At 72.9% G+C, this 112,227-nt stretch carries 106 protein-coding genes, 4 tRNA genes and 2 pseudogenes (1 of these 112 running past the window's edge); 55 read left to right on the top strand and 57 right to left on the bottom strand.

What is annotated here, in order from left to right; all coding sequences use genetic code 11:
* Window positions 1–122: 122 nt before the first annotated feature.
* Complete coding sequence (locus tag ACFYON_RS03910) at window positions 123–788, bottom strand: GNAT family N-acetyltransferase (RefSeq protein WP_387320539.1); 666 nt, start codon at window positions 786–788, stop codon at window positions 123–125.
* A gap of 472 nt (window positions 789–1,260) precedes the next feature.
* Between ACFYON_RS03910 and ACFYON_RS03905 the strand changes: the two genes are divergently transcribed.
* The 3 genes from ACFYON_RS03905 (at window position 1,261) to ACFYON_RS03895 (ending at window position 2,559) form a co-directional block, all read left to right on the top strand.
* Entirely contained in the window at window positions 1,261–1,518 is a 258-nt protein-coding gene (locus ACFYON_RS03905; RefSeq protein ID WP_354874143.1) for a type II toxin-antitoxin system VapB family antitoxin, read from the top strand.
* Window positions 1,518–1,937: a PIN domain nuclease gene (locus ACFYON_RS03900; RefSeq protein ID WP_354874145.1), complete on the top strand. Its 420-nt coding sequence runs from the start codon at window positions 1,518–1,520 to the stop codon at window positions 1,935–1,937. The genes ACFYON_RS03905 and ACFYON_RS03900 overlap by 1 nt, the downstream gene beginning before the upstream one ends.
* Window positions 1,938–2,040: 103 nt before the next feature.
* Window positions 2,041–2,559 (top strand): hypothetical protein, encoded by a 519-nt coding sequence (locus tag ACFYON_RS03895; protein ID WP_354874147.1) that lies wholly within the window; start codon window positions 2,041–2,043, stop codon window positions 2,557–2,559.
* Window positions 2,560–2,607: 48 nt separating this feature from the next.
* On the opposite strand, the gene ACFYON_RS03890 is transcribed toward ACFYON_RS03895, so the two are convergent.
* On the bottom strand, window positions 2,608–3,345 hold the full coding sequence (locus ACFYON_RS03890; protein WP_354874149.1) for a Clp protease N-terminal domain-containing protein: 738 nt from the start codon (window positions 3,343–3,345) through the stop codon (window positions 2,608–2,610).
* 127 nt (window positions 3,346–3,472) lie between these two features.
* Window positions 3,473–5,863, bottom strand: coding sequence for a ricin-type beta-trefoil lectin domain protein (locus ACFYON_RS03885; RefSeq protein WP_387320537.1), 2,391 nt, complete (start codon window positions 5,861–5,863; stop codon window positions 3,473–3,475).
* Between the two features lie 149 nt (window positions 5,864–6,012).
* On the opposite strand from ACFYON_RS03885, the gene ACFYON_RS03880 reads away from it, so the two are divergent.
* A complete protein-coding gene (locus tag ACFYON_RS03880) occupies window positions 6,013–7,692 on the top strand; it encodes a Na+/H+ antiporter (protein ID WP_355015225.1) in 1,680 nt (559 codons plus the stop codon).
* A 27-nt stretch (window positions 7,693–7,719) separates the two neighbouring features.
* Here the strand turns inward: ACFYON_RS03880 and ACFYON_RS03875 are convergent, their stop codons facing one another.
* Together ACFYON_RS03875 and ACFYON_RS03870 are read right to left on the bottom strand one after the other, a co-directional pair.
* Complete coding sequence (locus ACFYON_RS03875; RefSeq protein ID WP_387320535.1) at window positions 7,720–10,371, bottom strand: DUF4132 domain-containing protein; 2,652 nt, start codon at window positions 10,369–10,371, stop codon at window positions 7,720–7,722.
* Window positions 10,371–10,679, bottom strand: coding sequence for a hypothetical protein (locus ACFYON_RS03870; RefSeq protein ID WP_355015223.1), 309 nt, complete (start codon window positions 10,677–10,679; stop codon window positions 10,371–10,373). The genes ACFYON_RS03875 and ACFYON_RS03870 overlap by 1 nt, the downstream gene beginning before the upstream one ends.
* A gap of 114 nt (window positions 10,680–10,793) precedes the next feature.
* Here ACFYON_RS03870 and ACFYON_RS03865 point away from each other — a divergent pair, with 114 nt between their 5' ends.
* Both ACFYON_RS03865 and ACFYON_RS03860 read left to right on the top strand, forming a co-directional pair.
* Entirely contained in the window at window positions 10,794–12,275 is a 1,482-nt protein-coding gene (locus tag ACFYON_RS03865) for a sigma-70 family RNA polymerase sigma factor (protein WP_387320533.1), read from the top strand.
* A gap of 21 nt (window positions 12,276–12,296) precedes the next feature.
* Entirely contained in the window at window positions 12,297–13,277 is a 981-nt protein-coding gene (locus ACFYON_RS03860; protein WP_355015221.1) for a DUF2804 domain-containing protein, read from the top strand.
* Here ACFYON_RS03860 and ACFYON_RS03855 read toward each other — a convergent pair.
* The 9 genes and pseudogenes from ACFYON_RS03855 to ACFYON_RS03815 all read right to left on the bottom strand — a co-directional run bounded on the left by ACFYON_RS03855 (window position 13,262) and on the right by ACFYON_RS03815 (window position 20,968).
* Window positions 13,262–15,019 (bottom strand): sugar-binding domain-containing protein, encoded by a 1,758-nt coding sequence (locus ACFYON_RS03855; RefSeq protein WP_354874163.1) that lies wholly within the window; start codon window positions 15,017–15,019, stop codon window positions 13,262–13,264. The two genes, ACFYON_RS03860 and ACFYON_RS03855, sit on opposite strands and share 16 nt — an antisense overlap.
* Window positions 15,016–16,344, bottom strand: a complete 1,329-nt coding sequence (locus ACFYON_RS03850; RefSeq protein WP_354874165.1) for an MFS transporter — start codon at window positions 16,342–16,344, stop codon at window positions 15,016–15,018. The genes ACFYON_RS03855 and ACFYON_RS03850 overlap by 4 nt, the downstream gene beginning before the upstream one ends.
* 137 nt (window positions 16,345–16,481) lie before the next feature.
* Entirely contained in the window at window positions 16,482–17,144 is a 663-nt protein-coding gene (locus ACFYON_RS03845) for a pentapeptide repeat-containing protein (protein ID WP_354874167.1), read from the bottom strand.
* Between the two features lie 59 nt (window positions 17,145–17,203).
* The gene (gene amcA / locus ACFYON_RS03840; RefSeq protein WP_354874169.1) at window positions 17,204–17,386 is read right to left on the bottom strand and encodes a multiple cyclophane-containing RiPP AmcA; all 183 of its coding nucleotides are present in this window, start codon (window positions 17,384–17,386) and stop codon (window positions 17,204–17,206) included.
* A pseudogene (gene amcB / locus ACFYON_RS03835) lies at window positions 17,383–18,520 on the bottom strand (cyclophane-forming radical SAM peptide maturase AmcB). Before amcB ends, amcA (ACFYON_RS03840) begins: the two are co-directional and overlap by 4 nt.
* Entirely contained in the window at window positions 18,517–18,864 is a 348-nt protein-coding gene (locus ACFYON_RS03830) for a hypothetical protein (RefSeq protein WP_354874171.1), read from the bottom strand. Before ACFYON_RS03830 ends, amcB begins: the two are co-directional and overlap by 4 nt.
* Window positions 18,861–19,025: a multiple cyclophane-containing RiPP AmcA gene (gene amcA / locus ACFYON_RS03825; RefSeq protein ID WP_354874173.1), complete on the bottom strand. Its 165-nt coding sequence runs from the start codon at window positions 19,023–19,025 to the stop codon at window positions 18,861–18,863. Before amcA (ACFYON_RS03825) ends, ACFYON_RS03830 begins: the two co-directional genes overlap by 4 nt.
* 428 nt (window positions 19,026–19,453) lie before the next feature.
* The gene (locus tag ACFYON_RS03820; RefSeq protein ID WP_354874175.1) at window positions 19,454–20,338 is read right to left on the bottom strand and encodes a phosphotransferase; all 885 of its coding nucleotides are present in this window, start codon (window positions 20,336–20,338) and stop codon (window positions 19,454–19,456) included.
* Window positions 20,339–20,425: 87 nt separating this feature from the next.
* Complete coding sequence (locus ACFYON_RS03815; RefSeq protein ID WP_184683655.1) at window positions 20,426–20,968, bottom strand: dihydrofolate reductase family protein; 543 nt, start codon at window positions 20,966–20,968, stop codon at window positions 20,426–20,428.
* Between the two features lie 159 nt (window positions 20,969–21,127).
* On the opposite strand from ACFYON_RS03815, the pseudogene ACFYON_RS03810 reads away from it, so the two are divergent.
* A pseudogene (locus ACFYON_RS03810) lies at window positions 21,128–22,005 on the top strand (IS5 family transposase).
* An 18-nt stretch (window positions 22,006–22,023) separates the two neighbouring features.
* Here the strand turns inward: ACFYON_RS03810 and ACFYON_RS03805 are convergent.
* The gene (locus tag ACFYON_RS03805) at window positions 22,024–23,403 is read right to left on the bottom strand and encodes a hypothetical protein (RefSeq protein ID WP_354874227.1); all 1,380 of its coding nucleotides are present in this window, start codon (window positions 23,401–23,403) and stop codon (window positions 22,024–22,026) included.
* Between the two features lie 421 nt (window positions 23,404–23,824).
* On the opposite strand from ACFYON_RS03805, the gene ACFYON_RS03800 reads away from it, so the two are divergent.
* Entirely contained in the window at window positions 23,825–24,706 is an 882-nt protein-coding gene (locus tag ACFYON_RS03800; RefSeq protein ID WP_354874177.1) for a hypothetical protein, read from the top strand.
* 201 nt (window positions 24,707–24,907) lie between these two features.
* On the opposite strand, the gene ACFYON_RS03795 is transcribed toward ACFYON_RS03800, so the two are convergent.
* Both ACFYON_RS03795 and ACFYON_RS03790 read right to left on the bottom strand, forming a co-directional pair.
* Window positions 24,908–24,983 (bottom strand) — tRNA-Lys (locus ACFYON_RS03795).
* Window positions 24,984–25,046: 63 nt separating this feature from the next.
* Window positions 25,047–28,109 carry a VWD domain-containing protein gene (locus tag ACFYON_RS03790; RefSeq protein ID WP_355094465.1) on the bottom strand — a complete coding sequence of 1,021 codons (3,063 nt, stop codon included), beginning with the start codon at window positions 28,107–28,109 and terminating at the stop codon, window positions 25,047–25,049.
* A 77-nt stretch (window positions 28,110–28,186) separates the two neighbouring features.
* Here ACFYON_RS03790 and ACFYON_RS03785 point away from each other — a divergent pair, with 77 nt between their 5' ends.
* The 4 genes from ACFYON_RS03785 (at window position 28,187) to ACFYON_RS03770 (ending at window position 30,919) form a co-directional block, all read left to right on the top strand.
* Entirely contained in the window at window positions 28,187–28,921 is a 735-nt protein-coding gene (locus ACFYON_RS03785) for a methyltransferase domain-containing protein (RefSeq protein ID WP_354873539.1), read from the top strand.
* A 10-nt stretch (window positions 28,922–28,931) separates the two neighbouring features.
* A complete protein-coding gene (locus ACFYON_RS03780) occupies window positions 28,932–29,414 on the top strand; it encodes a polyketide cyclase (protein ID WP_354873537.1) in 483 nt (160 codons plus the stop codon).
* Between the two features lie 138 nt (window positions 29,415–29,552).
* Entirely contained in the window at window positions 29,553–29,969 is a 417-nt protein-coding gene (locus ACFYON_RS03775) for a DUF6010 family protein (protein WP_354873535.1), read from the top strand.
* An 8-nt stretch (window positions 29,970–29,977) separates the two neighbouring features.
* Entirely contained in the window at window positions 29,978–30,919 is a 942-nt protein-coding gene (locus ACFYON_RS03770) for a helix-turn-helix domain-containing protein (RefSeq protein ID WP_354873533.1), read from the top strand.
* 282 nt (window positions 30,920–31,201) lie between these two features.
* On the opposite strand, the gene ACFYON_RS03765 is transcribed toward ACFYON_RS03770, so the two are convergent.
* A tRNA-Lys gene (locus ACFYON_RS03765) sits at window positions 31,202–31,277 on the bottom strand.
* A 187-nt stretch (window positions 31,278–31,464) separates the two neighbouring features.
* Between ACFYON_RS03765 and ACFYON_RS03760 the strand changes: the two genes are divergently transcribed.
* Both ACFYON_RS03760 and ACFYON_RS03755 read left to right on the top strand, forming a co-directional pair.
* Window positions 31,465–32,742, top strand: coding sequence for an Ig-like domain-containing protein (locus ACFYON_RS03760; protein ID WP_354873531.1), 1,278 nt, complete (start codon window positions 31,465–31,467; stop codon window positions 32,740–32,742).
* A gap of 163 nt (window positions 32,743–32,905) precedes the next feature.
* Window positions 32,906–34,216, top strand: coding sequence for an Ig-like domain-containing protein (locus ACFYON_RS03755; RefSeq protein ID WP_354873529.1), 1,311 nt, complete (start codon window positions 32,906–32,908; stop codon window positions 34,214–34,216).
* Between the two features lie 46 nt (window positions 34,217–34,262).
* Here the strand turns inward: ACFYON_RS03755 and ACFYON_RS03750 are convergent.
* Both ACFYON_RS03750 and orn read right to left on the bottom strand, forming a co-directional pair.
* Window positions 34,263–34,338: transfer RNA gene (locus ACFYON_RS03750), tRNA-His, on the bottom strand.
* A 91-nt stretch (window positions 34,339–34,429) separates the two neighbouring features.
* Window positions 34,430–35,020, bottom strand: a complete 591-nt coding sequence (gene orn, locus ACFYON_RS03745) for an oligoribonuclease (RefSeq protein WP_354873527.1) — start codon at window positions 35,018–35,020, stop codon at window positions 34,430–34,432.
* A 74-nt stretch (window positions 35,021–35,094) separates the two neighbouring features.
* On the opposite strand from orn, the gene ACFYON_RS03740 reads away from it, so the two are divergent.
* The gene (locus tag ACFYON_RS03740; RefSeq protein ID WP_354873525.1) at window positions 35,095–36,390 is read left to right on the top strand and encodes a glycosyltransferase 87 family protein; all 1,296 of its coding nucleotides are present in this window, start codon (window positions 35,095–35,097) and stop codon (window positions 36,388–36,390) included.
* 102 nt (window positions 36,391–36,492) lie between these two features.
* Here ACFYON_RS03740 and ACFYON_RS03735 read toward each other — a convergent pair whose 3' ends face one another.
* From ACFYON_RS03735 to ACFYON_RS03725, 3 genes are all read right to left on the bottom strand, one after another.
* A complete protein-coding gene (locus ACFYON_RS03735; RefSeq protein ID WP_354873523.1) occupies window positions 36,493–37,344 on the bottom strand; it encodes a hypothetical protein in 852 nt (283 codons plus the stop codon).
* Window positions 37,345–37,485: 141 nt separating this feature from the next.
* A complete protein-coding gene (locus ACFYON_RS03730; RefSeq protein WP_354873521.1) occupies window positions 37,486–38,214 on the bottom strand; it encodes a YcnI family protein in 729 nt (242 codons plus the stop codon).
* Between the two features lie 16 nt (window positions 38,215–38,230).
* Window positions 38,231–39,898, bottom strand: a complete 1,668-nt coding sequence (locus ACFYON_RS03725; RefSeq protein WP_354873519.1) for a copper resistance protein CopC — start codon at window positions 39,896–39,898, stop codon at window positions 38,231–38,233.
* A 221-nt stretch (window positions 39,899–40,119) separates the two neighbouring features.
* Between ACFYON_RS03725 and ACFYON_RS03720 the strand changes: the two genes are divergently transcribed.
* Genes ACFYON_RS03720 through ACFYON_RS03705 form a run of 4 tightly spaced genes read left to right on the top strand, consistent with a single transcriptional unit; the run spans window position 40,120 to window position 43,053 of the window.
* Window positions 40,120–40,695 (top strand): sigma-70 family RNA polymerase sigma factor, encoded by a 576-nt coding sequence (locus tag ACFYON_RS03720; RefSeq protein WP_354873517.1) that lies wholly within the window; start codon window positions 40,120–40,122, stop codon window positions 40,693–40,695.
* 30 nt (window positions 40,696–40,725) lie between these two features.
* Window positions 40,726–41,259 (top strand): MauE/DoxX family redox-associated membrane protein, encoded by a 534-nt coding sequence (locus tag ACFYON_RS03715; RefSeq protein WP_354873515.1) that lies wholly within the window; start codon window positions 40,726–40,728, stop codon window positions 41,257–41,259.
* Window positions 41,246–41,962, top strand: a complete 717-nt coding sequence (locus ACFYON_RS03710) for a thioredoxin domain-containing protein (protein ID WP_354873513.1) — start codon at window positions 41,246–41,248, stop codon at window positions 41,960–41,962. The genes ACFYON_RS03715 and ACFYON_RS03710 overlap by 14 nt, the downstream gene beginning before the upstream one ends.
* Window positions 41,959–43,053: a hypothetical protein gene (locus ACFYON_RS03705; RefSeq protein WP_354873511.1), complete on the top strand. Its 1,095-nt coding sequence runs from the start codon at window positions 41,959–41,961 to the stop codon at window positions 43,051–43,053. Before ACFYON_RS03710 ends, ACFYON_RS03705 begins: the two co-directional genes overlap by 4 nt.
* Window positions 43,054–43,111: 58 nt before the next feature.
* Here ACFYON_RS03705 and ACFYON_RS03700 read toward each other — a convergent pair whose 3' ends face one another.
* The 4 genes from ACFYON_RS03700 to ACFYON_RS03685 are packed head-to-tail and all read right to left on the bottom strand — an operon-like array spanning window position 43,112 to window position 45,796.
* Entirely contained in the window at window positions 43,112–43,873 is a 762-nt protein-coding gene (locus ACFYON_RS03700; protein ID WP_355094878.1) for an ABC transporter ATP-binding protein, read from the bottom strand.
* The gene (gene cbiQ / locus ACFYON_RS03695; protein WP_354873507.1) at window positions 43,870–44,640 is read right to left on the bottom strand and encodes a cobalt ECF transporter T component CbiQ; all 771 of its coding nucleotides are present in this window, start codon (window positions 44,638–44,640) and stop codon (window positions 43,870–43,872) included. The genes ACFYON_RS03700 and cbiQ overlap by 4 nt, the downstream gene beginning before the upstream one ends.
* A gap of 2 nt (window positions 44,641–44,642) precedes the next feature.
* Window positions 44,643–45,080 (bottom strand): PDGLE domain-containing protein, encoded by a 438-nt coding sequence (locus ACFYON_RS03690; RefSeq protein WP_355094880.1) that lies wholly within the window; start codon window positions 45,078–45,080, stop codon window positions 44,643–44,645.
* A complete protein-coding gene (locus ACFYON_RS03685; RefSeq protein ID WP_091419138.1) occupies window positions 45,077–45,796 on the bottom strand; it encodes an energy-coupling factor ABC transporter permease in 720 nt (239 codons plus the stop codon). The genes ACFYON_RS03690 and ACFYON_RS03685 overlap by 4 nt, the downstream gene beginning before the upstream one ends.
* Before the next feature lie 123 nt (window positions 45,797–45,919).
* Here ACFYON_RS03685 and bcp point away from each other — a divergent pair, with 123 nt between their 5' ends.
* The 3 genes from bcp to ACFYON_RS03670 all read left to right on the top strand — a co-directional run bounded on the left by bcp (window position 45,920) and on the right by ACFYON_RS03670 (window position 47,249).
* Complete coding sequence (gene bcp, locus ACFYON_RS03680; protein ID WP_354873501.1) at window positions 45,920–46,390, top strand: thioredoxin-dependent thiol peroxidase; 471 nt, start codon at window positions 45,920–45,922, stop codon at window positions 46,388–46,390.
* A gap of 150 nt (window positions 46,391–46,540) precedes the next feature.
* Window positions 46,541–46,616: transfer RNA gene (locus ACFYON_RS03675), tRNA-Leu, on the top strand.
* 105 nt (window positions 46,617–46,721) lie between these two features.
* Entirely contained in the window at window positions 46,722–47,249 is a 528-nt protein-coding gene (locus tag ACFYON_RS03670; protein WP_354873499.1) for a GNAT family N-acetyltransferase, read from the top strand.
* Here ACFYON_RS03670 and ACFYON_RS03665 read toward each other — a convergent pair.
* Complete coding sequence (locus ACFYON_RS03665; protein WP_387320558.1) at window positions 47,150–48,199, bottom strand: expansin EXLX1 family cellulose-binding protein; 1,050 nt, start codon at window positions 48,197–48,199, stop codon at window positions 47,150–47,152. The genes ACFYON_RS03670 and ACFYON_RS03665 overlap by 100 nt on opposite strands.
* 369 nt (window positions 48,200–48,568) lie before the next feature.
* Here ACFYON_RS03665 and ACFYON_RS03660 point away from each other — a divergent pair, with 369 nt between their 5' ends.
* Window positions 48,569–49,636, top strand: coding sequence for an LCP family protein (locus ACFYON_RS03660; protein WP_354873495.1), 1,068 nt, complete (start codon window positions 48,569–48,571; stop codon window positions 49,634–49,636).
* 109 nt (window positions 49,637–49,745) lie between these two features.
* The gene (locus ACFYON_RS03655; RefSeq protein ID WP_354873493.1) at window positions 49,746–51,200 is read left to right on the top strand and encodes a sugar transferase; all 1,455 of its coding nucleotides are present in this window, start codon (window positions 49,746–49,748) and stop codon (window positions 51,198–51,200) included.
* Here the strand turns inward: ACFYON_RS03655 and rfbD are convergent.
* Both rfbD and rfbB read right to left on the bottom strand, forming a co-directional pair.
* Window positions 51,169–52,047: a dTDP-4-dehydrorhamnose reductase gene (gene rfbD, locus ACFYON_RS03650; protein WP_354873491.1), complete on the bottom strand. Its 879-nt coding sequence runs from the start codon at window positions 52,045–52,047 to the stop codon at window positions 51,169–51,171. The genes ACFYON_RS03655 and rfbD overlap by 32 nt on opposite strands.
* The gene (gene rfbB / locus ACFYON_RS03645; protein ID WP_355094884.1) at window positions 52,044–53,045 is read right to left on the bottom strand and encodes a dTDP-glucose 4,6-dehydratase; all 1,002 of its coding nucleotides are present in this window, start codon (window positions 53,043–53,045) and stop codon (window positions 52,044–52,046) included. The genes rfbD and rfbB overlap by 4 nt, the downstream gene beginning before the upstream one ends.
* 87 nt (window positions 53,046–53,132) lie before the next feature.
* Between rfbB and rfbA the strand changes: the two genes are divergently transcribed.
* A complete protein-coding gene (gene rfbA, locus ACFYON_RS03640) occupies window positions 53,133–54,020 on the top strand; it encodes a glucose-1-phosphate thymidylyltransferase RfbA (RefSeq protein WP_355094886.1) in 888 nt (295 codons plus the stop codon).
* Window positions 54,017–54,625, top strand: coding sequence for a dTDP-4-dehydrorhamnose 3,5-epimerase family protein (locus tag ACFYON_RS03635; RefSeq protein WP_355094888.1), 609 nt, complete (start codon window positions 54,017–54,019; stop codon window positions 54,623–54,625). The genes rfbA and ACFYON_RS03635 overlap by 4 nt, the downstream gene beginning before the upstream one ends.
* Here the strand turns inward: ACFYON_RS03635 and ACFYON_RS03630 are convergent.
* Complete coding sequence (locus ACFYON_RS03630) at window positions 54,571–55,317, bottom strand: lipopolysaccharide biosynthesis protein (protein WP_357706694.1); 747 nt, start codon at window positions 55,315–55,317, stop codon at window positions 54,571–54,573. The two genes, ACFYON_RS03635 and ACFYON_RS03630, sit on opposite strands and share 55 nt — an antisense overlap.
* Window positions 55,318–55,487: 170 nt before the next feature.
* On the opposite strand from ACFYON_RS03630, the gene ACFYON_RS03625 reads away from it, so the two are divergent.
* Genes ACFYON_RS03625 through ACFYON_RS03595 form a run of 7 tightly spaced genes read left to right on the top strand, consistent with a single transcriptional unit; the run spans window position 55,488 to window position 63,434 of the window.
* Entirely contained in the window at window positions 55,488–56,684 is a 1,197-nt protein-coding gene (locus tag ACFYON_RS03625) for a hypothetical protein (RefSeq protein WP_355095892.1), read from the top strand.
* Window positions 56,685–56,686: 2 nt separating this feature from the next.
* Window positions 56,687–57,538, top strand: coding sequence for a glycosyltransferase family 2 protein (locus ACFYON_RS03620; protein ID WP_354873479.1), 852 nt, complete (start codon window positions 56,687–56,689; stop codon window positions 57,536–57,538).
* Window positions 57,535–58,629 carry a glycosyltransferase family 4 protein gene (locus ACFYON_RS03615; RefSeq protein WP_355095890.1) on the top strand — a complete coding sequence of 365 codons (1,095 nt, stop codon included), beginning with the start codon at window positions 57,535–57,537 and terminating at the stop codon, window positions 58,627–58,629. Before ACFYON_RS03620 ends, ACFYON_RS03615 begins: the two co-directional genes overlap by 4 nt.
* Window positions 58,616–59,950, top strand: a complete 1,335-nt coding sequence (locus ACFYON_RS03610) for a hypothetical protein (protein ID WP_355095888.1) — start codon at window positions 58,616–58,618, stop codon at window positions 59,948–59,950. Before ACFYON_RS03615 ends, ACFYON_RS03610 begins: the two co-directional genes overlap by 14 nt.
* Window positions 59,947–60,864: a glycosyltransferase gene (locus tag ACFYON_RS03605; protein ID WP_355095886.1), complete on the top strand. Its 918-nt coding sequence runs from the start codon at window positions 59,947–59,949 to the stop codon at window positions 60,862–60,864. Before ACFYON_RS03610 ends, ACFYON_RS03605 begins: the two co-directional genes overlap by 4 nt.
* Window positions 60,864–61,694 (top strand): glycosyltransferase family 2 protein, encoded by an 831-nt coding sequence (locus ACFYON_RS03600; protein WP_355095884.1) that lies wholly within the window; start codon window positions 60,864–60,866, stop codon window positions 61,692–61,694. The genes ACFYON_RS03605 and ACFYON_RS03600 overlap by 1 nt, the downstream gene beginning before the upstream one ends.
* 54 nt (window positions 61,695–61,748) lie before the next feature.
* Window positions 61,749–63,434: a glycosyltransferase family 39 protein gene (locus ACFYON_RS03595; RefSeq protein WP_355047207.1), complete on the top strand. Its 1,686-nt coding sequence runs from the start codon at window positions 61,749–61,751 to the stop codon at window positions 63,432–63,434.
* Between the two features lie 5 nt (window positions 63,435–63,439).
* On the opposite strand, the gene ACFYON_RS03590 is transcribed toward ACFYON_RS03595, so the two are convergent.
* Window positions 63,440–64,696, bottom strand: coding sequence for a hypothetical protein (locus ACFYON_RS03590; RefSeq protein WP_387320527.1), 1,257 nt, complete (start codon window positions 64,694–64,696; stop codon window positions 63,440–63,442).
* 114 nt (window positions 64,697–64,810) lie between these two features.
* Here ACFYON_RS03590 and ACFYON_RS03585 point away from each other — a divergent pair, with 114 nt between their 5' ends.
* Genes ACFYON_RS03585 through hutH form a run of 6 tightly spaced genes read left to right on the top strand, consistent with a single transcriptional unit; the run spans window position 64,811 to window position 72,639 of the window.
* Window positions 64,811–65,656, top strand: a complete 846-nt coding sequence (locus ACFYON_RS03585; protein WP_355047208.1) for a MurR/RpiR family transcriptional regulator — start codon at window positions 64,811–64,813, stop codon at window positions 65,654–65,656.
* Between the two features lie 12 nt (window positions 65,657–65,668).
* Window positions 65,669–67,324, top strand: coding sequence for a urocanate hydratase (gene hutU, locus ACFYON_RS03580; RefSeq protein WP_354873462.1), 1,656 nt, complete (start codon window positions 65,669–65,671; stop codon window positions 67,322–67,324).
* 35 nt (window positions 67,325–67,359) lie between these two features.
* A complete protein-coding gene (locus ACFYON_RS03575; protein ID WP_354873551.1) occupies window positions 67,360–68,577 on the top strand; it encodes an allantoate amidohydrolase in 1,218 nt (405 codons plus the stop codon).
* Complete coding sequence (locus ACFYON_RS03570; RefSeq protein WP_354873549.1) at window positions 68,574–69,938, top strand: formimidoylglutamate deiminase; 1,365 nt, start codon at window positions 68,574–68,576, stop codon at window positions 69,936–69,938. The genes ACFYON_RS03575 and ACFYON_RS03570 overlap by 4 nt, the downstream gene beginning before the upstream one ends.
* Entirely contained in the window at window positions 69,938–71,104 is a 1,167-nt protein-coding gene (gene hutI, locus ACFYON_RS03565) for an imidazolonepropionase (protein ID WP_354873460.1), read from the top strand. Before ACFYON_RS03570 ends, hutI begins: the two co-directional genes overlap by 1 nt.
* On the top strand, window positions 71,101–72,639 hold the full coding sequence (hutH, locus tag ACFYON_RS03560) for a histidine ammonia-lyase (RefSeq protein ID WP_354873458.1): 1,539 nt from the start codon (window positions 71,101–71,103) through the stop codon (window positions 72,637–72,639). Before hutI ends, hutH begins: the two co-directional genes overlap by 4 nt.
* A 63-nt stretch (window positions 72,640–72,702) precedes the next feature.
* Here the strand turns inward: hutH and rdgB are convergent, their stop codons facing one another.
* The 9 genes from rdgB to ACFYON_RS03515 form a co-directional block, all read right to left on the bottom strand.
* Window positions 72,703–73,317, bottom strand: coding sequence for an RdgB/HAM1 family non-canonical purine NTP pyrophosphatase (gene rdgB / locus ACFYON_RS03555; protein ID WP_354873456.1), 615 nt, complete (start codon window positions 73,315–73,317; stop codon window positions 72,703–72,705).
* On the bottom strand, window positions 73,314–74,042 hold the full coding sequence (gene rph, locus ACFYON_RS03550; protein WP_354873454.1) for a ribonuclease PH: 729 nt from the start codon (window positions 74,040–74,042) through the stop codon (window positions 73,314–73,316). The genes rdgB and rph overlap by 4 nt, the downstream gene beginning before the upstream one ends.
* A gap of 73 nt (window positions 74,043–74,115) precedes the next feature.
* The gene (locus tag ACFYON_RS03545) at window positions 74,116–74,862 is read right to left on the bottom strand and encodes an MBL fold metallo-hydrolase (protein ID WP_354873452.1); all 747 of its coding nucleotides are present in this window, start codon (window positions 74,860–74,862) and stop codon (window positions 74,116–74,118) included.
* A gap of 227 nt (window positions 74,863–75,089) precedes the next feature.
* Window positions 75,090–76,055: a cysteine synthase gene (locus ACFYON_RS03540; RefSeq protein WP_354873450.1), complete on the bottom strand. Its 966-nt coding sequence runs from the start codon at window positions 76,053–76,055 to the stop codon at window positions 75,090–75,092.
* A 10-nt stretch (window positions 76,056–76,065) separates the two neighbouring features.
* Window positions 76,066–76,404, bottom strand: a complete 339-nt coding sequence (locus tag ACFYON_RS03535; RefSeq protein ID WP_354873448.1) for a MoaD family protein — start codon at window positions 76,402–76,404, stop codon at window positions 76,066–76,068.
* 67 nt (window positions 76,405–76,471) lie between these two features.
* Complete coding sequence (locus tag ACFYON_RS03530) at window positions 76,472–76,960, bottom strand: M67 family metallopeptidase (protein WP_354873446.1); 489 nt, start codon at window positions 76,958–76,960, stop codon at window positions 76,472–76,474.
* A 55-nt stretch (window positions 76,961–77,015) separates the two neighbouring features.
* Complete coding sequence (locus tag ACFYON_RS03525; RefSeq protein ID WP_354873547.1) at window positions 77,016–77,513, bottom strand: DUF2017 domain-containing protein; 498 nt, start codon at window positions 77,511–77,513, stop codon at window positions 77,016–77,018.
* Between the two features lie 61 nt (window positions 77,514–77,574).
* Window positions 77,575–77,865, bottom strand: a complete 291-nt coding sequence (gene clpS / locus ACFYON_RS03520) for an ATP-dependent Clp protease adapter ClpS (RefSeq protein ID WP_181571954.1) — start codon at window positions 77,863–77,865, stop codon at window positions 77,575–77,577.
* A 115-nt stretch (window positions 77,866–77,980) separates the two neighbouring features.
* Window positions 77,981–79,495 carry a hypothetical protein gene (locus ACFYON_RS03515; protein ID WP_387320526.1) on the bottom strand — a complete coding sequence of 505 codons (1,515 nt, stop codon included), beginning with the start codon at window positions 79,493–79,495 and terminating at the stop codon, window positions 77,981–77,983.
* A gap of 191 nt (window positions 79,496–79,686) precedes the next feature.
* Between ACFYON_RS03515 and ACFYON_RS03510 the strand changes: the two genes are divergently transcribed.
* From ACFYON_RS03510 to ACFYON_RS03495, 4 genes are read left to right on the top strand one after another with little or no spacing between them, the layout of a single operon-like run.
* On the top strand, window positions 79,687–82,362 hold the full coding sequence (locus ACFYON_RS03510; RefSeq protein WP_387320523.1) for a LuxR C-terminal-related transcriptional regulator: 2,676 nt from the start codon (window positions 79,687–79,689) through the stop codon (window positions 82,360–82,362).
* Between the two features lie 16 nt (window positions 82,363–82,378).
* Entirely contained in the window at window positions 82,379–83,665 is a 1,287-nt protein-coding gene (locus tag ACFYON_RS03505) for a nicotinate phosphoribosyltransferase (protein WP_354873441.1), read from the top strand.
* A 51-nt stretch (window positions 83,666–83,716) separates the two neighbouring features.
* Window positions 83,717–84,298, top strand: a complete 582-nt coding sequence (locus ACFYON_RS03500) for an isochorismatase family protein (protein ID WP_354873439.1) — start codon at window positions 83,717–83,719, stop codon at window positions 84,296–84,298.
* Between the two features lie 39 nt (window positions 84,299–84,337).
* Window positions 84,338–85,579, top strand: coding sequence for an MFS transporter (locus tag ACFYON_RS03495; RefSeq protein WP_354873437.1), 1,242 nt, complete (start codon window positions 84,338–84,340; stop codon window positions 85,577–85,579).
* Between the two features lie 362 nt (window positions 85,580–85,941).
* On the opposite strand, the gene ctaD is transcribed toward ACFYON_RS03495, so the two are convergent.
* On the bottom strand, window positions 85,942–87,699 hold the full coding sequence (gene ctaD / locus ACFYON_RS03490) for a cytochrome c oxidase subunit I (RefSeq protein ID WP_354873435.1): 1,758 nt from the start codon (window positions 87,697–87,699) through the stop codon (window positions 85,942–85,944).
* A 126-nt stretch (window positions 87,700–87,825) separates the two neighbouring features.
* Entirely contained in the window at window positions 87,826–88,932 is a 1,107-nt protein-coding gene (locus ACFYON_RS03485) for an FAD-dependent monooxygenase (protein ID WP_354873433.1), read from the bottom strand.
* A gap of 328 nt (window positions 88,933–89,260) precedes the next feature.
* Here ACFYON_RS03485 and ACFYON_RS03480 point away from each other — a divergent pair, with 328 nt between their 5' ends.
* Entirely contained in the window at window positions 89,261–90,397 is a 1,137-nt protein-coding gene (locus tag ACFYON_RS03480) for a cellulose binding domain-containing protein (RefSeq protein ID WP_354873431.1), read from the top strand.
* A 60-nt stretch (window positions 90,398–90,457) separates the two neighbouring features.
* On the opposite strand, the gene ACFYON_RS03475 is transcribed toward ACFYON_RS03480, so the two are convergent.
* Window positions 90,458–91,240, bottom strand: coding sequence for an aldo/keto reductase (locus ACFYON_RS03475; RefSeq protein ID WP_354873429.1), 783 nt, complete (start codon window positions 91,238–91,240; stop codon window positions 90,458–90,460).
* A gap of 77 nt (window positions 91,241–91,317) precedes the next feature.
* Between ACFYON_RS03475 and ACFYON_RS03470 the strand changes: the two genes are divergently transcribed.
* Window positions 91,318–92,352 (top strand): DNA polymerase ligase N-terminal domain-containing protein, encoded by a 1,035-nt coding sequence (locus ACFYON_RS03470; RefSeq protein WP_354873427.1) that lies wholly within the window; start codon window positions 91,318–91,320, stop codon window positions 92,350–92,352.
* Between the two features lie 8 nt (window positions 92,353–92,360).
* Window positions 92,361–93,542: a threonine synthase gene (locus tag ACFYON_RS03465; RefSeq protein WP_354873425.1), complete on the top strand. Its 1,182-nt coding sequence runs from the start codon at window positions 92,361–92,363 to the stop codon at window positions 93,540–93,542.
* 28 nt (window positions 93,543–93,570) lie between these two features.
* On the opposite strand, the gene ACFYON_RS03460 is transcribed toward ACFYON_RS03465, so the two are convergent.
* Window positions 93,571–93,963: a cupin domain-containing protein gene (locus ACFYON_RS03460; protein WP_354873423.1), complete on the bottom strand. Its 393-nt coding sequence runs from the start codon at window positions 93,961–93,963 to the stop codon at window positions 93,571–93,573.
* 255 nt (window positions 93,964–94,218) lie between these two features.
* Window positions 94,219–94,668, bottom strand: a complete 450-nt coding sequence (locus ACFYON_RS03455) for a septum formation initiator (protein ID WP_354873421.1) — start codon at window positions 94,666–94,668, stop codon at window positions 94,219–94,221.
* A gap of 104 nt (window positions 94,669–94,772) precedes the next feature.
* Here ACFYON_RS03455 and ACFYON_RS03450 point away from each other — a divergent pair, with 104 nt between their 5' ends.
* From ACFYON_RS03450 to ACFYON_RS03440, 3 genes are read left to right on the top strand one after another with little or no spacing between them, the layout of a single operon-like run.
* Window positions 94,773–95,465, top strand: a complete 693-nt coding sequence (locus tag ACFYON_RS03450) for a response regulator transcription factor (RefSeq protein WP_354873419.1) — start codon at window positions 94,773–94,775, stop codon at window positions 95,463–95,465.
* Window positions 95,462–96,757, top strand: coding sequence for a HAMP domain-containing sensor histidine kinase (locus tag ACFYON_RS03445; RefSeq protein ID WP_354873417.1), 1,296 nt, complete (start codon window positions 95,462–95,464; stop codon window positions 96,755–96,757). Before ACFYON_RS03450 ends, ACFYON_RS03445 begins: the two co-directional genes overlap by 4 nt.
* Window positions 96,758–96,816: 59 nt before the next feature.
* The gene (locus tag ACFYON_RS03440; protein ID WP_355014926.1) at window positions 96,817–97,329 is read left to right on the top strand and encodes a PepSY domain-containing protein; all 513 of its coding nucleotides are present in this window, start codon (window positions 96,817–96,819) and stop codon (window positions 97,327–97,329) included.
* A 103-nt stretch (window positions 97,330–97,432) separates the two neighbouring features.
* On the opposite strand, the gene ACFYON_RS03435 is transcribed toward ACFYON_RS03440, so the two are convergent.
* A complete protein-coding gene (locus tag ACFYON_RS03435) occupies window positions 97,433–97,714 on the bottom strand; it encodes an iron-sulfur cluster biosynthesis family protein (protein ID WP_354873413.1) in 282 nt (93 codons plus the stop codon).
* Between the two features lie 315 nt (window positions 97,715–98,029).
* Between ACFYON_RS03435 and dacB the strand changes: the two genes are divergently transcribed.
* Window positions 98,030–99,613 carry a D-alanyl-D-alanine carboxypeptidase/D-alanyl-D-alanine-endopeptidase gene (gene dacB / locus ACFYON_RS03430; protein WP_354873411.1) on the top strand — a complete coding sequence of 528 codons (1,584 nt, stop codon included), beginning with the start codon at window positions 98,030–98,032 and terminating at the stop codon, window positions 99,611–99,613.
* 21 nt (window positions 99,614–99,634) lie between these two features.
* Here dacB and ACFYON_RS03425 read toward each other — a convergent pair whose 3' ends face one another.
* From ACFYON_RS03425 to ACFYON_RS03405, 5 genes are all read right to left on the bottom strand, one after another.
* The gene (locus tag ACFYON_RS03425) at window positions 99,635–99,946 is read right to left on the bottom strand and encodes a hypothetical protein (protein ID WP_354873409.1); all 312 of its coding nucleotides are present in this window, start codon (window positions 99,944–99,946) and stop codon (window positions 99,635–99,637) included.
* 87 nt (window positions 99,947–100,033) lie between these two features.
* Window positions 100,034–100,939: a hypothetical protein gene (locus ACFYON_RS03420; protein WP_354873407.1), complete on the bottom strand. Its 906-nt coding sequence runs from the start codon at window positions 100,937–100,939 to the stop codon at window positions 100,034–100,036.
* 121 nt (window positions 100,940–101,060) lie between these two features.
* Complete coding sequence (locus ACFYON_RS03415) at window positions 101,061–102,659, bottom strand: hypothetical protein (RefSeq protein ID WP_387188978.1); 1,599 nt, start codon at window positions 102,657–102,659, stop codon at window positions 101,061–101,063.
* Between the two features lie 332 nt (window positions 102,660–102,991).
* Entirely contained in the window at window positions 102,992–103,345 is a 354-nt protein-coding gene (locus ACFYON_RS03410) for a pyridoxamine 5'-phosphate oxidase family protein (protein ID WP_355094436.1), read from the bottom strand.
* A 52-nt stretch (window positions 103,346–103,397) separates the two neighbouring features.
* On the bottom strand, window positions 103,398–103,991 hold the full coding sequence (locus tag ACFYON_RS03405) for a pentapeptide repeat-containing protein (protein WP_354873401.1): 594 nt from the start codon (window positions 103,989–103,991) through the stop codon (window positions 103,398–103,400).
* A gap of 55 nt (window positions 103,992–104,046) precedes the next feature.
* On the opposite strand from ACFYON_RS03405, the gene ACFYON_RS03400 reads away from it, so the two are divergent.
* Window positions 104,047–105,279 (top strand): serine hydrolase domain-containing protein, encoded by a 1,233-nt coding sequence (locus ACFYON_RS03400; protein ID WP_354873399.1) that lies wholly within the window; start codon window positions 104,047–104,049, stop codon window positions 105,277–105,279.
* A 54-nt stretch (window positions 105,280–105,333) separates the two neighbouring features.
* Complete coding sequence (locus ACFYON_RS03395; RefSeq protein ID WP_354873397.1) at window positions 105,334–105,975, top strand: NAD(P)H-binding protein; 642 nt, start codon at window positions 105,334–105,336, stop codon at window positions 105,973–105,975.
* Window positions 105,976–105,991: 16 nt separating this feature from the next.
* On the opposite strand, the gene ACFYON_RS03390 is transcribed toward ACFYON_RS03395, so the two are convergent.
* Window positions 105,992–106,456 (bottom strand): PPOX class F420-dependent oxidoreductase, encoded by a 465-nt coding sequence (locus tag ACFYON_RS03390; RefSeq protein WP_104114630.1) that lies wholly within the window; start codon window positions 106,454–106,456, stop codon window positions 105,992–105,994.
* Window positions 106,457–106,487: 31 nt separating this feature from the next.
* Window positions 106,488–107,129 carry a DUF6642 family protein gene (locus tag ACFYON_RS03385; RefSeq protein WP_354873395.1) on the bottom strand — a complete coding sequence of 214 codons (642 nt, stop codon included), beginning with the start codon at window positions 107,127–107,129 and terminating at the stop codon, window positions 106,488–106,490.
* A 256-nt stretch (window positions 107,130–107,385) separates the two neighbouring features.
* Here ACFYON_RS03385 and ACFYON_RS03380 point away from each other — a divergent pair, with 256 nt between their 5' ends.
* A complete protein-coding gene (locus ACFYON_RS03380) occupies window positions 107,386–108,165 on the top strand; it encodes a D-Ala-D-Ala carboxypeptidase family metallohydrolase (protein WP_355014924.1) in 780 nt (259 codons plus the stop codon).
* A gap of 253 nt (window positions 108,166–108,418) precedes the next feature.
* On the opposite strand, the gene ACFYON_RS03375 is transcribed toward ACFYON_RS03380, so the two are convergent.
* The 3 genes from ACFYON_RS03375 to ACFYON_RS03365 form a co-directional block, all read right to left on the bottom strand.
* Complete coding sequence (locus ACFYON_RS03375; RefSeq protein ID WP_354873391.1) at window positions 108,419–108,889, bottom strand: hypothetical protein; 471 nt, start codon at window positions 108,887–108,889, stop codon at window positions 108,419–108,421.
* Window positions 108,890–108,997: 108 nt separating this feature from the next.
* Entirely contained in the window at window positions 108,998–109,669 is a 672-nt protein-coding gene (locus ACFYON_RS03370) for a response regulator (RefSeq protein WP_387187329.1), read from the bottom strand.
* On the bottom strand, window positions 109,666–110,904 hold the full coding sequence (locus ACFYON_RS03365; protein WP_355014922.1) for a histidine kinase: 1,239 nt from the start codon (window positions 110,902–110,904) through the stop codon (window positions 109,666–109,668). The genes ACFYON_RS03370 and ACFYON_RS03365 overlap by 4 nt, the downstream gene beginning before the upstream one ends.
* A 132-nt stretch (window positions 110,905–111,036) precedes the next feature.
* Between ACFYON_RS03365 and ACFYON_RS03360 the strand changes: the two genes are divergently transcribed.
* Together ACFYON_RS03360 and ACFYON_RS03355 are read left to right on the top strand one after the other, a co-directional pair.
* Window positions 111,037–111,936, top strand: coding sequence for an ATP-binding cassette domain-containing protein (locus ACFYON_RS03360; RefSeq protein WP_354873385.1), 900 nt, complete (start codon window positions 111,037–111,039; stop codon window positions 111,934–111,936).
* Window positions 111,933–112,227: the start of an ABC transporter permease gene (locus tag ACFYON_RS03355; protein WP_355014921.1), read on the top strand. Its footprint extends 491 nt past the window's final position; only the first 295 of its 786 coding nucleotides appear in the window; the start codon lies at window positions 111,933–111,935; its stop codon lies off the right edge, out of view. The genes ACFYON_RS03360 and ACFYON_RS03355 overlap by 4 nt, the downstream gene beginning before the upstream one ends.

The raw sequence follows: 112,227 nt of genomic DNA, 5'->3' as shown, positions 1-112,227 counted from the left end.
GTTCACCACCGGCACTAAACATAGCGTTACCGATGCCGGGCCTGGGGAAGAGCTGCGGACCGTGGATCCGGCCCGGGATCCACGGTCCGCGCCGGGCCGCTCGCCCGGCCGGCCCACCCCGGTCAGCGCGGGAAGACGCCGAACGCGGTGAAGCCCCGCTCCGGGAACCCGGCCGCCTCGGCCACCCGCGCGGACGCGGCGTTGCCGGGGTCGTGCAGGTAGGTGGGGATCGCCCCCTCGTCCAGCACCCGGCGCGCGGCCTCCGCGACCAGCCGCCGGGCCAGGCCGCGCCCGCGCGCCGCCGGCACCGTGCCCACCGCCAGCTCGTGCCCGTACGCGTCGTGCCGCTTGATCCCCACGCCGGCCCGGTACTCGCCGTCGGCGCCCCGGACCACCAGCACCTCCCGGTCGAACAGCCGCAGCCACGGCGGCAACCCGGACAGCGTGGGGGGCACCCACTCCCCCGCCTCGGGCAGCGGTGCCGGGTCGGTGCACCAGCGCAGGACCGAGGTGTGGGTGATGAACTCGGGCGTGCCGACCGCGCCCGGCAGCGCGGGCAGCCACTCGTCGAGCGGCCGGTCGCGCACCAGCGCCCGTACCGCCTCCACCCGGTCGGCGGCCACCGAGAGGACGGTGCTGCCGTCCGCGGTCACCGCGAGGGCCGGGCGCAGCCGCCCGTCCCAGGCCGGGAGGGCGCGGCGGTAGGACCGGACCACGTGCAGCCCGGGGCCCGCCGGCCACTGCCCCAACCAGGTCGCCAGATGAAGGAAGACCCGCCGGTCGAGCACGTGATCATGGTACGCCGTGCCGCCGCACCCATGTCTGCGGAATCGGCCGATCGCGCCGGCGGTTGAGACGCGCGGCCGACGGGTAGAGGGTCGGCACGCCAGCGACGGGTGCCGATTCCCGCTTCCGCCACCGGTCGCAGGATTCCGGCGCTTCGCGGAACCGACGGCATCGACCCTGCGTCACATCCATTTCCATACATGTACAAGTTTCTCTGGGACGGTAGTGGTCATGCCTCACGAACCGAATGACCGATTCCAGCAGGGCGCGGAGCGCCGCTGGCGGGCCGCCGCAGACGCCGGACGGTTTCCGGCGCAGCCGGCATACCGCGAGGCCCGCGACCGGGCTACTTCCTGGGCCGAGGTGAATGCCCAGCCGGCCGCCGCCTGGCACGGCTCCGCGACCGGCTGACGCACCAGGATCGCGTTTAAGTTGGTGCTCCCCGGCAACGAGCCGTGGTGTACGTTCGAGGGCATGACTCGCATCACCGTCGACGTGAACGATGAATGGCTGGAGTCGGCACGCGAGGTGCTGGGCACCGACACCAAGGTCGCCACCATCAACGCCGCGCTGCACGCGTTCGCCGTCAGGCGGCAGGCCAAGGAGATCGTCGCCGCCTTCGACCAGGTGGAGATGGACTTCACCGATTCGGAGGAGGGCTGGCGTTACGGCGGCGGACGCGACCTGAGCCGGCTCGCCGAGCGGGCGCGCGAGGGCGAGGCCGCAGCCTGATGGCCGGGCGCGTCTACCTCGCCGACACCTCGGTGTACGTGCTTCAGGGCCGCCACCAGATCGTCCGGAAGCGCTTCGAGACACTCCTGGCCGAGGGCCGTCTGGCCGCGTGCCAGATGACCTCGCTGGAGTATCTGAACAACGCCCCGACACCCAAGGGCTACGAGATCCTGTGGCAGGCATTGCGGGGTCACCGCTGGCTGGACGTCACCGCCGAGGCGATGGACCGTGCCCTGACGGTGCACCGCCTGCTGGCCGCGGAGAGCCAGCACCGCAACTTCCGGCTGCCCGACCTGATCATCGCGGCGACAGCGGAGCTGCACGGTGCCACCGTCCTGCACTACGACGCCGACTACGACCGGATCGCCGCGCTCACCGGCCAGCCCGCCGAGTGGGTCGCCCCGAAGGGCAGCCTCTAGAAGGCGGACGACACACCGGCTGGGCGGCGTACCAGCCTTCGCACACCTGTGCGGTAGCGTCTTGTGGTCCGATTTCCGGCCTACGACAGGAGAAGCTCCGCGCATGGGCAAGAAGACGATCCACGTCTCCGACTTCACCGGTCGGGTGCTGAGCCCCGACGACGAGGTGGTCAAGGTCGTCGTCCTGGAGCACCCGGACCTGGTCGCCGGCCCCGTGCAGCTCGACGCCACCCCGGTCGAGGTGGAGAGCATCGACGACGCGGCGCTGGACGTCGCGGTGGTGGAGATCCACGACCGGCACGGCCACGGCGAGCCGCGCCGCGTGGTGCTGACCGCCGGCGAGTTCGACGCGATGGCGACCGACGTGCCGATGGCACAACTGCTGCGTACCGCCGAGCGGGTCAAGCCGCCCAAGGCCCGGCGCGCCACCGAGAAGACCGACTACGGCACCATCGAGCACGCCGGACGGCCGCATCGCGGCCGGGTCACCGAGGAGGAGGCCCGGCTGGTCCGGGAACACCTCGACGAGGTGAACAAGCGCCTCGCCGACGCCGGCATCCGCCAGGTCGACCCCGCCGACCCGGAGCACGCCGCCCGGTACGGCTTCCCCACCGCCGCCTGACACCCGCGTCCCGGGCACGCGCCCCCGTGACGCGTGCCCGGTGCGACGTCAGGCCCCTTCCCGGTTGATCTCGGCCAGCGCCGTCTCGAACGCCGATTCCAGCGCGGTTTTCTCCAGGCCGGCCCTGCGCAGCACGCCGCCGTCGCCCTCCTCCTCCAGCAGGGCGAGCAGGATGTGCTCGGTACCGACGTGGTGGTGGCCCATCCGCAGCGCCTCCCGGAACGTCAGCTCCAGGACCTTCTTGGCGCGCGCGTCGTAGGGGATCAGGTCCGGAACCGGGTCGGCCTTCGCGGGCAGCGTCGCGGTGACGACCTCCCGCAGCCGCTCCAGGCGTACGCCCCGAGCCACGATCGCGGCGGCGGCCCGCCCTTCCGGCTCGGCGAGCAGCCCGAGCGCGACGTGCCCCGGGGTGATCTCGGCGTTGCCGGCGGCCCGCGCCTCCTCCTGCGAGGCCAGCACGACGTTGCGGGCGCGCGGAGTGAACCGGCCGAACCCGGCGTTCGGGTCGAGCGCGGCGGCTGTCTCCGCCTTGGCGGCGGAACGCTTCTGGGCGGCCTGTTTGCTCACCCCCATGCTGCGGCCGATCTCCGTCCACGAGGCGCCGGAGCGGCGCGCCTGGTCGACGAAGTGCCCGATGAGGTGGTCGGCGACGTCGCCCAGGTGGTCGGCCACGAGGACCGCGTCGGCCAACTGGTCGAGCGCGCCGGTGCGCGACTTCTTGATGCCGTCGATGAGGTCGTCGAGGCGTACCGGATGGGTCATCTTGTGCGGTTCGGTCTCCTCCATGCGTCAACAATAGGTTGACGATCGGATGGCGTCAACCCGCAGTTGACGCGCGCTCGAGCGCCGACCCGGCCACCGCTGCGGGCGGCCGGGTCGGCGACGGGAAAGACGGGTCAGCGCGCGCTGCGGGTCAGCCGCGTACCCACCGCTGGTTGTTGCCGCCGTTGCAGGTCCAGATCTGCACCGCGGTGCCGTTGGTGGTGCCCTGCCCGTTGACGTCCAGGCAGAGACCCGAGCCGACCCCGACGATGGTGCCGTCGGCGTTGATCCGCCACTGCTGGTTGCTGCCGCCGGTGCAGGTCATGATCCGCGCGCGGCTGCCGGACGCGGTGCCTGGGACGTCGAGGCACTTGTTGCCGTACACGGTGAGCTGGTTGTTCGTGCCGACCGTCCACTGCTGGTTGGGCCCACCGTTGCAGTCCCAGATCTGCACGACCGCGCCGTCGGCCTGGCTGGCGCCGTTGACGTCGAGGCAGCGGTTGGCGCTCGCGCTGCGCACCTCTCCGGTCGGGCCGCTGGAACCGTCGCCCGGCGTGATCTCGAGGTTGTCGAACTGGGCGGTGACGCCCTGGCCGGTGCCGTACCCGATCTGGCCGGCCACCCAGGCGGAGTCCGACACGGTGCCGACGGTGGTGCCGTCGATCGCCGCGGTGAGGGTGCTGCCATTGAGCTTCAACGAGAGGTTGTGCCAGCGTCCGGTGCCCAGCGCCGCGGTGTTGCCGCTGGCCAGGGTGCGCCAGTTGCCGCTGGTGTTGTTGCTCCGGATCGACCAGGCGCCGCCGTCGGTGACCCGGAAGTAGTAGCCGTTGAGGTTCTGCGGGCCCTGGTGGTTGTAGGTGTTGCCGCGGCCGATGAGCTGGGCGTAGCCGGGCTTCTCCAGCAGCACGTCCGAGGAGACCGTGTAGTTGCGCCAGGTCAGATCGCCCAGCAGGGCGTACGGTTCGGCCTGGCCGGACGTCCAGTAGATCGGCGCCTGCTCGGACATCTGGCGGACGCACTGTCCGGTCCGGCCGCCGCCGCAGCCGACGATCTCGAACGAGCCCTGCTGGTCCATCAGGTACCGGGCCTCGCGCCCGGTGGCATAGCTGTCGAAGTTGTCGCGGTACGGCAGATCCAGGGTGCCCTGGGCCGGACTGACAGCCGTGCCTTTCCCCTGCCCACTCGTGGTGGTGATGCTGTAGACGTAGCCGGGTTGAACGGTGAGCGAGAAGCGCCCGCCGTTCGGTGTGATGTCGGCGCCCCGGACGAAGTGCTCGGCGCTGTTGTTGGACCTGAGGTTCGTCGCCCACACGCGCACCGTGCCGGCGGAGAGCCCGCCGGTGACGGTGACGTCGAGCTGCTGGGCCGAGCCGGCGTCCTGCGTCTCGATGATGGTGCTCCAGTCGCTGTTGTTCGTGGACTTCAGCGAGACATAGCTGCCGTTGCCGCGGTTGCCCCCCAGGTAGCCGCTGGACGAGTCGAGATAGCGCCAGCCCGGCGCCGTGAACTGGGTGGTGTGCGCCATCACCCAGGTGCTCCTGCCGATCGAGTAGGCGCCGGACCACGGCTGCTGCGCCACCGCCACGCCGGTGGTCGCCCAGGGAATGTTGGGGGTGACGGCGGCGATCACCGGCCAGTTGATGTACCCGGTCATCTTGCCGTCGAGGTAGCCGCGGTTGATGCCCCGGGCGAGGGCCGACGCGCCGGCGTTGTAGTCGTCGGAGCCGTTCTCACTGGCCCACAGCTGCTTGCCGGTGGAGATCGCATTGGCGGAGCTGGGGCAACTGGTCTGGGCGCTGCGGTAGCCGCAGACGTAGTGGCTGCCGAAGACCTGCACCGCGTTGGCGAACGCCGGGTCCCGCAGCGAGTCGTCGGCGGCACCCCACCCGAAGTCGTCCGAGGCGACGATCTTCACGTTGCCGTAGCCGCGGGAGTCGAGTGTGGAGCGCAGGTTCTTGTACCAGGTGGTGTTGTAGCCCTTCTCGTTCCACCCGCCGAGGTAGTTGATGGTCAGTCCGTGCGTCGCCGCGCAGTCCAGCCACCCGACGAGGTAGTTGATCGAGTCGGTGGACCAGAAGTTGCCGTTGCCGATCCAGCCGGGCGCTCCCCAAGCCAGACCGACCAGGGCGATGGCGGGGTTCCGCGCCCGCGCCTGCTCCATCAGCCACCACTCGTAGCCCCGGTTGCAGTTCACGCTGCCCCGGGTGTGCTCGTGGCTGGGCTCGGCGCCGGAGGTGGAGTTGGTGTCGCCGCCGATCTCCACCTTCATCAGTTGCATCGCGGCGCCGTAACCCGGCTTGAACAGGTAGTCGAGGATGTCGCTGCGCTGCGGCTCCGGGTAGTCGATCAGGAGTCTGCTGTTTCCGCCGCCGCCGCTGACCGCGCCGACTCCGTCGAGCGCGCGGCCGCCGGAGGCGCCGTTGACGGTGAGGGCGGTCGCCGCCCGGGCTGGCGCGGCGGGGACGGTCAGCGCGAACGCCGTCACCATCGCGGCCACCGCCGCCGACGCCATCCGTCGCCACGCCACATGTTCTCCGCTCATCCTGCTGGACACCGACCCACCTCCAGATAGACACACGTCTATCAAACGTTAGGCATGTTAGCGTTCACACCACGAGTTGGTCAACGCCTCGCCGGCCCGGGCCCCACCCCACCGAACGACGCTCGCGAAAACGGGTAAGGTCGGTCGGGGTGAGCACCCATTCGACACTGCTGTTCGTGCTCGCCGCCGTCGCGGTCGTCATCGCCGTGCGGTGGGTGGCGGCGCGCAGCGGTCTACCGGCGGCGGCGCTTCTGCCCCTCATCGGCATCGCGTACGCGCTGCTCCCCGGCCCCAACGTCGACCTCGATCCCGACCTCGTGCTCATGGTCGTGCTGCCACCGTTGCTCTACAGTGCCGCGCTCGACTCGTCGCTGCTGGACATCCGCCGCAACCTGCGGATCGTGGTCAGCCTCTCCGTGGTGCTGGTGCTCCTCACCGGACTGCTCGTCGGCGTCGGGTTCCACCTGTTCGTCGCCGGCGCGACCCTGGCCGCAGGCATCGCGGTCGGCGCCGCCGTCGCCCCGCCCGACCCGGTCGCCGCCCTGGCCGTGGGCCGCCGGGTCAACCTGCCGCCGAAGATGGTCACGATCATCCAGGGCGAAGGGCTGCTGAACGACGCCACCGCGCTGACCATGCTCAGCGTCGCGGTGGCAGCCGCCGTGGGCGGCGAGTTCTCGTTCCACGCCGCGGTCGGGCAGTTCGTGCTCGCCGCGGCCGGCGGGATCGCTGTGGGTGTGGTCGTCGCCCGGGCCAAACGGCTGGTCCGGCCGCTCACCGCGGACCCGCTGCTGTCCAACGCGATCTCGCTCGCGACACCGTTCGTGGCCTACCTCCTCGGCGAGGCGCTGCACGTCTCCGGCGTACTCGCAGTGGTCGTCGCCGGCCTGATCGTCGGCCACCAGACGCCCCAGTTCGGGTCCGGGGCAGCCCGTCTCCAGACCAACGCCGTGTGGCGACTCGTCGACTTCCTCCTCGAAGGCTTCGTCTTCCTGCTCATCGGCCAGCAGCTCCCCGCCGTCATGCGGGGTCTGCGCCAGTACGACACGTCGACCATCGTCATCGCCGTCGCCGTATCCGTCGGCGTGGTCCTGCTCCTGCGCCCGGCCTGGCTGATCCTGACCCAGTGGCTCCCCCGGTCGCTGCACACCCGGCTGGGCGGCGTCGCCGAACAGGACGACACCGACACGCCCGGCGGGGCGCTTCGAGCCGGGCGTGCCGAGCGCAACGCCCGCGGGCTGACCGCACGCGAGGTGGTGGCGCTGAGCTGGTCCGGCACCCGGGGCGTGATCAGTCTGGCCGCCATCTTCACGCTGCCCCTCACCACAAACAGCGGAGACCCGTTCCCCGACCGCGACCTGCTGCTGTTCTGCACCTTCGTGGTCGTGCTGGTGACGCTCGTCGGGCAGGGCCTGACGTTCGCGCCGCTCGTGCGGATGCTCGGCCTGCGCGCCGACGAGGCCGACCAGGCGCGGGTACGCAACGAGGCCCGCTCCGCCGCCGTCGAGGCCGCCCTGGCCCGCCTCGACACCGTCGCCGCCGAGGAGCCGGACACGCGGGTGGCAGTCAACACCACCCGCGCCCAGTTGCTGACCCGGCTGGCCCGCTACCGGGGGCGGCTCGACCTCCTCCAGCAGAGCGGATCGTCGGAGCTGCCCACCTCACCCGAGTACGAGACGGCGCTGCGGGTCCACCGGACCGCGCTGGAGGCACAGCGCGAGGAGTTGCTGCGGTGGCGCGACTCCGGCCGGCTCCCGGACGAGGAGCTGCGCGTGCTGGAACGCGAACTCGACCACGAGGAGCTGCTGCTGCCGAAGCGGGCGCCGAGCTGACCCTGGGCCCGGCGCCCGCCGGCCGCCTCACAGCTGGCGCAGGATCACCGGATCCTTGATCTTCTTGTCGGCGGCAAGCAGCAACGCCTTGCTGATGATCTCGGTGAGCCGGTTGTCGCCCTCGAACGGTAGGAACATCTCCGGCTCCTTGGCCTTCGCCGAGTCCGGGATGATGCACAGGTACCGCTCGTCCGGCGCGATCAGGATGTTGCCCGAGCCGCAGTGGATGCGGTACGTGTGCAGGTCGCCGCGTACCTCAAGGAACCTGTCGGTGAGGGTGCAGCGGCCGGCGACGGCCAGCCGGGGGATGAGCTCCGCCAGCACGTCCCGGCGCGTCCGGCCGGTCGGGGTCAGCTCGCCGAAGCTGCTCTGCGACCAGTAGTCGCGGTACCGGCCGGCGGGGCCGCCGTCGTACCAGTTCGGGTCGGCGCCCACCCCGGCCGCGGCCACGAACAGATCGACGTCGCGCATCGCCTCACTCAGCACCACCGGCGGAACCTCCGCCAGCGCAACCGGCAGGCGCTCCCCCCGGACGAACCACATCTGGTCGGTGCCCATCGTGTCGAACACGCCGTCGTCCCGATCCTCGATCCCGGCGACGCCCAGCTCGACGCGCAGCCCCCAGTCCGGCAGGGCCAGCCAGGGCAGGCGGTAGGAGGCCCCGTCGTTGCGGTGCTGGACGTACGACCAGCCGCGGCGGGACAGCAACGCGTTGAGGCGGTGCTGGAGGACGATGTGCGCGGCGAACCGGTTGGAGTACGTGCCGGTGGCCCGCTCCGCGTCGGTGAGCAGGTACTGCTCCCGGTGCGCCTGCTTGAACGGCTGGGTGATCGCGTGCCGGGTCAGGAAGTCCCGCCACAGCCCGACCGCGGCCGGGTCGCGCACCGGGTGCCACAGCCGGACCGTCGCGTCCGCCGCGGGCTCGAAGACCCTGTCGTCCACTGTCCGCAGCGCCTCACCGGCCCAGCAGCAGGCGACGCCGTCGACGGTCCAGACGAGCCGCCGGGCCAGGGTGCGGGCCAGCGGGTGATCGAGGAACCTTTCACGCCACTGCTCGACCGTCCACGAACGGTCCCGCCGCAGCAGCCCTTCCAGGCGGTCGCGGGTGGCGACGAGCGTGGCGGCGACGTCGGTGACTGTCGCCTTCAGCTCCTTCACCTCGTCGCCGTGGTCCCTGCGCACCTGCGCCGGTGGCGTCTTGACCACCTTGCCGTCGGCGTTGCGCCACACCACTACGGCGTCGACGCCCCGCACCTCCAGCTCGTACGAGCAGTCGCCCAGCTTGTCCGCCAGCGGCAGCCCGAAGCCGGGCAGGGCCATCTCCTCGACGTCCTCCCGGCTGACGCCGAGCGCCTCGGCGTGCCGCGTCAGCCCTTTCTCGACGAGTCGCAGTGTGCTCTTGTAGGTCAGCCGCGACGACAGCCGGGCCAGTTGGGCGAGGGCGGCGGGGTGATCGGTGCCGACGAGCGCCGCGACCGCGACGTTCGCCAGCTTCGGGCTCGCCGGCCCGTGCCCGGGGATCTTGCGGGCGGCCCGTTCCGCGATCTGGCCGAGGCTGCGCAGCGTCTCCTGCGACGGTGGACACATCGCCCGCATCCAGATCAGCCCCCACAGCAGCCCGACGTTGTAGCGGTCGATCGTCCGCGGCGGAACATCAGCGATGTGGCCGGGACAGCACGTGGTCATTCGCAGCGGCAGGGTGCGCGCCTGCCCCACGAGTGGGAGCCAGTCGTCGAGCCGAGCGGTGAACTCGTCGGCGCCCACCGCGTCGAGCAGCGACCGGGCCTGCTTGCGCCAGCCCGCCGTCGGCTTCGCCTTGTCCGCCTCGACCGGACAGTGGGCCAGCAGCGCCTGCCACGCGGACCGGCGGCCCTCCGGCATCGCCTCGATGTCCGCGACGGCGCGGTCGGCCCACTGCTCACCGACGTTGGGGATCGGCCACATCCGGTGGGCCTCGTCGCTGATGTCGCTCAGCGGACGTTCGATCCGGGTCCGGCGCCAGGTCGCCAGCGCCGCCGGGTTCACCCGCCCCGCCGCCGCCTCCGCCTGGATGGACTCCCAGGTGAACCGAATGAGATGCGTACTCCAGCCACCGAAGCCCAACCATGCCTGGCCGCCCAGCCGGTCCAGCCAGGCCGCGCCGTCGAGCCCGCCGCCGAAGCGCACGGCACGGATCAGCGTGCCCTGCCCGTTGTGGTCCTCCCCCGGCACCGTCATCGCGTCGAACACCACCTGCCGTACCGGCGCCGGTTGTGCGGCAATGAGTTCCTCCGCCCGGCGCCACGCCTCAGCCCGGGCCCGGTCCCACGGGCTCTCGGGCCGGTGCGGCCGCCGCGGCAGACGGCCGACCACTGTCAGCGCGGCGGCGGCACGGCGGTCGTGATCCGCGTCGTCACCGGCCAGGTCGGCCACAGCCGTGGCGACCGACTCGGCCTGCCGCGTGGCCTCCGACAGCAGCTCGACCTGCGGCGGAGCGGGATCGTAGGGGCCGTGCGCGTCGTTGAGCGCGGCGAGCAGCGCCGGAACCCTGCCGGCCGGCGCCCAGCCGCACACCGTCACCACCCGGTCGACGAAACTCTGTCGAGAGTGCTCGTTGAAGGTCTGGTCGTTGCGCTCACGCCAGCCTCTGACGGTGGTGACGATGTCGCGCAGTGCCGGCTCCGGGTCGTACGTGTCCATCAGCCACCCACCAGCGGGACGAGCTTGAGGAAGGTGACCCGGGCGCCCGCGTGCAGGCGGACCTCCTCGTCCAGCTCGGTCACCTGACGGTCGTCGACGAGCACCACGAAACCGTTGCGGCCGAACGCGTCGAGAGTCATCCGCGTCCGCTCCTCGGGGTCGGCGTCCGCGCCGGACTCGGCGACCTCGAGGAACACCCGACGGCGGATCAGCTCGTCGAGACGTACTGTCTCCTCGAAAACCTCCATGGTCCACGCGGGTCCGCTCGGCGCTCCGACGACCTCGTCGGTGACTGTGATCAATGGCATGGCGGAGAACGTAGCCGAGTCCTCCGACATCTCACGCACTTTGTGTGACTCGGCCACCTACCGGACAGTCTCCACGGGTGTACGAGATCGTTCCGTGAAGGCGAGGTTGTGAGCGTGTCCTATCACGCGTACCCAGGCAGGGCCGACATGTCGGCGGTGGTGGACGCGGCCCGCCGCGGCGACCAGGCGGCGCTCGACGAGCTGGTCTCGCACTGTCTGCCGCTTGTCTACAACATCGTGGGCCGGGTGCTGAACCGGTCGTCCGACGTCGACGACGTGGTGCAGAACGCGATGGTGAACGTCGTGCGAGGGCTGCCGGGCGTCCGCGAGCCGCAGCTCTTCCGGTCCTGGCTGGTCGCCGTCACCATGAACGAGATCCGCACCTACATGCGGCACCGGCACACCACACCGGCGCCGCCGGAGGACATCGACAACGTGATCGACCCGGGTTCGGACTTCGAGGATCTGACCCTGACCCAGCTCCACCTCTCCGACCAGCGCCGGGAGGTCGTGCTGGCCACGCGCTGGCTGGACGACGACCACCGCCACCTGCTGTCCCTGTGGTGGCTGGTCGAGGCCGGTCACCTCACCCGCGCCGATCTGGTCGACGCCCTGCGCCTGGAGCCACACCACGTGACTGTCCGGGTGGCCCGGATGAAGGCGCAACTGGACACCGCCCGGCTGGTGGTACGAGCCCTCACCGCCCGGCCCGGTTGCGCCGGCCTGCGCGACACCGCGTCGGGCTGGAACGGTCAGCCGGCGCCGCTGTGGCGCAAGCGGTTCGCGCGGCACCTCCGGGACTGCGCGCACTGCCCGGACGCGGCATCCGACCTGGTCCCCGCCGAGCGGCTGCTCGCCGGCCTGGCGCTCACGCCGCCCCCGGCCGCACTCGCCTCGGACGTCACGCAGAAGCTGCACGCCGTCGCCTCCGTGTCGCCCGCCGCCCCGGCGGGTACGCACGCCGTGGCGGCCGGAGCGAGGTCCGGGCTCTCCCTGTCCAAGTCCCTGGTCGGCGTCGTCGCCGCCGTCGCCGTGCTCGGCGGGGGTGGTCTGATCCTCGCCAACTACCCGAGCGGGTCGAAGCAGCAGCCGGCGAGCGTGGCAGCCTCGCAGCCCGCGACCGAGCCCACCGCTCCCGCGCTCACGCCCTCCCCTGTCGCCTCCCCGACCGCCGCCCTCCCGAGCCCCACCCCGAGCAGGTCGGCGAAGCCCAGCAGGTCGCCAAAGCCGACCCCGTCGCCGGCCAAGTCCACCGCCACGTCCAGCGGCTTGTCAGCAGCGGAACGGCGGCTGCTGGTGCTGCTCAACGAGCGGCGTCGCGCGCTCGGGCTGACCGAGGTCAAGCTCGGCGCGGCGCAGCACCGGGAGGCGGAGTCCTGCGTGCGGCAGAACCTGAACGCGAGCGGCCTGCAGCACTGCGGCCACGAGGTCCTGTTCGCGTCGTCGGGCAACTCCTCGCCGGAGCAGATGATCGAGGCATGGTTCAACAGCCCGGGCCACAAGACGGCGTTGACGTACGCCAGCTCCCGCTTCGCCGGCCCCGCGATCGTGTTCAACGGCAGCCGGCAGGTCGCCGCCATCAACATCGACTACTGAGGCGGTCGCTACGCTCCCCCGGTGACGCACGAGAAGGAGATCGTCGAGCCGGTCGACCTGTGCATGCCGGACGGGCGGCTCAACCCCGCCGCGGTCGGCTGGACCCGCCGGCCGCTGCACCGCGCGAACCTGCGCGGCTGGGGAAGAGCCAAGCGCTGGGAGTACTGGGGGATCGTGACGCCGACCCACATCGTCGGCCTAGTCGCGTCGTCGCTGGACTACGCCGGGGTGCACGGCGTCTACGTGCTCGACCGCGCCACGAAAATCGAGACCAGCAAGGACGTCGTGGTCCCGTTCGCCCGTGGCGTCGTCATGCCGCCGGTCAGCGGCGCGGGAACCGTGTACGCAGGCGGGGGCGGTCTGTCGATCGACATCGACCAGACCGCCGAGGGCAGCACGATTCGTGCCACCGCACCAGGCATCGAGATCGACCTCGTGGTGCCGCTCCCGCCCGGCCACGAGTCGCTCGGCGTCGTGGTCCCGTGGAGCACCCGCCGGTTCCAGTACACGGTCAAGGACGTCGGCCGCCCGGTGCGCGGCTCGCTGCGGGTGAACGGCACGACGCACACAGTGGCCGAGGACGACTCGTTCGCCGTGCTCGACCACGGCCGGGGCAGATGGCCGTACGCGATCACGTGGAACTGGGCGGCGGGCAGCGGACCGGACGTGTCGATCCAGCTCGGCGGCAAGTGGACCGACGGCACCGGCTCGACCGAGAACGCGCTGTTCACCGGCGGCCGGCTGAACAAGCTCGGTGCCGAACTATGCTGGAGCTACGACCGCCGCGACTGGCTGCGGCCGTGGCGGATCAGCGGTGATCGCGTCGAGGTGGAGTTCCACCCGTTCCACGAGAAGGTCTCCCGCACCAACCTCGGCGTCGTGGCCAGTGAGACCCACCAGTGCTTCGGGCACTTCTCCGGCTGGGCCCAGGCGGACGACGGCGAGCGGGTGGCTCTGGACGGCCTGGTCGGCTGGGCGGAGGAAGCTCAGAACCGCTGGTGACGCAGCCGCTCGTTGACCTGCCGGACCACTTCCTCGGGAAGCTTGACCACGCGCCGGTCGTACGTGAGCAGACCGTTCAGCTCGTCCTCCACGTCGGACAGCTGGGTGTAGACGGTCGCGCTCAGACCGGCCCGGATCGCGGGCACGATCTGCTCGGTGTGCAGCCGCGTGAACGCCTCCGCCAGGTCCTCGGCGCTCCGGCACCGCCGGTAGCCGAAATCCTTGCGGCTGAACGCGTGCCCGTCGACGCGCAGGTTGTAGCCGCCGTACTCCGACAGCACCAGCACCCGGCGGTCGCCGCGTCGCCGCGGCACCCGGAAGCGGCGGAAGTAGACGTGCAGGCTGCGCAGGTCGCCCCCGCCCTGGTCGTGCCAGCCGCTGGCGTGGTCGACAGTGCGGGTGGGGTCGAGTCCCGCGACGTCGCGGGCGATCCGGGCCGCGTCGAACTGCCCCCAGCCCTCGTTGAAGGGCACCCACACGGCGAGGCTCACCACGTTGCGCAGATGCTCGACGGTTTCGCGCAGCTCGGCCCGGAACCGGTCCCGTCCGCCGGCGTCGGCACGGCCGAACCAGCGCCGCCACCGGCCCCGGTCGGGCAGCCGCAGCGGCGTCACCGCCGGCGCGGTGACGACCAGCGGGTGGTAACTGCTGCCGCCGTTGACCATGTCCTGCCAGACCAGCATCCCCAGCCGGTCGCAGTGGTGATACCAGCGCAGCGGCTCGATCTTGATGTGCTTGCGCAGCATGGTGAACCCGAGCCGCTTCATGGTGGCGATGTCGGCGATCATCGCCTCGTCGGAGGGCGCCGTGTACATGCCGTCCGACCAGTAGCCCTGGTCGAGGATCCCGGCGTGGAAGTACGGCCGGCCGTTGAGCAGCAGCCGGGGCACGCCGTCCCCGTCCGGCCCGACACCGAACGAGCGCATGCCGAAATAGCTGCGGACCCGATCCGCGCCCAGCTCGGCGGTGACGTCGTAGAGGAACGGATCCTCGGGGCTCCACTGCCGTACCTCGGGCATCGGGATGCGCACGGCCACGCCGACCGGCGCGGTGGCCTCGGCCACCGCGATCCCGTCGGCCAGGATCCGGATGCCGGCGTCGCCGGCATCCGCCGTCGCGTGCGCTGTCACCTCGACGCACCGCTCGTCGAGGAGCGGAGTCAGGGTGAGGCTTCGCAGGTGCACGGCGGGCACGCTCTCGGCCCACACCGTCTGCCAGATGCCGGACTGGGCGGTGTACCAGATGCCGCCGCGGCGCAGCCGCTGCTTGCCCCGGGAGTGGTGGCCGGTGTCGCTGTCGTCCTGGACCGCCACGACCAGGACGTTGGCGTCCTCGCGGAGCGCGTCGGTGATGTCGCAGGTGAACGGCAGATACCCGCCGGTGTGGTCGCCGACCGGAACATCGTTCAGGTAGACCTGGCAGGTCTGGTCGACCGCGCCGAAGTGCAGCAGCAGCCGCGAGCCGGCAGCGTGGAAGCCCGCCGGCAGTGTCAGCGGACGGCGGTACCAGAGCGTCTCGCCCGGCTGGAGCTGTCGCCCGACGCCGGAGAGCGTGGACTCCGGGGAGAACGGCACGATGATCTCGCCGTCGTAGCGTTCGGGCTCGGTGGCCGAACCGGTGATCGCGTACTCCCACCGGCCGTTGAGGTTGAGATAGCTGTCCCGGGCGAACTGCGGGCGGGGATACTCGGGCAGGACACGCTCCGCGTCGAGCGTGGCACCCCATGGGGTCAGCAGCGTCATGCCCGGGCCTCCTGCTCCCGCCGCCGCAGCGCCACGGCCGGCACCGCGATGAGGACCAGCACGGCCAGCGCCATGAGGAAGATGCCCGGCGTCGGGACCTGCTTCACCACGCCGAGATCCTCGTAGACCTCGCCGGCGCCGGTGATCACGGCAGCGCCGAGGTAGGGGCCGACGAGCATCGGGACGAGGATGGCGAAGACCATCCGCAGCCCCTGGACATGGCCGGCCCGGTCCGGTGGCGAGTAGTCGCGCACGATGGCGCCGATCGGGGCGAGGACGAGCATGAAGCCCGACATCATCACGATCCCGGCGGCGATCACGGGAACCATGCCGCGGGCGAAGAACATCAGCGCCAGGCCGGTGCCGTAGACCACGACCGCCGGCAGCAGGAAGCGCACCTTGCCGACGCGGTCGATGAGCCGCCCGCTGACCACGCTGACCACCGACGCCGTGACGAGGACGACGGCCAGGACGACGGCGTACCCCTCGATCCTCAGGTACCGCTGCAGGTAGATGATCAGATACGGCAGGAACACCTGCGTGGAGATCCCCCAGATCGACCAGGCCGCCAGGGCGAGGTAGAGCCCCGGGTTGGCCCGGATGGCGGCCGGGCGCAGGCCGTGGACAACGGCGCGCAGGTAGCCGCCCTCGTGCCGGACGAGTGACGGGCTGTCCTCGACCAGGAACCAGGCCAGCACTCCGGCCACGGCCATGATCGCGCCGCTGATCACGAAGAACAGTTGCCAGTTCCCGGTACGGGCTAGCCCGTCGAACCCGCCGAAGATCAACAGCATCGCGACCAGCGGCATGATGGCGAGCACCGACTCGACCCGGCCGCGGTTCGCCGGCTCGGTCACGTCGGTGACCCACGCCTGGAACGCCGCGTCGTTGGCCCCAGAGCCGAGGAAGGACATCAGGCAGTCGAGGGTGATGACCGCGATCGCCGTGACGAGCACGACGTTCGCGACGGGCGCGATGTCCTCCACGAAACCCACGGTCAGGCAGCCGAAGGCGGCGGTGGAGACACCCCACAGCAGGTAGCCACCGGCGATGAACGACCTGCGCCGGCCGGTCCGGTCGGAGAGGGCGCCTAGCAGCAGGGTGGCGACAGTGGCGGTCGCGGCGCTGGCGGCGACCATCGTGGCGATCACGTTGGGGTCGTCGGTGATCGTGTCGTACACGAACAGGTTCAGGTAGATGTTCTCGATGGTCCAGGCCATCTGCCCGACGAGTCCGAGCACGATCAGCGCGGTCCAGGCGCGGGGGCGCAGGCCGGCTGGACCGGCCGAGGTGGCCGGGGTGAGTACGCTCCGGGTGGCGGACACGACGGCCTCCTTCGACGGGTCAGAATATGATCCGTCCCGTCCGTCCGTCGATGGGCCCGGGGTCTGCCAGGCTGCCTCGTCGGAGCAGGCATGACGAAAGGCCCTCGGTCGGAGTAGCCGGACCAAGGCCCTCGTCATCAGTCTTTGCGGACGGCAAGGTTGAGGTCGGCGACGGTCAGCTGGGTGAGGTCAGGAAGTTGGTCCTCGCCGAGCGTGACACCGCGCAGGTTTTCCAGCGGCGTCTTGAGACCGTGGAGGCGGTTGCCTCGCAGATCGGCGCCGTCGAGGTGGCAGGAGTCCAGTTCCAGTCCGGCGAGGTCACACGACCGCAGCGCGACGCGCGGTAGTCGGCAGGAAGACCACGCGCCGTGCGTGAGGGTGCAATCGGTGAAGGCGACCGAGCCGGCAGCGGCGACACGCTGGAGGGTGGCGTAGTCGAAGCGGCAGCCGTCGAACAGGACGTCCTTGAGGCGTACGTCGGTGAGTCTGGTGCCGGTGAACCGGGAGCCGGTGATCGCGCAGCGTTCGATGGTGATGCCGGTCAGGGTCGCTCCGGAGAAGTCGGTGCGGGTGATCTCGCAGCCGTAGAGGCTGCCGGCTTCCCAGGTGCTCTCACTCAGGTCCACGCCGGTGATCAGGCTGCTACGGACGCTGACGTCCTCGAGGTGCGAGCCGCGCCACGCCGCACCGTTAACGAATGCCTCGATGAGCCGGTCGGCCAGGTCCGTCGTGGTGTCGAGGTCGTCCGGTTCGAGGTCCGGCAGCAGGACCTTCACGTCGCCGATCGTGGTGGTGCGCATGTGTCCTCAACCTGTGTGGCGCGGGGTGGGCACGTCACCCCGCGCGTCCCGTGGTGGGGCTACTTCTTCTTGTTCCAGTTGTCCCAGCCGGGTCGACTGTCGAACTTACCCTTGTTGGCCCAGGTGGGGCGGTTGTCGAACTTCGCCGCGTCGATCGACGCTACCGACCGCTGCGGGTCGACGCCGAGGTGGGCGAGTTGCTCGGGCGCGGCGTTGACGAGGATCGCAAGAGCGTCGGTCATGGTGCTCCTCCGTGAGGGGTGAGGTGGTCCGCGGCGGCACGGACGAGGGCCTGTCGGGTGGTCCGGCAGTAGATGGTCTCGCGGGCGGTGAACGTCGCGTGCTCGAAGTAGCGGTTGCCGGCCTGGGCACCCCGGCAGAAGTCGCAGAAGGCGCAGTGGTCGGCGCAGTCGTTAAGGGTCGTGACGAACTCGGCGACGTAGTCCAGGTCGCCGGCGCGGGCAAGCATGGCCGTGATCGGCTGGTGGAGGACGTTGCCGGCGATGAAGTCGCCGTATCGCGGCTCGGTGATGCCGAGGAGTTCCGGTGACAGCAGCACGACCTGCCCATCCCAGGAGACGGTCGGGATCGGCTCGTACGGCTCGTGGTCGACGCATCCCGGCGCGGGTGGCGGCAAGGTAGTCGGCCAGCCGGTCCACGTCGCGGATCCGCAGCGGACTGCCGCCGACGCGACGTGCGATGAGGTGCTGCCAGAACCGGTACGCGGCATCCTCCGACACCGGCGCCCGGTCGGCGCCCTCTTGCTCTTCGATGTTGAAGCCCACCGACTCGCAGCCAGGTAGGCCGGTGAAGAAGTCGACAAGGGCGTCCGCGTGGTCGATGGTTTCCGGGGTGACCACACAGATCACCGAGTACCGCAGCCCCGCGTCGGCCAGCGTGTGCATGCCGCGCAGGGTCCGGGCGTCTGTCGGGTTGCCGGCCCGGTCGAGGCGGTTGCGGTTCAACGCGCCCGGTCCGTCGATGCTGACCCCGACCTCGAACCCGTAGGTGGTGAACAGCTCGCACCACTGGCGGTTGATCAGCGTCGCGTTCGTCTGGATCTCGTGACGCACCAGCCCTGCGCGCCGCAGCTCCTCGAACGGGGCCAACAGGTCCCGGAACAGCCCGATGGGTGTGGCGGTGGGTTCGCCCCCGTGCCACACGACGCTCACCGGATGACTGCTGTTCTGCTGGGCTATCGACTCGGCGCAGGCCTGCGCGACCGCGCCGCTCATCAGGCGCAGGGATCTCCGGTCGGGCAGGTAGCAGTAGGTGCAGTCGAGGTTGCAGAAGCTCGTCGGCTGCACGACCAGGGTGTGGAAGCTGCCGGCGACCGCCGGTTGGCCGGTGGCGTTGATGAGGCCGATGCCGTTCACGAGGGGGCCTCCTCGATCCTGAAGTCCGTGGGGGTAGTGACGCGGTAGGCGTGGGTGTGGCGAACAGGCCAGCCGAGGAACCGGTCGAACATGTCGGCGGCGCTGCCCGTGACGCTCGGATTGAGCCGGTACAGGTCGTCGATCGCCTCGTGCAGGCAGCCGGCCAGGTAGAGGAACAGGCTCACCGGCACTTCGCGGTACTCGGCTAGGAGCGCGAGCTTCGCTGCGCCGCAGGGCCACGGCTGCCCGCACCGGCGGCACAACCACAGCGGGCGCATCGGCAGATGTTCCACCTCGGCTGGCGCGAGCCGGTTCGCCGCAAAACGGCGCTGCGGCCCGGTCACCGGCGACCGCCCTCGCGGGCCTGCTGCTCGAACAGCCGACGCCACACGAAGGTGAGCAGCGGCGGATCAGCGGGCCCCACCTGCCCCGCCGAGGCCGTCCCCCTAGGCTCGGGGCGCCGGGACTGGCTGGCCATGGCGTTACGCGAGACGTACACCGTCATGCCGTCACCCCCACCAGCAGCGATGAGCGGCGGGCCCGCCAGGGGAAGGGCGAGCCCGCCGCACCACGGCGGCTGGGAGCAGACCGCCGATCACCCACCCGCGCAGCCCTCATGGCGGTACGCAGGCGGGGATTCACCCGGACGGTCGACGGAGTGTCCGGCGCGAGCACTTGCCGGTGCGTCGGGTCGCATTCCGAACTGTCGCCGATCGACACGTCCATCTGGTTCTCCCTGGCGATTGCCGCTGACCCGCCGGCGCCATGGGATCAGGATGATCCTGGACCGTTCCGCCGACGTGTTCCTGACGTCCACGATCGCGGGCGGCACGGGCCCGAGACAGACCCAGCGTGGTGGGCCACGGTGGGCCTCCTGTGGTCGACTCGGTCGATATGAAGAGGACAGGCGGTACTACCCCGTCCCTACGAGACTCAGAGGATGTGCCAGCGGCGGAGCTCCGGCCCGCCGTGGACAAGTCCTGCAATCCGGTGGTGCACCTCGTCGGCGGCGTCGGTCCCGGGACGGGACTTGCGGGCGTTGGTGGCGATCATCTGTAGTTCGCGGAGCTGGCACAGCTCCTCGAACCTCGGCCAACATGTGGCATCCCAGCCGTAGGCGGCGGTGAAGCCGGCGAACGCCTCGGGACCGGGCGGATCGAACCGGCGGCAGTGGACAGCGACCGTGGCAATGTCCCACTCGCGAGGCCCGAGGGCGGCGCCGTCCCAGTCGGCGAGTACGGGCGTGCCGTCGAAACGCCGGAGCGCGTTGCGGATCTGCGGATCTGACTGGATCAGGCTTGTGCCATGGGGAAACCGCATCGTCTCCCAGCCGGCGGCCAGCGTCTCGAGCCGGCCCAGCAGCAGATCCTGTTCCTTACCGTTCAGGATCTCCGAACGGATCACGGATCGCTCGATGCCACGGATCGGCCGCAGCACGGGCAATGGCACGGGTGGAGCAGGAAGGGCATGCAGATCCCGGAGAAGGCTTCCGAGCTCGGAGACGGTGATCGGGTCGTCGTGTGCCGGGTCCAGACGCTGCCAGACCGTAACGGCGTGCCCGCCCACCTCTAGCGGCTGGGACAGGCCCGGGTGAAGGCCGACCGTGGGGAAATCTTGGTCCACCAGCCAGTCGACCACGGTCACCATCGCGCGCACCCGGTTCAGGTCCTGGTCGCCAGGGGCGATCTTGATGACGATGTCCCCGACGGCGTAGACGGCGTTGGTGTGGTGCCGCAGCAGAGCCGCGTTCGAGTCGGGGTAGCCGAGAAGACGACATACCTCGGCGAGCACCGGCCGGGTGCGCGCCTCGACGAACATGGGGCTCCTAGGGCCTGTATCAAAGTCTCCGTGGCCGCGATGAGGTATCTACGTGCGTCAGTGATCGCTATCAGCGGGTGAGGGCGGTCAGCCGGGACGGCCTGGCGCGATGTAGCGCAACGCAAGGAACGAACCGTACTGGTTGGTCTCAGCCAAGGTCCACGGGGTGAATGCCCTCGCATGCAACAGTCGGGTGCCGGAGCCGACCAGGACTGGCGCGACGCCGATGTGCAGCTCGTCGACGAGGTCGGCCTGCACGAACTGGGTGGCAAGCTTTTCACCGCCGAGGATCCATACGTTCTTTCCCTTGGCCGCCTCGACCAGCTGCGGGTGCACGTCGGCTACGTCTGAAGCGGTGAAACGAAGGTCAGCGCCATCGTGGTGGGGCAGGGTGCGATGCGTAAAGACCCAGGTAGGCCGGTCACCATAGAACCAGGGGGCGTTGTGGCGACAAATGAACTCGTACGACCGCGACCCCATCGCGATCGCACCTACCTCGTCGAAGAACCGCTCGTAGCGCCGCCGTTTGCCCTCCAGGTTGCTGAACTGGGAAAGCCAGTCGAGCTGTTCGGCGGGTTCGGCGATGTACCCATCGATGCTCATGGCGACGAAGTACTGCGTCAGGGCCATACACGAGACACTAGGGCCTGTGTTGAAGGCGGTGCCAGGGTTTGATCGGGCTTGAGGATCTTCGCGTGTCGGAGATCGAGATATGGCGAGGCCTCCGGTAGATGGTTTAACGACCAAGAAAAACCGGCGACCACCGGAGACCTCGTGGACACCCTCGCGGTGACGAGGCGGTTCGACCTGACCGACGCGCAGTGGGCGACGCTGGAGCCGCTGCTGCCAGCGCCGAAACGGCCGGGTCGACCGTCGTTGTGGAGCAGACGGCAGCTGATCGACGGGATCCGGTGGCGGATCCGGGTGGGCGCCTCGTAGCGGGACGTGCCTCCGCAGTACGGCTCCTGGTCGGCGGTGTACGCGTTGTTCCGCAGGTGGCAACACGATGGGACCTGGAAGCAGGTGCTGACTGCGTTGCAGGCCGTGGCTGATGCAGCCGGGCGGATCACCTGGGACGTGTCCGTGGACTCGACCAGCGCCCGCGCCCATCAGCACGCTGCCGGGGCGAGGAAAAGGGGGATCTGCAGGCCGAACCACCCGGCGGTGTCACGGTTGAGCCGGCTGATCACGCCCTCGGCCGCTCCCGCGGCGGTTTGACCACGAAGCTGCACCTGGGCTGCGAGCAGGGACAGAAACCCCTCGCCGTCGTGCTGACCGCCGGACACCGCGGCGACAGCCCACAGTTCATCCCGGTCCTGGCCGCCATCCGCGTTCCCCGCCTGCTCACAGGCCGCCCGAGGACCCGACCGGACCGCGTCCTGGCCGACAAGGCGTACACGTCGAAAGCCAACAGGGCCTACCTGCGCCGACGGGGCATCGCCGCGACGATCCCGAGCAAAGCCGACCAAGACGCCCACCGGCGAGCCAAGGGATCCAAGGGCGGCCGGCCACCAGCCTTCGATCCCCACCTCTACCAGCAACGTCACGCCGTGGAGTGCGGCATCAACCGACTCAAGCGCAACCGGGCCGTGGCCACCCGCTTCGACAAGCTCGCCGTGCGCTACCAGGCCACCATCCATCTCGCCGCCATCAACGAGTGGCTGTGACCGACTTCGACACAGGCCCTAGGGACCGAGTGCAGCTGTGGTCCCAAGACTACGGGCGCGCTCGCGGCAGGTCCGTACGTAGTCCATCAAGGTGGCGACCTCACCGCGATGGCTCTCTTCGGGGATCGCCGTGGCCACGTCGGTCGCGCGGGTCAGGATGATCTCCGTCCGCTGCGTCTCGGGCAGGTCCGCGACGGCGTCGCGCGCGGTCGCCGCCGCCTCGGTCGTCCGCCGGTCCCACGCGAGGCACATCGACCGGTCCAGGGCGATAAGCGCCACGTCGATCGGTACGGCCGGAGCCGTGCCGTAGAGCCGCACCGCCTCGTCCTGGACCCGGTAAGCCTCCACCGTGTCACCGAGCCAGGTGTACGCGCCGGAGAGGTAGAGCAATAGCCGCTTCGCCGGAAACCTGAAGGCCACGTCGGTGTCCTCGTCACCAGCCTGGTCGAACAGCCGGCGTGCCTGATCGACGGCCGACCGCGCCTGCTCGGTGGCACCGATTCTGGCCAGGGCACGCGCCCGGCCCGCAGCCGCCAGGGCACCCGACGACGACGCGACCGACGTGGCCGCAAGAGCCGCATCAGCCAGAGCGACGGTCTGGGCGGGGTCCCCGAAGTAGTACGGCAGCATCGCCGCCTGGGCCCGCACGAGCACCCGGAACCGAGCCTCCCCGCTGTCGTCCGCCGCGTGGATCGCTGTGCCGTACCACCGTCGAGCCTCGGCGACATCCCCGAGCCTCATCAACGCGTCAGCGCACATCGTCGCCAACAGAGCCGCCACCCCGGACAGCCGGGCCTGGACCGCCGCCGGCTGGCGCCGAAGCGACAGCACCTGCACCTCTCGGCAGTCGGCGGCCAGCAGCGCCAGCATCGTTTGCGGCGAAGCCGAGGGATAGACCCGCAGGTGCTCGCCGGCGCTTTGCTCGATCAGCTCAAGCTGCCGAGGGGCGACACTCGACGCCGCCAGAGCCTCGTCCAGTCCCAGACGGAGTCTGACCAGACCTCCGGCCTCACTGCTCCCCATACGGGCAGGCGATCGATCCGCTCCACCGGCCATGGTCTCGATGCTGACATCGCGCGGCATAGTGCTGTCCTCGGCGCGGCCGAGCCCCATGACCGGACGCGGAATGTGAAGACCCACGGCGATCCGTTCCAGCACCTCGTACGCCGTGACCTGCCGGACGCCCTTAGCGATCTCAGTAGCGCGGTGGGGCGAGAGGCCAACGAGAGCGGCGATCCTGCCGTAGGACACGCCCCGGGCGTGAAGGAAGCGGAAGACCGCAGTGATGTCGCGCCGCTGAAGAAACTCGCTGATCGGTCGGCCGTTCCACAGCCCCGAACTCCACCACTCGGGATCCACCTGCACGGCCACGATCACCTCCGATCGGACGACGACCACCCGCCAGCACAACGCATCCACGCCAACACATCAAGTCAATGACGGTCGAGTCGACAGCCCAACCAGAGTCGACGCTCGGGGTGGCATCCGGAAGACCCATGATGAGCCCTCAGCATGTCCCTCCTGGGATCAGCGCAGGCTCCGGAGCGCCATGACCTGTCCAGCCCGAGCCTTGGTCGCCGGTCTGGGACGGAAGCGAGTGATGCAGATGAGGGAAGAGCCGTCTATCAATAATCCGTCGCAGCCCAGCAGATGAAGCAGATCTATAGCCTCCCACCAGGCAGAACGCCCGCAGAAGGTGGAGGCCCCGAGTCGAGCCGCCCCGGCCCAGTCACACATCCATTGGCATCCATCATTGCCTGACATAGAGTCACTGGCTAGTCACATTGAGTGCAAACGACCGGGCGGCGACTTGCGGATGATGACCAACACCCACAGGGCTAACTGCGCAAACGCCCAAGGGCCGGGCTGCAAATGCTCCGGCTGCGGGGGCTCACAACACGGCTGGCAAGGATGGACATCTCTGGCCGCCGACCGGCCAGAGAAGCGCGACGACCGGCGGCATGAACTCGAGGAGAAGGTGGAGGAAGACAGACGATCCGGACGCCAGAAGTTCAACGCCCACAACCGGGAAATCTACTTTGACCTCGCACGCCTGGACATCACCGACTACCTGTGGGCCGCCGACGGCCGAACCAGAATCAACGGCCGACTGCCACGCGATGTTGAGCGAACATCGATGTCATCAGACCTTGGCCGGATGGACACCCTTGCCCACCAGGTCATGGAGAACCCGTGGTACGAGATCTCAGCCGGCATAGACAGCCTCCTCCGGAATAAGGCTGACGCCAGGGAGGTCAAGAAGCGCCTGGCTGATCACACATGGTGCGGCCTGCTGGTGGCCCTGATCCAGTTGATCGAGAAGATCAACAAGACCGTCGAACTGCTGACGGATACCGCCAAGCAGTTCATCACCGACGCGTTGTCGCGGCGGTTCGATTCGGGGCTGCCCCGGCTGGTGACCGACGCCGTCATCCGCCTTGTCGTGGACAAGGTGTGGTCAGCCCTGGCGAGGCTGCTGGAGGCTCACTTTCCCCTCCTCGGAACAGACACCCTGCGCGTCCTGAGGATGCTGGCCATCTTCACCTGCCCCTCGGTCGAACACCACCCAGAGGTCTACAAGCACGCCGTCCGGCCGCTCATGGGCGACGGGCACGAGATCATCACGGACGAGATCAAGACGCACGTGGTCACCCTCTTCAGCGCGTGGTGGTGGCGGCGCGCCCCGGAAGCTCTGGCCTGACGCGCCCCGGACACGCCCGGCCCCATCAAGCCCGGAAAAGACCAGCGGTGCGCGCCGAACGTACACGAGACCCGCGTTCAGTCCGGGCAACACCGGCCCGGTCCAACGGCTCCCGAGCACCCACCGAGCCACCACCCACTCTCGGCGTACGCGAAAAAGGCCCCGACCCGGTGTGAACCACCCGGCCAGGGCCTTGCTCGTTGGTGCGCCGCCAGGGACTCGAACCCCGAACCCGCGGATTAAGAGTCCGCTGCTCTGCCAGTTGAGCTAGCGGCGCTCGCTGACAACGGGACGAGACGTTAGCACGCCCGCCCACCGCCCCCGAGAAGCAGGGTCGGCGTCACCGCACCGCCACCGTGACCTGCCCGGTCGCGGCCCCGGACGGGTCCACCACCAGGGTGTACGCCCCGGAGGCCGGCAACACGGCCGGCCCGAGTTCACCGGCCCCGTTGATCACGCAGCCGCTGCTGACAGTGCTGCCGTCGGGCGCGCGCAGCGCCAGCACGCCGCACTGGTCCGGCAGGTCCGAGGCGGAAGCGCTCACCGTCACCGACGTGCCGGCCGCGGCGGTAAACCGGTAGCCGATGATTGCGCCGGGCCGGTCCACGACGGCGACGACCGGTGGCCCGCCGAGCGTGATCGCCGCCTCGCGGTCCCGGCCGGTGACCACCCGCAGCGTGGTCGTGCCGGTGCTGCGCTCGGTCGGGTCGACCACCACTGTGTACGTCCCGTCGGCGGACAGCACCGTGCCGTCGATCTCGCCGGCCCCGTTGATCACGCAGCCGCTACGCAGCAGCCGCCCGTCGGCGTCCCGCAGTTCCAGCGGGGAGCACTGGTCGGTGAGGCTGCTCGTCGGCACCTCCACGTAGACGCGCTCACCTGCGCTCCCGGTGAACCGGTAGCGGGCCCGCGCGCCGGGTTGCTCGACTGTCGCGGTGACCGCCGGGCCGTTCGGTTGCATCGTGCCGTCGCTGTCCCGGGCCGTGTACACCCGCACCGCGGCGCGGCCGGTGTCGCCGGGCGCGGCGGTGACCCGCAGCGCGTACGTGCCGGTGGCGGTGAGTTCGACGCGGTCGACGTACCCGTTGCCGTTGATGTTGCAGCCGTTGGCGATCTCCCGGCCGCCCGGGTCGGTGAGCACGTACGGCGAGCAGCGGTCGCCGATCCCGGGCGCGGTGGCGTCGACGAAGACGGCGTCCCCGGCTCGGGCGGCGAACGTCAGCGGCGTCCCGCCGGGGGTGAGCGTGGCGGTGGCGACGGGTACGGCGCTGATCGGGGTGGCGGCCGGCGGGGCGACCCGTTCGGTGCTCGCGCCGGCCACGGCGAACTCGGGGCGACCGCTGACCGCGACGTCGAAGACGCACTCGGCGAGCTGGGCGGGTGCGGTCACGCCGGCCCAGCGGCAGATCTGCTCGGCCGCCGCGCGCCGGGCCGGGTCGAGGTCGGCGACTGTGACCTCCCGTTCCGGGAACGCGCGGTCGGTGAAGGTGCCGGTGTCCTGCCCGTCGTCGTAGTGCAGCAGGGATCGGTCCGCGGCGATCCGCCAGCTGTCCGCGTACGCGGGGTAGAGCTTGTCGAAGGGCGCCGGCTGGGCCAGTGCCGCTCCGGAGGCGGGCGCGATGTCGTCGGCCGGGTCGCCGTCGAAGTCGCCGAGCAGTCCGCGTACCTTTCCGGCCCGGCTGTCGGCCAGCCGCACCAGGATCCGGTAGCCGTAGCTGCCGATCTGGTCCACCGCCGCCGCCGAGCCGTCCGGCCACGTCACGTCGTACCCGTCGGCGGGGCCGGTGTCCGACGGACGGCGGGTGAGCGTGCCGCCGCCGGCCAGGTCGGTGCGGTCCGGCGGCGCGGCGAGCGGCGCGCCGTCGACGTGCACCCGGGTGCCGCCGTCGGTGAGGGTGAGCGCGACGCGGTGCGCGCCGACCCGGAACGCGACAGCCGAGTTGACCGAGGCGGTCCGCGTGCCGGCCATCGGGGCCTGCCGGACCTGCACCTCCAGCGGATCGCCGCCGGTGGACGCGACCAGCGTGAACTCGCCCACGGCCTGGAAGTCGTAGGCGACCCGGTCGAACGTGACCAGGTGCGGATCGCCGTTGCTGCCGCCGCAGTCGGCGCCGTCCTCGCAGAGCTTCACCGGGCCCTTCGGCGGCGGCGTCTTCTTGGCCGGCTTCTTGCACTCGTCGAGGCTCTTCGGCAGCGTCTTCCCGTCGTACTCGGTGCGCGGCGGTAACCCCTTCGCCGCCCGGTAGCGGTTCTCCGCGAGCGTCGCCTTGACCTCGGCGGTACGGATGGCGGTGCCGCCGCACTCGCCCTGCGGGACGGCGTCGCGGGAGATGTCGTCGGCGTGGTTCAGCTCGTGGTACAGCGCGGCGCAGGGGTCGCGGGCCACGCCGTCGCCGTACGGGTCGGTGGAGGTCGGGTTCCAGGTGACGGTCGAGGAGCCCTTGCCGTCGGCGCTCTGCGGCGTCTCGAACGCGCCGGAGCCGCCGGTGGTCGGGATGATCCGCACCCGGGGACTCTTCTTGTCCCGCAGCCTCGGCAGCAGGCCGGACGGATCGCCGCCGGGTAGCGCGAATCCGGCCAGGCAGCCGTCGACAGCCGCCTGGAAGTCGACGCCGCTGACCGGCACACCGGCGGTCGGGTCGACGCCGTAGTCGGCCCGCGCCGGCCGGGCACCACCGCCGACGAGCGCGCCGACGGCCAGCAGCACCAGCGCGACGGCGGCGGCGGTCGGCCGACTTCGGCGGCGCACCAGCAGCAGTACGACCAGCGCGACGGCGAGCAGCGCCAGCGCTCCCCCGGCCACCACCCAGAGCCGGCGGAGGCCGGTCCCGTCGTCGGACACGGTGAACGTGGTGGTCCGCAGCGCCGTCGCGCCCGCGCACAGATCCGCCGTGCCGGTCACCGGCAGTGTCACGTAGCCCGCGGTCACCTCGTACCGGCCGGGTGCGCCCACCGGCCAGAGCGTGTCCAGCCCGCCGCCGTCCGGAGTGGCGGCCACCGAGCGGAGCACCACCTCGCCGTCGCGCAGCCGTACCCCGGTCGACGCCACGGTGGCGGTCGCGCCCGGTTCCACCGTGGTGAGCGCTGCGGTCGCGGCGGCGCCGATCCCGTCGTCGTGGAAGCTGCGGGCCAGCGTCGGCTCGACGTCGCGCCCGTCCCGGCGTACCCCGGTGACCTGCACGGTGCCGACGGCCCGGGTGGCGAGCGCGCACGCCGCCCCGGTGGTGTTGGTGACGGTGAGGTCGAGGCGGACCTGGTCCCCGGCGCGGTAGTCGGCAGCGCCGGGTCGCAGGGCCAGGCCGAGGCCGCCGTCGGCGGGCGCCGCTGCGCCGCTCGCCGCGCCGGTCGCCAGGGCGGTCGCGAGTACGCCGAGCGCTGCCGCCAGCCGCAGGGTCCACCTCATGGTGCGGACTGTAGGGGCGGGGCGGCCTGTTCTGTCGCGGTCTGTCGGGGACCGGTCGGAGCCGTATCCTGCTGGTGATGCAACTCTTCGGTACGGTGGCTGACCTGTACGAGCGCGCGCGGCCCGGATATCCGCCGGAGATCGCCGAGTCGATCCTCGCCTACCACGGCGGCGCACCGGCGTCGGTGGCCGAGATCGGGGCGGGCACCGGGAAGGGCACCGAGGTGCTGGCCCGTCTCGGCGCGCCACTGACCTGTGTGGAGCCCGACGCGCTGATGGCGGCCCGGCTGGCCGAGCGGTTCCCGGACGCTCGCATCGAGGCGACGACGTTCGAGCGATGGTCGCCGCCCGCCGGTGGGGTGGACGTGCTCGCCAGTGCGATGGTCTGGCACTGGCTGGACGCCGCCACCCGCAACGCACAGGCCCGGCGTGCCCTGGCGCCCGGCGGCACGCTTGCCGTGTTCGGGCACCGCTACGACTACGCCGACGCCGCCCAGCGGGACGCCGTCCGGGCCGTGCTGCGATCCGTCGACCCCACCGTCCGGGAGCGGCCCTTCGACTGGTTCCACCGGGACATCCTCGACAGCGGGCAGTTCGACGACGTACGCCGCGAGGTGATCCGGCGGGAGCTGCCGCTGGACAAGGAGCGGTATCTGGCGCTGATGCGCACGTTCGGGCCGTACCTGTCCCGCACGCCGGAGCAGCAGCGACGCGGGATCGCGGCCCTCGACCGGCTGGTCGACGACCTCGGCGGCACCGTCGTGCTCGATCTGCGGACCACACTGGTGCTCGGCCGGGCCGATGCTCGGTGACCGGTGGGGCGTGTCCGACGACGAGACGCGGCGCCGGTACCCGTGTGACGACTTCGTGCCCGCGCCCACGCTGCGAGCGTGGCGCGGGGTGAGCGTGGACGCGCCGCCGGCAACCGTGTGGCAGTGGGTCGCCCAGATCCGGCTCGCGCCCTACTCGTACGACTGGATCGACAACCTCGGCCGACGCTCACCGCAACTGCTGGTGGGCCTTCCCGAGCCGGTGGTGGGCGAGTCGTTCACCACCGCAGGCGGGCGGCGGCGCGGCCGGATCCTCGCGGTCCAGCCGGGACACCACCTCACCGCCGGGATCATGGGCGCGGTCCTGTCGTACGTCCTGGTGCCGGACGACAGGACCACCACCCGCCTGCTGCTCAAGGTCGTGATGCGGACGAACCCGGTGATCGCCCTCGGTGGATGCCTCGGAGACCTGGTGATGGCCCGCCGGCAGTTGCTGAACCTCAAGCGGCTCGCCGAGCAGGACGCGGACCGCTGACCGTCGGCACCGGCGTGGCGAGAATCCGGCGGATCCTGGCATTTTCGCCTCTCGTCGCCGGCAACCGGCCTTCCTAGGCTCCGTCCCGACACGCTTTTCCGCAAACGGAAACGGGGCTGGGTCGTGCTTCGCTATGTCATGCCGGTCGTGATCGGGCTGGTCTACGCCGGGCTCAACTCCTTCGTGCCCGAGCCCCATCGGCGGCGGCTGAACGCGCTCGTCGTCACCGGCGCCGGGGCCGCCTACATCAGCGGTGGCGGGTTCGGGCTGTGGGAACTGGCGTTCTGCGCCCTACTGCTGGTGGTGGGCTACGCCGGGCTCACCTCGTACACCTTCATCGGGGTGGGCTGGCTTCTGCACACGGCCTGGGACGTCCTGCACCACCGTCGCGGCACCCCGATCATCCCGTCGCTGCACGACTCGTCGTTCGGCTGCGCGCTCTGCGATCCGGTCATCGCGCTCTGGTGCCTCACCGGCGGCCTGTCGGTCAAGGACATGTACCACCGGCTCAGGCGGCCGGCGGCCGACACGCGCGGCCCGGTCCCGACTGGTTGAATCCCGCCATGCACACAGTGGCCGTGCTCGCCCTGGACAGCGTCGTGCCGTTCGACCTGGCCACCCCGATGGAGGTCTTCGGCCGCACCCGCCTGCCCGACGGCCGCCCCGGGTACCGCGTCGTCGTCTGCGCCGCGACGCCGACGGTCACCACCGGCGCGTTCAGCATCGCGGTGCCGTACGGCCTGGACGTCCTCGCCGACGCGGACACCGTCGTCGTACCCGGTGTCTCCGACCCGGCCGCCGCGGCGCCCGCAGCGGTCCTCGACGCGCTGCGCACCGCGGCGGCGAACGGCGCGCGGATCGCTTCGATCTGCGGCGGCGCGTTCACCCTCGCGGCCGCCGGGCTGCTCGACGGGCACCGCGCCACGACGCACTGGGTCGCCACCGGCCGGCTCGCCGCCCGGCATCCGCGGGTCCGGGTCGACCCCGACGTCCTGTACGTGGACAACGGCCAGTTCCTGACCTCCGCCGGCGCCGCCGCCGGGCTCGACCTGTGCCTGCACCTGGTCCGGCGCGACCACGGCGCCGCCGTCGCCGCCGACGCGGCGCGGCTGTCAGTCATGCCGCTGGAACGCGCGGGCGGGCAGGCGCAGTTCATCACGCACGAGCCGCCCACCCCCGACGGTGCGACGCTGGAGCCGCTGCTGGCCTGGATGCGCGACAACACCGGACGTGCGCTGACCCTCGCCGACATCGCCCGGCACGCCGGGCTGAGCACCCGCACGCTGAACCGCCGGTTCCGGGACCAGACCGGCACCACCCCGCTGCGGTGGCTGCACCGCGTACGCGTGCACCAGGCTCAGCACCTGCTGGAGACCACCACCCATCCCGTCGACCGGGTGGCCAGCCAGGTGGGTTTCGGCTCCACCACCGCCTTCCGGGACCGGTTCAAGCAGATCACCGGCACCAGTCCGCAGGCGTACCGCCGCAGCTTCCGCGGCGTCTGACCCGCGAGCGGCCCGATGGACAGGGACGGCTCCGTGGTCGTGTTCCCCACCCTGCCCGTATAGCTGCCCGTATAGGGGATCGGATCAACCGGCTCCCGGGACCGGTCGCCGTCGGGGCTAACCACGCCTCGGTGGAACGTCATGGGTACCTCACGGCCCGTTTGGCACCCATGACGTTCCACCCACGGGCGGTCGCATCAGTGCGTGCCGGGGCGCCTGCTGGCGACGTACGCGAAAAAGGCCCCGACCGGCGTGGAACGCCCGGTCAGGGCCTTGATCGTTTGGTGCGCCGCCAGGGACTCGAACCCCGAACCCGCGGATTAAGAGTCCGCTGCTCTGCCAGTTGAGCTAGCGGCGCTCACCGACAACGGGAAGAAGATTAGCACGCCCGCCGAGGCGGGTTCCAATCCGATACCGGGGTCCACCCTTCGGACGAGCTTAACCGGCGAAACCGGCCGAAACGGTCACCTGATCCGGCGCGGGGGCGGGCACGGGAGCGTCGATGCGGCACGATGTCCGCCAGGCACGCGAGGACAGGGGTGGGCATGGGCAGGTTCGCGCGGGCCGGGGCGACGGTGGGCGCCCTGGTCCTGACGGCGTCGCTGGCACTGACCGGGTGCGGCGGCGACGACGAGGGGAAGGCGCCGGCGTTCGTGCCCGGCCAGCAGCAGGTCGGCGGCGTCTCGTCCGCCGCGCCCGCGGAGCCGAGCGCCTCGCCGAGCGACAGTGCCGCCGCGCCGCCGCTGACGGTGAGCCCGGCCGACGGCGCGAACGCACGGCCGGTCAGCACCGAGATCAGCGCCCGCATCCCCGGTGGCGGCACCGTGTCGAAGGTGGTGCTCGCCACCGCCGAAGGGACCAGTGTCGCCGGGCGGATGCGGCGCGACGGTTCGAGCTGGGTGCCGTCGGCCGCGCTCAAGTACGGCACCAGGTACACCGCCACGGTCACCGGCGCCGGCAAGGACGGCCAGACCTACCAGGGCACCAGCACGTTCACCACGATGGCCAAGCCCAAGTCGATGATCGGCTCGGGCCTCTACATGTTCAGCGGCAAGACGTACGGGGTCGCCATGCCGGTGGTCGCCGAGTTCTCCCCGGGCATCCCGAAGAAGGACCGGGCGGCGGTGCAGAAGCGCATGTTCGTGCAGACCGACCCGCCGCAGCGGGGCGCCTGGCACTGGGTCGACAACGGCACCCAGGCGTACTACCGCGCCCCGGAGTACTGGAAGACCGGCACCACGATCACCGTCCGGCTCGCACTCGCCGGCATCCCGCTGAGCAACGGCCGCTACGGCAACATCGACCGCAGCGCCACCGCCAAGATCGGGCGCGCGTTCGAGATGACAGTCGACAACTCGACCAAGCAGATGACGGTCTCCGAGAACGGCACGGTGATCCGTACGCTGCCGGTGAGCCTGGGCAAGAAGAGCACCCCCTCCTCCAGCGGCACGATGGTGGTGATGGAGAAGAAGGAGTCCACCGTCTTCGACACCCGCAGCGAGCCGGACCCGGCCAACCGCTACGTCACCGAGATCGACTTCGCCCAGCGGATCACCTGGGGCGGCGAGTACATCCACGCGGCGCCCTGGTCCGAGGGCGTGCAGGGACGCCGCAACGTCTCGCACGGCTGCGTCAACGTGTCGATGGCCAACGGCCGCTGGCTGTTCGGCAAGACGATGGTGGGCGACCCGATCACGGTGAAGGGCACCGAACGGCGCCTGGCACCGGGCAACGGCTGGACCGCGTGGAGCATGAGCTGGTCGCAGTTCGTCGCGGGCAGCGCGCTGCCCGTTCCGCAGGGCGGGCAGCCGGCGCCGTTCTGACCGGCGTAACGTGGTCGGACACGCCACCTCCGACGAAGCGCCGGACGACAGTGGAATCGTTACACCCGCGCGGGGGTGTTCCGTTTCACGTCCGGCAACGCGTACCCGCTCCGGCGCGTCTGACCTGAGACGACGGGGAACGGCATCACCTTGTGAGGGAGTCATGCGAGCTGGCCAGGACGAACCGATCCGGGGCGTGAGCGCCCGACGCGTCGGGCGCCGCCGTGCGCTGGCGGCCGGGCTGCTCGCCGCCGCGATGGCCCTGACCGCCTGCACCAGCGGCGGCGACAAGCCGTCGAGCTGGCAGGGCGGTGGCGACGGCGACGGCGGTGAGAAGGCCCCGAAGGCGGCGGCCACCATCAGCGAGCCCGCCGCCGACGCCAAGGACGTGCCCGCATCCACCGGCATCACCTTCACCACGACCGAGGCGCAGGAGACCGAGGTCGAGCTGAAGGACGCGGCCGGCAAGGTCGTCGACGGCACGCTCGCGGCGGACGGCAAGAGCTGGCTGCCGTCCTCGGCCCTGGAGTACGGGCAGACGTACACGGCGACCGTGACGGCGACCGGCGACGACGGCAAGCCCGCCACCGCCACCAGCACGTTCACCACGATGGCGAAGCCGGCCAAACAGATCCGGGTCACCAGCTTCCTCGGCGACAACCAGGTCGTGGGTGTGGCCATGCCGCTGATCGTGAAGTTCGGCCGGGCCATCCCGGAGGACTACCGCGACGACATCCAGCGCCGGATGACAGTCACCGCGAAGCCGGCCCAGGAGGGCATCTGGCACTGGGTGAGCCCGACCGAGGTGCGCTACCGGCCCAAGACGTTCTGGAAGGCCAACAGCACCGTCAGCTACAAGGTGCAGGCGGGCGGGCTGCCGCTGGGCGGCGGCTGGTACGGCCGGTCCGACCTCAGCGTCGACGTCAAGATCGGCCCGTCGTTCGTGATGACCGTCGACAACCGCACCAAGCGGATGACAGTCACCCGCGACGGCAAGGTGGTCAAGACCATCCCGGTGAGCCTGGGCAAGAAGAGCACCCCGTCCTCCAGCGGCACCATGGTGGTGATCGAGAAGCTCCGGCACACGGTCTTCGACACCATGGAGGAGCTGGGCCCGGAGGACGGCTACCGCACCGAGATCGACTACGCCCAGCGGCTCACCTGGGGTGGCGAGTTCATCCACGCCGCGCCGTGGTCCGAGGGCGTGCAGGGCCGCACGAACGTCTCGCACGGCTGTGTGAACGTCTCGATGAAGGAAGGCAACTGGCTGTTCGCCAACACCCGCATCGGTGACCCGATCACCGTCAAGGGCACCGAGCGCAAGCTCCAGAACGGCAACGGCTGGACCGACTGGAACATGAGCTGGGACGAGTACGTCAAGGGCAGCGCCCTGCCGTACGAGCCGCCAGCCGCCGACACCACCGCCGACACCACCCCGGACGCCGGTACGCCGAGCGTCGAGCCGACCCCCTGACCCCCGCACACGACGAAGCCCCCTCCCGGAGGAGGGGGCTTCGTGTTGGGGTGACTGATGGGAATTGAACCCACGACAACCGGGACCACAACCCGGTGCTCTGCCAACTGAGCTACAGCCACCATGCTCGCCGCTCCGGTCGCCCGGGGCGGTGCGCGGACCAATCATAGCCACACTCCGGCCGAACCCGTCCACCGGGTTCGGGCACGGACGTCAGAGCTGGGCGGCGATCGCCTTCGCGGCCTCGACGTCCGGCCCGGGCAGCGGCACGAACAGGGTCCGCCGGTAGTACTCCAGCTCGCGGATGCTCTCCCGGATGTCGGCGAGCGCCCGGTGGGTCAGGCCCTTCTGCGGCTGCCCGAAGTACACCCGCGGGTACCAGCGCCGGCACAGCTCCTTGATCGAGGACACGTCGATCATCCGGTAGTGCAGGTGCGCGTCGAGCCGGGTCATGTCGCGGGCCAGGAAGCCCCGGTCGGTGGCGATCGAGTTGCCGCACAGCGGCGCGGTGCGGGGGTCCTTCACGAAGCTGGTCACGTAGTCGAGCACCATGTCCTCGGCCTCGGCCAGCGTCACCGTGGAGCGGCGGACCTCCTCGGTGAGCCCGGACTTGGCGTGCATGGTGCGCACGATCTCCGGCATGCCGTCGAGCGCCTCGTCGTCGGCGTGGATCACCACGTCGACGCCGTCACCGAGCACGTTGAGGTCGGGATCGGTGACCAGCGCGGCGACCTCGATCAGGGCGTCCCGCCGCAGGTCCAGCCCGGTCATCTCACAGTCGATCCAGACGAGAAGATCAGCCACCGGGACAGACTACGCGCCGCCGACCCGCTCGCGCCTCGGCCCGGCGGCCGAGGTGGACCGCTAGGGTTTCCTGCGTGCCAGCCGAACCCGTCGCCCCACCCGCCGTCGCCCGTGACGGCGCGGGTGCGCGTGCGGCCCGCCGGGTGCTGGCGGTGCTGGCGCTCGTCGCGATCCTGCCGGCGCTCTACCTGCCCAACCTGCGGCACAACTTCTACGACCAGAAGATCTATATGTCGGCGGTGGACTGGTGGACGTCCGGGCATCCGCTCTACGACTACGTCCAGCCGGACCGGGTGCAGGGCGCGCTCTACTTCACCTACCCGCCGTTCGCGGCGCTGCTGCTGGCCCCGTTCGGATACCTGCGGCTCGGTGTGGCGGTCGCCGCCTTCGCGGTGCTGACAGTGGCCGCCGTGGTGGTGACCACCCGCTGGCTGGTGCTGCCGGTGCTGCGGCGCCACGACCTGCCGCGCGGGTTCGGCCTGACGGTCGCCGTGCTGTTGGTGCTGGCGGTGGAGAGCACCCGGGAGACGCTCACGCTCGGGCAGATCAACATGCTGCTCGTGGTGCTGATCCTCGGCGACCTGCTGTTCGCCGTACCGCAGGGCCGGCGCTGGGCCGGTGTGGGCGTGGGGCTGGCCGCGGCGCTCAAGCTCTTCCCGGGCATCTTCGTGCTCTACCTGCTCGCCGCCCGCAAGTGGCGGGCGGCGGTGGTGGCCACGGTGGCCGCCGCGGTGGCCACGCTGCTGGCCGCGGCGCTCGCGCCGGGTGACTCGTGGCGGTTCTGGACCCACGAACTGTGGGCCACCGACCGGGTGGGCCGCACCGACTACACCGGCAACCAGTCGCTGTTCGGGCTGCTCAGCCGCCTGTCCACGTCGGCCGAGCCGGACCGGCTGCTGTGGCTGCTGCTCGCGCTGGCGGTGGCCGTGTTCGGCCTGTGGCGGGCGGCGCGGGCGGCGCGGGCGGGGGACGCGCTGGTGGGTCTCACCCTGACCGGGCTGGTGGGCGGGCTGGTCAGCCCGATCACCTGGATCCACCACCTGTACTGGTTCATCCCCGCGTTGGTGGTGCTCGTGGACGCGGCGTTGGACGCCGACCCGGCGACGCCCGCCGGGGCCCGCCGTCGCGGCGGCCTGTTCGCGCTGACCGCCGTCGTCGGCCTGCCGATCGTGTACGGCCTGGTGACGTTCCAGGACTGGGGCACCGCCGTCGTGCACACCGACGACCCGGTCGACTTCGTCGTCCGCAACCTGTACGTGCTGCTCAGCCTGCTGTTGCTGGCGGTACTCCCGATCCGTCACCACCGGGACGCGCCGTCAATGACCCGGACTGAACGGACACACCTCGCAACCAATGGCGATAGGCGCTAATCTGGTCGCAACTACCTCAGTTTTCTCCCAGGTAGCACCGATTCCCCGGTGAAGGACGGCCCTCCGCGTCGGCAGCGCGGAGGGCCGTTCGGGTTCTCCGCGTCAGTCCTCGTGGTCCTCGCATCGGCCGCTCGGCGCAGCGATCGCCGCGCGGCCCCGCCCGCCGCACCCGGAGCCCACTGCCACCAGGTGCCGCTCGGGGCGCGAAGCCGGGCCCGGTTGCCGGCCGAGCCCGCTCAGCGAGGTGACGCCGAGGCGCCCGGCCAGCACGGGCACCTGGTCCGGTTCGACCACGAAGACCACCTCACGGGGCCGCAGCGGGCGCAGCAGCAGCACCACGGCGAGGACGACCAGCAGCGTCCCGCCGGCGGGCAGCGCCCACGCCAGCGCGGGGAACCATCCGGCCCGCAGCTCGGCACGCATCCGCAGGTCGAGGCCGGCCGCGCCGTCCGCGCGCAGCACGACCAGGCTCAACGACCGGCCGGCCAGCTCCGCCGGGCTCCACTCCAGGGAGCCGACGCCCTGGCGTACCCAGAAGGGCTCTGTCATCGGCGCGGCGGCGCCGGCGCCGGCGGTGGCCGGGTCGAGATCGACAGGTAGCCGGCCCCGGGTGACGGCGACGCGGCGCACGGTGCTGTGCGGGACGTCGGCCAGCCACCGTCGCACCTGGTCGGCCGGGGCGAGGCCGAGGAAGACCGGGCCGCCGTCGTCCCGCGCGGTCAGGCGCAGCCGGAGCTCACCGGTGCGCGCCACCGGCAGGTCGGCGCGCAGCAACGCGTCCACGTCGGTCACCAGGACCGCGCGGGCGGGTGTGCGGACCGGCTCGAACCGGGCGTCGAACCCGCCGTCCGGGCCGGCGTGCCGGGCGGCGAACCAGAGGCCGCCGCCCGCCAGCAGCGCCGGAACCCCCAAGGCCAGCAGCACCATGCCGGCGATCGTGCGTACGAAACGCATTCGCGTCGTCCCTCTCGGTAGCCAACTGTCCGGCCGACCTTACCGACGCGCGTCGACCGATCGCCGGATATCGGCAGCACCGGCCCGGGACGGCAACCGGCCCGGCGGATCGGGTCCGCCGGGCCGGTGCGTGGCTCACGTTCAGGACTTCGCGGCGGGCTCCCGCCGGGTACGCGCGAAGGCCAGGCCGCCCAGGGCCAGGCCGCCCAGTCCGGCGACCAGGCCGGCCACCCCGAGGGCGGTGGCCACGCCGGAGCCGTCGTCGTCATCGTCGTCGTCAGCGGCGGCTGCAGCGGGTGCGCTCGCGCCCGACGCGGCGGGCGCCGCCGCGGCCAGCTTGAGCACCGGCGCCGGGTTCTCCGGCTCCTCCGCGCCCGGCGCCGGCTCCTCGATCCACCGGGAGACGTTGCCGTCGGAGTACGTCTGGAGCACCTTGAAGACCATCGTGTCGGCCTGTGGCAGCGGCCCCATCGACACCGGGAACTCCTGGAACTCGCCCGGCTTCACGCCGCCGCCCGGCTCGGCGGTGAAGGTCAGCTTGGAGACCGCCTCGGTGAGCTGGCTGCCGTGCACCTCGATCGGCGGGTCGACCTTGCGCTTCTCCACGGCCACCGTCCAGCCCGGCACCGGCATGGTGGAGACCGAGCCGACCGGGGCGTTCTCCGGCAGGTTCACCTCGACCTTGACTGTCGACGCCGTGTCGCTCTCGTTCGGCACCCGGAACGCGAACCGGCCGTAGCCGCCCTGTGTGCCCTCGGCCGGGTTGATCGTGACGTGCGCCGAGGCCGCCCCGGCCAGGCCGAGCACGGCCGTGGCGACGGCGGTGAGGGTCAGCGCGGCGACTGTCGCGGGACGCCGGAGACGGATCATGGGTGGGGACCTTCCGTTACTTGATCGGCACGGTGGCGGTCACCGTGGCCTGGTCGATGTCGGTGGTACGGACGGTGATGCGCAACTGCCAGTCGCCGCGGGCCGGCAGGTTGATCTCGCCGGTGGCGTGGTTGTCGCTCAACGGCAGCAGCGGGACGGCGATCGGCTCGATCCCGGCCGACGGCAGCGCGGCGGTCACCTTCCACTCCTGCACCGGCTGCGGGCGGTTGTCCTTGGTGTAGGCGTACAGGTGCAGCGAATTGTTTCCGGTCTCGGCCGGGTCGAACTGGACCTCCAGCGAGTAGATCGGGCTGCTCAGCGTGGTGGAGAAGTAGCCCTGCTCGGCACCCGCGACAGTCGCGGTGGCGGTGCGCGCCGGGGTGGTCTGCACGAGCGTCGCCGACACGCCGAGCACCACCGCCGTGATCACCAGCTCGGCCACCACGGCCCGCCGCATCGCGCCCGGCCGGCCGGCGGCGACCCGCCGCCGCACCAGCGCCCGGGAGTACGCGGCCACGCCGATCACCAGCACGAACAGCGCGATCTTGGCGAGCAGCAGCCGGCCGTACGTGGTGTCGAACAGCGCCTGCAGGCTGGCCACCTCGATGAGCCCCTGCACGGTGCCGGCCAGCAGCAGCGCGGCCACCGCGAGCGCGGCCCAGCGGGACCAGATCGGCAGGATCGCGTCCAGCTCGCGCTCGTCGGCCTCGCGCAGCAGGAACACCGCGAGCATGACCAGGCCGCCCAGCCAGACCGCCATGCCGCCCAGGTGCACCGCGTCCACCAGCACGGAGACCGCCGGCGCGGGCGAGGCCGCGGCGTGCCCGGCCAGCGGCCAGGTGAACAGCGCCGCGCCGCCGAGGACGGCCAGGATGATCCCGTCGGTACGGCCGATCGGACCGGCGAACAGCGGCCGGAGCAGGAACGCGGCCGCGGCGAGCAGGCCCAGCCGGACCAGGTGCGTGGTGCCGTAGGCGCTGCCCAGCACGTCGCCCAGGCCGGAGCCGGTCACGTCGAACAGGCCGCCGCCGTTGACGTACGGCACCTGGAGCCACACCTCGGCCACCGTCGCCACCGCCAGCAGGCCCAGCCCGGTCCAGGCCAGCCGTGCCGGTCCCCGGCGGGACAGCCGGCGGGGCCAGAGCGCGGCCAGCACCAGCGCCGGGCCGACGAGCAGCAGCAACCCGGCGTAGCCGGCGTACTTCGCCACCTTCACCGCGTTCTCGGTCACCGGGTTCGCCCGGTTGTCCGAGCCGCTGTCGGTGGGCGGCTCGGACGGCGCCCCGACCGAGTAGGTGAACGCGCCGGAGACCGGGTGGCTGTCGGCCGAGATGACCCGGTAGCTCACCAGGTAGGTGCCGCGCCCGCCGGAGGGGTCCACCGGGATGGTGACCTCGGCGCCCTGGAAGGTCGGCTCGCCCCGGTCGGCGCGCGAGCCGTCGGGGGCGATCACCCGGACCTTCCCGGGCACCTTGCGGACGCCCTCACTGAACGTGATCACCACTTGCGCGGGCGCCTCGGGGACCACGGCGGAGGCGGCCGGGCTGCTGCTCACCAGGACCGCGTGGGCGGCGGCCGGGGTGGCCGGGACGAGCAGCAGGGCGACCAGCAGGAGCAGCAGCCCGGCGACGGCCCCGGAGCGGGCGGCGACGACCCGGGACGGGCGGGGTACGGCAGCAGTCATGCCGCCATGGTTCCCGAACCGGGCCGGGTCCGGCGAGCCGGTCTCCGGTAGGCGGGACCGAGCGCCCCGCCGGCCCGACGGCACGCGCCACGCCGGGCCTGCTCGGATGTCATGGGTGGGTAGTCGCACGGCGGCGGGAAAAAGTTCCCGGCGTGTGCGGGACCACGGAATGGGTCGAAGGACCCTGTCCCGTCCGGGTACGCCGCGTAACGTCGGGTGACGTGATCCCCGGCCCACGCGACACCCCCGCCGACCGCCCCGACGCCGCTCGGGACGCGGCCACCGGCTGGGCGCTGGCCGCCCGCGACGGGCACCGCGACGCGCAGGCCGCCTTCGTCCGGGCCACCCAGGCCGAGGTGTGGCGCTTCGCCGCCGCGCTCGTCGGCCCGGACAGCGCAGACGACCTGACCCAGGAGACGTACCTGCGGGCGTTCCGGGCGCTGTCCGGCTTCGAGGGGCGCTCCAGCGTACGTACCTGGCTGCTCGGGATCGCCCGGCGGGCCTGCGCCGACCACCTGCGCACCGTGGTGCGCCGCCGCCGGCTCGACGCGCGGCTCGCCGCCCAGGCCGCCACCGACCGCCCTCACCCGGACCCGGCCGGCCACCTCGGCGCCACCGACCTGGTCCGCCGGCTGCCCGCCGAGCGGCGCTCCGCGTTCGTGCTCACCCAGTTGCTCGGCCTGTCGTACGCCGAGGCCGCCGACGTGGAGGGGGTGCCGGTGGGCACCATCCGCTCCCGGGTGGCCCGGGCCCGCGACGAGCTGGTCAACGCCGTCGGCGACACGCTGGCCGGATAGCGGGAACCTCTCGTGGCGCTCGGACGACGAATGACTGTGACCCCCTCCTCCTCCCCTCGGGCCGGCCGCTGGCACGCCCTGCGACCCTGGCTCGGCGTCGCGGCCCGCCTCGGACTGGCCGCCGTCTGGCTGATCGCCGGCGGCACCAAGGTCGGCGACCTGGCCGCCTCCGGCCGGGCCGTGAACGCCTACCAGGTGATGCCGTACGACGTGGCCACCGTGATCGGCGCGGCGCTGCCGTTCGTCGAGCTGGCCCTGGGCGTGCTGCTGCTGGTCGGGCTGGCCACCCGGGTCAGCGCGGGCGTCTCCTCGGCGCTGCTGATGGTCTTCGTCGCCGGCATCGCCTCGGCCTGGGCCCGCGGCCTGGCCATCGACTGCGGGTGCTTCGGCACCGGCGGCCAGCTCGCCGCCGGCCAGACGCCCAGCTACCTCCCGGAGATCCTCCGGGACCTCGGGTTCCTGGCGCTCGCCGGGTTCCTGCTGATCTGGCCCCGCACCCCGTTCTCCGTGGACGGGTGGCTGGCGGGCGACGACACGGTGGAGGACGACGATGAGCAGTCGTAAGGGGCGCAGGGACGCGGCCCGGGTGGTACGCGAGCAGATCGCCCGGGAGAAGCGGCGCAAGCGCACGCTCTGGACCTCGATCGCCGCCGTGCTGGTGCTGGTCATCGCCGGTGGTATCGGCTGGGCCGTCTATTCCAGCCAGAAGTCCGGCGAGTTCACCGCCCCGCTCGGGGCCAACGACGCCGGCACCGGCATCGTGCAGGGCACCGGACCGGTCACCATCGACCTGTACGAGGACTACCTCTGCCCGGCCTGCAGGCAGTTCCAGCAGATCAACGGCGAGACGCTCAACCAGCTCGTCACCGAGGGCAAGGCGAAGTTGGTGTTCCACCCGGTCGCGTTCCTCAACCGCTTCTCCACCACCGAGTACTCCACCCGCTCCTCGGCCGCCTCCGGCTGCGCCGCCAAGGGCGGCAAGTTCCGCGAGTTCACCGAGCAGCTCTTCGCCAAGCAGCCGCCGGAGGGTGGCGCCGGGCTCAGCAACGACGAACTCGTCGACATCGGCGCGGGCGTCGGGCTGAACCGGGACGAGTTCGCCTCCTGCGTCTCCGACGGCACGTACCGGTCGTGGACCGAGCACGTCACGGAGGAGGCGAGCAAGGCCGGCGTGACCGGCACCCCGACCATCAAGATCAACGGCAGCGAGCTGCGGGACCGCAGCCCCGAGGGGATCAAGGCGGCGGTGGAGGCGGCCGGCAAGTGATCACACCCCTGCGCCGGGCCGCGCTGGTGCTCGCCGTCGCGGCCACCGCACTGCTCACGCTCGCCGGCCCGGCCGCCGCACACGGCGCGGACGCGCCCGACGGCACCGACTACCGCGCCACGATCAGTGGCGTCGACCCGGACCGCCCCGGCCTCACCGCACGCATGGTGGAGGCCGGCGCGCGGCTGGAGCTGACGAACGACACCGGCGCCGAGGTGACGGTGCTCGGCTACTCCGGTGAGCCGTACCTGCGCATCGGCCCGGGTGGCGTGTACGAGAACACCCGCTCCCCCGCCACGTACCTCAACCGGACGCTGGCCGGCGAGACCCGGCTGCCGGCCGAGGCGAACCCGTCCGCCGCGCCGGACTGGCGGCGGATCGGCGACGGACCGACCGCCCGCTGGCACGACCAGCGCACGCTGTGGCGCGACAACGCCCCGCCGGCCGCCGTCGCCGCCGACCCGGACCGGGAACACCGGGTACGCGACTGGACGGTGCCGCTGCGGGCCGGTGACGCCACCGGAGCCGTACGCGGCACGCTGGACTGGGTGCCGCCGCCCGACCCGTACCCCTGGTGGGTGGCCGCCACGCTGGGCTTCCTGCTGATCGGCGCGGCGGGGCTGGCGCCGGGCGGCACCGCCGCCGGAGTGCGGGCACTGCGCGCGGTGGGTGGCCTGCTCGCCCTGGGCGGCGCGGCCACCGTCGCGCTGACCGTCGCCCGGGCGTTCGACACCGGCGCCCCCGGTGTGGGCGGGATGCTCGCCGAGCTGGTCACCGGGCAGGTGTGGACGCTGCTCACCGGGCTCGGCGCGCTCGCCGCGGGCGGGTACGCGCTGGCCCGCCGCCCGGCCGCCGACTTCGTGCTCGCGCTCGCCGGCACCTGCCTCACGGTGTTCGCCGGGGCGACGAACCTGGCCGCGCTGTCCCGCGCGGTCCCCCCGGCGGCCGGCCCCGCGGTGCTGGTGCGGGTGCTCGTGGTGGTCAGCCTGGCGACGGGCGCCGGGGCGGTGGCCGCCGGACTGCTGCGCCTGCGCACCGCCGCGAGAGCAGCCCGCGCAACCCCACACCGCCACCCGACCCCGGCCCCCTGACCCCGCCCTCACCCCTCGTTCCGCGGCCCGGCCGGGTCGGGGGCGGGACGGGCGGGGGTCAGGACGGGCTGGGGGCGAAGCCGTAGGGGAGTTCCAGGCGGTGGGCGGCCAGCAGTGCCTCGTCGGCCAGCAGGTCGCGCGTGGGAGCGTCGGCGACGATCCGGCCGCCGTCCAGGATCACCGAGCGGGGGCACAGCTCGGCGGCGTACGGCAGGTCGTGCGTGACCATGAGCAGCGTCACCGGCAGGGCGCGCAGGATCTCCGCCAGTTCCCGGCGCGCGGCCGGGTCGAGGTTCGACGACGGCTCGTCCAGCACCAGGATCTCCGGGCGCATGGCCAGCACCGTCGCCACCGCCACCCGGCGCCGCTGCCCGAACGACAGGTGGTGCGGTGCGCGGTCCCGATGCTCGCTCATCCCCACCGCCGCGAGCGCCTCGTCGACGCGGGCGGCCAGCTCGGTGCCGCGCAGGCCGAGGTTGGCCGGCCCGAACGCGACGTCCTCGGCGACAGTGGGCAGAAAGAGCTGGTCGTCAGGGTCCTGGAAGACGATGCCGACGCGGCGGCGTACCTCGGCCAGCGTCTCCCGGTCGCGGGTGACGGTCAGGCCACCGACGCTCACCGTGCCCTCGGCGGGGGTGAGGATGCCGTTGAGGTGCAGCACGAGCGTGGTCTTGCCGGCGCCGTTGGGCCCGAGCAGCGCCACCCGCTCGCCGCGCGGCACGGTCAGGTCCACGCCGTGCAGGGCGACGTGACCATCCGGGTACGCGTACCGGACGCCGTTGACGTCCAGGGAGGGTGGCTGCTGCACGTACCCGATCATTGCAGGACGAGCGCGACGGCGGCGATGGTGGCCGCGATCGCCGGCACCGTCGCGGCGGCCGCCCACTGGCCGGCGGTGGCCGCGCCGGCCCCCTGCCACACCGCCGGCATCCGGCCGGTGTAGCCGCGGGAGAGCATCGCCAGATAGACCCGCTCGCCGCGCTCGAACGCGCGCAGGAACAGCGTGCCGACCCCGGCCGCGAAGCCACGCAACTGCCACAGGAAGCGTGGGTCGTCCCCGCGCGACACCCGGGCCACCCGCATGCGCCGGGCCTCCCCGACGAGCACCTCCAGGTAGCGCAGCATGAACGTGGCGATCTGGGTGAGGATCTGCGGGCACCGCAGCCGGTCCAGGCCGATCAGCAGGTCACGCGTCGTCGTGGTCGCCGCCAGCAGGAGCGACGCGAGTACGCCGAGCGTTCCCTTGGCGAGGATGTTGAACGCGCCGTGCAGCCCGTCAACGGACAGGGCGAGCCCGGCCACCTCGACCCGCTCCCCGGCGCCGAGGAACGGCAGCGCGAACGCGAACAGCACGAACGGCAGCTCGATCAGCGCCCGGCTGAGCAGCCAGCGCGGGCCGATCCGGGCCAGCGCGGACACCACGGCGACCAGGAGCGCGTACCCCCCGAAGGCCCAGTACGCCTCCCGGGGCGTGGCCACCACCGCGACTGTGAACAGCACCATCGCGGCGATCTTCACCTCCGGCGGGAGGCGGTGCACCGGCGAGCCGGACTCGCGGTAGAGCACGTGCGCGTGCCCGGCGCCCATGGTCAGCGGGTGCCGCTGGACGGGGTCGTGGCCTCGTCCGCCGGGCCGGCGCTCGCGGTGGCCGGGGTCGTCGTGGCCGGCGCGGTCGGCGCGGCGGGCGCGGCGGGTCCGCGACGGCGGGCCAGCCAGAACAGGCCGCCGCCGAGCGCGAAGGTGAGCAGCACGCCGAGTACGCCGGACAGGCCGGTGGAGACGAAGTCGTTGCCGATCCCGCGTACTCCGTAGTCGGCCAGCGGGCTGTCCGCCAGCTCGTGGTCCGTCGCCTGCTGGGCCGGGCAGCTGCCACCGGTGATCTCGTCGTCGGCGTTCACCGTGCAGCCCTTGAGCAGCGACGAGTCGAGCCCGTCCGGGTGCGACGAGGCGTAGTTGCTCACCACGCCGGCCAGCAGCAGGGCAACCAGCAGGCCGCCGAGCAGGAACGGCCAGTGACGCTTGCTCATCGGGCACCTCCGGCGACCGGGACGGCGGGAGCCGGGGTGGCCGGCTTGAGGGCGCGCAGCGCGTACACCAGATCGGGCCGGACCTTGGCGACGGTGACCACGGTGGTCGCGGTGATCAGTCCCTCGCCGATGCCGATCAGCAGGTGGGCGACGGCCATGGTGCCGGCCAGGCCGGTGAGGTTGCCGCCGAGATCGGTGGTGCCGCCCAGCCAGTACTGCAGGACGAAGCCCTGGGACGCGACCACCACGCTCACCAGCGCGGACACGAACGCCGTGACCGCCAGCCCGGCCGGGGTACGCGGCAGCACGCGCAGCAGCAGGGCGATCAGCAGGTACGCGGCGGCGGTGCCGAGCAGCGCCATGTTGGTGATGTTGAGGCCGAGCATCGCCACCCCGCCGTCACCGAAGACCAGCGCCTGCACGATCAGCACCACGGCGACGCAGAGCGCGCCGACCCAGGGGCCGACCAGCAGCGCGGCCAGCGCGCCGCCGAGCAGGTGACCGCTGACCCCGGCGGTGAAGATCGGGAAGTTGAGCATCTGCACCGCGAAGATGAACGCCGCCACCAGGCCGGCCATCGGGGCCAGCCGGTCGTCGAGGTCGGCTCGGCCCCGCAGCACGCAGAAGGCGAGCGCGGCGAGGGCGAGAGCCGCGAAGATCGCGGCGACCGGACCGTTGATGATCCCGTTGGAGATGTGCATCGCCAGGGTGTCCACGCGCTCAGCGTATTTCCAGGACGGCACTGTTGCCAATATCTTGCAACAACCTCATGATGGCCGTCACCGCGCCCGCGCGTCGCCGCCGGTCGACCGTACCGGCCCGGCGGTATCGTCACCGCCATGACCGACCGCCTCAGCCCTGGCGACCCCGCCCCCGACTTCACCCTCCCCACCGACGACGGCGGGACGCTCTCCCTGGCCGGCCTGCGCGGCCGCAAGGTCATCCTGTACGCGTACCCGGCCGCCATGACGCCCGGCTGCACCAAGCAGGCGTGTGACTTCCGGGACTCGCTCGCCTCGCTCCAGGCCGCCGGGTACGAGGTGGTGGGCATCTCGCCGGACAAGCCGGCCAAGCTCGCCAAGTTCCGCGACCGGGACGCCATCACGTTCCCGCTGGTCTCCGACGAGGACAAGGCGGTGCTGACCGCGTACGGCGCGTTCGGCGAGAAGCAGATGTACGGCCGCACGGTCACCGGCGTGATCCGCTCGACGTTCGTGGTGGACGAGGACGGCAAGATCGAGCGGGCGCTGTACAACGTGCGAGCGACCGGCCACGTCGCCAAGCTGCGCCGGGATCTCGGTCTCGACTGAGCCGTACGCGCCAGCAGTGGGCCGGACGGCCTCGGTGGCTCCGGATGTGGTCTACGATCCGGAGGCTGTGACACCGACCGGCTTCCCGATCGGCGGCCGCCCGCCGCGTCGGCCGCGACGGCCGTGCAGGGCTACGGTGTTCACCATGGAGGGGCCGTAGCCCAACGGCAGAGGCATGCGGTTTAGGTCCGCACCAGTGCGGGTTCGAATCCCGCCGGCCCTACCATTCGTCCGCCCACGCCGGTCGGCGCCGGCGACTGTCGGCCCCGGCGACTGTCGCAAAGGTCACGAACGTGGGTGCCGGCCGCACTGCCGCGCGCAGGATTACGGCGTGGACCTGCGCTTCGTACTCGATCCCGATTTGACCCCTGAGCTGCGCGAACGGATCGTCGCGCTCTGGGTGGACGTGACGAACGCCGGCGGCGCTGTCGGCTTCGTCGCCCCGGTCACGGCCGACGACGTACGCCCGCTCGCCACCTCGACGATGGACGAGATCGCGGACGGGCCGGACCGGCTGCTCACCGGCTACGAGGGCGACCGGCTGGTCGCGGTCCTCGTCATCGCCGACAACCGGTTCCACCTCAAGACGCACTGGCGGGTGCTCAAGCGCGTCATGGTGCACCCCGACACGCAGGGGCGCGGCCACGGCGCGGCGCTGATGCGCGAGGCCGAGCGGGTCGCCCGAGGGCTCGGCCTGGAGGCGCTGCACGTGACGATCCGCGACGGCCTCGGGCTGGACGGCTTCTACAAGCGCCTCGGCTACCGCGAGGTCGGCCGCCTCCCCGCCGCGCTGCGCCTGTCACCCACCGACGCCCGCGACGAGATCCTCATGTGGCTTCCCCTCCTCCCTCCCCACTGACCCACCCCGCCCGCCCCGGCGCCTGCCCCTCCCCGCCCCGGCGCCTGCCCTCCCCGTCCCGGCCGATCTTGCAGTTTCGGCCCGCAGGACGACCGGAATGCACCCTTCGCCGGGGCCGCAAAAGCAAGATCAGCGTGGGTGGGTGGGTGGGTCAGGAGCAGGGGGTGGATGGGGTGGCGGCTGCCCGCACGAGGGGGTCCGTGAGGGCCGGGGTGAGGGCGGACGGGCTCGGGGTGGAAGGGCTGAGGGGGGAACGGGTGGGGGTGGCGGGTGTGGGGGTGGCGGGTGTGGGGCTCGGCTTCCTCGGGGCGGTTGTGCGGGCTGCGGGCTTGGCGCCGTACATCCGGGTCTTGCTGCGCTGCACCTGGCCGGGGAGCATCCGGATGCCGGTGGCTGTCGCGCGGTTGCCGTACACGTCGGTGACCCGGATCTCGTACGGACCGGGACCGGCCTGATTCGATCAGCCAGTAGTTGTAGTCTTGGCGCTGCGCCGTGCGCCACGAGCCGTTCTGCCGTACCTCGACCGAGCGCAGTGGATTGCCGTGGTCGCCCACCAGGACGGCGAACCACCACTGCGAGGAGCCCTCCTTCATCCGGAAGGTGAGCGGACCGGGCAACGACGGGTTCACCACCGCGCGGTAGGTGATCTTCACCACCCCCTGCACCGGATCGGCGATCCGGGCGAACGCCTCGGCGGAGAGGTCGAGGTGACCCGGCGCGCACTCGGGGCACTGGTCCATCACCAGCACCCGGACGGTGCCCCGCGGGCCGGCGACGTCGAGGAACCCGCCGCAGGAGGCACCGGAGGCGTACTCGCTCGGGCCGAGCGCGACGTACAGCCGGTCGGCGGGCGCCCCGGGCCGGGAGCAGTTGCCGCCGGCGCCCTCGGAGTCGTAGAAGGTGGCCTTGCCGCTGTGCGTCGCGCCGCCGGCGGGCGGAGCGGCAGCCACCGGCAGGGCGGCGGCGCGCGGGAGCGGGGCGGCGCAGGCGGGGGCGGCGGCGCCGCGTACCGCGAGAGTCACCGCGACCGCGGCGGCGACGGCGACGAGACCGGCGGCGGCGAGCCGGCGGCGACCGGTGGCAGCGCGGCGCCGGCCGTTCGGGGCCACCGGTCCGGGCGCGTCACCCGTGGTCGGCGGGTGGGGTGCGGTGCCATCGGTCACGCCGGTCGATGCTGCCGGACCAGCGTGCCGGCGGACAAGCGAGCTAAGCGAAAGCTAATCCGCAGGTGGTGGAGACCACGCCGGCCGGGACGGCGCCGGGACGACACTCTCCGGCAAGGGCCCACACGGTACGACGCGACTCAGTAGCATCGCGGCATGTCCGATCGCCACCAGCTCACCGACCCCGACGCCCATCCGCAGGGCTCCGACGTGGAGCCGGGCGGACCGCCGGAGGAGAAGGCGCCCCGGCGCCGCCGGGGCCGGCGGATCGCCCTGATCGTGCTGCTCGTCGTGGTGCTGCTCGCCGGCGGCACCGCCCTGGCCGGCGGCCTCTACTACCGCTCGGTCGACAAGTCCATCGAGCGGGTCGACGCCTTCGAGGGCGTACCGGAGGAGTCGCGGCCGCAGGTCGAGGCCAAGGGCGCGATGAACATCATGATCCTGGGCAGCGACTCCCGCGACCCGCAGAGCACCGGCGGCTCGCGCAGCGACACGATCATCCTGGCCCACCTGCCGAAGGACCGGTCGAGCGCCCAGCTCATCTCGATCCCCCGGGACACCTGGACGGCCATCCCGAAGTCGGAGGAGGGCCGCGGCGGTCGCGACGCGAAGATCAATGCCGCGTACGCCTGGGGCGGCGTGCCGCTGATGGTGCAGACGGTGGAGAAGTTCAGCGGCGTACGTGTGGACAGCGTGGCGATGGTCGACTTCGCCGGCTTCAAGGAGATCATCGACGCGCTCGGCGGTGTCGAGATCGACGTGGAGGAGGGCTTCACGACGAAGTACTCACTGATCGGCACGCGGACGTTCAAGCAGGGTCGGCAGACCATGGACGGCGCTGCCGCGCTGGACTACGCGCGGGAGCGGCACGCCTTCCCCGACGGCGACTTCGCGCGCATCCGCCACCAGCAGCAGGTGATCAAGGCAATCCTGGACAAGGCCGCGTCGGGTGGCGTGCTGACCAACCCGGCCAAGCTCAACTCCTTCGTCCGCGCCACGTCCGACTCGGTGGCCGTCGACAAGTCGCTGTCGCTGGTGGACCTGGCGATGGAGATGCGTGGCCTGCGCGGCGGCAACCTCACGTTCTTCACCTGCCCGGTGAAGGGGACGGGCCGGGTCGGCAGCGAGAGTGTCGTGTTCCCGGATCCGGCGCGCTCGAAGACGCTGTTCGACGCCGTCCGCCGCGACTCGGTCACCGAGATCCTCGCCGTCAGCGGTAAGTAGGACGTCGAGCTGCCATGCCGGTGCTGGCGGCGGGGCGAGGCCGCTCGTATCCTGCGATCGCCGCCGGCCTCTGCATCCGGGCCGGGGGCGTCACGGGGAAGGATCGACAATGCCACGCCTGCCGGCGTACGAGCATCCGTCCGCACCGCCCTCCGGCGCGGCCATGAACACGCCGATGGACAGCGGCATGGACACCACGACCGTGCTGCCGTACGCGGGCTCGCGGGCGTCGACGCGTACCCGATGGTTGCGGGCCTGGATGGTGACCGCGCCCATCGACGTCGCGGCACTGCTCACGCCGCTGCTGCTGACCCAGGACTACTGGCGTGGCACGTTGTTCAACGCCGCGCTCACAGTGGGCCTGTTCGCCGCGGGCGGGCTCTACCGGCCGCGCCGGCACATCAGCATCCTGGACGAACTGCCGAGCCTCGGCGGCCGGTTGCTGGCCTCCGGCGCGGTGGGGGCGATCATCGCGGCGCTGCGGCACGACTCGGTGCCACACGTCAGCGGGTTCATGCGCGGCGTCGCGTTCTCCGCCGGCCTGGTGATCGTCGGCCGGGCGCTGAACAGCCGGCTCATCCTGCTGGCCCGCAAGCGCCGGTGGGTGGAGCACAACGCGATAGTGATCGGCGGCGGGCCGATCGGGGGCGAGCTGGCCCGGCTGTTGCGCCGCTACCCGCAGTACGGGCTGCGGTTCGTCGGCGCTGTCGACGCCCGGTCGCGGGCGGGGATCGGCTCGTTGCCGCCCATCGGCACCATCGACGACCTGGAGAAGCTCGTCGACATGCTGGAGTGCGAGGTCCTGGTGATCGCGGACCCGGACTGCTCCGAGGCCGACCTGATGGAGGCGCTGCTGCGCCCGGCCAGTTCCCGCTGTGACCTGTGGGCGGTGCCGCGCCTGTGGGGGTCGCGGTCGCAGGGCGGCTACCCGGACCACATCGGCGCCATCCCGATCATCAAGATCGGCGACACCACGCTCACCGGTCCCCGCTGGCGGCTCAAGCGCGCCTCCGACGTGGTGTTCGCGGTGACCGCCCTGGTGGCGCTGAGCCCGCTGCTGCTGCTCTGCGCCGTCGCCACGTTCCTCGACGGCGGGCGGGGCGTGTTCTTCCGCCAGGAGCGCATCGGGCGGTACGGCAAGCCGTTCCACGTGGTCAAGTTCCGGTCCATGCGCCCGGCCGACGAGCACGAGTCGCAGACCACCTGGTCGATCGCGCACGACGAGCGGGTCGGGCCGATCGGGCGGTTCATGCGGCGTACCTCGCTGGACGAGCTGCCGCAGCTGTGGAACATCCTGCGCGGCGAGATGAGCGTGGTGGGGCCCCGGCCGGAGCGGCCGTACTTCGTGGAGAAGTTCACAGTGGAGTACCCGAGGTATGCGATGCGGCATCGCGTCCCGGTGGGGCTCACCGGGCTGGCGCAGGTCAGCGGCCTGCGCGGGGACACGCCGATCTCGGACCGGGCGCGGTTCGACAACTACTACGTCGAGAACTGGTCGCTCTGGCTCGACATCAAGATCGTGCTGCGTACCGTCAGCGAGGTGTTCCGGGCCGGGGGGCGCTGAGCGCCTCGGTCAGGTCCGCGCGCCAGTGCCCCGGCGGCGGCAGTTTCGTGGCGGCCCACCGGCCGTGCGCCAGCACGCTGTAGTGGGGGCGCGGCGCCGGGCGCGGGAAGCGGTCGCTCGTGGTCGGCCGGATCCGCTCCGGGTCGAGGCCGCGCAGGGCGAAGACGGCGCGGGCCAGGCCGTACCAGGTGGTCTCACCGGCGGCGGTGCCGTGGTACGTCCCCGGCGCCGCGTCACCGGCGAGCGCCGCGTCGGCGAGCGCCACGAGACGCTCCGCGAGCCGGTACGACCAGGTGGGCTGGCCGCGCTGGTCGTCCACCACGTCGAGCCGGTCGCGTTCGGCTGCCAGCCGCAGCATCGTGGTGACGAAGTTGCGCCCGTGGGGGGCGTAGAGCCAGGCGGCACGCACGACGTACCCGGTCTCGGGCAGCAGCCGGGCCACCGCCTGTTCCCCGGCGAGCTTGCTGCGCCCGTACGCGTTGACCGGGCCGGTCGGCGCGTCCTCCGGGTACGCCTCGGTGGCGTCCCCGGCGAACACGTAGTCGGTGGAGACGTGCACCAGGCGCGCGCCGGATCCGGCACAGGCGCGGGCCAGGTGGGCGACCGCGTCGCCGTTCACGGCTGTGGCGTCCCGCTCGCGTGTCTCGGCGCCGTCCACGTCGGTCCACGCGGCGGCGTTGAGCACCACGTCGTGCCCGCTCACCGCGTCCCGGACGGCGTGGGCGTCGGTGACGTCGAGGTCGGCGCGGGTGGCGGCGGTGACCGAGAGGTCCGGCCGGGTCCGCAGCACGGCGAGCAGGTCCCGCCCGAGCATCCCGCCCGCGCCGGTGACCAGCACCCGGGTCATCGGTGGCCGGCCGTCTTCAGCGGCTCCCACCAGGCCCGGTTGTCCCGGTACCAGCGGACCGTCTCGGCCAGGCCCCGGTCGAGGTCGATGCTCGGGGCGTACCCCATCTCGCTGCTGGTCTTGCTGATGTCCAGCGAGTAGCGACGGTCGTGGCCCTTCCGGTCGGTGACCGGCACGACGCGGTCCCAGCCGGCCCCGCACACGGCCAGGAGCCGCTCGGTGAGCTGCCGGTTGGTCAGCTCGGTGCCGCCGCCGATGTGGTAGACCTCCCCGGACCGCCCTTTCTCCTGCACCATGGCGATGCCCCGGCAGTGGTCGTGCACGTGCAGCCAGTCCCGGACGTTGCCGCCGTCGCCGTACAGCGGCACGGTGCCGCCGTCGAGCAGGTTGGTCACGAACAGCGGGACGACCTTCTCCGGGAACTGGTACGGGCCGTAGTTGTTGGAGCAGCGCGTCACCACCACGTCCAGGCCGTGGGTGCGGTGGTAGGACAGCGCCAGCAGGTCCGACCCGGCCTTGGAGGCGGAGTACGGCGAGTTCGGCGCCAGCGGCCAGTCCTCCGTCCAGGAGCCGGATTCGATCGAGCCGTACACCTCGTCGGTGGAGACGTGCACGAACCGGCCGACGCCGTGCCGCAGCGCGGCGTCCAGCAGCGTCTGGGTGCCGAGGACGTTGGTGGTCACGAACGGGGCGGCGCCGGTGATCGACCGGTCCACGTGCGACTCGGCGGCGAAGTGGACGATCACGTCGTGCCCGGCCACCACCTCGTCCACCAGCGCCGGATCGCAGACGTCACCGCGGACGAAGCGCAGCCGGGGATCGTCGCGGACCGGCGCCAGGTTCGCCAGGTTGCCGGAGTAGGTGAGCTTGTCCAGCACTGTCAGCGCGGCCGGGCCCTCGGCCGGAACCCCGCTCGCGTCGCCGCCGGGAACGCCCAGCAGCATCCGCACGTACTCCGACCCGATGAAGCCGGCGCCGCCGGTGACGAGGACCCTCACGGGACGTGGAGTCTACGCCGTACCGACGGCGTGGCGTGGCACGCCGACGGGCCACGGGGGCGACTACGGCGCGGGTAGTCTCCGCGGGTGCGTGGAATCCTTCTCGCCGGCGGCACCGGTTCCCGGCTCTGGCCGATCACCCGGGCCGTCTCCAAGCAACTGATGCCGGTGTTCGACAAGCCGATGGTCTACTACCCGCTCTCCACTCTGGTGATGGCCGGGGTGCGGGAGATCCTCGTGGTGACCACGCCGGAGGACCGCCCCCAGTTCGAGCGGCTGCTGGGCGACGGCAGCCAGTGGGGGCTGAGCCTGGCGTACACCGAGCAGCCCCGGCCCGAGGGCATCGCGCAGGCGTTCCTGCTCGGTGCGGACTTCATCGGCGACGAGTCGGTGGCGCTGATCCTCGGCGACAACATCTTCCACGGCGCGGGGCTCGGCCGGCAGCTCGCCGAGCACGGCGAACCGGCCGGCGGCCGGGTCTTCGCGTATCCGGTCGCCAACCCGCAGGACTACGGCGTGGTCGAGTTCGACGACGCCGGCCGGGTGCTGTCGATCGAGGAGAAGCCGGCCCGCCCCCGCTCCCGGTACGCGGTGCCGGGCCTCTACTTCTACGACAACCGGGTGGTCGACATCGCCCGCAAGCTGACCCCGAGCGCCCGGGGCGAGCTGGAGATCACCGCGATCAACGAGACGTACCGGGCGTGGGGCGAGCTGACGGTGACGGTGCTCGACCGGGGCACCGCGTGGCTGGACACCGGCACCTTCACGTCGATGATGCAGGCCGCCGAGTTCGTCCGGGTGATCGAGGAACGCCAGGGCATGAAGATCGGGTGTGTCGAGGAGGTCGCCTGGCGGTCCGGGCTGATCGACGACGACCGGTTGCGGATGCTGGCCCATCCGTTGACCCGCAGCGGTTACGGTGACTATCTGCTGGGCCTGCTGGCCGAGCGGTCCGGTTCGGGGAGCGCGTCGTGAAGATCCGTCCGTTGAGCATCGAGGGCGCCTGGGAGGTGACCCCCCACCAGCACACCGACCCGCGCGGCCTGTTCCTGGAGTGGTACCGCTTCGACGGGCTCGCCGAGGCGGTCGGCCACCCGCTGCGGCTGGCGCAGGGGAACCTCTCCGTCTCCGCCCGGGACGTGGTGCGCGGCATCCACTTCGCCGACGTACCACCCGGCCAGGCCAAGTACATCACCTGCGTACGCGGGGCGGTGCTGGACGTGGTGGTGGACGTGCGGGTCGGCTCGCCGACGTACGGCCGGTGGGAGGCGGTACGCCTCGACGACATCGACCGGCGGGCCGTCTACCTGGCCGAAGGGCTGGGGCACGGGTTCTGCGCGCTGACCGACGACGCGACGCTCAGCTACCTCTGTTCCGCCACGTACAACCCGGCGGCCGAGCACACCGTGCACCCGCTGGACCCGGCCATCGACATCGACTGGCCGGCGACGACGCCCCTGCTGTCCGAGCGGGACGCGGCGGCGCCGCGTCTGGCCGAGGCGCGTGCGGCGGGCCGGCTGCCCGGCTACGACGCCTGCCGCTCCTTCACGGCAGCGCTGGACGCCCGGTCGTCCGCCTGATCCGGGGCCGCCGCGCCGGCCGGACGGCGGCGCACGGCTGTGGCCCCGAGCGTTCGCACGTCCGCGCCCACCGGGGTGCCGGCCCGGCGGTAACCGAGCACGAGGGCGACACCGACCCCGGCAGCCAGGCCGCCGAGCGCGCCACCGGCGGCGTACCACTGCCATCGCACCGGCTCGGGACGCCCCGGCGGGGTGGCGGCCCGGACCACGGCGACGTGGGCCTTGAGCCCGAGTCCGGCGGGCGGCAGGTCGCGTTCGGCGATCCGTTGCAGCTCGACGGCGAGCGCCGCGGCGATCGCCGCGGCGGTGTCGGCGGACCGGTCGGTGACCGCCACGTCGATCGCCAGCGAGTCCACGGTGGAGAACGCGACGACGCGGCCGGCCAGGTCGTCGGTGGTATACGGCAGCCCGAGCGAGTCGATCACCGGGCGGGTCAGCCGGGGCGTGTTCATCATGGTGGCGTACGTCTTCACCCGCCGCTGCATCAGCCGGCCCGCCTCGTCGGCCGGCGGTCGGGGTGGCGGCGCGGCGGGCTTCTCGGCGGCGAACGTGACGATCATCTGGGTCGCGGCCCGGTAGACCGGCGGCCGGCGTTCGGCGAGGACCCCGGTGAGCGCGCCGCACAGCAGCGTCAGCGCCAGCACGATCGGCCACCGCCTGCCGATCGTGTCGCGGAAATGGGCGAGGTCCACGACGCGTCACCCTACCGGCGACCTGCCGCCGGAGCGCACCCGTCCGCCGGTCATTGCGCTGTGCCGCATCGGTCGGGTAGAACAGGCCCGCACACATCCGCGCATCTTGGGGGAAGACGAGTGGATACCGCATGGCCGGCTCGCGGCCGACATCGGCGCCTGGGCGCCGGGTGTTAGGCCGGGTCCGGCGGATCGTCTCCCCCGAGCGTCTCTATCTGGTCGCCCTGGGCCTGACCGGCCTCGCCGCGCTGGTGTCGGTGACGCTGCCGGCGGCGGAACGCGGCGAACTCGCGGCGAACATGGTCAGCGCCACTGTGGGCGCCGCACTCGGCGGCCTGTCCGTCGACACGTTCCTGCTGTCCCGGCCGGCCGGCTGGATCATGTCGCGGGGCCGGGTGTGGATCGCCGGCATCCTCGCCGTCTCACTCGGCCTCACCGCGCTGGCCGCGGCGCTGCTGACCACACTGGCCGGGCTGGGCAGCCTTCCGGTGGGCATCGGGGCGGGCTGCGCGCTCACCGTGTTCAACACGGCGGCCTCGCTCGGCCTGCGCCTCAAGCGGTTCTGGTTCGTCTACACCACGCGGGCGCTCGGCGGCGCGGTGCTGGTGGCCGGGTACGGGCTTCTCTGGCTGGGTCACCGGCTCGACGGTGGCCAGTGGAGCGTGCTGTGGCTGGGCGTGCAGGTCGCCACCGCGACCGTGCTCGGGGTGGCGGTGCTGGGCTGGGCGCGGCGGTTCGGGCCGGTGCCGGCGGCGACGGCGGGGCGCATCGAGTACCGCGCCGACCTGCTCGCGGTGGGCCGGCTGCACGTCGGGGTGTGCGCGCAGATGCTGACGTACCGGCTGAGCCAGGTCCTGGTCGCCCGCTTCGCCGGCGCCGGCGCGCTCGGTGTGTTCGCGCTGGCGGTGGCGGCGCTGGAGTTCGCGCAGTCCGGCGCGGTGGTACGGGCGCAACGGATCCTGGCCGAGCGGGACCCGGACGCGATCGGCGACCACGGCCGGGACGTCGTCAAGTCGGCGCTGCCGATCGCCGCGCTCGCCGTGATCGGCCTGGCGGTGCTCGGCGTGCTGGCGCCCGACTACCGCGACGCCTGGATCTTCGGGCTGCTCCTGCTGCCCGGGACGCTGGCGCTGTCCGCCGGCAAGACGTGGAGCGCGACGCTGCTCAAGCGCGCCGGTGAGCAGGCCACCACAGCAGTGGCCCTGGTCACCATGTCGGTGTCGGTGGTGCTGTACGTTCTGCTCATCCCGTGGGCCGGCGCGCTCGGCGCGGCGGTCGCGTCGTCTGTCGCCTACGGCGTCTACGCGTTGCGCACCCGGCAGCGACTCCAGCGGTCCACGCACCTCCTCGTCAATCGGATGGCCTAGCGGTGGACGTCTCAATCGTCGTGTTGACCTGGGAAGACTTCGAGCGCACCGACGGCTGCGTCCGCTCGCTCCCCCAGGGTGTCGAAGCCGTCGTGGTGGACAACGGCAGCGCCGCCGAGATCAGCGACAGGCTGCGGGCCATGTGCGCCGAGACCGGTGCCCGGTACGTGCGTTCGGAGACGAACCTCGGCTACGCCAAGGGCATGAACCTCGGCGTCCGGCACAGCACCCGGTCCCGCGTGGTGCTGTCGAACAACGACATCCTCGTCCGGCCGGGCGCGATCGAACGGCTGGCGGCCGAACTGGACGACCCCACTGTGGGTGCCGCCTTCCCGAAGGTGCTCGACGCCACCGGCCGGGACCAGACCGCCGCCGGCCGCTTCCTCACAGTGGGCACCGGCGTCGCGCACGCCACCGGGCTCAGCCTGGTGTTCCCGAGGCTGCGGATCGTGGCCCCGCCGGAGCGGGGCGACTGGCTCTCCGGGCCGTTCGTGGCGATCCGGCGGGAGACGCTGGACCGGATCGGCGGGGTGGACGAGTCGTCGTTCTTCTACTCGGAGGACCTGCGGCTGTGCTGGGCGGTGCGCCGGCTCGGGCTACGCCTGGCGTACCTGCCGGACGCGGTGGTCACGCACGAGGACGACGCGAGCGCGAAGCGCCGGTGGGCGGCCGAGGAGATCTCCCGCCGGCAGACCCGGGAGTTCATCCGGGCCAGCCGTGAGCTGGCCGGATGGCGGGGCTCAGTGGCCTGTTCCGCGTACACCCTGGGGGTGCTCGCCCGCGCGGCGGTGGGCGGCGGCGCGGCGCGGCGGGCGATCGCCCGCGGCGCCCTGGAAGGCATGGGTGTCCGATGAGGGTGCTGTTCGTCTGCACCACCGGGGGGTCGGGGCGGCGGCAGCTCGGCGGGGCCGAGCGTTTCCTGATCGAGATGCTGCCGGCGCTGGCCGCCCGCGGGGTCGACGTGGTCGCCGCCACCCCGGATGACGAGGTCGCGGCGGCCTTGCGGGACGCGGGCGTGCCGTGGCGTCCGCTCGGCGCGGCCAAGCGGGTGGACCTCGGGTACGCGCGCGGCGTCCGCACGCTCGTCGAGGAGCTGCGCCCGGACGTGGTGAGCGCGCACCTGCTCTCCGCCGCGATGCACGCCCGCGCCGGACTGGGCGTGCGGGGCCGCCGCACGCCGCTCGTGGTGACGCTGCACAACAGCCTCTGGCAGTACCGCGACACGGCCGAGACGTTGCGCGCCAAGGCCGCGGTGCAGGCCAACATCAGCACCGACCTGATGTTCCGGCGGCTCCGGCCGCACGCGACGGTCGCGGTCTCCGACTTCGAGGCCCACGAGCTTCGGGTACGCGGGCGGATCCGCGACGTGCGGGTGATCCCGAATCCGCTGCCCGCCATCTGGCCGCAGGTGTCCGACACCGGCGGTCTCGCGCCGGACGGCCCGGTGCGGGTCGGCTTCCTCGGCCGGCTGGAACGGGAGAAGGGCGCGGACCTGCTCGCCGGCGTCGCGGCGGAGCTGCCGGACGTGGAGTTCCTGGTCGCCGGGGCGGGCACCGTCGACGTCGAGGAGCGGCCGAACCTGCACCTGGTCGGCCGGGTCGACGCCGCGCCGTTCCTGCAACGGCTGCACTGCCTGCTGGTGCCGTCCCGGGTGGAGGCGTTCGGGCGCAGCGCGCTGGAGGCGATGTCGCTCGGTGTGCCGGTGGTGCACTCCGGCGCGGGCGGCCTGACCGAGGTGACAGCCGCCGGTGACGGCGTGCTCGCGTACCGGGCGGAGCTGACGCCGCGGGCGCTGGCCGCCGCCGTGCGGACGGCCACCGACCCGGCCGCGTGGGACGAGCGGCGGCGCGAGCTGGCCCGGCGGTACGCGGACCGGCACTCGTTCGACGGATGCGTGGACACCTGGCACGACCTGTACCGGACGGTCGCCCGTGACACCCGCTGAGCGGCGGCTCTGGTCGGTCGGGATCCCGTTCGCGCTGGGCGCGACGCTGCTCCTGGCGACTGCCGACACCGGGATCGCCGTCACGCTGGCGCTGGCCGTCGGCACGCTGCTCGCCGCGCGCCTGCGGATGTGGGCGCTCGCCGCCTGCGCCGCAGTCTGGACCGCCGCGCTGCTCGCCGTGCGGGTGCTGCCCGGCCCGTACGACTCCTGGGCCGGTCGCGGGGTGCTGCCGGTGCTCGCCGGATACGTGACGGTCTTCCTGCTGGCCTGGGCGATCGGGTGGCGGCTGATCGACAGGCGGGACGAGGACGCCGCCCGGTCCCGCCCGGCACTGTCCTGGCCGTCCGAGCGTCGCCTGCTGACGTACCTGTTCGTGCTGCTCGGTATCGCCGTGGTGACCGCGGCGATCCGCTTCCGGGGCACCGTGCCGCCGCTGCTCGCCGACAACCCGGACGCCGCCCGGCAGGTGCTGCGCGAGCAGGCGAACCTGGTCATCGGGCTGTTGTCCGAGGCGTGGACGCTCGGCATGGCGGTGTCGCTGCTGCGCGCGCTGTCCGCGCGCGGCCGGGCGCTGCCGGTCTACTACGCGCTGGCCGCTGTCTTCACCGTCGGGGCGGCGCTGGGCGCGAGCAAGAACTCGGTGCTGGTGGGCATCGCGCCGGCACTGATCGCGGCGCTGTCGGTACGGCGTACCCGGGGGCGGGCCGTGTCGTTCCTGGCCGCGCGCACGCCGGTGGTGCTGCTGATCGGCGCGGTGGCGCTCGGCGCGGCGGTGTTCCTCGGCGGGCAGCGCACCATGGCCGGCACCGGCGCGTTCGAGACCGAGTTCCGGGCCCGCTACGGCAGCAACGCGCTGGCCAGCAGCGCCGGATCGCTGGACCTGTCGCTGAGTTCGTCCACCGAGACGTTCGGGCGGGTCTGGTCGCAGCGGGAGCACCTGGAACCCCGGTACGGCACGTATTCGCTGACGTTCCTCGGCTCCCGGGTCGAGCCGATCGTCGGCAAGGCCGATCTGTACGGACTGACGTCCCAGCTCAGCCAGCCGTACCTGATGAACACGGCCACGTTCGTGGCCATCCCGCTGCTCGACTACGGCCCGCTGGGCGCGGTGTTCTTCCTGGCCGCGCTGGGGCTGGCGGTGGGCGCTACCGAGCGGTGGTTCGAGTTCTCCCGCGCGCCGGCCGGGCAGTTGGCGCGGGCGTTCGTCGTCTACTTCGCGCTGTTCGGCGTCTACGAGCTGTATCCGCTGATCTATCCGACCTGGCTGAGCCTGGTGCCCGGCCTCTGGGTGCTGCACCGGCTGGGCAGGAGCACGGCATGACGTTCGACGGGCTCACCGTGGTCACCGTCCTCTACCGGTCCGCCGGCATGCTCGCCGAGACGCTGCCGACCTGGGTCCGCAGCGCCGGGGGCCTGCCGGTCCGGTTCGTCTTCGCGGACAACTGGCCCGCTGACGCCTGTGCCGAGGTGATCGCCGGGCACCTGCCCGCCGACCGGTACGCGTACCTGCCCGACGCCACCAACCCGGGCTTCGCGGCCGGCTGCAACCGCGCGGTGGCGACGGTGACGACGAGCCACCTGTTGCTGCTGAACCCGGACGTGTGGCTGCCGGACGACGCGCTGGCCCGGATCTGCGCCGCCGTCGCCGCCGAGCCGGACGCCCCGCTCGCGGTCGGCCTGGCCATGCACGGCGGCGAGTACGTGGGCATCGACCTGAACCCGGTGTCGCTGTTCATCGACAGGCGGGCCACCACGGGCCGCGCCCCGCTGGGCCCGTCCGGCGGCGCGGCGGTCTTCCCGGCCGCCCTGTACCGGCGCTTTGGCGGCTTCGACGAGCACCTGTTCGCCTGGGGTGAGGACGCCGACCTGGCGTTCCGGCTCTACGCCTCGGGGCTGCGCACCCGCGGGCTGGACGTGGTGCTGCCGCACGCGGGCGGGCACAGCGTGGACGGCGACGACCGTCTACAGGGGTTCCGGGCGTTCCTGCTGGCCCGCAACCGGCTGCTGGTCGCCGCCCGCACGTTCACCTGGCCGCTGCTGCTCGTGGCGGTGCCGGTGCTGGCGCTGGCGCACCTCGCGCTCGCCGCCCGGCGGGCCCGGCAGGGCCTGCTGCGCCCGTTCCTGCGCGGCATCGGGCGCGGGCTGACCGAAGGGCCGGCGGCCCGCCGCCGCTGGACCGGTCGGCGGTTCGGGTTCGGGTCCCTGTTCGGCTACCTTTCCGCTCGGAGGGCGTGATGACGGCACAGCCGTGGACCGTGGTGACAGTCACCTACCACTCGGCGGAGACGCTGCGCCGCTGCTGGCGCGGCCCGAAGCCGTACGAGTGGCTGGTGGTCGACAACGCCTCCACCGACGACTCGGCGGCGGTCGCCGAGGAGCTGGGCGCGCGGGTGATCCGGCTGCCGGAGAACGTGGGCTTCTCCCGCGCCAACAACGTCGCGCTGCACCAGGCGACCGGCCGGTACGTGCTGTTCGCCAACCCGGACCTGGAGGTGCGCCCGGACGGGCTGGACGCGCTGGCCCGGCACCTGGACACACACGGCGGGCTGGTCGCGCCGCAGCTGCTGGCCGGCGACGGCACTCCGCAGGCGAACGGGCGCGGCTTCCCGTACGCGACGGCGAAGCTGGGCAACCGGAAGGTGTGGCCGCTGTCCCGGCTGCACGCCGCGTACCGGCTGGTGGCCGCGCCCGGCGAGACGCGCCACGTCGCCTGGGTGATGGGCGCGGCGGTGGCGGGCCGGACCGCCGACCTCACCGCGCTGGGCGGATGGAACGAGCGGTTCTTCCTCTACTACGAGGACCACGAGCTGGGGCTGCGCGCCTGGCGGCACGGGCTGCCGGTGGCGGTGCTCGGTGACGTGCGGTGGACCCACCACTGGGCCCGCGCGACGAACTCGATGCGCTGGTCCCGGGCGCACACGCTGGAGCTGCGCAGCGCCCGGACGTTCTTCGGCATGTTCCCGGAGTTCCTGGTCGGCCTGCCACGGCCGGCCCGCCGGCACCGTCTGGCCGCCGGATCGGTGGGTACGGCGGTTTCCTCGATCCCGGACGACGCCGGCAAGTGATCGAGGCCGGTCGCGGGGCCGCTGACGTGAATGACGCTTTGATACCGTCTCGCCGTGTCCGTGACACGCCCGGCCTTCTCCCCCTCGATGGCGCCCGCGTCGACGACGCCGTCACCGTCGCGGCCGGGAACGCCCGCCGAGGTCGTCGCCGTCGCGTGGCAGCGGCTGAGCCGGTCCCCGTACTGGGCCGTCGCGGGCCTGCTCGTCGCGCTCGGCGCGGTGCTGCGAATCCGGCAGTGGGCGTACGCGCGCAGCTTCTGGAGCGACGAGCTGTACATCGCGCACAACATCCGGGAGCGCGGCTACCTGGATCTGTTGCGGCCACTGTCGTTCAGCCAGTCGGCGCCGCCCGGCTGGTTGTGGCTGGAACGGTTCGCGTTCGCGCAGTTCGGCGACGGTGAGCGGGCGCTCCGGCTGGTGCCGCTGCTGTTCGGGCTGGCGCTGCTGCCGCTCGTGGCGTGGCTCGGCCGGCGACTCCTGCCGCCGCTCGCCGCGCTGGCGGCGCTGCTGCTGGTCGCCGTCGCGCCGTTCCTGATCGGCTACTCCAACGAGCTGAAGCAGTACAGCGCCGAGGCGTTCGCCGTCACGCTCGTGGTCGGGCTGGCGCTGCTGCTCGTCCGGAACGGACCGACCTGGGCCGGGTCGGCGGTGTTCTGGTCGGTCGCGGCGGTCGCGGCGTTCGTCAGCACGTTGTCCATTCCGGTCACCGGCGCGCTCGGCGTGCTGCTCGGCGGGTACGCGCTGTCCCGCCGGGACCGGCAGTGGCCGAGCAGGTGGCATGACGTGGGCCGGTTCCTCGCCCCGGCACCGGCCTGGGCCGTGGTGGCGCTCGTGGTGTACGTGCTGTTCCTCGCGCCGGGGCTCGCCGATCAACAGCTCGCCGCGTACTGGCGGGGGAAGTCGATCTACCCGGCCCACTCGCTGACCGACCTGCCTGCGACTGTGGAATGGCTCGCGGCGACGTACCGGAGTCTCGCCACCGTGCCGTTCGTGGCCTGGTCGGCCTGGATCGTCGTACCGCTGCTGGTGCTGGGCACGGCGGCCGGGCTGCGCCGGCTCTCCACCGTCGCGGTGCTGGTCCTGCTCACGCCGCTGGCGGCCGGGCTGGCCGGCGCGGCAGTGTCGGTCTACCCGTTCAACGGCCGGCTGGCGCTCTACGCGGTGCCGGCCTGCCTGCTGCTGGCCGCGCTCGCCGTCGCGCCGCCGCCGCTGCGGGCCGGCCTGCCCGCCCGGATCAGGTGGGCGGTCGGTGTGGTGCTGCTGCTCGCGCTCGCCGTGCCGCAACTGGCCACCGCCGTCGTGGCGACTGTGCACCCGGCGCGGGCCTTCGCCCAGGGCGGCGGCGCCAACGCGGTCGACTACCGGGGCGCGCTGCGCCACCTGGACGACAAGCGCCGCCCGGGTGACCTGGTGCTCGCCACCACGGTCTCGTGGAACGCCCAGGCGTGGTACGGCCCACCGGCGGACGCCTACGTGGTCGCGGCCGGGCCGGGCGGCTGCCCGGGGCGGACCGTGTCGGCGCTGCTGCCCGGCCGGTCCCGGGTCTGGCTGTTCCAGGCCACCGACTGGGCCGACGCGGCGAACCGGGACGTCATCGTCCGCCTCGGCGGCAGTGGCGTGGCGGTGACCGAGCGGCAGTTCGGCGGTGCGCGCGTGGTCCGCTTCGACCTGGCCGCGGGCGTCACCAAGGGCAGCGACGTCTGCCTGGTGCCGCCGCCGAACGGAGCGGCCGTCCGTTAGCCGCCCTAGCTGTGCCGCTGCCAGAGGTCGCGCAGCGCGTCCCAGTTGCCGCCGAGCCCGGCCCCGCACGGCGTCTCCATGTAGGTCGCGCTCGTGTTGTCGTCGCGGCCCCACCAGATGCCGCACACCGGGCGGCCGTCCTGGCCGTTGCCGGCGTACTCGACGTAGCTGCCCTGCGCCCCGCTGACACCGCCGGTGGCCGGCCCGGCCTCCCGCATGCCCGGCGCGAGCGCACGGCCGATGATGCCCATCTGCTGGCGGAAGGCGCGCGCCGCCTCCTTCTTCTCGGCCGACTCGTACTCGGCGAAGTGCAGCGACACGCCCAGGTAGCGGCAGAAGACGTGCTGCTTCTCGCCCGCGGCGAGCCCGGGTCCGCTCTTCTCGGTGTTGATCGCGCAGCCGCCCACCCCGTCGAGCCACGGCTCGGCGATCGGCATGAGCGTGGCGTCGAACTTCGCCTTGTTCAGCGACTGCTGGGTGGCCTCGTAGAGGGCCGGGGAGGTGCTGGCCACCGGAGTGGACGGTTCGCCGCCGTCGGCGAGCGACCGCCCGGCCAGCAGACCGGCGCCACCGGCCAGCACCGCCGCCATCACCACGCCGCCGATCCACAGGCCGGTACGGCTCTTGGGCGGACGGGCGACCGGCGCGATCCGGGGACCCCCGGTGGCCACGAGCGTGCCCGCGGCGCCGGCCTGGGCCGGGATCGCCCGCACCGGCATGCCCGGCGACACCGGCATGCCCGGCGACACCGGCATGCCCGGCGACACCGGCATGCCCGGCGACACCGGAGCTCCTGCGGAGACGGGCGCGCCGGCGGACACGGGGGCGCCGGAGACCGGCTGCTGCGGCGCCATCGCCCACGGCTGCGGGCTCCACGGCATCTGCGGAGGCGAGGAGACCTGCCGCGGCGGCGCGGACACCGGCGGGGGCGGCGGAAAGATCTCGGCGGTCGCGATGCGCTGGTAGTCCATGCCCAGGCTGCGGAACAGCCGCTCGGCCGCGCCGTCCTCCTCGGACGGGTACGCCACCCAGGGCTGGCCGGCGGCGAAGTCGGAGTTGACGTACCGGTGGCCGCCGGGCGTCTGGGCCAGCACGTTCGCCGCGTTCGTGAACGCCTCGCGCCAGCGCTGGTCTCCGGCTGCGGCACCGTCCAGGACCGCCACGGTCAGCGCGCGGTCCTGCCCGTCGAGCGCGGCCCAGGCCCTGCCGACCTGGCACTCGCCCAGCACCTCGGTGAACCTGTACGGACCTTCCGGCTGCATGCCCCACTCCTCTGCTCACCCGCCGTGCGGATAGTACAGAGAGCACGCTCGTCAGATCTCTTCGCGGTCGCGCCACCCTTGCCTAGTGAAAGTTTTCATGCATAGAGTCGCGGGGTGAATGGAAGCGGCGCGGCCACCCCCGACCGCCTGCTCGACCTGTTCCACGGCGTACGGCTCACCCCGACCCAGCGCCGCATCGCCCACTGCCTGGTGCGGCACGCGGGCGCGGCGGCGTACCTGTCCGCCGCCGAGGTGGCCGAGCTGGCAGGCGTCAGCCAGCCGTCGGTGACCCGCTTCGCCATGGCGCTCGGGCACGACGGCTATCCCGCGCTGCGCCGCCGCCTGCGGGAGCTGACGTTCACCGGCTCGGCCGAACCGGCCGCCGGGAACGCGCTGCAACGGGCGGTGCACGCCGAGCGGGACAATCTCGACCGGCTCGCCGCGCAACTCGCCGACGCCGACCGGGTCGCCGAGGTGGGGAAGCTGCTCGCGGCGAGCCGTCCGCTGCCGGTGCTCGGGCTGCGCGCCGCCGCTCCGCTGGCCGCGTACTTCGCATACTTCGCCGCGAAGGTGCACCCCGACGTGCGGGTGCTCGACGACGGCGGCAGCATGCTGGTCGACCGCCTGGATCAGGCCGTCGCGGCCGGCGCGACGGCGCTGCTCGCGTTCGTGCTGCCCCGCTACCCTCGGGAGACGCTGGAGGCGCTGCGCGAGGCCCGGGACGCCGGGCTGACCGTCGTGGCGATCACCGACTCGCCGGTGAGCCCGGCCACCGAGCACGCCCAGGTGGTGCTGCCCGCCGCCGTCGGCGCCGACCTGGTCTTCGACCTGCACACCGCCCCGATGACGCTGGCCATGGTGGTGCTCCAGGCGATCTGCGACGCCGCACCGGCCGAGACGCAGAGCCGGCTCGAGACGTTCGAGTCGTCCGCCGCCCGCCGCCAGTTGTTCCTCGGCTGAGAGGAGTACGAGATGCACCAGCCCGTCCGCGCCGCCCGTGGCACCGCACGCACCGCGAAGGGGTGGCCGCAGGAGGCCGCCCTGCGGATGCTGATGAACAACCTCGACCCGGAGGTGGCCGAGCGTCCCGAGGACCTGGTGGTCTACGGGGGCACCGGCAGGGCGGCCCGGGACTGGCCGTCCTACCACGCGCTGGTGCGCACGCTGACCGAGCTGCGCGACGACGAGACGATGCTCGTGCAGTCCGGCCGCCCGGTCGGCGTGATGCGCACCCACGAGTGGGCGCCGCGCGTGCTGCTGGCCAACTCCAACCTGGTCGGCGACTGGGCCACCTGGCCGGAGTTCCGCCGCCTGGAGTCGCTGGGCCTGACCATGTACGGGCAGATGACCGCCGGATCCTGGATCTACATCGGCACCCAGGGCATCCTCCAGGGCACGTACGAGACGTTCGCCGCGGTGGCCGAGAAGCGCTTCGGCGGCACGCTCGCCGGCACGCTGACGCTCACCGCCGGCTGCGGCGGCATGGGCGGGGCGCAGCCGCTCGCGGTCACCATGAACGGCGGCGTCTGCCTGATCGTGGACGTGGACCGGTCCCGGCTGGAGCGGCGGGCGCACGACCGCTACCTCGACGAGATCGCCGACTCACTCGACGACGCGGTCGAGCGGGCGCTGGCGGCGAGGCGGGACCGGCGGGCCCTGAGCGTCGGCGTGGTCGGCAACGCCGCCACCGTCTTCCCCGAGCTGCTGCGCCGGGGCGTGGCCATCGACATCGTGACCGACCAGACCAGCGCGCACGACCCGCTGTCCTACCTGCCGGAGGGCGTGGACCCGGCCGACGCGCGGGACTACGCGGCGGCCAAGCCGGCCGAGTTCACCGACCGGGCGCGGGCGTCGATGGCGAAGCACGTGGCGGCGATGGTCGGCTTCCTGGACGCGGGCGCGGAGGTCTTCGACTACGGCAACTCGATCCGGGGCGAGGCCAGGCTCGGCGGATACGAGCGGGCGTTCGACTTCCCCGGGTTCGTGCCCGCGTACATCAGGCCGTTGTTCTGCGAGGGCAAGGGCCCGTTCCGCTGGGCCGCGCTCTCCGGCGACCCGCGCGACATCGCCGCCACCGACCGCGCGATCCTCGACCTGTTCCCGGAGAACGAGTCGCTGGCGCGCTGGATCCGGATGGCCGGTGAGCGGGTCGCGTTCCAGGGCCTGCCGGCGCGGATCTGCTGGCTCGGCTACGGCGAGCGGGACCGGGCCGGGGTGCGGTTCAACGAGATGGTCGCCTCCGGCGAGCTGAGCGCGCCCGTGGTGATCGGCCGGGACCACCTGGACTGCGGCAGCGTGGCCAGCCCCTACCGGGAGACCGAGGCGATGGCCGACGGCTCCGACGCGATCGCCGACTGGCCGCTGCTGAACGCGCTGGTGAACACCGCGAGCGGCGCGTCCTGGGTGTCCATCCACCACGGCGGCGGAGTCGGCATCGGCCGGTCCATCCACGCCGGTCAGGTCTGCGTGGCCGACGGCAGCGCGCTGGCCGGGCAGAAGATCGAGCGGGTGCTCACGAACGACCCGGCGATGGGCGTGATCCGGCACGTCGACGCCGGCTACGACGACGCCCGCGCGGTAGCCGAGCGCACCGGCGTCCGCGTCCCGATGACCGAGGGCGCCGCATGACCGAACGCACCGAGCGGAGCGAGGGCCGTGAGGGCATGCCCAGCCAGCACCGCATGACCGACCTGGCGGACCGGTTCCGGGAGATGTGGGACGAGATCGCGCCGGTCGGGCGGGACGCCGGCAGCGGTGGCTACCTGCGCTACGCGCTCACCGAGCCGGAGCGCACGCTGCGCGCCTGGTTCCGGGAGCAGGCCGACCGGCGGGGCATGCCGGTGTCCGAGGACGGCAACGGCAACCTGTTCGCCTGGTGGGGCGACCCCGAGACCGGCGGCGCGGTGCTCACCGGCAGCCACTTCGACTCGGTGCCGCACGGCGGCGCGTACGACGGTCCGCTCGGCATCGTCAGCGCGTTCCTGGCCGTGGACGAGCTGCGGGCCGCGGGCGTCACCCCGGACCGGCCGGTGGTCGTGGCCGCGTTCTTGGAGGAGGAGGGCGCGCGGTTCGGCGTACCCTGCCTGGGGTCGAGGCTGCTCACCGGCGAGATCGACGTCGACCGCGCGGCCGGGCTGCGCGACCAGGCCGGGACGACCTTCGCCGAGGCGCTGGGCGAGCGGCCGGCGGGCGCCGACCCGGCGCTGCTCGGCCGCTTCGCGGCCTTCGTGGAGCTGCACGTCGAGCAGGGCCGCGCGCTCGTCGACCGGGACGCGCCGGTGGCGGTGGCGTCCGCGATCTGGCCGCACGGCCGGTGGCGGTTCGACTTCACCGGCGAGGGCAACCACGCGGGTACGACACTGATGGCCGACCGCCGCGACCCCATGCTCACCTACGCGTTCACCGTGCTGGCGGCGAACAAGGAGGCCCGGCTGCGCGACGCGCACGCCACAGTGGGCCGGGTGTCGGTCGAGCCGAACGCCACGAACGCGATACCGTCCCGGGTCACCGGCTGGCTGGACGCGCGGGCGGCCGAGGCGGAGACGCTGTACGGTCTGGTCGAGGCGGTACGCGCCAAGGCCGCCGACCGGGCCGGCCGCGACGGGACCGCGCTGACCTGCACGCAGGAGTCGGCGACCCCGCTCGTCGCGTTCGACAGCGGGCTGGCCGACCGGCTGGCCACGCTGCTCGACGCGCCGGTGCTGCCCACCGGCGCCGGGCACGACGCGGGCGTGCTGGCGGCGCACCTGCCCACCGCGATGCTGTTCGTGCGCAACCCGACCGGGGTGTCGCACTCCCCCGCCGAGGCGGCCACCGACGCCGACTGCGCCGCCGGGGTGGCCGCCCTGGCCCGGGTCCTGGAGGAGCTGGCATGCCGCTGACCCGCTGGCTGGCCGAGTACGCCTGGCTGCCCGACCACGCCGAGCCCACCCGGGACGTGCTGATCGAGGCCGTCGACGGGCGGTTCACAGCTGTCACCCCGCTGGGCCGCGACAGCCCGCCGACCGCCGGGGTGGAGGTGCTCGGCGACGCGGTCCCGCTGCCCGGTCTGACAGTGCCCGGCCTGGCGAACGCCCACTCGCACGCGTTCCACCGGGCGCTGCGCGGGCGCACCCACGACGGGCGCGGCGACTTCTGGTCCTGGCGCAGTCTGATGTACGCGATCGCGACCCGCCTCGACCCGGACACCTACCTGGCGCTGGCCCGCGCCGTGTACGCGGAGATGGCGCTGGCCGGGATCACCTGCGTGGGCGAGTTCCACTACCTGCACCACGGTCCCGGCGGCACGCCGTACGACGACCCGAACGCCATGTCCGCGGCGCTCGTGGAGGCCGCCGCCCACGCCGGGATCCGGGTCACGCTGCTGGACACCGCGTACCTGGCCGGGGGCGTGGACGGCACGCCACTGGCCGGGCCGCAACGCCGGTTCGGTGACGGCGACGCCCTGCGCTGGGCCGCGCGGGTGGACGCGTTCCGCCCGCCCGACGACCACGTCCGGCTCGGCGCGGCCATCCACTCGGTACGCGCGGTGCCGGCCGAGCAGCTCGCCACGGTGGCCGGCTGGGCCGACCGCAACGGGCTGCCGCTGCACGTGCACCTGTCCGAGCAGCCGGCCGAGAACGACGCCTGCCGGGCCGTGCACGGGTGCACCCCGACCCGGCTGCTGGCCGACCACGGCGTGCTCGGCCCGCACACCACAGCCGTGCACGCCACCCACCCGACCGCCGCCGACGTGGCGCTGCTCGGCGACAGCCGGACCCGCGTCTGCCTCTGCCCCACCACCGAACGCGACCTGGCCGACGGGATCGGCCCGGCCCGCCGGATGGCCGACGCGGGCAGCCCGCTCAGCCTCGGCAGCGACAGCCACGCCGTGGTGGACCTGTTCGAGGAGGCCCGCGCCGTGGAACTGGACGAGCGGCTGCGGACCCGCAGGCGGGGGCACTTCGGCCCGGCCGAGCTGGTCACCGCCGCCACCGTGGGCGGGCACGCCGCGCTGGGCTGGGGCGACGCCGGCCGGCTCGCCGTCGGGCAGCGCGCCGACCTGGTCACGGTACGGCTGGACAGCGCCCGCACCGCCGGGGTGCCGCCGGTCGGCGCGTTCTTCGCCGCCACCGCCGCCGACGTGACGAGCGTCGTGGTGGACGGCCGGCCCGTGGTGACCGGCGGCCGGCACCTGACCGTCGACGTACCCACCGAGCTGCGGGACTCGATCGCGGCGGTGACCGCGAAGGAGGACTCGTGATGCGCGGCAGCCTGCTCGTCGACCACATCGGCGAGCTGGTCACGAACGACGGCCGGCCCGGCGACCCGCTGGGCATCCGGCGCGACGCCGCCCTGCTGGTCGAGGACGGCCAGGTTGCCTGGACCGGTCCGGCCCGGCACGCGCCCGCCGCCGACCGGCGGATCGACGCCGGTGGCGCGGCGGTGCTGCCCGGCTTCGTGGACAGCCACGCCCACCTGGTCTTCGCCGGGGACCGGGCGGCCGAGTTCGCCGCCCGGATGGCAGGCGAGCGGTACACCGGCGGCGGCATCCGCACCACGGTCGGCGCCACCCGCGCCGCCTCCGACGACGCGCTGCGCGCCACAGTGGGCCGGCTGCGCGCGGAGATGCTGCGGCAGGGCACCACCACCGTCGAGATCAAGAGCGGGTACGGCCTCACCGTCGCCGACGAGGCCCGCTCGCTGCGGATCGCCGCCGAGTTCACCGAGGACACCACGTTCCTCGGCGCGCACGTGGTTCCCACCGAGTACGCCGACCGCCCGGACGACTACGTGGGCCTGGTGTGCGGGCCGATGCTCACCGCCGCCGCGCCGTACGCCCGCTGGATCGACGTGTTCTGCGAGCGGGGCGCGTTCGACGCCGACCACGCGCGGGCGATCCTCGCCTGCGGGCAGGCCGCCGGCCTGGGCGTACGCCTGCACGCCAACCAGCTCGGCCCCGGGCCGGGCGTGCGGCTCGGCGTGGAGCTGGGGGCGGCCAGCGTCGACCACTGCACCCACCTGACCGACGCCGACATCGACGCGCTGGCCGGGTCGGAGACGGTCGCCACGCTGCTGCCCGGGGCCGAGTTCTCCACCCGGTCGCCGTACCCGGACGCCCGGCGGCTGCTCGACGCGGGCGTCACGGTCGCGCTGGCCACCGACTGCAACCCCGGCTCGTCGTACACGTCGTCGATGCCGTTCTGCGTCGGGCTCGCCGTACGCGAGATGCGGATGACCCCGGCGGAGGCGGTGTGGGCCGCGACCGCCGGTGGGGCGGCGGCGCTGCGTCGCACCGACGTGGGCCGGCTGACCCCCGGGGCGCGGGCCGACCTGATCGTCCTCGACGCCCCGTCCCACCTGCACCTGGCCTACCGGCCGGGTGTGCCACTGATCCGCCAGGTCCTGCACAACGGAGTACCGCGATGACCACCGTGACCGTCCTGTCCACCGGCGTCACCCCCGCCGACGTGCTCGCGGTGGCCCGCGGCACCGCAAAGGTCGTGCTCGACCCGGCCGCCACGAAGGCGATGGCGACCAGCCGGTCCATCGTGGACGGCATCGAGGCGGCCGGCCGGCCGGTGTACGGCGTCTCCACCGGCTTCGGCGCGCTCGCCAACACGTTCGTCGCCCCGGAGCGCCGGGCCGAGCTTCAGCACGCGCTCATCCGCTCGCACGCCGCCGGGGTGGGCGCGCCGATGCCGCGCGAGGTGGTACGCGCCATGATGCTGCTGCGGGTCCGCTCGCTGGCGCTCGGCCGCTCCGGGGTACGCCCGCTGGTCGCCGAGGCGCTCGTGGACCTGCTCAACCACGAGGTCACCCCGTGGGTGCCCGAGCACGGCTCGCTCGGCGCGTCCGGTGACCTCGCCCCGCTGGCGCACTGCGCGCTGGTGCTGCTCGGCGAGGGCTGGGTGCTCGGCCCGGCCGGGGACCGCATCCCGGCCGCCGACGCGCTGCGCCGGGTCGGGCTCAAGCCGGTGTCGCTCGCCGCCAAGGAAGGGCTGGCGCTGATCAACGGCACCGACGGCATGCTCGGCATGCTGCTGCTCGCCGTCTCCGACGCCCGGCACCTGTTCGCCATGGCGGACGTGACGGCGGCGCTGGCCATCGAGGCGATGCTCGGCTCGGAGCGGCCGTTCCTGCCCGAGCTGCACGCGATCCGCCCGCATCCGGGCCAGGCCGCGTCGGCGGCGAACATCCACCGGCTGTTGCAGGGCTCGGCGGTGATGGACTCGCACCGCGACGACCTGGCGCACGCGGTGCAGGACGCGTACTCGATGCGCTGCGCCCCGCAGGTGGCCGGCGCGGCCCGGGACACGCTCGACTTCGTCGAGGTGGTGGCCGGGCGGGAGCTGCTGTCGGTGGTGGACAACCCGGTGGTGCTGCCGGACGGGCGGGTCGAGTCGACAGGCAACTTCCACGGGGCGCCCCTCGGCTTCGCCGCCGACTACCTGGCCATCGCCGCCGCCGAGGTGGGCGCGATCGCCGAGCGCCGGGTGGACCGGCTGCTGGACGTCACCCGCTCCCGGGAGCTGCCCGCGTTCCTGTCCCCCGACGCCGGGGTGAACTCGGGCCTGATGATCGCCCAGTACACCGCCGCCGGGATCGTGGCGGAGAACCGCCGGCTCGCCGCGCCCGCCTCGATCGACTCGCTGCCCACCAGCGGCATGCAGGAGGACCACGTCTCGATGGGCTGGTCGGCCACCAAGAAGCTGCGCACCGTGCTGGACAACCTGACCAGCCTGCTCGCGGTGGAGCTGCTGGCGGCCGTACGCGGGCTCCAGCTCCGTGCGCCGCTGACGCCGTCGCCGGCCGGGCGGGCGGCGCTGGCCGCGCTCGGCGAGGTCATCGGCGAGCCGGGCCCGGACGTGTTCCTCGCGCCGCTGATGGAGGCCGCGCGCGAGGTGGTACGCGGCCCGGAGCTGCGTGCGGCGATCCAGCGGGAGATCGGCCCGCTCGGCTGAGCGGGCCGATCGGGCGCCGGGCCGGCGCTCCGGCCGGGTGCCCGGTCGGAGCGCGGGAGCGGGTCAGGCGGGCGGGAGCACCTTCGCGACCAGCTTGGCCAGCTCCCGCAGCGCCTTGCCCCGGTGGCTGACCGCGTCCTTCTGCTCGGGCGTCAGCTCCGCGTTCGTCCGCTCCTGCCCGTCACCCAGGAAGATCGGGTCGTAGCCGAAGCCGCCCTCGCCGCGCGGCGCGCGCAGCAGCCGGCCGGGCTGGCGGCCGTCGACCAGGTGCTCCTTGCCGCCGGGCAGCACCAGCGCGACGGTGCAGACGAACGCCGCTCCCCGGTGCTCGTCCGGCACGTCGCCGACCTGGTCCAGCACGAGCTGGAGGTTGGCCCGGTCGTCGCCGTGCCGGCCGGACCAGCGGGCGCTGAACACACCCGGCATGCCGTTGAGGGCGTCCACCGCCAGCCCGGAGTCGTCGGCGATCGTCGGCAGGCCGGTACGCCGGCACCCCTCCCGCGCCTTGATCAGCGCGTTCTCGCCGAACGTGAGGCCGGTCTCCGGCAGCTCCGGGTACTCCTCCACGTCGTCGAGGCCGAGCAGCGCGATCCGGTGCGCGCCGAGCGCGCCGTCCAGGATCCGCTGCAGCTCGACGAGCTTCTTCCGGTTGCGGGTGGCGAGCAGGACCTTGTTCATGACGAGAGCGCCTTCCGCTGCGCGTCGGCCAGTTCCAGACAGCCCGCCACGCCCAGATCGAGCAGCGCGTCGAGCTGGTCGCGGGCGAAGACACCCGCCTCGCCGGTGCCCTGCACCTCGACGAAGTCGCCGGTGCCGGTGCAGACCACGTTCATGTCGACCTCGGCGGTCACGTCCTCGGCGTAGCAGAGGTCGAGCATCGGCTCGCCGCCGATCACCCCGACGCTCACCGCCGCCACCGAGCGGTGCATGACCTTCTCCACCTTGCCGGCCAGCGTCTTGCGCTCCGCCAGCCAGGTCACCGCGTCGTGCAGCGCGACGTACGCGCCGGTGATGGCGGCGGTGCGGGTGCCGCCGTCGGCCTGGAGCACGTCGCAGTCGAGCACGATCGAGTTCTCGCCGAGCGCCTTCAGGTCGACGCAGGCGCGCAGGCTGCGGCCGATCAGGCGGGAGATCTCGTGGGTCCGCCCGCCGACCTTGCCGCGGACGCTCTCCCGGTCGGAGCGGGTGTTCGTGGCCCGGGGCAGCATCGCGTACTCGGCGGTCACCCAGCCCAGCCCGGAGCCCTTACGCCAGCGGGGCACGCCCTCGGTGACGCTCGCCGTGCAGAGGACCCGGGTCGCGCCGAACTCGACGAGCACCGAGCCCTCCGGGTGGGTGCTCCAGCCCCGGGTCAGGGTCACCGGTCGGAGTTGGTCGGGCTGCCGCCCGTCAGGTCGCGCCATGCCTGCACCCTATGCGGTGCGGTGAGCGCGGCGCCCGCGGGTGCCCACCGGCACGAGCCGGCCGCCGCCGGGCTCAGACGTCGTAGCAGGCGCCGGGCCGGACCACGTCCAGCGGCCCGGCGTACGCCCCGGCCGCCGCCTCCACCGTCTGCGACTCGCTGCCCCAGGCGGGTACGAGGTGGGTGAGCAGGAGCCGCCCCACGCCCGCCTTGGTGGCCGCCTCGCCGGCCTCCCGGCCGGTCAGGTGCAGATCCGGCGGGTTCTCCACGCCGTCCATGTAGCTCGCCTCGCAGAGGAACACGTCGGCGTCCTGGGCCAGGCGCAGCAGCGCCTCGCAGGGCGCGGTGTCGGCGGAGTAGCAGAACACCCGGCCGCCGTGCTCCAGCCGCACCCCGTACGTCTCGACCGGATGGTTCATCCGCTCGACGGTTACGGTGAACGGGCCGATCGGGAACGTGCCCGGCTCGAGACCGTAGAACTGGTAGACGTCCTCCACCGAGCCCTCCTCCTGCCCGTACGCGCTGGCCAGGCGGTCGGGCGCGCCGGAGGGGGCGTACATCGGCAGGGGCGGGTACGGGCCGTCCGGCGCGTACCGGCGTACCACCACGTAGGACACGGCGTCGAACATGTGGTCGCAGTGCAGGTGGGTGAGGAGGATGGCGTCGGGGGCGTGCAGCCCGACGTAGCGCTGGAGCGTGGAGAGCGAACCGACACCGAAGTCGATCAGGAGCCGGAAGCCCTCGGCTTCCATCAGATAGGCCGAGCAGGGGGACTCGGGCCCCGGGAAGCTGCCCGCACAACCGAGGACGGTCAGTCTCATCCGGTGGCCTCGATCTCACCATGCGTAGTCGACGCGCCAGCGGCGGCGCCGCCGATGATGATCTCTACCGACGCGCTCGCCACGCTGCGCAGCCTACGCGCCGCCCGGTCGCGCAAGAATCATCTGCCGGAAGTTGTCACCAACGTGACACCCATACGCATCCGTTACGGGCGGGACCGGCGGTCCGGCCGGCGGGCACGCCACCGACCGGACCGGCCATCGGCCCGTCAGGCCCAGAGCTGACCCTCCAGGGCCTCCTCCGCGTCGGCGAGGGTGCCGCCGTACGCGCCGGTCGACAGGTATTTCCAGCCTCCGTCGCAGACCACGAACGCCACGTCGGCGCGGCGGCCGTCGCGGACCGCCTCGTGCGCCACCGCGAGCGCGGCGTGCAGGATCGCGCCGGTGGAGAATCCGGCGAAGATGCCCTCCACCTCGACGAGCTGCCGGGTACGCAGCACCGCGTCCCGCGTGCCCACCGAGAAGCGGCGGGACAGCACCCCGGCGTCGTACAACTCGGGCACGTAGCCCTCGTCGATGTTGCGCAGGCCGTAGACCAGCTCGCCGTAGCGCGGCTCGGCCGCCACGATCTGGATGCCCTCGACCTTCTCCCGCAGGTAGCGCCCGGTGCCCATGAGCGTGCCGGTGGTGCCCAGCCCGGCGACGAAGTGGGTGATGCCCGGCAGGTCCTGCAGCAGCTCCGGCCCGGTCGTCTCGTAGTGCGCCCGGGCGTTCGCCTCGTTGCCGTACTGGTAGAGCATCACCCAGTCGGGGTGCTCGGCGGAGATCTGCTTGGCGGTCGCGACCGCCTGGTTCGAGCCGCCCGCCGCCGGCGAGAAGATGATCTCCGCGCCGTACATGCGGAGCAGTTGCACCCGCTCGGTGGAGACGTTCTCCGGCATCACACAGACCAGGCGATAGCCGCGCAGCTTCGCCACCATGGCCAGCGAGATGCCGGTGTTGCCGCTGGTCGGCTCCAGGATGGTGTCACCCGGACGCAGCCGGCCGGCCTCCTCGGCCGCGCGGACCATGAACAGCGCCGCGCGGTCCTTGATGCTGCCGGTCGGGTTCCGGTCCTCCAGCTTGGCCCAGAGCCGCACCGGCGGCGCCCCCTCGGGCACCGTCGGCGAGAGCCGGGGCAGGCCGACCAGCGGCGTGCCGCCGCAGGCGTCGAGCAGGCTGTCGTACCGCGTCATCGCGGCCCCCTCAGCGCGCGGCGCGCGAGGAGACCGCGTGCGAGGCGATCGCCGCGGCGGCCGCGAAGCCGAACGCGCCGCCGGCCACGGCCGGCAGGACGGTCACGCTGTCGCCGTCGTTGAGCTTGGCGTCGAGCGCGCCGAGGAAGCGGACGTCCTCGTCGTTGACGTAGACGTTCACGAACCGGTGCAGCGCGCCCGCGTCGGTGACCAGGCGAGCCCTCAGGCCGCCGTGCCGGGAGTCCAGGTCGGCGAGCAGGTCGGCGAGCGTGTCGCCGCTGCCCTCGACGACCTTCGCGCCGCCGGTGTAGCTGCGCAGGATGGTGGGGATGCGAACCTCGATGGCCATGGTGTCTCGTGCTCCTCGTTCGGGATCGTGCCAGGTGACGGGAAAAGGAAGGTGCCGGCGCTGAAGGTCAGCGGTCGGAACACTCGTAGTCGACCGTCGCCGGGCTCTGCCCGAACATGTAGGACTGGACGGCGTTCGGGTCCACGCCGGCATCCACGATCCTCACCGGCTCCTCGGTGATCACGCCGTCGACGATCCGGAAGGAGCGGATCTCCTCGGTGTCGGGCTCGCGGGTCGAGACGAGCAGGTAGTGCGCGCCCGGCTCGCCGGCGAAGGAGACGTCGGTACGCGACGGGTAGGCCTCCGTCGCGGTGTGCGAGTGGTAGATGACTACCGGTTCCTCGTCACGGTCGTCCATCTCCCGCCACACCCGCAACTGCTCCATCGAGTCGAACTCGTAGAACGTCATCGAGCGGGCGGCGTTGTCCATCGGGATGTGCCGGGTCGGGGTGTCACTGCCGACGGGGCCGGCGACCACGCCGCACGCCTCGTCCGGGTGGTCCCGACGCGCGTGGGCGACGATCGCGTCGATGATCGACCGGTCGATGCTCAGCACGCCTGCCAGCCTAGCCCCTGGTCACCCCGGGCGGCGAGGTGGCGACCGTCACCACTCAGTCGATGAGCGCGTTGAGCAGGGACTCCTGGAGATATCCGAGATAGGCGTAGACCGACAGTTGGAACACCCGGGACGAACCGGGATCCGCGGCCACCGCGTCGTCGAGCTCCTCGCCCAGGTCGGTGCCGTCCTTGATCTCCAGGCGTACGCCCATCGCCAGCCGCGCGTCGTTCAACGCCCGCAGCCACGCCTCGGCCGCCTCCGCGTCCAGCCGCACCTCGCCACCGGCGTCGCCGTCGGGCAGCGCGGCGAGGATCGCGCCCGCCTGGTCGATCTTGCCGGTCTTCAGGTCGCCCTCGGTGTAGCGGCGGAACTCGGCGGTGCCGGCGTCGTCGTCCGGGTAGACGTCGGGGAAGAGCCGCCCGACCACCGGGTCGCTGTGGTCGAAGCCGTCGGTCAGCAGGCCGACCACCTCGCCCGCGACCTTGCGCAGCACCCGGACCTCGTCGACCGCGAACGTGGCCACGTAGTGGTCGCCCCGGCGGCGGAACATACTCACGGCGTCACCTCTGCTCGCGACTGCGGGGCTCGCAGCACCGGCTCACTCCTCGCGCTCACGACCGCTCCACCGTCGCCCAGAGCCCGTACGCGTGCAGTTGCGCCGCGTCGTGCTCCATCCGCTCCCGTGCCCCGCTGGAGACCACGGCCTTGCCCTTGTGGTGCACGTCCAGCATGAGCCGCTCCGCCTTCTCCCGGCTGTACCCGAAGAGCTTCTGGAACACCCAGGTCACATACGTCATCAGGTTGACCGGATCGTCCCAGACGATGGTCACCCATGGCCGGTCGGAGACCGGCACCTCTTCGGTGTCCGGCGTCTCGACCGGCGCAACCTGTGGAGCCGCCATGTCCCCCATCGTGCCACCGGATCCCGGAAACCGATGAACCGGAACGGCGCGCCGGTCGTCGTAACCCGCCCGGGCCGCGTACGCGAGCCCGGGTCGCCGCCGGCCGGCGGCCCCGTCAGGCCAGCAGGATGCCGTGGTCGACAGCATCGGCGAGCACCGTGCCCAGCGAGAGCCGGATCACCTCGAAACGTTGGGACACCTCGCGGGACAGTTCCAGCTCGACCTCGCGCAGCGCGCGCTGGGCCCAGGAGCGAGCGGCGTTCGGATCGTCGTTGCCGGGCGCCCGCCAGTGCTGCCAGCAGCCGCCGTTGAGGGCGACGCCGACCGGCGGGAGCACCTCGTCCCGCGACGCGCCGGGCAGTCCGGCCAGCGCGTCCAGGGCGCCGGGTCCGGTGAGCCCGGCGACGCCCGCCGTGCTGGTGACCAGGAGCACCCGGTCCAGCTCGGCGGCGTCCGGGTGGTCGGCCACGCCCCGGCGCACCGCGTGGGTGATCCGCCGGCGTACGCCCTCGGCCGGCGGCTCGCCGAAGACCCGGGCGGCGGCCTCGTCGACCAGGTCCCGCGCGGCCTCGTCGCACTGGGCGGTGGCGAGCAGCGACAGCGCCTCCAGCTCCCGGTCGAGCAGCGGCGGCAGGCCGGCGCAACCGGCCCCGAAGACGATCTCCTGCACCACCCGCAGGTGGATGTTTGCCAGTTCCAGGGCGAGGTGCTGCCGGATCCGGTGGGCGCTGGCGCGGGCCTGACGGTCGATCCGGTCGGCCAGCTCGCCCGGCTCGACGCCGGCCGGCACCGGCACCCGGCCGAGCGTGCCGTCCGGCGCCGGCGGGCGCGCGCCGGTGCGACGCAGCACCTCGTCGGCCCAGCCCACCAGCGCACGGCGCAGGCGCGGCAGTTCGGCCCGCCGGGCCGGGAACCACCGGGCCCGGTCGAGCGCCGGGACCGCGGCGAGCAACGTCGCGCGGTGCGCCTCGGTGGAGACCGACACCGGGTCGAGCCGGCCGGTGGACCCGGACCGGCCGGGCGGCGGCACGGCCGTCACCCTGTCCGGCACCGCCCCGCCGGGCGTGACGGCGAAGAACACCTCGACCCGGGTACGCGCCACCTCGGCCAGCAGGTGCAGCTCGGCCGCGCTGAACGCCTGGTCGGCGGAGATCACGAAGAGCAGCGCGCCGGCCCGGCCGACGGCGTCGCGCAGGACCCGGCCGCCGGCCACCCCCAGCGTGCCGGTGTCCGGCGTGTCGACCACCGTGAAGTGCCGCAGCAGCGGACCGGGCAGGCCCAGCTCGACCCGCCGGGGTGGCCGGGCCGGGCGGGCGACCGGCGGGTCGGCGTCGTAGGGGTGCGGCCGGCGGTAGCCCGGGACGTACGCCACGCGGGTGACGGTGGCGGCGTGCCGGACCAGCAGGTTGCTTCCCGGCGGCACGGTGAGCGTCGCGGCCTCGATCCGGAGCAGGGCGGCGATCAGCTCGCGCCGGTTCGCGCCGGCCGGACCGGCGACGACCACGACGCTCGGATCGTCCGGACCGGCCGTGGTCACCACGGGCCGGGCCGGCTGCGGGACACCTCCGGAGCGCTGGGCCCGGCGGCGTGGGTCGGGCACGTCGACCGAAGGGAGCGGACCTGGCGTCATCAGGTGGCCTCCCGGTGAGGCGACCAGGGGCGGTCGCGGGATTTTTCCCCGATAGCAGGGTTTGCCGGAAGAGTACGAGTGTCGACCATCCGGCAATCGACACCTCGGTACTCACGAGCAATGGACAGATTACTCAACTTCTCTGCGTGACGGCACGTACGCGCACCGAAAGCGATCGATATGCTGCGTCGATGAGCAGGTGGGAGTTCGTCGGCCGTACTGACGACCTTCACCGTCTGCGATCCGCGGTCGACGGCCCGGAGGGGCGCGGGCTGCTCCTGAACGGCGAGGCGGGAGTGGGAAAGAGCCGGCTGCTGCGGGAGGGGATGGCTGCGCTCTCCCCCGAGCGGTACGCGACCTGGTCCATCGCGGCCAGCGCCACCACCGCCGCGTTGCCGTTCGGTGGGCTGGTCCAGGTGCTGCCCAGCGCGCGGCCGCAGGGCCTGTCCCCCGCCGGGCTCCTGCGCTGGGCCGTGGACGTGCTCCAGGAACAGGCCGCGGGCCGGCGCATCGTGCTGGCCGTGGACGACGCGCATCTGCTCGACCCGCCCTCGGCGGCTCTGGTGCACCTGGTCGCCCGCTCGGAGAACGCGTACGTCGTCGGGACGCTGCGCGACGGCGAAGAGGCCCCGCTGCCGATCCGCGCACTCTGGACCGACGACCTGGCCGACCTGGTCGAGGTGGGCCCGCTGCGCCGCGACGAGACCACCGGCCTGCTCGCCGCCATCCTGGGCGGCCCGGTCGACGCGTGTTCCTCCGAACGGCTGTTCCAGCTCTCCGCCGGCAACCCGCTGCTGCTGCTGCGGGAACTGGTGCTGGCCGCCCGCGACGAGCTGAACCGCAGGTACGGGATCTGGACCTGGACCGGCCGGCTGGAGCTGGCGCCGAGCCTGACCGAGCTGATCGGTGCCCGGATCGGCCGGCTCACCCCCGGCGTCCGGGCGGTCGTCGAGCTGGTCGCCTTCGGTGAGCCGCTGGGCCTGCGCCTGCTGCAACGGGTGGTCGACCCGGCGGACGTGGAGACGGCCGAGGAACGCGGGCTCGTCACCCTGGTCCGCGACGACCGGCGACTCGACGTCCGCCTGGCGCACCCGCTCTACGGCGAGGTGATGCGCCGCCGATGCCCGGTCAGCCGTACCCGTCGGCTCCAGGCCACCCTGGCCGGGCTGCTGGAGCAGGTCGGCAAGCGCCGCCGGGAGGACCTGCTGCGGGTCGCGGTGTGGCGGCTCGACTCGGGTACGGCGCAGGACGTGGCCCTGCTGCTCGACGCGGCCGTGCAGGCGTTCGGCCGCTACGACGTGCCGCTGGCCACCCGGCTGGCCCGGGCCGCGCTGGAGGCCGGCGGCGGCACCGACGCCGCGGAGCTGCTCGCCACCATCCTGATGTTCGGCGACCGGCCGGACGAGGCACTCGGCGTGCTCGACCAGGTCGCCGGCGAAATCCACGACGACCACCGGCGTAGCCGGTGGCTGACCGTCCGGGGCATGGTCAGTTACTGGGGGCTCGACCGGGAGTCCACGGTGGAGGAGATCGCCGCGCGCGGCGCGGAACTGACCGACCCGGCCGACCGGGCCCGGGTACGGGCGTTCGAGGCCAGCATGCGGCTGCACCGGCTGGACGTCGACGTCGCGGTACGGCTGGCCCAGGAGGTGCTGGACCGGCCGGCCGCCCCGATGGCCGCCCGGGAGCTGGCCCGCTGCACACTCGCGCATCTCCAGGCGGCGCAGGGGCAGTACCGGCGCAGCGCCACCGCGGTCGCCCGGGTGCAGGCCGAGGCGGCCTGCTGGCGGGCCGACATGCCGTACCTCCAAGTCGCCATGGAGCTGGCCCGGGGGACCCGGCTGACGCTCTCCGGCGACCTGGCCGGCCTCGACGCGATAGCCGCCGACGAGTTCACCGGCCTCGCCGGGGCCGGCGACTTCCGGCTCGGCACCGGCTACCTGGCGGTCCTCCAGGCGTACGCGGCGCGGCTGCGCGGGCGTGCCGACGACGCTCTGCGGATCAGCCTGGGGGCGTGCGCGGTGCTCGCCACCAGCCGGGCGTACGGGGGTCTCGCCCACGCCGAGCGCGCCCAGGCCGCCGCGCTGCGCGGGGACGTGACGCACGCGGCCGAGGCGATGGCCGAGGCGGACCGGACGCACGCGTCCGGCATGGCCGTCCTCTACCCGTGGCTGGAACAGGCCCGGGGAGCGGTCCAGGCGGCGACGGGCGACCTGCCGGCGGCCGCCAAGCACCTGTGCGCGCTCGCCGACCGGCTGCGCGAGGACGGCCTGGCCGGGCACGAGCTGCTCGTCCTGCTCGACCTGGTCCGGCTGGACCGGGCCGCCGCGCCGGTCGGCCCGACCTGCACCGACGGTGGCCGGCGCAGCGTGGCACAACGCCTGGCCGAGCTCTCCGAGCAGGTCGACGGCGCGCTGCCACCACTGGTCGCCCGGTTCGGGCGGGCGGCCGTCGACGGCTCCCCGTGCGCGCTGCTGGCCGTCGCCGACGACTTCGCCGCCCGCGAGCTGACCGTGTACGCGGCCGAGGCGGCCGCCCTGGCGCTGCTCCGGGCGCGGGACGTCCGGGGTGTCGCCGCCGGGCCGATCCGGGAACGCCTCGCCGAACTGCTGCGCCGCTGCGACGACATCTCCACCCCGGCGCTACGGCTGCTGCGTCCGACGCTCAGCGAGCGGGAGTGGGAGGTCGCCCTCCTTGCCGCCGACGGGCTGACCAGCCGCGCCATCGCCGAGCGGCTGTTCCTGTCGACGCGCACGGTGGAGAACCATCTCCAGCGCGTCTACAGCAAGCTCGGCGTCGCCGGGCGCGGCGGGTTGCGGGCCGCCCTGCGGTCGTGGCCGGGGCACGACGGCACGGATCCGAGCTGAACTCTAGGCTGGAGCGGTGAGCACCCTTCGTCCCGCGCTGCTGACCGACCACTACGAGCTGACCATGGTCAGCGCGGCCCTGCGTGACGGCACGGCCGACCGACGCTGCGTCTTCGAGGTGTTCAGCCGGCGGCTGCCGGCCGGGCGCCGGTACGGCGTGGTCGCCGGGACCGGCCGGCTGATCGACATGATCCGTGACTTCCGGTTCGACCCGGCGGAGATCGACTTCCTACGCCGCACCGGCGTGGTGGACGACCGGGCCGCGCAGTGGCTGGCCGACTACCGGTTCACCGGCGACATCGACGGGTACGCCGAGGGCGAGCTGTTCTTCCCCGGCTCCCCGATCCTCACCGTGTCCGGCACGTTCGCCGAGTGCGTGGTGCTGGAGACGCTCGTGCTGTCAGTGCTCAACCACGACTGCGCGGTCGCCGCCGCGGCGGCCCGGATGGTCACCGCGGCCCGGGGGCGGGCGCTGATCGAGATGGGCTCCCGCCGGGCACACGAGGAGGCCGCCGTGGCCGCGGCGCGGGCCGCGTACCTGGCCGGGTTCCGCTTCACCTCCAACCTGGCCGCCGGGCAGCGCTACGGCATCCCCACCGCGGGCACCGCCGCGCACGCCTTCACGCTGCTGCACGACGACGAGCGGGCCGCGTTCGCCTCCCAGGTCGCCACGCTCGGCAAGGACACCACGCTGCTCGTCGACACGTACGACATCGCCCAGGGCATCCGCAACGCGATCGCGGTGGCCGGGCCGGAACTGCGGGCGGTCCGGATCGACTCCGGCGACCTCGCGGTGATCGCCCAGCAGTCCCGGGAACTGCTCGACTCGCTCGGCGCCACCGAGACGAAGATCATCGTCTCCGGCGACCTGGACGAGTACGCCATCGCCGCGCTCGCCGCCGAGCCGGTGGACATGTACGGCGCCGGCACCGCCGTGGTGACCGGCTCCGGGGCGCCCACCGCCGGGCTGGTCTACAAGCTGGTCGAGGTGGAGGGCCGGCCGGTGGTCAAACGCTCCGAGCACAAGGCCACCATCGGCGGCCGGAAGGTGGCGGTCCGCCGGCACAAGCCGACCGGCACCGCCACCGAGGAGGTCATCGTGCCGCAGGGCGTACCGGACCGGCAGCCCAACGACCGGTTGCTCCAGCGCTCGTACGTGGTGTCGGGCGAGCCGGAGACGCTGCCCACGCTGGAGGAGTCCCGGGACCACCTGCGCCAGTGCCTGATCTCGATCCCGTGGGAGGGGCTCAAGCTCTCCTCCGGGGATCCGGCCGTACCGGTGACCGTCGTACCCGCGAGCTGAGTCGTACCCGCGAGCTGAGTCGTACCCGCGAGCTGAGGAGGAACCCGTCAGATGGCGAATGCCCTGATCATCGTGGACGTGCAGAACGACTTCTGTGAGGGCGGCTCCCTCGCGGTCGGCGGCGGGGCCGGAGTGGCCGCCGGCATCTCCCGGCTGCTCGCGGCCGAGCCGGACCGATGGGATCGCGTGGTCGCGACGAAGGACTACCACGTCGACCCGGGCGCGCACTTCGGCGACCCGCCGGACTACGTCGACTCCTGGCCACGGCACTGCGTGGTCGGCACCGCCGGTTCCGAGTTCCACCCCGAACTGGTGACCGACCGGGTGGAGGCGATCTTCCACAAGGGCGAGCACGCGGCCGCGTACTCCGGCTTCGAGGGGCACGCCCCCGACGGCGAGTGCCTGGCCGACTGGTTGCGCCGGCACGACGTGGACCGGGTCGACGTGGTCGGCATCGCCACCGACCACTGCGTGCGCGCCACCGCCCTGGACGCCGCCCGGGAGGGCTTCCGGACCACCGTGCTGCTCGACCTGACGGCCGCCGTCGCGCCGGAGACGCTCGACGTGGCGCTACGGGCCCTCGACGGCGCCGGGGTGACCATGGCGGGCGAGCCGGTGATCAGGACCGCTTGACCGGGTAATCGGTTGCAGGTGTCGTACCCCGGCCCCAGGATGGCGCCGGAGGTACGGTCCGTCGTGAATCTGAAGCCTTACCGGGAAGCGCTCGCGCTGCCCGGTCTCCGATCGTTGCTGCTGGTGTCGGTGCTGGCCCGTGTGCCGCTGACCGCCACCGGGGTGACGCTCACCTTCTACGTGGTGCTCGACCTGGGCCGCGGCTACGGCGCCGCCGGCCTGGTCGGCGCCGCGTCCACGATCGGCGCGGCACTCGGCGCCCCGCTGCTCGGGCGGCTCATCGACCGCCGCGGACTCCGGCCGGTGCTGGTGCTCACCACTGTCGCCGAGGCGCTGTTCTGGTCCGCCGCGCCCGCACTGCCGTACCCGGTGCTGCTGCCCGCCGCGTTCCTCGCCGGGCTGCTCGCGCTGCCCATCTTCTCGATGATCCGCCAGTCGATCGCCGCGCTCGTGCCGGTGGAGAAGCGCCGCCCCGCGTACGCGCTGGACTCGATCGCGATGGAGCTGTCGTTCATGGTCGGCCCGGCGCTCGCCGTCGCCCTGGCCACCGCCGTCACGCCGCGCCTGACGCTCTGGGCGGTCGGCGCCGGGATCGTCGGCTCCGGCATCTGCTTCTGGCTGCTCAACCCGCCGGTGCGAGCCGCCGACGAGCAGGCCGGGCCGCAGCGCCCGGTGCACCGCCGCGAATGGCTCACCCCGCGTCTGCTCGCCGTGCTGGCGGTCAGCCTCGCCGGCACGCTGGTGCTCGGCGGCACCGACGTCGCAGTGGTCGCCGTGCTCCGCGCCGGGGGCGAGATCGGCTGGACCGGCGCCGTGCTGGCCGCCTGGGCGGTCGCCTCACTGATGGGCGGCTTCGCCTACGGCGCGGTACGCCGCTCGTTCTCCCCGCTGGCGCTGATGGCGGCGCTGAGCCTCGCCACCATCCCGGTCGGGCTGGGCGGGTCGCACTGGTGGCTGCTCTGTCTCGCGCTGATCCCGGCTGGTGCGCTCTGCGCCCCCACCCTCGCGTCCACCTCCGACGCGGTCAGCCGGCTGGCCCCGCCGTCCGTACGCGGCCTGGCCATGGGACTGCACGGCTCCGCGGTGACGGTGGGCATCGCGCTCGGCGCACCGCTGGCCGGCGCGGTGATCGACGCGACGGCGCCGGCGTGGGGCTTCGTGGTCACGGGCGCGATCGGCGCGCTGGTGGCGCTGGCGGTGCTCCCGATCGAGCTGCGCCACCGCCGCACCCCGGTCCCCACCCCGACTCCGGAACCCGACCTGGCCCCCGCGCCCTTGTAGCCCTCTCGCGCTCCCGCCCTCCCGCAGTTGACCAAGGTGTTCGCGTCCTCGTCAGCGGCGTGAACCGTCCCAAACCCCTTGATCACGGGCGCAGCGCGCGGCGCTGGACTCACCCGGCCCGGCCCGTCTGCTCCGGCGCGGCCCAAACTGGCCCGCCCGGAACTGGCCCTCCCCGACCGACCGACCCGTTGATCATGAAGTTAGCGGGGACAAATCGGACGCCGATCGCCGCTAACTTCATGATCGACGCGGAGGGGGTGGGGGGTGGGGTGGGGGTGGGGGAGAGAGGGTGCGGAAAGGGGCGGGCGCCGCGCCCCTGGCTAGGGGTGCGGCGCCCGTCTCGACGTGGCGGTGCGGTGGTGTCAGCGCTGGTCGAGGTTGCCTGCGGTGTCCTCCTGGTAGCTGGCGCCACCGTTGACCTCGCTGGTCAGCGGCTTCGCGCCACCCTCGGGCGGGCCGGCCAGGCTCTGCCCGGCGGCCAGCTCGGGGAACTTCGCGTCGAACGCCGGCCGCTCGGAGCGGATACGCGGCATACGGTCGAAGTTGCGCAGCGGCGGCGGGGAGCTGGTGGCCCACTCGAGCGAGTTGCCGTGGCCCCACGGGTCGTCGACCTCGACCACCGGGCCGGTCTTGTACGACTTCCAGCAGTTCCAGATGAACGGCAGCGTCGAGATACCGGTGATGAACGCGCCGATCGTGGAGATGGTGTTCAGCGTGGTGAAGCCGTCGGCGGCCTGGTAGTCGGCGTACCGGCGCGGCATGCCCTCGTTGCCCAGCCAGTGCTGCACCAGGAACGTGGTGTGGAAGCCGATCATGGTCAGCCAGAAGTGGATCTTGCCGAGGCGCTCGTCGAGCATCCGGCCGAACATCTTCGGGAACCAGAAGTAGATACCGGCGAACACGGCGAACACGATCGTGCCGAACAGCACGTAGTGGAAGTGCGCCACCACGAAGTACGAGTCGTGCAGGTGGAAGTCGAGCGGCGGGCTGGCCAGCAGCACACCCGTGAGACCACCGAAGAGGAAGGTCACCAGGAAGCCGATGGAGAACAGCATCGGCGTCTCGAAGGTGATCTGGCCCCGCCACATGGTGCCGATCCAGTTGAAGAACTTCATACCGGTGGGCACCGCGATGAGGTAGCTCAGGAAGCTGAAGAACGGCAGCAGCACCTGGCCGGTGGCGAACATGTGGTGCGCCCAGACGCTCATCGACAGCGCGGCGATGGCGACGGTGGCCGCGACCAGGCCCTTGTAGCCGAAGATCGGCTTGCGGGAGAACACCGGGATGATCTCGCTGATGATGCCGAAGAACGGCAGCGCGATGATGTACACCTCGGGGTGACCGAAGAACCAGAACAGGTGCTGCCACAGCATCGGCCCGCCGGTGGCCGGGTCGTACACGTGGGCGCCCATCAGGCGGTCCGCGGCGAGCGCGAACAGCGCGGCGGCCAGCAGCGGGAAGACCAGGATGGCCAGCAGGCTGGTGACCAGCATGTTCCAGGTGAAGATCGGCATCCGGAACATGGTCATGCCGGGCGCGCGCAGGGTCAGGATCGTGGTGATCAGGTTGACCGCGCCGAGGATCGTGCCCAGACCGGAGATGGCCAGGCCGACCACCCACATGTTGGCGCCGACGCCCGGGGCGTGCTCGGTGGTGCTCAGCGGCGTGTAGGCGGTCCAGCCGAAGTCGGCCGCGCCACCGGGGGCGACGAAGCCCGCCGTGGCGAGCGTGCCGCCGAACAGGTACAGCCAGTACGCGAAGGCGTTGAGCCGGGGGAACGACACGTCCGGGGCGCCGATCTGCAGCGGCACCACGTAGTTCGCGAAGGCGAACACGATCGGCGTAGCGAAGAACAGCAGCATGATCGTGCCGTGCATGGTGAAGAGCTGGTTGTACTGCTCGGGCGACAGGAACTGCAGGCCCGGTCGCGCGAGTTCGGCCCGCATGATCAGGGCCATCAGGCCACCGATCATGAAGAACACGAACGCGGTGACCATGTACATGATCCCGATCTGCTTCGCGTCCGTGGTGCGCAGCAGCCGCGCGAGGGCCGACCCCTTGACCGGCTCGCGGACCGGCCAGGGCCGGGTCACGACCGGCTTGGGTGCGACGGTGGTCACGAGTGGCCTCCGGTTCTGGTTGTCCCGCTCGGCGCGCTGGTCATCGGCGCAGCCGTCATCCGCAAGGAGGATAGTCCCCGGTAGGTGGCCTCGCCGCGTGGGGTGGGCGGCTACGATCTCCCGCCTTCACAGCGGGCCGGTCAGGAGTCGGTAGTGCTCCCGGAAGATCCGTCCGCCGCGTCCGCGCAGCAACGGGTCGCGCAGCGCCGGCGGCACGTCGCGGGTGCGGTTGCGGTCCCGGGTCCGGTCCCGCACCCAGCGGGTACGCGGCCGGCGACGGCTCTCGTACGCGATCAGCGCGGCCTCGACGCTGCCGGCGGCCCGCAGTGACTCGGCGAGCACGACGGCGTCCTCCAGCGCCATGGCCGCACCCTGGGACAACGTCGGTGCGGTGGCGTGAGCGGCATCACCGACGAGCAGCACCCGGCCGTGGAACCAGCGGCCCAGCTCGACCTCCTCGGTGCGCTCGGCGTGCACGCTCTCCAGCGCGGCCAGCACCTCGGGCACCGGGCCGCCGTAGGAGCCGAACAGCTCGCGCAGGCGGGCGAGCGGGTCGGCAGGCAGGTCGGCGCCGGCCTCGTCGGCGTAGCAGTGGAGCGACCCGGCGCCGAGCGGCACCACCAGGAAGCCGGCCCGCTGGCCGAGCAGGGCGGTCCAGTCCGCGATCCGGGGGCCGTCGCGTACCAGGGCTCGGTAGACCACCTGCCCGGCGGGGCGTGGCGGCCCGCCGAGGGCGGCGAGCGTCCGTACCGCCGAGCGCGGCCCGTCGGCGCCGACGACCAGGTCGTACTCGCCACCGGTGCCGTCGGTGAAGCCGACGGCGACCCGACCGGGCAGCAGGTCGACGGTGCTCACCTCGGCGCCGTGGCGTACCGCGCCGCCGGCGCCGGTGAGCAGCACCCGGTGCAGTTCGGCCCGGGGCAGGGCCCGGCACTCCCCCACTCCGGCCCAGAGCGCGTCGAGGTCGACCTCGCACAGCGGCGCCCCGTCGGCGTCGAGGAAGCGCTGCCGGTGGATCACCTGGCCGAGCGGGCGCAGCGGCCCGTCGAGGTCGAGCCGGCGCATCGCCCGGGCGGCGTTGCCCGGCAGGTAGAGGCCGGTCTCGGTCGACTCGGTGGGTGGCAGCCGTTCGGTGACGTCGGGCCGGAACCCCGCCAGGCGTAGCGCCCGGGCCACGGCGAGGCCGGCGAGGCCCGCGCCGACGACGAGGATGCGCAGGGGGGAACCACCCATCACGGGGTACGCCTCCGGAGGGGGATCGGAACGCGTTGGAGGCAAGACATTACTCGCCGCAACCAGGCGGCGGAAGTGTCCGTGCGCCCTGGCCCGGACCGCCGGTCGGTGACGCACCCCGTCCCACCGGCAGGAATCCCGCCTCCATCTGGGGGAAGGGCGCGGCCGGGGCACTCCCCGCGTCGCCGGCCGGACGCGGAGCGTTAACGATCTCGGTGCATTTGCGCAATGATTTCAGACATGTAAATGTATCTCTTGCACCGTGGGAGCGCTCCCGCCCGTATCCCCCTACCGAACGGCGCCGTCCCGCGCCGAGCCAAGGAGCATCATGAAGCGTCCACTCAGGGCCCTCGCGGCAGCCGGGCTGCTGGCCGCCGGCACCCTCGTCGCCGTCGCGCTCGGCGGCACCGCCTCCGCCGACACCCAGATCTGCGACCAGTACGGCTCGACCACCATCGGCGGCAAGTACGTGGTGCAGAACAACCGCTGGGGCACCAGTGCCCAGCAGTGCATCAACGTCACCTCGACCGGCTTCTCCATCACCCGGGCGGACGGCTCCGCGCCGACGAACGGGGCACCGGTCTCCTACCCGTCGATCTTCGTGGGCTGCCACTACACCAACTGCTCGCCCGGCACGAACCTGCCGGTGCAGGTGAAGAACATCAGCAGCGCGCCGGCCAGCATCAGCTACAACTACGTCAGCGGCGCGATCTACGACGCCGCGTACGACATCTGGCTCGACCCGTCGCCGAAGCGTGACGGCGTGAACCAGATGGAGATCATGATCTGGCTCAACCGGCAGGGCTCGATCCAGCCCATCGGCTCCCCGGTCGGCAACGCCAGCATCGCCGGCCGGACCTGGGAGGTCTGGCGGGGCAGCAACGGCTCCAACAACGTCATCTCGTACGTGGCGCCGTCGGCCATCCCCAGCTTCAGCTTCGACGCGCTGGCGTTCATCAACGACACCCGCAACCGGGGCGCGATCACGAACGACTGGTACCTGACCAGCATCCAGGCCGGCTTCGAGCCGTGGCAGGGCGGCGTCGGGCTGGCGGTGAACTCGTTCTCGCAGAACGTCAACACCGGCGGCTCCAACCCTCCGCCGACCACGTCGGCGCCGACCACGCCCCCGCCGTCGGGCGGCGCGTCCTGCACCGTCACCTACAAGGCGGCGAACGTGTGGAGCAACGGCTTCACCGCCGACGTGACGGTCAAGAACACCGGCTCCGGCACGGTCAACGGCTGGACGCTCAACTACAACCTGCCCTCCGGGCAGACCGTCACCAACGCGTGGAACGCCATGGTGAGCCAGAGCGGCTCGGCGGTGACCGCCCGCAACGCCGGCTACAACGGCACGCTGGCGCCCGGCGCGTCGACCAGCTTCGGCTACCAGGCGACGCTGAACGGCAGCTACTCCGCGCCGAGCAGCTTCACGCTCAACGGCTCCACCTGCGCCCGGGGCTGACCACCACACACGGGAAGGGGCGCGGTCCGCTGCGGACCGCGCCCCTTCCGCGCGTACGCCTCAACCGGCGAGCGCGTCGATGTCGCGCATCTCCTCGGCGGTGAGCGAGAACCCGAACACGTCGATGTTCGCGCGGATCCGCTCCGGCGTGACCGACTTCGGGATGACCACGATCTCGTGGTCGATGTGCCAGCGCAGCACCACCTGCGCCGGTGACACGTCGTGCGCCTGGGCGATGCGGACCAGCACCGGGTCGGACAGGTCGCTGGCCTTGAACGGGCTGTACCCCTCCAGCGCCACGCCCCGGTCCCGGTGGGCGGCGTGCGTGTGCCTGTCGTACAGCGACGGGCTCCAGCGGATCTGGTTGACCGCGGGCGTCTCCTCGGTGGCCTGGATCAGCTCGTCGAGCTGACCGATCGAGTAGTTGCTCACCCCGACCGTGCGCGCCATGTTCTCGTCCCGCGCGGCGAGCATCTCCCGCCACACCGGGATGCTGTCGCCCGGGGCGGACGGCGGCCAGTGCACCAGCCACAGGTCGACGTAGTCGGTGTCCAGGGCGGCCAGGCTTGCCTCGATGGTCTCGCGCTCCCGGCCCACCCGGTCCGGCGGCAGCTTGGTGGTGATGAAGAGGTCCTCCCGGCGCAGCCCACTCTCCCTGACCGCCCGGCCCACCTCCTTCTCGTTGCCGTACATGGTGGCCGTGTCGATGTGCCGGTAGCCGGCGTCCAGCGCGGCGAGCACCGCCTGGCATCCGGCCTCGCCGGTGGCCTGCCACGTGCCGAAGCCGAGCAGCGGGATCCGGACGTCACCGGCGAGCGGGAGGGTGGGCTGATCGAGGTCCATTCCCCCGTTCTACCCCGGTTCACCGCACACACACCGGCATCCCGGCACGCACGGCGGGTCTGGGGGAGGATGCGGGAATGGCGGACCGGCTGGAGGAGTACCGGCGGAAACGGGACGCCGCGCGTACCCCGGAACCGGTGCCCGAGCGGGCGCCCGGACGGAAGCGGTCCGCGCGGCGCGCACCACGCTTCGTCATCCAGCAGCACCACGCCCGGAGCCTGCACTGGGACCTGCGGCTGGAGCACGACGGGGTGCTGGCCTCCTGGGCGGTCCCGCGCGGCCTGCCCCGCGACCCGGGCCGCAACCACCTGGCCGTGCACACCGAGGACCACCCGATGGAATACCTGACGTTCCACGGGGAGATCCCCGTCGGGGAGTACGGCGGCGGGCGGATGATCGTGCACGACACCGGCACCTACCGCGCGGAGAAGTGGCGCGACGACGAGGTGATCGTGGTGCTGGACGGCGAACGCACGAAGGGGCGGTACGTCCTGTTCGCCACCGGGGGCCGGGACCCGGACTGGATGATCAGGCGCACCGACCCGGCGCCCGAGGGCTGGACGCCGATGCCCGAACTGGTCCGCCCGATGCTCCCCGCGGAGGGCGGGCGGCTGCCGCGCGACGCCGCCGCCTGGGGGTACGAGCTGCGCTGGGCGGGCGTGCGCGCGATGGCGTACGTCTCGGGCGGCCGGCTGCGGCTGCTCGACGGCGACGACACGGAGATCACCGCGTCGTACCCCTGGGCGCGGGCGATGGCCGAGGCGCTGGCGCCGGCCGAGGCGGTGCTCGACGGCGTGCTGGTACGGATCGACCCGGCCGGGCGGGTCCGGGCGCCGACCCGGCGCGACGGGCAGTTCCTCGCCGTCGACCTGCTCTGGCTGGAGGGCGTGTCCAGCCTCGACGTGCCGTACGCGCAACGCCGTGACCTGCTCGACGGTCTGGCGCTCGCCGGTTCGCACTGGCAGACTCCGCCGTGGTTCCCGGGAGTCGGCGCGGACGCCCTACGGGCCGCCCGTGAGCAAGGGCTCCCGGGAGTGGTGGCGAAACGCCTCGACTCCCCGTACGAGCCGGGTCGGCGCAGCCGGCACTGGCGCAGCATCGACGCGAGCTGAGGACCACAGTGCATCTGACGCACCTGGAGTGCCCGCGCTGCGGCCGTGAACATCCGGCCGACGTGTTGCAGAACCTGTGCGGCTGCGGCTCGCCGCTGCTGGCCCGCTACGACCTCGCCGCGGTGGCCGCCACAGTCGCCCCGGAGCAGTTCGGGCTGCGCCCGGCCGACCTGTGGCGCTACCGGGAGCTGCTGCCGGTGGCCGATCCCCGGTGCGTCACCACGCTGGGCGAGGGCTGGACGCCGATGTGGCGCGCGCCCGCGTACGGACACGAGATCGGTGTGGCGGACCTGATCGTCAAGGACGAAGGGCTGACCCCGACCGGGTCGTTCAAGGCGCGCGGCGCGTCGGTGGGCGTGAGCCGGGCCCGGGAGCTGGGCGTGCGGCGGATCGCCATGCCCACGAACGGCAACGCCGGTGCGGCGTGGGCCACGTACGCGGCGCGGGCCGGGATGGGCGCGACCATCGCCATGCCGCTGGCCGCGCCGACGATCTGCCGCGAGGAGTGCCTCGCCGCCGGCGCCGACCTGCGGCTCGTCGACGGCCTGATCAACGACGCCGGCCGGGAGATCGCCGAACTGATCGCCGGGTCGGACGGCGGGATCTTCGACGCCGGCACGCTGCGCGAGCCGTACCGCCTGGAGGGCAAGAAGACCATGGGGTACGAGATCGTCGAGCAGCTCGGCTGGCAGGTGCCCGACGTGATCGTCTATCCCACCGGCGGGGGTGTCGGGCTGATCGGCATCCACAAGGCGCTGCACGAGCTGCGCGAGCTGGGCTGGGTGGAGGACCGGCTGCCCCGGCTGGTGGCGGTGCAGTCCACCGGGTGCGCGCCGATCGTACGGGCGTTCGCGGCCGGCGAGGACCGGGCCACCCCGTGGGCGGACGCGCACACCGTCGCGTTCGGCATCACGGTGCCCGCCCCGCTCGGTGACGAGCTGATCCTGTCCGCGCTGCGGGACAGCGCCGGCACCGCGATCGCCGTGGACGACGCGGAGATCCTCACCGACCTACGCGACTTCGCCGCCCGGGAGGGGCTGCTGCTCTGCCCGGAGGGCGCGGCCTGCCTGACCGCCGCGCGGCACCTGCGCGCGGGCGGCTGGATCCGGCCCGGGGAGCGCGTGGTCGTGCTCAACACCGGCGCCGGCATCAAGTATCCGGGCCTGGTGCACAGCGGGGCACCCGTGTGACGACCGCGGGGCCCCGCCCGGCAACGCTTCAGGAGGTGGGCGGCTCGTCCTCGCCCGCCTCCTCGGCGGCGTCCGCCTCCTCCTTCGTCTTGTGCACCGCGCCGTCGGCGTGCTCCGGCGGGCCGTAGACGGTGTAGAGCACCAGCGGGTTCGGGCCGGTGTTGACGAAGTTGTGCTTCGTGCCGGCCGGCACGACCACCAGGTCGCCGGAGACGACCTCCTTCTTCTTCCCGGCCACCCGCGCCTCGCCGGTGCCGCTGACGAAGGTGAGGATCTGGTCGGTGCCCTCGTGGACCTCCTCGCCGATCTCACCGCCCGGCGGGATGGTCATGATGACCAGCTGCGTGTGCTCCCCGGTCCAGAGCACACGGCGGAAGTCGGGACTCTTCTCAGCCACTGTCGCGATCGTGAAATGCTCCATGGCCCGCTCATACCCCGATCCCGCGCCCGCCACGCCGGGAGCCGCAGATGGTGGAATTCCCCACGCCGGCCGGGTTTGGACCCCGCCGGGAAGGGCATGTGTTGCCGATAAGACCGGTGCGGGCTGGGCCGGTCGAGCCAGGTCCCCGCTGACGTACCGCCAGCACGGCTGCGACGGTGGGAGACGGCCAGAGCGCGGCGACGTTACGACCACGGGTCGTGCGGCGCCGCGCGCTCGTCTGCGCGCCCGCAGACGTCAGTCGTCCGGGTCGCTCACCGGTACGGAGTCACGACAGCGCAGCCGGATCTCGTGCTCCTCGCCGTCGCCGGTGAAACGCACCTCGACGTGCTCGTCGGGGCCCCGGTCGGCCTCCTTCGTCCGGTAGCCCGGAGCCGGCGACCAGCTCAGGACGCGTACGCCCGCCGGGACGCACTCGGCGACCACGCTGCCACCGCCGGTGGTGAAGCCGCGCCGGCCCGCGCCGGCGCCCGTCGTGGCCGGGACCGGGCCGGGCGGCGTCGCGGCGGGCGCGCTCGTGGCCTCCGGTACGGCCAGAGCACGCGCGACCTCCTGCTCGGTACGCACCCCGCCCGCCGTGCCGGTGATGCCGGCGCCCACCATGTCGACGGCGACCAGCCCGACGATCGTGGCGGCGGCGGTCGTGGCCAGCCACCCGGTGACGACGATGAGCGGACGACGATCCATGCACCGAGTGTGCCCGCCGTCAGGTAGGGCGGACCGCTCGGCAACGCTAAGGTCCGGTTTAAGGACGACCGGGCCCGGCCCCGGTCAGGACTAACCTGCCAGGCGTGGCACGCCTGCTGCTCGTCGAGGACGACCTGACCATCCGCACCCCGCTGCTGCGCGCCCTGCGCGAGTACGGGCACGCGGTCGCGGCGGCGTCGACCGCGATGGACGGGCTGCGCGACGCCCTCGGCGACAGGCCCGACCTGATCGTGCTCGACCTCGGGCTGCCCGATCTGGACGGCGGCGAGATGTTGCGGATGCTGCGCGCGGTCAGCGTGGTGCCGGTCGTCGTCGCGACCGCCCGGGACGACGAGGTCGAGATCGTCCGCCTGCTCGACGCGGGCGCCGACGACTATCTGGTGAAGCCGTTCACCGCGGCCCAACTGGAGGCGCGGATCCGGGCGGTGCTGCGCCGCGCGGCCACCGGCGGCACGACGGGTACGGCTCTCGTGGTCGGCGGGTTGCGGATCGATCCACGGGCCCGCCAGGTCACCCTCGACGGCGTGCCGGTCGAGCTGACCCCGCGCGAGTTCGACCTGTTGCATCATCTCGCCGGCCGCCCCGGGCAGGTCGTCACCAAGCGGGAACTCCTGACCGAGGTCTGGCGCATCCCCTATGGCGGGGCGGACAAGACAGTGGACGTCCACCTGTCGTGGTTGCGCCGCAAGCTCGGCGAGAGCGCCCAGAAACCGCGCTACCTGCACACCGTGCGGGGCGTCGGGGTGCGACTCGATGCGCCGGGAGGCGACCGGTGAGGCGTCGGCTGACCCTCCTGGTCGCGGCGGTCGGCGTCCTCGTCATGGTCGCGTTCCTGGTGCCGCTGGCCGTGCTGGTGCGTACCGTGGCGGCCGACCGGGCCACGGCGCAGGCCACCGCCGACGCGCAGCGCCTGGTCACGGTGACCGGTACGGCCGACCCGCAGACCATCGGGTCGACTGTGGACCAGTTCGCCGCCGACACCGGCCGCGAGGTGACCGTGTTCCTGGCCGACGGCGCGGCGCTCGGCGCGCGTGCGCCGCGTACCCCGGCCGTCGCGCTGGCCGCCCGTGGGCAGAGCCTGACCGTCGAGTCGGCCACCGGGCGTGAGGTGGTGGTCGCGGTGCAGGGCCGCCCGGAGGGGACCGCTGTGATCCGCACCGTGGTGACCCGCGCCGAGCTGGGCGCCGGGGTCACCCACGCGTGGCTGGTGCTGTCGCTGCTCGGCGCGCTGCTCGTGCTGATCGGGCTCATCGTCGCCGACCGGCTGGCCGCCACCCTGGTACGTCCCGTGTCCGCGCTGTCCGCCGTCTCCCACCGGCTCGCGAACGCCGAACTCGACGCGCGTGTCGAACCGGCGGGCCCGCCCGAGTTGCGCGAGGTGGCGGGCGCGCTGAACCACCTCGCGGAGCGGATCCAGGTCCTGCTGCGGGAGGAACGCGAGCAGGTCGCCGATCTGTCGCACCGGTTGCGTACGCCGTTGACCGCGCTGCGGCTGGAGGCGGAGTCGCTGCGCGACCCGGACGACGCCGCCCGGCTGACCGCCGCCGTGGACGGGCTGGAGCGGGCGGTGACCGGGGTGATCCGCCGGGCCCGGTGGCGCAGCACGGCGGCGGCCGGCGGCAGTTGCGACGCGGCGGCGGTGGTGGCCGAGCGGGTGACGTTCTGGTCGGTGCTGGCGGAGGACACCGGCCGGACCGTGACCGTCGACCTGGCTTCCGGGCCGCTGCCGGTACGGCTCGGCGGCGACGAGCTGGCCGCCGCCGTCGACGCGCTGCTGGGCAACGTGTTCGCCCACACTCCGGACGGCACGCCGTTCACGGTGCGGCTGGTGGCGGAGTCGGACCGGGTGACGCTGACCGTGGCCGACGCCGGACCGGGACTGCCACCCGGACCGGTGCGCCGGGGCGCCAGCCGGGCCGGCTCGACCGGGCTCGGCCTGGACATCGCCGAGCGGGCGGCGCGGGCCGGCGGCGGCCGGCTGGAGTTGACCGGTGCGCCCGGCGGCGGCGCCGAGGTGGTCCTCACGCTCTCCGCCCGGGTTCTTAACCCGCCGTTGTCCCTCGGCTAGCGCGGCCCTCACCAGCCGGCGCGCACTCTCGTCGGCAGGAACGAGGAGAGGTGGAGACCATGCGACGGATGTCCCTGATGCTGGCGGCGGCCGGTGGCGTGGCGGTGCTGGCGGTGGCCGGTGCGGCGCTCGGGGTGGCCGCGGCCGACCGGTCGGGCGGGCCCACCGCCCCGGCGGCCGTGACCGCGGACGGCACGGGCCCGGCCGGCGAGGACAACCCGGCCCGGCAGGGCGTTGACGACGACGGCGGTGCGACCCCGGCCGACGACGGGGGTACGACCACGGCGCCGGCGCCCGCGCCGACGAGCGGTGCGGCGGTGGACCGGCAGCGGGCCGCCGAGGTGGCGCTCGCCCGGATCGGGGGCGGCCGGGTGGTCGAGGTCGAGGCGGAGACCGAGCACGGCCGTCCGGCCTGGAGCGTGAAGATCACCCGGGACGGGTGGCGGCACGAGGTCAAGGTCGACCGGGGCGACGGCACGGTGCTGGAGGTCGAACGGCAGCGGGCCGGCGCGGACGACCGGGGCGGCGCGGACGACCGGGGCGGCGCGGACGACCGGGGCGGCGACGACTGAGCGCCGGCCGGGGCCGGGTGTGGACGCGTCCGCACCCGGCCCGTGGGCGCACGTGCCGGCCGCGCCGGTCCGGCCGGAACCGGACCCAGCGCGTCGGCTGGGCTCACTCCTTCTCGGCGAACCCGAACTGGACCACGCCCTCGTCGTCGACGACCGCGTCCACAGACGTGTCATTCAGCAGCTCGGCCGCGTCGGAGTCGAGGAAGATGCGCGCCCCCTCGGTGTCCACCACCTGGTCGCCCTGCACCGGCTGCGGCACCAGCTCGATCGAGAGCGAGCCGGCGTCGGTGTCGGCGGCGATGCGCAGCCCACCGGCGTCGGCGACGTCCTGCTGGGCGGCGAGGTCACGGATCACCAGGACGGCGTTGTCGGTCATGGTCAGCATGGCTGAACTCCTCATGGCTGGGTGTCGGGTTTCGCGGGCGACACGGCCCACGCGGTCGGCTCGCGACCCGGAAGCGGGCGGAACAGGTTCTCGCCGCGCTGGAGGCAGGGCGTTCCACCGCCCTCACCCCACCGTGCCCGCTGACCGGCCATCCGTCAAACGGAACCCGATGATCGGCCGCTCCCCGGTGAACAGGGGTTTTCCCCGGCCCGGTCGGGGAACTCCCCGAGGTTCGCCGACGGTCCCGCCGATCTCGCAAATAACCTTTCACGCCGGAGTCTTCTCTGCAGGAAATCTCCGTGGCAGCATCTGGACATGCATCGTCGCCTATTCCCCCGGGCGCTGGCGGTGCTGGTGCTGGTCGCCACCGCGGCCACCGCCGGCACCACCACCGCCACGGCCGAAGCGCCCACCCCCGCGCAGACCCGGCTGCACGCCACCATCGACGCGGTCCTCGCCGACAGCCGGCTCGCCGGGGCCCAGGCGGGTGTGGTCGTCGTCGACACCACCACCGGCCGCACGCTCTACGATCGCAACGGCACCCGACGGCTCGTCCCCGCCTCCAACACCAAGCTGCTCACCTCCGCCGCGGCGATGGAGCTGCTCGGCCCGGGCCACCGCTTCGCCACCGAGGTCAGCACCGACGGGCAGCGCCACGCCGGGATGCTCTCCGGCGATCTCTACCTGCGCGGCGGGGGTGACCCGACCATCCTCGCCGCCGACTACGACCGGCTCGCCCAGCAGGTCGCCGCGGCCGGCGTACGCGTGGTCGCGGGAAATCTGGTCGCCGACGACACCCGGTACGACCGCGACCGGCTCGGCCCGGACTGGACCTGGGACGACGAGCCCTACTACTACGCCGCTCAGGTGTCCGCGCTGACCGTGGCCCCGGACACGGACTACGACGCCGGCACCGTGATCGTGCACGCCGCCCCGGGCACCCGGGCGGGCGCCCGGCCGAAGATCACCATGACGCCGGACAACGGCTGGCTGCGTATCGACAACCGGGCCGAGACGGTGACCGAGGGCGAGACCACCATCTCCTTCGAACGCGAGCACGGCGGCAACACGGTGGTGGTGACCGGCCAGATAGCGGTCGGCCAGGCCGCCGAGAGCGACTGGGTGACCGTCTGGGAGCCGACCGGGTACGCCGCCGACGTGTTCCGCTCCGCGCTGCGCCGGCACGGCGTACGGGTGCTCGGCCGGACCGTGCTGGGCAGCGCCACCCCGGACACCGCCAAGCCGCTCGCCCGGCACGACTCGATGCCGCTGGCCGACCTGATGGTGCCGTTCCTCAAGCTCTCCAACAACGGGCACGCCGAGGTGCTGACGAAGGAACTGGGCCGGCAGCTGTCCGGGTCCGGGACCTGGGCCGCCGGCCTGTCCGCGATCAGCGGGTACGTGGGCGACGCCGGAGTGGACACCGGCACGCTGCGCCAGCGCGACGGGTCCGGCCTGTCCCGGCGCAACTTCGTCCCGCCGGCACAGTTCGTCACGCTGCTCTCGGCGGTCCGCGCCGAGCCCTGGTTCGGCACCTGGTACGCCGCGCTGCCGGTGGCCGGCAACCCGGACCGGTTCGTGGGCGGGACGCTGCGCAGCCGGATGGGCGGCACCCCCGCCGCGAACAACGTGCACGCCAAGACGGGCAGCCTGACCGGGGCGTCGGCGCTCTCCGGTTACGTCACCGACGCCGACGGGCGGCTGCTCGCCTTCTCGATCGTGCTGAACAACTACCTCACCTCGTCGGTGAAAGGGCTGGAGGACCAGATCGCGATCGCGCTCGCCGCGTACACCGAGAAGGAGACGGGAACCGCCCGGCGGACCGTGCCCACCGCGCCGGACTCGCCGCGCGTGCCCGAGGGGCGGGAGTGCTCCTGGGTGAAGCCCGCGCTCTGCTGACCGGCCGTGCCGCCCCGGCGCTCAGGCGCCGGGGCGGTACGGGCGCGGGCCCGCCCCGGGGTCACCCCGCTCGACGAGCGCGTCGATCTCGGCCGGCGGCAGCCCTCGCAGGGTGAGCACCCGCCGGCCCCACCGGTGCAGCCGGCACGGGTGCGGGCTGGCGTCGTTGCGGCAGACGGTCCCACCCGACCAGGTCCGGGGCGCGTGCACCACCACCGCCCGCACCGCGAACTGGACGTCCTCGACCGTCACGTACGGCGGCATCGGGATCTCGCGCAGCACGTCGGCGTCGGCACGCGGGCGGGCGGGGGCGACGGGGGCAGAGCCGGTCATCGGTCGGGCCTCCACAGAGGATGGTCGGACGTGGCAACGGAAACGTACGACGCCCGGCCGGGTACGCGACGGACAAACTGTCCCCGCTCAGCGCAGCGCCACCGCCTGGAGGCTGACGTTGCCGCAGTCGCCCAGTGACTCCTCCACCGTCCAGTTCAGCAGCAGCTTCGCGCCGCGCGGGGCGCGGTACTTCACGGTGAACTCGGTGGTGAGCGCGGTGTGCGGATCCTCCATCCGCAGCGTGGTCACCGGGCCGCCGGTGGAGACGCGCACGTCGAGGCGGCCACGGGCCATCCAGAGCCCGGCGTACAGACGCACCGTGCGAAGGCTCCCGTCGGCGGCCACCGCCAGGGTGAACCCGTTGCCCCGGTGGCAGGTGTAGACGCCGGACATGGTGCCGCTCGCCGACGCGACCGGGACGCCGTCGCGCCAGGCGTACGCCTCCGGGTTGTTGCTGAAGCTCTCCCGCCGCCCCCGGCCGCCCTCGTCGCGGATCTCGCCGGAGCCGCCCCGCTTGCGGACCGTGCGGTCGGCGCCGTTGAGCCCCCAGTGGACCCAGTCGGCGGGGCCGGCGGCGGTGAGGTCGACGGTGGCGGGCACCTCGGCGCGGGTCACTGTGACTGTCGGCGGCGGCGCGCTCGACGGCGACGGCGACGGTGTGGACGGCGACGGGCTCGGCGACGGCGGCCGCTGCCGGGGCCGCAGCCCCGGGTTGACCACCGTTTCGCCGGCCTCGTTCGGCAACCCGACCGGGCCCGGCGGAGCGACGGGCAACCCGGCGTGCTCCTCGCGCGGCGCGTCGTGCCGTTCCACGCCGAGATAGAACGCCAGCGCCGCCAGGCAGAGGACCGCGGCCAGCCCTTCCAGCATCAGCCGCCGCCGACGGCGCAGCCGGCGCAGCGCGGACCGGGTACGCGGAAGGCCGTGTCGATGCGATCCGGGGCCGGTACGCGGACGGTCCTCCTGGTCCACCACACCCTCCACTTCGGTCACCGCACCGCCGGGTACGACCGGAGCGTGACGGGCTTCACGGTGTCATCGGATGAGAGTTTGCGCCATATGTCGAGCGACGGGCTTTTCCAGTTTGTTACATGATGATCTGCCACCGGGCCGGTCAGCTTACCGTGATCGCTTGCAACGCCACCCCGTCGTTCTGCCCACCGGTCACGGTCAGCGCCCGCCACCTGATCAGCAGCCGCTCCCCCTGGGGCGCCCGGAATCGGACGACGTACTGGTAGAAGCGGTCGCCCGCGGCGAGGGCGACCTCGCGGACCACGGGATCGCCGCCGCCGGACAGCGACAGGTCGAGCCGCGCGCCGGCCGAGAACGTGCCGACGAACAACCGGACCGTACGCAGATCCCCGCTCCCGGCCACGCCGAGCGTGAAGCTCCTGCCCGCGCCGCGCTGGAAGACCCCGGCCCGGGTGCCCGCCTGGGCGGCCGTCGGTGTGCCGTCGGTCCACTGGAGATCGCTGGCGCCCGCGTTGTGCTCCAGCCGCTCGCCGCCCGGATCCTGAATCTCACCGGTGCCGCTCACCTTGCGATGGAAGCTGTCCGCGCCGTCGCCGCCCCAGTGCCGCCAGTCCCGCGTACCGAGAGCGGTGAGCGACACCGTCGACGGCAGCGGCGCCAGGTCCACGTCGAGCAGCGCCCTGCCGGGCGACCCCGGATCGCCGGTGACCGGCACGCCCGGCGCCTGCCCGCTCGGCGCGGCCGCGGGCGCGGTCGCTCCGGTCAGCGGGGGTGGCGCGGGTGACCGGACCGCGTACGTGAGCGCCGCCACCAGCCCGGTCACGGCCACCGCCGCCAGCACGGACCGTCGGCGCCGGCGGCGGGCCCGGGCGGTGGCGACCCGCGTGGCCGGGGCCTCGGGCGAGTGCCGCAGCGGGTCGGCGATCGGGGCGAGCGACCGGCTCAGCCGGGTCTTCGCCGCCCGCACCGCGGCGCGCAGCCGGACACCGATCCCGCCCGTCAGGTCTGCCAGGCGCGCCGGGACGCTCTCCCGGGCGGAGTGCCGGCCCGATCTCGCCTCCGCGTCCGCCTCCTGCAGCGCTCCGAGGTCGGCCGGCTCGGCCGGCGTGTGGGCGGTGCCCGCCCGGACCGGCGACGGAGCGGACAGGTGCAGGCCGATCGGGGCCGGCCCGACCAGCGGAACCCGGCCGGCGGGCGGGCTCGGTCGCGGCTCGGGACCGACGGGCGGCGAGGCCCCGCCAAGGAGCGGACCTCGGGCGAGCTGGCCCGGGGCGAGCTGGCCCGACGCAAGTGGGCCGGGCGCGACGGGATCCGCCGCAAGGGAGTTAGGCGCGACGGGACCAGCCGGGAGTGTGCCGGGCGCGAGCCGACCGGGTCCAGGCTGACCGGGACCGAGCTGGTTCGGCGCGAACGCACCGGCTGCGGACGGACCGGGCGCGGACGTGTCGGCTGGAAGCGGGCCTGCGGTGGGAAGATCGTGAGTCTGCGCGCCGGGGGTGCGCGGAGGCGGCCAGACAGCGGTACCGGGCGGTTCCAGGTCCCCCGCGGGCACCGGCTCGTCCGGGTCGGCCGGTGGGCGGTCCCGGTCCGGCAGGGTCGCCGACCGGGGTACGGAGGGCTGCGTGTCCCCGGGCAGGCGGCGCGGACCGACGGGCCGCTCGGGGCCGTCGGCCGGTTCGTCCGGCGTGGGCAGCCACCCCCCGACCCGGATCCCGGTCCGCGCGATGTCGTCCTCAGCCACCGACCCTCCCTCGGCCACCGGCGGCGAGCGGCCCGCCCCGTGGCTCGCCGTAGGGAGAATGACACAGAAAGCGATCTTGGAGAAGGCATCGGTCCCCGCAATTCCCACGCCCCCAAGCGCTCCCAGCACCCACCCCCTCCACCGCACCGCCCCCCGACAACCGCGTCGATCATGAGGTTAGCGGCGACAAACCGGACACCGACTGCCGCTAACCTCATGATCGACGCGTGCGGGTGCCCCGGGGGCGGGGCGGCGGGGCGGCGAGGGCGGGGGTCAGCTCTCTATCAGGAGGTGGTCGGGTGGGTCGCCTACTCGGGTGAGCACCACCTCGGTCAGCTCGATCCGGAAGCTGTGCGAGCCGTCCTCGGCGGGCGGCTCCTCGTGCGCCCGGCCGGCGATCTTCGCGTCCCCGTCCACGTGGACGGGTCGTCCGGCGGGGCGTCCTCGGTCGGGCTGTGCAGCGCCACCCGGGGGTCGCGGCGCAGGTCGAGCGCCTTGACCGCACCGGCCATGCTGCCCAGTCGCAGCTGCCCGTCGTCACCGAACTCGAACTCGGTACCGCTGATCCGCGGCGAGCCGTCCCGCCGCACTGTCGCCATCGTGCCGTGCTTGCGAACCGCGAGGCGGGCGCGCACCCGCGCCGCGAACTCGGGTTCGGCCGCCACCAGATCGGACCACCATGTCATGCGCCCGAGTCTGTCCGGAAAACCTGACAACCCGCGGCGTCTTTCCGACGGCTCAGCCCACCTGGAAACCGAGCGCCTGGGCCAGCAGCACCGCCTGCTCGGCGTCGATCCGCGCGCCGGAACGCTGCACCGCCGTCGGGTCGAGCGCGGACAGGTCGCTGCCGCGCAGGTCGGCGCGGATCAGCTTGGCGGCGTGCAACTGGGCGCCGGAGAGGTCCACGCCGGTCAGAGTCGCGCCGGTGAGGTCGGCGCCGGTCAGGTCGACCTCCCGCATCCGCACGTCGGTGATCCGCGCCCCGCGCAGGTCGGCGCCGGCGAGCGTGACGAAGGACCAGTCACCCCGGTCGACCCGCAGCGGACGCAGGTCGCAGCGGTCGAACGTGCTGCCGACCAGCTTGCAGCCGGTGAACTCGGCCTCGAAGAGGTTGCACTTGGTGAACGAGCACCTGGTGAACGCCGAGTCGGTGTGCCGGGAGGAGTTGAACGCCACGTTGCCGAACACGCAGTCGGTGAAGACCGCGCCCCGGCTGACCGCCTCGGTCAGGTCGACGTGGAAGAACTCGCACCGCACGAAGTGCCGGTCGGCCAGCTCCTCGGCGTACCAGTCCTCCTGGCGGTAGGTGACGTCCTCGACCTGCTCCGGCATGCCCCCGACCCTAGTGACACTTCCCGGCCGGGGAGCCTGCGGGTAGGTTCGCGTCGTGAGCGTCACCGTGAGCACCGACCCCGGCCGCGTCGGTTTCGATCCCGCCCGGCTGACGCGGATCGACGAGCACTTCGCCGGGTACGTCGACGACGGCCGGCTCGCCGGCTGGCAGATCGTGGTCACCCGCCGGGGCGAGGTCGCCCACTCCTCGACGTACGGGCTGCGGGACCGGGAGGCCGGTACGCCGGTCGAGCCGGACACGCTGTGGCGCATCTACTCGATGACCAAGCCGATCACCTCGGTCGCCGCGATGATGCTCTGGGAGGAGGGCCGGTTCGAGCTGAACGACCCGGTCAGCCGCTGGCTGCCGGAGTTCGCCGACGCGCGCGTCTACGACCGTGGTTCGGTGCTCAAGCCGTACACGGTGCCGGCGACCGAGCCGATCCGGATCTGGCACCTGCTCACCCACACCGCCGGCCTGACGTACGGTTTCGCCCGGGTCTCGGTGGTCGACGGCCTGTACCGGGCGGCCGGCTTCGACCTGGGCGTGCCGCCGGGTGCGGACCTGGCCGCGGCCGCGGCCGGGCTGGCCCGGCTGCCGCTGCTGTTCGAGCCCGGCACGAGCTGGAACTACGGCGTCTCCACCGATGTGCTGGGCCGCCTGGTCGAGATGGTGTCCGGGCAGTCGCTGGACGCGTTCTTCGCCGACCGGATCCTGGGCCCGCTGGGCATGACCGACACCCGCTGGTGGGTGGACGCAGCGGACACGAAGCGCCTCGCCGCCCTCTACAGCCCGCACCCGGCCACCGGTCAGGCGGTACGCGCCGACGGGATAGGCCGGGCCGCGCTGGCGGAGCCGGCCTGGCACTCCGGTGGGGGCGGGCTGGTCTCCACGGCGGCCGACTACCACCGCTTCACCCAGTTCCTGCTGCGCGGCGGTGAGCTGGACGGGGTGCGCCTGCTCGGGCCCCGCACGGTGCGCTTCATGACCCGCAACCACCTGCCGGGCGACCGGGACCTGGCCTCGTTCTCGCCGGAGGGCTTCGCCGAGACGGTCCTCGACGGGATCGGCTTCGGGCTGGGCTTCGCGGTCGTGCTGGACCCGGTGCCGGCGCGGGTGCCCAGCAGCGTCGGCGAGTTCTACTGGGGCGGTCTGGCCAGCACCGCCTTCTGGGTGGACCCGGTGGAGCAGATCACCGCGCTGCTGTTCACCCAGTTGATGCCGTCGAGCACCTACCCGCTGCGCAGCCAGTTGCGCCAGCTCGTCTACTCGGCGATCGTCGACTGAGCCGGTTCGGCGGAACTCCCGCCGCCCGCCGGTGGGCTGCCTAGCCTGTGAGGCATGAGCGACATCGTCGTGTTCGGCGCCGGCGGGACGGCGGGCTCGCGGATCGCGGCCGAGGCGGTCGAGCGGGGGCACCGGGTGACAGCGGCGGTGCGGCGTCCGGAGGCGGTCGGCTATCTACCACCCGGCGTACGCACGGTGACCGGCGACGCCACCTCGGCGCGGAGCGTACGCGAACTGGCCGAGGATGCGGACGTGCTGGTCGTGGCCATCGGCGGTGGCGAGCGGGAGCTGTGGCGCGACGCCGCGCGGACGCTGGTCGGCACGCTGCGTGAGCTGCCCGATCCGCCCCGGGTGATCCACGTCGGCGGCGGCTCGACGCTGCTCACGCCCAAGGGCACCCGCTACCTGGACGAGCCGGACTTCCCGGAGGAGTACCGGGACTCGGCGCACGGCCAGGCCGACGCGCTGGAGTTCTACCGGTCCAGCGCGGACGGGGTGACCTGGACGTACGTCTCCCCGCCGCCGCTGGAGTTCCACCCGGGCGAGCGGACCGGGCACTACCGCACCGGCACCGACCAGCCGGTGACCGACGCGCAGGGCCGGTCGGTGCTCACCTACGAGGACCTGGCGGTGGCGATCGTCGACGAGATCGAGAGTCCCCGGTTCGGCAACGCCCGGTTCACCGTCGCGTACTGATCCGGCGCGTACCGGCTCAGTCGGCCAGCCGGGCCGGGAAGCCGCCGGTGGCGATCGGACCCCAGGACTCGATCGTGACCCGGATCAGCGACTTGCCCTGCGCGACCATCGCCGACCGGTACTCGTCCCAGTCCGGGTGCTCGCCGGAGATGCTGCGGAAGTACTCGACGAGCGGCTCCAGCGCCTCGGGCAGGTCGAGCACCTCGGCCACGCCGTCGACCTGCACCCACGGGCCGTTCCAGTCGTCGGAGAGCACGCACGCGGACACGCGCGGGTCGCGGCGGATGTTCGTCACCTTGGCCCGCTCCGGATAGGTGGAGATCACCAGCCGGCCCTCGGCGTCCACCCCGCAGGCCACCGGGGAGGACTGCGGGCGGCCGTCGGAGCGCGTGGTCATCAGCACGACGTGGTGCCGGGGGCGGAGGAACTCGATCAGGGCGTCCCGGTCGACCCGGGTGTTCTTCGCGATGCTGCGTGCCATGCCTCGGTTCTACCAGCCGGGTCGACGGTTCTCAGCGCGGACGGCCGGCGGCTCGCTGTGCGGTGACCTGTTCCGGCACGCGTGGGCGGGCCGCCGGCCGCCACGCGCGGCCGTTGGCGTAGATGACCCGGAAACCGAGGTACGCGGCGAGCGGCGCCCAGTGCGCCGAACGCATCCGCATCTCCGCGGCGTTGTGCCGCTGCCCGTTCGCGAGCACGTCGAGCAGCACTGTCTCGAAGGCGGCCGACTCGACCCAGTCCACCTCGCGGGTGAAGCCGCAGATCAGGGCCGCGCCGGTGACGTCGAGGAACTCGCGCAGCGTGGCGTCGGAGGCGCGCAGCACCGAGCAGCTGCCGAAGTAGAGGCGCCGGCCCTCGCAGCGGCCGGCCATCCGCTCGGCCACGTCCGACAGCTCGACCGAGTCCCAGTCGGTGAGGCAGAGCCGGCTCGGCTCGCCGTGCATGGCGAAGAAGCCCACCCGGTGGTCCGCGTACTGCTTGAGCAGCCAGCGGTCGAGGAAGTAGAACAACTCGTCGCGGGTGGCCGCGTCCTTGTGGATGTAGCGGATCCGGCCGAGCCGTTCGAGCAGGTCGAGCGTGGGCAGGACGGATCCTCGTTCGTTGAGGTCGCGGTGCCACTGCCCCTCGACGCAGAACACGCCGCCTCGCGCCACGCCCACCTCCCCGCCCGTCGAGGTCGCCGCCCGGGTCCGGGAGCAGACGTTACCGCTCTCCTCCGGCAGGCGACACCTGGCGGCGGGTTCGCAAACGGGCACTATTCACAGCTGATACTCAGCAACCGCCTGATGTGAGAACAATTTCGGCTAATCACCACGAAGATTCCTCGCACCTGTCACGGTGAGAGAGACGGGACGTACCGGTCGATGTGCCCGTCGAACCCCAGTTCCGCTCTGACATCGGGAGGACTCTGTGCGCGTCAACACCCTGAAGCGGGCGGCGGTCGCGTTCGCGCTGGCCCTGCCCGGGGCCGCCGTGTCGACCGTCGTGGCCGCGCCACCGGCCCACGCCGACGGCTGCTACACCTGGAACCGGACCCTGTCACAGGGGCGCTCCGGCTCCGATGTGCGGCAGCTCCAGATCCGGGTGGCCGGCTGGGCCGGGTACGCCGGCATCGTCCGGGTCGACGGCATCTACGGCCCGGAGACGGCCGCCGCGGTCAAGCGCTTCCAGGCCGCGTACGGGCTGCGCGCCGACGGTGTGGCCGGGCCGCAGACGTTCGCCAAGATCTACGGCCTGCAGAAGGACAGCGACTGCACGCCGCAGCACTTCAGCTACGCCGAACTGGACAACGGCTGCGGCAAGGGCGGATGGGCCGGCGGCCCGCTCTCGTCGGCGGCCACCAAGGAGAACGCGCTGCGCACCATGTGGAAGCTGGAGGCGCTGCGGCGCAGCCTCGGCGACAAGCCGCTCTACGTGACCAGCGGGTTCCGCAGCATCGCCTGCAACCGGCAGGTCGGTGGCGCCGCGGAGAGCCAGCACCTCTACGGCAACGCGGCCGACCTGATCGCCAAGCACCGCAACCTCTGCGAGATCGCCCGATCGGCCCGCGACCAGGGCTTCAGCGGCATCTACGGGCCCGGCTACCCGGACCACGACGACCACACGCACGTGGACTCGCGGCGGGAGAACAACCGGGACAAGGTGGCGAACACCAGGGACTGGTCCGCCCCGGACTGCGGCGTCGAGTGACGCGGTGACGGCGGCCCGGCACGGGGGTGGGGGCTCCCCGGCCGGGCCGCCGTCGGCATGCTCCGGCGCGATCGACGCCACTCCGCGACGGGGCGTGGACGCGACCGGAACGGGACGCCGGGCGTCACCTCACCCGGACCGGCGGGCCTGGGTGGGCCCGCCCGGGGCCGGGCGAGGGCTCGGCGTCAGCTCGCCCGGGACCAGGCGAGGGCTTGAGGGTCAGCTCGCCCGGGACCGGGCGAGGGCTCGGGGGTCAGCTCGCCCTGGGCCAGCGGGGGCGGGCGGCGGGTGCGGGCCGCCCGGCGACGGGCCGCATCCCGGGCCGCACCGGCGGCGCGGCGACCCGAGGGACCGGACCGCGGGCCGCCTGGGCCGCGGCGGCCGGGCGGGCGACCTGCCCCGGGGCCGGACGCGCGCCGGACCGACCGGTCAGCACGAACGGGAAGGGCACGTGCACGAACGGGTTGCCGTGCCGGATCAGCGCGTCGATCTGCCGGTCGTTGAGACCGTGTGTCTCCAGCACACGCCGGCCCCAGCGATGCAACCGGCAGGGAAAAGACGACCCGTCGTTGCGGCACTTCGGCCCCGCGGGCCACTCCTCGGCGGCGTGCACCACCACCGCCCGGACCGCGAGGCGGACGTCCTCGGGGGTCAAGGGCGCCGGGACCGGCACCTCGCCCAGGATCTGGTCGATGGGATCCGTCGACTGCTCACCAACTCGCACGGCAGGCCTCCCGCAGTTCGGCAGCGGTGCGGCGGAACGGCCGCACCACATCCTCGACCACTGGTACGGCCGGGAAACGGCAGCAGTTCAATCCCGCCACGCGGCGAGTCAGACCAGGCCGGCGTCCTGGACCAGCAGGGCCACCTGCACGCGGTTGTTCAGGTCGAGCTTCGTCAGCAGACGCGACACGTACGCCTTCACCGTCGCCACGCTCATGAACAGCTCGGCGGAGATCTCCGCGTTGGTCCGGCCCCGGCCGAGCAGCACCGCGACCTCCCGCTCCCGCTCGGAGAGCCCGTCGAGCAGCCGTACCGCCCGCTCCCGTTTCGGATCCGGACCGCGCGCCGGCGCGGTGCCGGTGACGTGCGCGATGAGTTTGCGGGTCACCGCCGGGGACAGCGTCGCCTCCCCCGCCGCGACCCGGCGTACCGCCGCCACGATGTCGGCCGGCGGGGTGTCCTTGAGCAGGAAACCGCTCGCCCCGGCGCGCAGCGCACGCAGCACCTGCTCGTCGGCGTCGAAGGTGGTGAGCACCAGCACCTCGGGCGGCTCGGCGGTGGCGCGCAGCGCCTCGGTGGCGGCCAGCCCGTCGACCCGGGGCATGCGGATGTCCATCAGCACCACGTCCGGGGCGTACGCGGCGACGGCGTCGGGCACCTCGGCGCCGTCGGTGGCCTCGCCGACCACAGTCAGGTCGGGCACCCCGCCGAGGATCATCGACAGCGCGCCGCGGACCAGTGGGTCGTCGTCGACGATCAGCACCCGTACCGGGGCGCTCACTGAGCCGCCGCCCAGGGCAGCCACGCGGTCAGCCGGAACGTGCTGTCGGCGTCCCGCCCGTGCTCCAGGCGGCCACCGGCGAGCGTGACCCGTTCGGCGATCCCGACCAGCCCGGTGCCGGTGCCCGGGATGGCGGTCGCGGGCGCACCGACGGGCCACGGGTTGACGATCTCCACCGCCAGCCCCTCCCCCGGGCCGCCGGCCAGCCGGACCGTCACCACCGCCCCGGGCGCGTGCTTGCGGGCGTTCGTCAGCCCCTCCTGCACGATCCGGTAGGCGCTGCGCCCGATCGCCGCGGGCACCGCCTCCTGCTCGATCACCTCGTCGACCACGGTGACCCGTACCCCGGCGTCGCGGCTCTCCGCGACGAGCGCCGGCACGTCGGCAAGCGTGGGCTGCGGCCGTTCCGGCGTGGCCTCGGAGCCGACATCGGCCCGCAGCACGCCGATCACCTCGCGCAGGTCCTGGAGCGCGGCGTGCGCGCTGGCCCGGATCACGCCGGCCGCCCGGGCGACCTCGTCCGGCGGCGCGTCCGGCCGGAACTCCAGCGCGCCCGCGTGCAGGCTGAGCAGGGAGATCCGGTGGGCGAGCACGTCGTGCATCTCCCGGGCGATCCGGCCGCGTTCGAGTTGCCGGGCCTGGTCGAGCCGGAGTTGCTGCTCGGCCTCGGCCCGTTCGGCGCGGTCCCGCAGGGACAGCACCAGTTGGCGTCGGGCCCGGACGAACAGCGCCCACGCCACCACCACGCCGATGCACAGCGCGGTCCAGACCACGGAGGCCCAGAACGGCATGGTCGGGTCGGGCCGGACGGCGAGGTAGACCGGCAGGACCAGCAGGTTCCAGCCCACCACGGCCAGACCCACCGGCAGCGGCCGGTGCACCAGCACCGTGAACGTGATGACCAGCAGCGCCAGGCCGGCGGTGACCGAGAAGAGTGCCAGCGGCGCGGTCGCCACCGCGAGCCCGACCGGCCAGCGCCGGCGCAGCCACAGCGCACCGCTGATGAGGAAGCCGATCCGCAGGTCGAACTCCACCAGCCAGGCCGGGCCGGTGTTGAGTCCGAACTCCGGGGTGGCGCTGGTGACGTCGCCGTGCGCGAGGAGCACCCAGAGCAGCGCCGCCACGAAGAGCAGGCCGTCGACGAGCCAGTCCCGCGGGGTTCGCCGGGCGGCCCGGGCGGGCACCAGGGAGCCCGGCAGGAGCCAGGGATGATCGGGTACGGCGGCGCTGGTCACCCGTCCATGCTAGGAAGCCGTCCGGACCGGCTACCAGCTACCAAAGTCGACGTCTGCGGTGAACCGAGGTCGACGGTGACGGCGACCGCCGGCCGCAGCGCGTGACCGGGTGGCCCCGGCAGGCTCGACGGCATGATCGAAGTCGACCAACTCACCAAGCGGTACGGCCCGCACACCGCCGTCGCGGATGTCACGTTTCGGTGTGAACCTGGCTCGGTGACCGGTTTCCTGGGTCCGAACGGCGCCGGGAAGTCCACCACGATGCGGATGATCTGCGGGATGACGCCGCCCACCTCGGGTGACGCGACTGTCGCCGGCCGCCCGTACCGCGACCTGCCCAATCCGGGGCGGGAGATCGGCGTGCTGCTCGACGCGTCGGCCCAGCACGCCGGACGCTCCGGGCGGGAGACGCTCACGCTCGCCGCCCGCACCATGGGCGTGGACCGGGAGCGGGTGGCGGCGGCACTCGACCGGGTCGGGCTGAACGACACCGCGGCCCGGCGCCGCGTCGGCGCGTACTCCCTGGGGATGCGGCAGCGGCTCGGCCTGGCGCTGGCGCTGCTGGGCGACCCCCGGGTCCTGATCCTGGACGAGCCGGCCAACGGCCTCGACCCGGAGGGGATCTTCTGGATGCGCGGCCTGCTGCGCGACTTCGCCGACCGGGGCGGCACTGTGCTGCTCTCCTCGCACCTGCTGCGGGAGGTGGAGGCGGTGGCCGACCGGCTGGTGGTGATCGGCGGCGGCCGGGTGGTCGCCCAGGGCGGCAAGGACGAGCTGCTCGCCGGCGCCGGCACGCTGGTGCGCGCCCGAGACCCGCAGGCGCTGCGCCTCACGCTGGACCGGGCCGCGCTGCCCGCGTCCCCCGGCACCGACGGCGGCCTCGTCGTCCGGGCCGAGCCGGGCGAGGTCGGTCAGGCCGCGGCGGACGCCGGACTGGTCCTCACCGAGCTGCGCCCGGCCGGCAGCGGCGGCCTGGAACAACTCTTCCTCACCCTCACCGCCGGCGCGTCGACCAAGGAGGCCGTCCGATGACCACCACAGCCGTTCCGACCGCCCCGCCGCGGCACGACCCGGCCGTCGCGGGGCCCTCGCCGGCCCGGCTGACCGGCGTGGAGCTGCGCAAGCTGGCCGACACCCGGGCCGGACGCTGGCTGCTGATCACGATCGGGCTGGTCGCCGCGGTGATCGTGGTGGTGCAACTGTTCGTCCTCGACGCGCCGGAACAGACGTTCACCGCCTTCTTCACCCCGTCGCTGCTGCCGGCCGGCCTGCTGCTGCCGGTGCTCGGCATCCTCTCCATCACCGGCGAGTGGTCGCAGCGCA

The organism is Micromonospora sp. NPDC005686, assembly GCF_042871665.1.
GTDB lineage: Bacteria > Actinomycetota > Actinomycetes > Mycobacteriales > Micromonosporaceae > Micromonospora.
Note: the sequence above shows the minus strand (reverse complement) of the source record. Positions and strands in the feature narration are given on the sequence as shown.

Excerpts from the sequence above, each read along its gene's own strand:
- hutI (WP_354873460.1), top strand. The coding sequence starts at position 69,938 with ATGCGCGGCAGCCTGCTCGTCGACCACATCGGCGAGCTGGTCACGAAC.
- ACFYON_RS03515 (WP_387320526.1), bottom strand. The coding sequence starts at position 79,495 with ATGACGCCAGGTCCGCTCCCTTCGGTCGACGTGCCCGACCCACGCCGC.
- ACFYON_RS03440 (WP_355014926.1), top strand. The coding sequence starts at position 96,817 with ATGCGACGGATGTCCCTGATGCTGGCGGCGGCCGGTGGCGTGGCGGTG.
- ACFYON_RS03800 (WP_354874177.1), top strand. The coding sequence starts at position 23,825 with ATGACCAACACCCACAGGGCTAACTGCGCAAACGCCCAAGGGCCGGGC.
- ACFYON_RS03700 (WP_355094878.1), bottom strand. The coding sequence starts at position 43,873 with ATGATCGGGTACGTGCAGCAGCCACCCTCCCTGGACGTCAACGGCGTC.
- ACFYON_RS03820 (WP_354874175.1), bottom strand. The coding sequence starts at position 20,338 with ATGTTCGTCGAGGCGCGCACCCGGCCGGTGCTCGCCGAGGTATGTCGT.
- ACFYON_RS03495 (WP_354873437.1), top strand. The coding sequence starts at position 84,338 with ATGGCGCCGGAGGTACGGTCCGTCGTGAATCTGAAGCCTTACCGGGAA.
- ACFYON_RS03900 (WP_354874145.1), top strand. The coding sequence starts at position 1,518 with ATGGCCGGGCGCGTCTACCTCGCCGACACCTCGGTGTACGTGCTTCAG.
- ACFYON_RS03895 (WP_354874147.1), top strand. The coding sequence starts at position 2,041 with ATGGGCAAGAAGACGATCCACGTCTCCGACTTCACCGGTCGGGTGCTG.
- ACFYON_RS03790 (WP_355094465.1), bottom strand. The coding sequence starts at position 28,109 with ATGAGGTGGACCCTGCGGCTGGCGGCAGCGCTCGGCGTACTCGCGACC.
- ACFYON_RS03855 (WP_354874163.1), bottom strand. The coding sequence starts at position 15,019 with ATGACGCTGCTGACCCCATGGGGTGCCACGCTCGACGCGGAGCGTGTC.
- ACFYON_RS03500 (WP_354873439.1), top strand. The coding sequence starts at position 83,717 with ATGGCGAATGCCCTGATCATCGTGGACGTGCAGAACGACTTCTGTGAG.
- ACFYON_RS03815 (WP_184683655.1), bottom strand. The coding sequence starts at position 20,968 with ATGGCCCTGACGCAGTACTTCGTCGCCATGAGCATCGATGGGTACATC.
- bcp (WP_354873501.1), top strand. The coding sequence starts at position 45,920 with ATGACCGACCGCCTCAGCCCTGGCGACCCCGCCCCCGACTTCACCCTC.
- rph (WP_354873454.1), bottom strand. The coding sequence starts at position 74,042 with ATGGCGCGACCTGACGGGCGGCAGCCCGACCAACTCCGACCGGTGACC.
- ACFYON_RS03360 (WP_354873385.1), top strand. The coding sequence starts at position 111,037 with ATGATCGAAGTCGACCAACTCACCAAGCGGTACGGCCCGCACACCGCC.
- ACFYON_RS03600 (WP_355095884.1), top strand. The coding sequence starts at position 60,864 with ATGACGGCACAGCCGTGGACCGTGGTGACAGTCACCTACCACTCGGCG.
- ACFYON_RS03770 (WP_354873533.1), top strand. The coding sequence starts at position 29,978 with ATGCACACAGTGGCCGTGCTCGCCCTGGACAGCGTCGTGCCGTTCGAC.
- ACFYON_RS03405 (WP_354873401.1), bottom strand. The coding sequence starts at position 103,991 with ATGCCGGAGCAGGTCGAGGACGTCACCTACCGCCAGGAGGACTGGTAC.
- amcA (WP_354874173.1), bottom strand. The coding sequence starts at position 19,025 with ATGACGGTGTACGTCTCGCGTAACGCCATGGCCAGCCAGTCCCGGCGC.
- ACFYON_RS03690 (WP_355094880.1), bottom strand. The coding sequence starts at position 45,080 with ATGAGCAAGCGTCACTGGCCGTTCCTGCTCGGCGGCCTGCTGGTTGCC.
- ACFYON_RS03480 (WP_354873431.1), top strand. The coding sequence starts at position 89,261 with ATGAAGCGTCCACTCAGGGCCCTCGCGGCAGCCGGGCTGCTGGCCGCC.
- ACFYON_RS03475 (WP_354873429.1), bottom strand. The coding sequence starts at position 91,240 with ATGGACCTCGATCAGCCCACCCTCCCGCTCGCCGGTGACGTCCGGATC.
- ACFYON_RS03410 (WP_355094436.1), bottom strand. The coding sequence starts at position 103,345 with ATGACATGGTGGTCCGATCTGGTGGCGGCCGAACCCGAGTTCGCGGCG.
- ACFYON_RS03870 (WP_355015223.1), bottom strand. The coding sequence starts at position 10,679 with ATGCCATTGATCACAGTCACCGACGAGGTCGTCGGAGCGCCGAGCGGA.
- ACFYON_RS03455 (WP_354873421.1), bottom strand. The coding sequence starts at position 94,668 with ATGGATCGTCGTCCGCTCATCGTCGTCACCGGGTGGCTGGCCACGACC.
- clpS (WP_181571954.1), bottom strand. The coding sequence starts at position 77,865 with ATGGCGGCTCCACAGGTTGCGCCGGTCGAGACGCCGGACACCGAAGAG.
- ACFYON_RS03575 (WP_354873551.1), top strand. The coding sequence starts at position 67,360 with ATGCCCAGCCAGCACCGCATGACCGACCTGGCGGACCGGTTCCGGGAG.
- rfbD (WP_354873491.1), bottom strand. The coding sequence starts at position 52,047 with ATGACCCGGGTGCTGGTCACCGGCGCGGGCGGGATGCTCGGGCGGGAC.
- rdgB (WP_354873456.1), bottom strand. The coding sequence starts at position 73,317 with ATGAACAAGGTCCTGCTCGCCACCCGCAACCGGAAGAAGCTCGTCGAG.
- dacB (WP_354873411.1), top strand. The coding sequence starts at position 98,030 with ATGCATCGTCGCCTATTCCCCCGGGCGCTGGCGGTGCTGGTGCTGGTC.
- ACFYON_RS03730 (WP_354873521.1), bottom strand. The coding sequence starts at position 38,214 with ATGATCCGTCTCCGGCGTCCCGCGACAGTCGCCGCGCTGACCCTCACC.
- ACFYON_RS03875 (WP_387320535.1), bottom strand. The coding sequence starts at position 10,371 with ATGGACACGTACGACCCGGAGCCGGCACTGCGCGACATCGTCACCACC.
- ACFYON_RS03395 (WP_354873397.1), top strand. The coding sequence starts at position 105,334 with ATGAGCGACATCGTCGTGTTCGGCGCCGGCGGGACGGCGGGCTCGCGG.
- ACFYON_RS03460 (WP_354873423.1), bottom strand. The coding sequence starts at position 93,963 with ATGGAGCATTTCACGATCGCGACAGTGGCTGAGAAGAGTCCCGACTTC.
- ACFYON_RS03485 (WP_354873433.1), bottom strand. The coding sequence starts at position 88,932 with ATGGGTGGTTCCCCCCTGCGCATCCTCGTCGTCGGCGCGGGCCTCGCC.
- ACFYON_RS03435 (WP_354873413.1), bottom strand. The coding sequence starts at position 97,714 with ATGCTGACCATGACCGACAACGCCGTCCTGGTGATCCGTGACCTCGCC.
- ACFYON_RS03615 (WP_355095890.1), top strand. The coding sequence starts at position 57,535 with ATGAGGGTGCTGTTCGTCTGCACCACCGGGGGGTCGGGGCGGCGGCAG.
- hutH (WP_354873458.1), top strand. The coding sequence starts at position 71,101 with ATGACCACCGTGACCGTCCTGTCCACCGGCGTCACCCCCGCCGACGTG.
- ACFYON_RS03525 (WP_354873547.1), bottom strand. The coding sequence starts at position 77,513 with ATGTTCCGCCGCCGGGGCGACCACTACGTGGCCACGTTCGCGGTCGAC.
- cbiQ (WP_354873507.1), bottom strand. The coding sequence starts at position 44,640 with ATGGGCGCCGGGCACGCGCACGTGCTCTACCGCGAGTCCGGCTCGCCG.
- ACFYON_RS03890 (WP_354874149.1), bottom strand. The coding sequence starts at position 3,345 with ATGGAGGAGACCGAACCGCACAAGATGACCCATCCGGTACGCCTCGAC.
- ACFYON_RS03535 (WP_354873448.1), bottom strand. The coding sequence starts at position 76,404 with ATGGCCATCGAGGTTCGCATCCCCACCATCCTGCGCAGCTACACCGGC.
- ACFYON_RS03660 (WP_354873495.1), top strand. The coding sequence starts at position 48,569 with ATGTCCGATCGCCACCAGCTCACCGACCCCGACGCCCATCCGCAGGGC.
- amcA (WP_354874169.1), bottom strand. The coding sequence starts at position 17,386 with ATGACCGACGCTCTTGCGATCCTCGTCAACGCCGCGCCCGAGCAACTC.
- ACFYON_RS03755 (WP_354873529.1), top strand. The coding sequence starts at position 32,906 with ATGCGAGCTGGCCAGGACGAACCGATCCGGGGCGTGAGCGCCCGACGC.
- ACFYON_RS03715 (WP_354873515.1), top strand. The coding sequence starts at position 40,726 with ATGACTGTGACCCCCTCCTCCTCCCCTCGGGCCGGCCGCTGGCACGCC.
- ACFYON_RS03845 (WP_354874167.1), bottom strand. The coding sequence starts at position 17,144 with ATGCGCACCACCACGATCGGCGACGTGAAGGTCCTGCTGCCGGACCTC.
- ACFYON_RS03785 (WP_354873539.1), top strand. The coding sequence starts at position 28,187 with ATGCAACTCTTCGGTACGGTGGCTGACCTGTACGAGCGCGCGCGGCCC.
- ACFYON_RS03760 (WP_354873531.1), top strand. The coding sequence starts at position 31,465 with ATGGGCAGGTTCGCGCGGGCCGGGGCGACGGTGGGCGCCCTGGTCCTG.
- ACFYON_RS03470 (WP_354873427.1), top strand. The coding sequence starts at position 91,318 with ATGGCGGACCGGCTGGAGGAGTACCGGCGGAAACGGGACGCCGCGCGT.
- ACFYON_RS03655 (WP_354873493.1), top strand. The coding sequence starts at position 49,746 with ATGCCACGCCTGCCGGCGTACGAGCATCCGTCCGCACCGCCCTCCGGC.
- ACFYON_RS03605 (WP_355095886.1), top strand. The coding sequence starts at position 59,947 with ATGACGTTCGACGGGCTCACCGTGGTCACCGTCCTCTACCGGTCCGCC.
- ACFYON_RS03390 (WP_104114630.1), bottom strand. The coding sequence starts at position 106,456 with ATGGCACGCAGCATCGCGAAGAACACCCGGGTCGACCGGGACGCCCTG.
- ACFYON_RS03885 (WP_387320537.1), bottom strand. The coding sequence starts at position 5,863 with ATGAGCGGAGAACATGTGGCGTGGCGACGGATGGCGTCGGCGGCGGTG.
- ACFYON_RS03735 (WP_354873523.1), bottom strand. The coding sequence starts at position 37,344 with ATGCGTTTCGTACGCACGATCGCCGGCATGGTGCTGCTGGCCTTGGGG.
- ACFYON_RS03540 (WP_354873450.1), bottom strand. The coding sequence starts at position 76,055 with ATGACGCGGTACGACAGCCTGCTCGACGCCTGCGGCGGCACGCCGCTG.
- hutU (WP_354873462.1), top strand. The coding sequence starts at position 65,669 with ATGCACCAGCCCGTCCGCGCCGCCCGTGGCACCGCACGCACCGCGAAG.
- ACFYON_RS03725 (WP_354873519.1), bottom strand. The coding sequence starts at position 39,898 with ATGACTGCTGCCGTACCCCGCCCGTCCCGGGTCGTCGCCGCCCGCTCC.
- ACFYON_RS03545 (WP_354873452.1), bottom strand. The coding sequence starts at position 74,862 with ATGAGACTGACCGTCCTCGGTTGTGCGGGCAGCTTCCCGGGGCCCGAG.
- ACFYON_RS03775 (WP_354873535.1), top strand. The coding sequence starts at position 29,553 with ATGCCGGTCGTGATCGGGCTGGTCTACGCCGGGCTCAACTCCTTCGTG.
- ACFYON_RS03905 (WP_354874143.1), top strand. The coding sequence starts at position 1,261 with ATGACTCGCATCACCGTCGACGTGAACGATGAATGGCTGGAGTCGGCA.
- ACFYON_RS03710 (WP_354873513.1), top strand. The coding sequence starts at position 41,246 with ATGAGCAGTCGTAAGGGGCGCAGGGACGCGGCCCGGGTGGTACGCGAG.
- ACFYON_RS03590 (WP_387320527.1), bottom strand. The coding sequence starts at position 64,696 with ATGCAGCCGGAAGGTCCGTACAGGTTCACCGAGGTGCTGGGCGAGTGC.
- ACFYON_RS03425 (WP_354873409.1), bottom strand. The coding sequence starts at position 99,946 with ATGACCGGCTCTGCCCCCGTCGCCCCCGCCCGCCCGCGTGCCGACGCC.
- ACFYON_RS03510 (WP_387320523.1), top strand. The coding sequence starts at position 79,687 with ATGAGCAGGTGGGAGTTCGTCGGCCGTACTGACGACCTTCACCGTCTG.